The sequence below is a fragment of the Planotetraspora thailandica genome, assembly GCF_016863335.1.
GTDB classification, from domain to species: domain Bacteria; phylum Actinomycetota; class Actinomycetes; order Streptosporangiales; family Streptosporangiaceae; genus Planotetraspora; species Planotetraspora thailandica.
In genome coordinates, this window is record NZ_BOOR01000062.1 from 1 (window position 1) to 81,311 (window position 81,311).

An 81,311-nucleotide genomic window follows, 5' to 3' on the forward strand; every position below is an offset into this window, starting at 1 on the left:
CATCGAACACCTGATCGATACAATCCATCCGAAGGCAGTTCCTGCGCCAGGTTGCAGCTTCGACGCCGGCTGCCGTACCTCACGAAGAGCCACATCAGTGGATGGGCTCGATTCAGGAAGAGCCGGCTTGCATAACCGAGCAGAGCACGCGAAGGCCGATGATCCTCTTACGCCCCGAGAACCACCCCTTGCGCCACGACTTGCGGCACGGCGAGCGGGCCCACCTTGTGCCGCCTCCACCGCCACACGAGGTGGGCGCCGTACCGCCCAAGGAGATCGCCGCCGGGTCCTCCCCCGCGGGCGGTACGGCCATACGAGGTTGCGGCCATGCACAGTGCGACTGCGTCAGCACCATGGAGCCTGGGCTCATCGCCCGGCCGCGCCTTGTATGAACGCGCTCAGGCCATGGAGACCAGGCGAGCGCCGCCGTCGGCTTCAATGACCGTGCCGGTCATGTTGGCGTTGGTCGCGACCATGACCACGACCTCGGCCACATCGTCAGCGGTCGCGATGCGGCGGGTGGGCAGCACCTGGGCGGCTTGGTCGAAGTAGGCCTGCCGAGCCTCGTCGGGCAGGCCGCTCCACCAGGGCGTGTCGACGATGCCGGGTGACACTCCGTTGACACGGATGGGTGCCAGTTCGACGGCGAGGGGTTTGACCAGCGCTTCGACCGCCCCGTTGACCGCGGCGATGCCTGCGGTGCCGGGCATGCCGGTCCTGGCGGTTATCGCGCTGAGCAGCGTGATCGAACCGCTGGGCGCGAGATGCGGCAGAGCCGCCTGGACTGTGGTGACGTGCCCCCAGAACTTGGCGTCGAAGGCGCGGCGCAACATGGTCAGATCCAGTCCTGCGATCGGCCCCGGCCCCTCGCTGCCGCTCAGAGAGACGACCAGCCAGTCGATCCTGCCGATGGCCTCGAGCACCTGGGTGATCTGAACGAGGTCGCCGCCGTCGGCCTGGTGACCGATCAGCTCCGGGTTCGTGACGGCGACGGCGTCGAGGCGTTCCTTGCCTCGGCCGGCGATGTGCACGGTGGCGCCGAGGTCACGCAGCCTGCGGGCGGTGGCAAGGCCGATGCCCGACGTTCCGCCGACGACCAGTGCGGTGTGCTGGCTCAATTTCAGCTCCAATTTCGAACCGTAACGTCTCGTCTCGATTCAAGCTAGCATGGGTGGCGATGAGCGAGAAACCCGTTACTTCCAGGCCCGGTCGCAAGCGCAGCGAGGAGAGCCGCTTGGCGATCCTGACCGCGGCGTTCCAACTCGTCAGCGAGGTGGGCTATGCGGGCCTGACCATCGAGGGCATCGCCGCGCGCTCGGGAACCGGCAAGCAGACGATCTATCGCTGGTGGCCGTCCAAGGCCGACGTGCTCCTCGACGCGGCGGTCACCAAGGCCGACCTGTACATTCCGATCCCGGACGAGGGAAGCTACGAGGCCGACCTGCGGGCGTTCTTGCACATCACTTTCGCCATCGGCAGTCAGCCGCAGGTCGCCGACGTGTTGCGCGCGCTCATGGCGGAGGCGCAGGTCGTTCCCGAGTTCGGCGACCGGTTCCGCTCAGTGTTCCTGCGCCATCGTCGCAACGCTCTCGGGACGGTTCTCGAGCGGGCGCGGGAGCGCGGCGAACTGCCCCCGGGCCTGTCGCCGGGCACGATCACCGACATCGTGTTCGGCACCTTGTGGTATCGGCTCCTCGCCACCCATGAGCCGCTCGACGATCGCCTGGTCGAGGAACTCGTCGCAATGCTCACCGGATCGGCGAAGTCCTCAGGCTAGGTGCCACCTCGACCCGGGGCACCAAGGCGCCGTCAGCTGAGACGGGCGGCCACGGCGGTGGCGGTAAGGCGCTCCAGCAGGGGGCCGGCTTCGGCGATGCAGCGCTGCATGTCAGGCTCGATGTCGGTCAGCGCGTAGGCGGCCTCGATGCCCGCGGCCCGCAGCTCCTCGTCGCCGATGGACCGCCGCCCGCAGACGGCGACGACAGGCACGCCGTGTTTGCCCGCCGCGGCGGCCACGCCCACGGGGGCCTTGCCCCGCAGCGACTGCTCGTCGATCGAGCCCTCCCCCGTGATCACCAGCCGGGCCCCCTCGACCTGGTGGTCGAAGCCGAGGAGCTCTAGCAGATAGCCGATGCCCGGGCGGATCTCTGCCCGCAGGAACGCCAGCGCGGCGAAGCCCACGCCGCCCGCCGCGCCTGCGCCCGGCCGGCCCGCCACGCCCATGCTGCGCACGACGCCGTCGTGTTCGATGGAACCTTCGAGGCCGTGGGTGTGCACCGCGACCGCGGCCAGCCGGGTCAGGCCCGCCTGCAACACGGACACGTCTTCGGCCATGGCGCCCTTCTGCGGGCCGTACACGGCCGCGGCGCCGTGCGGGCCGAGCAGCGGGTTGTCGACGTCGCTGGCGACGACGAACTCCACGCCGCTCAGCTCGCTCAACGCGGACGCGTCGATGCGGTCGAGCCGGCTCAGCGCGGCCCCGCCGTACGGCAGGTCTTCGCCGTGTTCGTCCACCAGTCGTACGCCGAGGGCCTGCACCATGCCGGCTCCCCCGTCGGTGCACGCGCTGCCGCCGAGTCCGAGCACGATCCGGGTCGCGCCGTGCCGTACGGCATGGGCGATGAGCTCGCCCGTGCCGTAGCTGGTGGCGGTGAGCGGCGCGGTCCGGCCACCGGGCAGACGGCGCAGGCCGGACGCCTCCGCCAGCTCGATCACCGCAACCCGCGCCGTCATCTCTGACGTCGCGTCGTCCGAAGGGGTGTCGCGCACGGCGTACGCCGCCAGGACCCGCTCCCCGGTGGGCCCGGTGACCTCGACCTCGACCCGGGTGAACCCTGATGCGACGACGGCGTCGACCGTGCCCTCGCCGCCGTCGGCCACCGGCAGGGACACCACGGGCACCTCGCCGAACCCGGCGGCCCGCAACCCTTCGGTCACGTGGGCGACCACCTGCGGTGAGGTCAGCGATCCCCTGAACTTGTCCGGCGCGATGACGACGTGCCCGTTCATGATCCCCTTTTCGCCGGCTCGTGACGCTGACGCCGTCCATCATCCCGCCGTCCACCGTCCCGCCGTCCATCCGGCACCGGCGACGGGGTGCCGGGCCGGACGGACCAGCTCAGTGCGGCAGCCCGGTGTAACCCGGGAAGTTGCCCGGCAGACGCTCTCCTTCCGGTCCGACCGTGACGGCTCTGACCAGCAGTTCGCCTCCCACGAACGCGCCGCGCCAGGATGCGCCGAGCCCGCCGAACAGCTCCTCGCGGTCGCCCCGGGAGCGGGGCGCGTTGATGCCCACCTTGAACGCGCGCACCTCGGAGGCGAGCCGCGCCGCGGTCTCCTCCTCATCGCACGAGATGGTCGCGACCAGGGCGCCGTTGCTCGCGTTCATCGCGGCCAGCAGCTCGGCCTCGGTGTCGACCACCACGATGGTGTCGACCGGGCCGAACGGCTCGGCGTGCCGCAGCGGCGACGAGCCGGGCGGAGCCAGGATGGCCACCGGCGCCAGGTAGGCGGAGGTGTCCTGACCGTTGAGGAACCGACCCTCCGACAGCGAACCCTGGTAGAGCGGCACACCGCCCCTGGCGATCGCCTCGTCCACCTGGTCGGCCAGCTCCTTCACCTTGGTGTTGTTGATCAGCGGGCCGAAGTCGAGCTCGGGCAGCGGGTCGCCGGCCGACTCCACGGCGAGGGGATGGCCGAACCGCACCGACCGTACGGCCGGCAGGTACGCCGCCAGGAAGTCGTGGAACAACGTGCGCTGCACGATGAACCGCGGGTACGCCGTGCAGCGCTGCTTGGCGTAGTCGAACGTCTTGCGGATCTGACCGGTCAGCTTGTCCCAGTCGCTGTACTCCCACACCCCCCAGCAGTTGAGCCCCTCCTGCTCGAGGATGTGCCTGCGGCCGAGGTCGGCCAGTGAGGTGGCGACCATGGCTCCGGCGTCCCGCCCCCCGACGAACGAGACGCACCCGAGCTCCCGGCTGCGGACCAGGGCGGGGGACAGTTCGGCCCCTCCCCCGCTCACCAGCGTGATCGGCAGCCCCTCGGCGACGGCCAGGGCGACGGCCAGGGTGAGGCACGCCAGGCCGCCGTCGGTCGGGGTCTTCGCGATGGCGGCGTTGCCGGCCAGGGTCTGCACAAGCATCGCGTGCATGAGCACGCTCAGCGGATAGTTCCAGCTCGCGATGTTGCTGACCGGCCCGGGCAGCGGGGCGCGCCCCTCCACCATGGAGTCGATCTCCTCGACGTACCAGCGCACCCCTTCGATGCACCGGTCGGCGTCGGCGAGGGCGAGCTTCCAGGGCTTGCCGATCTCCCACACGAGCAGGAGGGCGAGCAGTTCGCGGTGCTCCGTCATGGCGTCCAGCGCAGCGGTCACCCGGGCCTTGCGCTCGGCGAGGGGCACGTGACGCCACTGCTGGTGCTCGTCGAGGCCGGCCCGGACCGCCCTCGACGCGGTGGACCGGTCGAGGCGCGGCGGGCCCGCGATGGTGGTTCCGTCGACGGGCGAGGCGGCGGGAGCCGGGCGGCCGTCGCGCTGCCACATCCCGGCCCAGTGGTTGAGCACCCGGTCGTCGTGGAAGGCTTCCGGCGCCGCCGTACGGCATCGGGCGTAGGCGTCGGACCAGGCCGTGCCGGGCTTGAGCAGGAGGGGCATGCGCGGTCTCCTCAATCTCAGTCGGACCAGTCGATGGCGAGGGCGAGCTCGTCGGGCAGGGGCTCGAACTCCTTCACGGCGTCGAGCGACGCCCCCATGGCGGCGTTGGCCTCGCGCTCCACCATCACCTCGACCAGCACGGGCAGCTGAGCGCGCTCAGCCTCGTCACTGGCCCAGGCGAGGGCGCCGGCGATGTCGCCGGGCTTGTCCACCCGCCGTGCGGGGCAGCCGAACGCCTCCATGACCTTGACGTGGTCGATCCCGCCCTCGCCGTAGTGCAGGTCGACGGCGTAGTTCATGTCGTACGGGATCTCGGCCTGCCTGATGAGCCCGAGATACTCGTTGTTGATCATCACGATCACGAACGGGATGCGGTACTGCGCGGCGACCGCGACCTCCTCCATGAGGAACTGGAAGGAGTAGTCGCCGACGACCGCCACGACCTGGCGGTTGGGATAGGCGCACTTGACGCCCATCGCGGCAGGCACCTCCCAGCCCAGCGGTCCCGCCTGCCCGCAGACGAGATAGCGCCGCGGCAGGTACGTCTTCTGGAACTGCCCCGACCAGATCTGGTAGAGGCCGATCGCGGTGACGAAGGTCGTGTCCTGGCCGAAGAACTCGTTGATCTCCTTGAAGACCCGCGGCGGCTTGATCGGCACCTCGTCGAAGTCGTCGCGCCGCAACAGCGTGGAGCGCAGCTTGTCGACCTTCTTCACCCAGCGTCCCGGCTTCCTGGACGGACCGCGGCGGCGCGCCTCCTCGGCGAGGGCGCCCAGGGTGGGCCGCGCGTGACCGACCAGGCCCAAGTCGGGCTCGAAGACCTTCCCGATCTGGGTCGGCTCGATGTCGGCGTGGATGAACCTGCGGCCCTTCCTGTAGGTCTCCAGGTCTCCGGTGTGCCGGTCGCCGAACCGCGCGCCGACCGCCAGGACGAGGTCGCTCTCCAGGAAGGCGGCGTTCCCCCAGCGGGTCTGGGTCTGGATTCCCGCCATGCCCGCGAACAGCGGGTGGTCCTCGGGGAAGGCGCCCTTGCCCATCAGGGTGACCTGGACGGGCACCTGGAGGTGCTCGGCGAGCGCGCGCAGCTCGGCCGACGCGTCCCCGATGATCACGCCGCCGCCGGCGAGGATCAGCGGCCGCTCGGCCGTCGCCAGCAGGTCGACGGCCGCCCGCACGGCTTCGGCCCGCGGCTCGGGCACCTCGATCGGGAACGGGCCGTCCAGCTCGGGGTCGTACAGGCAGGTGCCGCGCTGCACGTCGATCGGCAGGTCGATGAGCACGGGGCCGGGACGGCCGGAACGGGCGATGCGGAAGGCCTCGCGGAACACCCAGGGGGCCTGGGCGGGCTCCTTCAGCTGCACGGCCCACTTGGTGACCGGCTTGGCGATCTCCACGATGTCGACCGCCTGGAACGACTCCTGGTGGAGCTTGCTGCGCATCGCCTGCCCGGTGATGCAGATCATCGGGATGGAGTCGGCCAGCGCCGTGTAGAGGCCCGTGATCATGTTCGTGCCGGCGGGGCCGGACGTGCCGATGCAGACGCCGACGTTCCCGGTCACTCGGGCCCAGCCGTCGGCCGCGTGGGTGCCGCCCTCCTCGTGCCGCACGGTGATGTGCCGGACGGAGCTGTGCTGCAGCGCGGCGTACAGAGGGAGGATGGCCGCTCCGGGGATGCCGAACACGGTGTCGACGCCCTCGGACTCCATGACGGCGACGGCCGCCTCCATGCAGGGGATCCGCTTCACCGGGCCTCCCCCAGCGCCCGCGAGGGCGTGCGCCGCGTGACGGAAACGGTTCGCTCGTTCACGAGTTGATCCTTTCGATCACCTTGAGCAGTGCGGAGTGGTCGAGACCCCCGTGGCCCTGCGCCCTCGCAGCGGCGATGAGCTGCGCGACCATGCCGGTGAGCGGCAGGGACACGCCCGCCTCCCGCGCGGCGGCCGTCGCGATGCCCATGTCCTTGTGGTGCAGGTCGATGCGGAAGCCGGGGGTGAACTCCCGCTTGATCATGGAGTGCCGTTTGAGCTCGAGGATGCGGGAGCCCGCCAGGCCGCCGGCGAGCACGTCCAGCCCCGGCCCCGGGTCGACCCCGGACGCCTCCAGCAGCACGATCGCCTCGGCCACCAGGCCGTAGATCCCGCCGACCACGAGCTGGTTGGCGGCTTTCACCGTCTGGCCAGCGCCGTACGGCCCCACGTGCACGATGGTGGTGCCGACGTGGGAGAGCACCTGGCGGGCGGCCTCGAAGTCCTCCGCGCGGCCGCCCACCATGATCGAGAGAGTGCCGTCGACCGCACCGCGCTCGCCGCCGCTCACAGGGGCGTCGAGCGCGTGGACGTCCCTCGCCGCCGCCGCCTGGGCGACCTTGCGGGAGGTCTCCGGCCTGATCGTGCTGGTGTCGATGTACAGCAGGCCCGGCTTGGCGTGGGCGAGCAGGCCGTCGCCGGCGAAGGCGACCTCCTCGACCTGAGGCGAGTCGGGCAACATGGTGATCACGACGTCGGCCCCCGCCACCGTCTCGGCGATGCTCGACGCGGTCTTGCCGCCGATCGCCGCCAGGGCCGCCAGGCGCTCCGCGCTGACGTCGTAGCCCACCACCGTGTGGTCGGCCCGCACCAGGTTGGCCGCCATCGGGCTGCCCATGATCCCGAGCCCGATGAATCCGATGTTCATCCGTTCCTCCACGCGAAGCTCTCGGCGCTCGGGCCGACGGGTCGGTATTCGAGCCCGACGTGACCGCGGTATCCCACGGCCTCCAGCCGCTCGAAGATCTGCTTGTACGGCATGGCCCCGGTGCCCGGCTGTCCCCGCCCGGGGTCGTCGGCGATCTGCACGTGGCCGAACCTCCCGGAGTGCTCGTCGATGAGGGCCAGGACGTCCTCCCCCATGCGGTGCAGGTGGTACAGATCCGCGAGGAAGGCCACGTTGGGGGCGCCCACCGCGTCGATCACCTCGAAGGCGCCCGCCGACGACCAGATGGGGTAGTGCGGGTTCTCATGGGTGTTGATGGCCTCGACGACCACTGTGGCGCCGATGTCCCGCGCTGCCCCTGCCGCCAGCGCGAGGTTCTCCAGGGCCAGCTCGCGCTGGGCCTCGGCCGTCAGGCCGGGCACGCGGTTGCCGTACAGGGCGTTGAGGGTGCGGCAGCCCAGTGAGCCGGCCAGGCCGACGGCGGCGTCGATGTTCGCGCGGAACCGCGCGGAGCCGTCCGGCCGCGACAGCAGGCCGCGGTCGCCCGCCGCCATGTCGCCGGCGTCGAAGTTGAGCCCGACCAGGCGCACCCCGGCGTCCTCGACGGCGGCACGGAACCGGTCCACCTCCGCCTGGCCGGGCACCGGCCCGTCGAAGGGCCACCACAGCTCCACCGCGTCGAAGCCCGCCTTGGCCGCGGCCGCCGGCCGCTCCAGGAGCGGCAACTCGGTGAAGACGATGGAGAGGTTGACGTCGAACTTCACGATGCCTCCGGCTTGACGATCGACTTGTCGGGGTCAGCGGGACCCCATGACCTCGCGCATGAGGCGGGCGGTCTCGCTGGGGGTCTTGCCGACGCGCACGCCGACCTTCTCCAGCGCTTCCTTCTTGGCCTGGGCCGTACCGGACGAGCCCGACACGATGGCGCCCGCGTGGCCCATGGTCTTGCCCTCGGGGGCGGTGAAGCCCGCCACGTAGGCGACGACCGGCTTGGTCACGTGCTTTTCGATGTAGGCCGCGGCCCGCTCCTCGGCGTCGCCGCCGATCTCGCCGATCATCACGATCGCGTCGGTGCCGGGGTCGTCCTGGAACGCCTGCAACGCGTCGATGTGCGTCGTGCCGATGACGGGGTCGCCCCCGATGCCGACCGCGGTGGAGAAACCGATGTCGCGCAGCTCGTACATGAGCTGGTAGGTCAGCGTGCCCGACTTCGACACCAGGCCGATCGGGCCCGCCGAGGTGATGTCGGCGGGGATGATGCCCGCGCTGGCCTGCCCGGGGCTGATCAGGCCCGGGCAGTTGGGCCCGATGATCCGGGTCGTGCCCGCGGCCTGCGCGCGCGCCCACACGCGGAGCGTGTCGTGGACCGGCACGCCCTCGGTGATCACCACGCAGAGCGGGATGCCGGCGTCGACGGCCTCCTCGACCGCGCCCCTGGCGAACCTCGGCGGCACGAAGACCACCGAGACGTCGGCCCCGGTCTCGGCCATGGCCTCGGCGACGCCGCCGAAGACGGGCACCCGGCGCTCGCCGAAGTCGACCGACTGACCGCCCTTGCCCGGCGTCACCCCGGCCACGATGTCGGTGCCGGCCGCGATCATCCGGGCGGTATGGCGGCTGCCCTCCGCGCCGGTCATGCCCTGGACCAGCACCTTGCTGTCCTTGGTCAGGAAGATGGCCATCGTCGCTGCTCCTCTCGGCGGTTGACCTGTCAGGCCGCGGCGAGCTCGGCCACGAGCTCGGCGGCGCCGTCCATGGTGGTGACCACGCGGACCATCGGATGGCCGGCGTCGCTGAGGATGCGGTGCCCCAGTTCGGCGTTGTTGCCGTCGAGGCGGACGACGATCGGGCACCGCGGCCCCTCCTCCCCGAAGGTCTGCAGCGCGGCGACGATGCCGTTGGCCACCGCGTCGCACGCCGTGATCCCGCCGAAGACGTTGACCAGCACGGCCCGCACGTCCGGGTCGGACAGGATGATCTCCAGCCCGTCGGCCATCACCTGTGCCGAGGCCCCGCCGCCGATGTCGAGGAAGTTGGCCGGCCGTACGCCGCCGAACCGCTCGCCCGCGTAGGCCACGACGTCGAGCGTGCTCATCACCAGGCCCGCGCCGTTGCCGATGACGCCGACCTGGCCTTCGAGCTTGACGTAGTTGAGGTGCTTGGCCCGGGCGCGCGCCTCCAGGCCGCCGTCGTCGGCGCCGTCGGCGAAGGCGGCGTGGTCGTGGCGGAAGGAGGCGTTGTCGTCGAGGGACACCTTGCCGTCGAGCGCCAGGACCCTGCGGTCGGAGGTGCAGGCCAGCGGGTTGACCTCGACGAGCAGGGCGTCCTCCTCGACCATGACCTCCCACAGGCGAACCAGCGTGGCGGCCGCGGCGTCGTGGACGTCCTCGGGCAGGCCGGCGCTCGCCGCCAGCAGCCGGGCGGTGTCGAGGTCGACGCCGGTCAGGGCGTCGATGGGGATGCGGGCCAGCGCGTGGGGCTTGGTCGCCGCGACCTCCTCGATGTCCATCCCGCCCTCGCTGGAGACCATCGCGAGGAGCGTGCGGTTGGCCCGGTCGACCAGGAAGGCCGCGTAATACTCCTCGAATCCCCCGGTGGCCTTCTCCACGAGCACGGTGTGGCTGGTATGGCCCTTGATGTCCATGCCGAGGATGCGCCTGGCCTCGTTCTCCGCCGCGGCGGGCCCGGGCGCGAGACGCACCCCGCCGGCCTTTCCTCTGCCTCCGGTCTTCACCTGGGCCTTGATGACCACCGGGGCCTTCAGCTCCGTCGCGATCAGGCGGGCTTCCTGCGCGGTGGCCGCGACCCTTCCTGGGGGGACCGTTATCCCGTGCCGTGCGAACAACTCCTTGGCCTGGTGCTCGTACAGGTCCATCGGGTTCTCCTTTAGGGGGCTTCGTAGACTGTATACCGTATGTAGTCGACGCGGTCTAGGTCTCGACAGCGGCCGATTCTCGGGATATTCCATACAGTATGGAGAAAGCACAAGAGGTCCGAGACTGGCAGGGCCGCGCCTATCTCGTGGGCGACACGCCCCAGGACCTGATCAATCGGCCCAGGTCGTGGATGCTCTGGCTGCCATGGGCGGCGATGATCGCCATCGCTCCCCTGCAGTACGGCTACGCCGCCGCGCTGCCGGGCCTCCTCTCCTCCGCGGGCCGCTCGGTCGCCGGCGCGCTGGTGCCGCTGGCCGTATGGATCGTCTTCCAGGCCGTGGTCGCCCTCCCCACCGCTTATCTGGTGCGGGGCGGGCGTCTCGACGTGCGGGCCGCGCTGCGCGTGGGCGCCGTGCTCAGCGGCGCGGCGATGCTCACCGTGGCGTTCTCCGACGGAACGGCGGCGATCCGCACCGGCTACGCGCTTCTCGGCGGAGCCGGGGCCGGGCTCGTCTACGGCGTGTGCACCGAGACGGTCGCGCGATGGTTCCCCGAGCGCCCGGGCACCCACGTCGGCTTCGCCACCGGAGCCTTCGCGTACGGCGCCGCCCCCCTCGCGGTGGTCGCGGGCCTCGGCTCCGGCGGCGGCGTGAAGGTCGCGTTCGGCGTCTCCGGCGTGCTCGCCCTGGCCGTCATCGGCCTGGCCGCCCATTTCGTACGGCTCCCGCCCCGGCGCTGGTGGCCGCCACACCTGGACCCGCGCGAGCACGCGCTCGACAGCCTCGTGCTGCGCAGGACCCCGCCGGCGCTGCGGGAGTTCTCCACCGGGCAGGCCCTGCGCACCGGGGCCTCGACGTGCCTGGCGGTGATCCTCATTTGCGCGGGAGCCGTATCGATCTTCGACGTCGTCGCGGTGGCCACACTGGAGCGGCCGGTTCCGTGGGTGGCCCTCACCCTGCTCATCGCGCTGAACGGCGCGGGGCGGGCGTGCGCGATGCTCGCCTCCGAGCGGTTCGGCCGCAGGCGTGTGCTCAGCACGGTGCTGGCACTGCTCGCGGTGGGGCAGCTGCTCTTCTCCGCCGGCGTGGCGGCCGAGTCGGGCGGCCTGGTCCTGATGGCGGCCGTGTTCGCCGGTCTCGGCGGCGGCGCCTTCTATCCGCTCATCGCCAGTCTCGTGCGCGAATTCTTCGGCCAAGAGCGCACGGCCGAGATCCACAGCGTGGTCTACAGCACGAAGGCGGTCGCCGGGGCGCTCGGCGTCGCGGTGGCCTATCTGGCGATCACGTCGGCGAACCAGCCGACGGTCTTCCTGGCCATGGGGGCGGTGGCGATCGTTTCGCTCATCGTGAGTCATCGACTGCGCCGCCCCGGACGCCCGACTACGCTTCCGGCCAGCGTGTGATCGGGTTCACAAACAGTGGCCAAGCGTTCAACTGTATGCTGTAGGCGGTCTACGAGAAACAGTGATGGGAAGAATGCGGCACTTGGCCGCACCCGTCGCCTCATTCTGGAGTGATGGACATGTTGCGGTCCGAATTGGCGAACCAGGGAGCCGCTCCCAAGATCGCGCGGCCCGTACCGCTGCGGGAAAGCGTCTTCGAGGCGCTTCTGGAGCTGATCCTCACCGGCCATCTCAAGCCCGGGCAGCACTTGGCGGAAAGCGAGCTCGCCGGCCTCCTCGGCGTCTCGCGCCAGCCGATCAGGGAAGCGCTTCAGCTGCTCAGCGGCGAGGGGTGGGTCGACCTCCACCCCGGCCACGGCGCCTTCGTGCACTCCCCCACCGTGCAGGAGGCCGACCAGCTGCTTGCCGTACGGACTCTCCTGGAGACCGAGTCGGCCAAGCTCGCGGCGCGTCACGCGACCAGCGAGGGCGTACAGCGGTTGCGGGCGTTGTGCGCCCGCGGGCTGGCCGCCATGGAGGCCGACGACGTCGACGAGTCGGTCGCGGTCAACTCCGAGTTGCACGCGGCCGTGACCGAGCTGTCGGGCAACAAGGTGCTGACCGAGCTGGCCGCCCAGGTGGCCAGGCGCGTCCGGTGGTACCACACGCCCGTGGCGCGCAAGCGGGGCCGGGCGTCGTGGATGGAGCACACCGAGCTGGTCGACGCCATCGCGGCGGGAGACGAGGAGCGCGCGGCCGACGTGATGCGCAAGCACACCGAGCACACGCGGCAGTCCTACCTTGAGCAGCGGGAGTCGGAGCCGGTCGAGGCGGCACCCGAGCCCATGCGGCGGCGCAGGCCCCGCTCGCCCAAATAAGAGACATTTCACATCTGGGCCGTTTCTTCTGAATGCGGCGGGCCGGCCGTGCTTTCCGCCGGCCCCGCCCTTTTGAATCCCTAATGCGCCGATCCGCGCGTTCTTCCCCGATTTGTTTTCACGGCCAAGGCCGATCGCGCATGCCCGCCCGAGGATTCGCCGGCCTGCGCCCGTTCCCTCGGACAGAATTGACATGGAATTCACGGGCGCTCCGTTTGGTTGAAACACCCCGGGTAGAGAATTTCAAATGGCCCGGAAATGGGGCCGGCAACAGAACCAGGAAGGAGAATCGCGATGAAGGCGCTGGCGAACAGGCTTCGCAAGCTTCTGGACGAGCCGGTGGGTCATCCCGCGGACGGGCGGATGATCGGGCTCGGGCTGGCGGCGGCCATGCGCAAGCAGGGCTCCGCCGACGGCGTGGAGCGTTACCTCACGGAGTGGGCCGCCGATCGCAGGATCGACGTCTCCCGATGACCACGGGCGGGAGGCTCCAACGAGGAGACCTCCCGCCCGTGGCCAGGCCGGAACATCAGTTGTCGACGGACACCTGGTCCTTTTCGACCTCGGCGCTCTTCTTGCTGTCGCTGCGCGACTTGAGCAGGCTGGCGACCGTGGTGATGGCCAGCGTGCCGATGATGACGCCGAGGGACGCCGTGATCGGCACCTCGGGCGCCCACGAGACGCCGTCGTGATGGAGGGCCTCCAGCACGAGCTTCGCCCCGATGAAAGCGAGGACCACCGACAAGCCCTTGTTGAGATAGACCAGACGCTCCAGCAGTCCCCCCACGAGGAAGAAGAGCTGGCGCAGGCCCATCAGGGCGAAGACGTTGGCCGTGAACACGATGTAGGGCTCCTTCGTGAGGCCGAAGATGGCCGGGATGGAGTCCAGGGCGAAGAGGAGATCGGAGGTTCCGATCGCCACCATCACGATCAGCATCGGGGTGACCAGGCGGCGCCCGTCGATCCGGGTCGTCATGGCCGCACCGTGGTAGGTGTCGGTGGCCGGCACCAGGCGCTTGACCGTGCGGAGGGCGATGTTCTCCGAGAAGTCCGCCTCCTCCTCTTTCTCGGTGATGAGCTTGTAGGCGGTGTACGCGAGGAAGGCTCCGAAGATGTAGAAGAGCCAGTCGAACCGCGTGATCGCCTCCGCTCCCACCGCGATGAACAGACCCCTCATGACGAGTGCCAGCACGATTCCCGTCATGAGCACCTTCTGCCGGTACTGATGCGGCACCGAGAAGCGGCTCATGATGATCAGGAAGACGAACAGGTTGTCGACGCTGAGGGAGTATTCCGTGATCCAACCGGCGAAGAACTCCCCGCCGTGGGTGGGGCCGGCGATGAACACCATGCCCAAACCGAAGACCACCGCGAGCATCACGTAGAGGCTCACCCACCACACGCATTCACGGAACGACGGCTGGTGCGGATTGCGTGAGATGAGGTAGAAGTCGATGGCGAAAACGGTAAGGAATACGCCGATCGTGGCCAGCCATACCCACACGGGCAGGTTCATCGTGCTCCTTTCTCTCCCTGCCTCATCGCCCGCCGCCGCTCACGCGCTCGCCAGAGGTTCTCGGCGTGCGCGATGTACCGTTCAAGCAGTTCGTGGGCCACAGGGTTGTGACGCGCGATGCGCATGAACCAATGCGGCGCCAGGCGCTCGTGCAACCAGACGAAACCGATCGCGAAGCCGAGGCTCACGACCGCCTGGTAGGCGAGGAAGAACAGCAGTTCGTCCGACAACGCCACCCGTCCGAAGACGACGTGGCTCGTGACGGCCTCCTGGATGAGGCGGGCGAGCGGGAAACCGACCAGCCAGTACAGTCCCGCCGGGGCGAACACCCCTGGCTGGAACAGGCTCCGGCCGAGCAGGAAACCGTACCCCGCCCCGAGCAGGCCGAGGGGAACGGCCAGTGACAACGCGGAGACCAACGCCCAGGCCCCTGAGTTTCCCGCGAGGAGGGTCAGACCACCGGCCATGGCCCCCGCGATGACTCCGATCAGCAGCCCGGGCAGGGCCACCTCTGCGTGTAAACGGGCGCGATCCATCAGTCGAGCACCACGCCGTACTTGAAGAGGCTGTAGAACAGCATCCCGAGGTAGAACACCGCGCCGAATCCGATGATCAGGTTCGTGTACAGCTTGGGCCGAATCGGCTTGGGCAGCATGCGGTTGTTCACCAGCAGGAGCGTGACGCAGTAAGCGCCCATGGCGAACGTCGACAGGAAGGCGAGGGTGTCGAGGATCGCGCCGGGGCCGTCCGCGGGGCCGAACAGCAGGATGAGGATGCCGAAGATGATGACGGCCCACAGGAAGCCGGCGTAGAGCTTGGAGATGCCGAACTTCTTGGCGCCTGGGACGAAGTGATAGGACATGTCCGCCTGACCCCGGGAGAAGGAGTCGAACAGACCGAGGGTCGCGTTCAATCCGATCAACGCGATGAAGCCGAGGAAGACCGCGCCGAGGACCGAGCTGCCCGCCGAGGAGAACGAGTCGGACATCGCGTTGAGCGACGCCTCCCGGTCACCGGCGAGGATCAGCTCCTTGACGTTCGAGTTCTGCCGCGACGCCGCCTGGGCGAGCACGGTGAACGAGACCGTCACCAGCATCGTGATGCCCCAGAAGAGCAGGAAGGCGTCGAAGGTGACCCAGCGCCGCCAGCCCTTCCACTTGCGCATCTCCTCGGGGTTGTCGGTGTCGAACATGAAGCCACGCGAGGGCATGGCCTCCTCTTCACCGGCGTGCCGCAGTCCGCGGATCTTCGGGATGTGGGCGCCCATGCCCGCGCCGGAGTCGCGCAGGTGAAGGGTGTACCACATCTGCTGCATGCCCGAGGGGCCGGCGAAGGCGATCGAGCCGACGATGACGGGGAACCACGTCGGGGACAGCGCCTCATCCGGGATGTAGCCGAAGGCGAACATGCCGGTGATCGTGCTGGACAGGTCCTGCCAGCTGCCCACCATCGCCGCGATGATCGCGGTTCCGACGACCAGTGTGCCGATGAGGATGCTCAGCACGTTCTCGAGCAGGTTGTAGATGACCTTCGCCAGGCTGAACACGATCCCGACGAGGACGAGTCCTACGCAGGCCGTGACCACCCAGGGTATTCCGGTGATCTTCTCGAAGGCCGCGGCGCCCGCCGACAGGTGCCCCGGCCAGATGTAGACGAGGATCGCCACCGCGAAGAAGAACCACATCAGCGGCTTGAAGACCCGGGCGGCGCCGAAGAAGATGCTCTCGCCCGTCGCCATGGCGTAGCGGGCCATCTCCAGCATGACCACGGCCTGGAGGGTGACGCCGATGAGGAAGAGCCATCGGATCTCCGGGCCGAAGAGCAGGACCAGGCGAGGCCACATGTAGGACTCGCCCATGCCCACGCCGAGCGCGACCAGGAACACGGTCGGCCCGAGGATGTGCACCGAGGGTGGGGCGTCGGGTAACGGCCGGATGGGCATCGGCTCCAGCCGGCCCGCCTTCCACACTCGTTCTTCCTGCGCCGGCGTGGTGCCGGCCTGACCGGCCCCCGACGCCGGCGTTCTTGATGTCTCCACCTAAATCCTCCTGGGGAGTTTGATCTTTCTAGTGCAGCCTTGAACGCCCCCTCAGTCGCCCCGAAAGCGGCCGGCTCAGCCGCTCAGCAAACCCGCGGCCCGGGCCCAGCGGTATTTCGCGCCGAGCACGGCCACCGGCTTCTCCGTCGTGTATGGATAAGCCACCACGCCGTGTTCGAACAGGTAGTCGCACGCCTCCTCTACTTCCGTGTCGCCCGCGAGGGACGCGACCACCGGCTTCGTGTTGCCCTTCGCTCTCTCGTCCGCCACCACACGGGCGATCAGTTCCGCGAAGACCATTGGGGGGGTCACGATGGTGTGCCAGTAGCCGAGGACCAGTGCGTGGATGCGAGGGTCGGACAGGCCGAGCCTCACGGTGTTCTCGTAGGTGCTGGGGGGTTCACCTCCGGTGATGTCGATCGGGTTCCCTGCCGCCCCGAAGGGGGGGATGTAGGCGCGGAATGCCTCGTCGAGATCCGGGGGGATCTCCATGAGCGTGAGGCCGTTGTCCACGCAGGCGTCGGAGAGCAGCACGCCCGAGCCGCCGGCTCCGGTGATGATGACGACGTTCTCGCCCTTGGGGGTGGGCAGCAGCGGCAGCGACCGGGCGTACTCGAGCATGTCGTTCAGCCCGGGAGCCCTGACGACGCCGGCCTGGCGGAGGATGTCGTCGTAGACCTTGTCGTCGCCGGCGAGCGCGCCCGTGTGCGACCCCGCCGCCTTGGCGCCCATCGCGGTGCGTCCCGCCTTGAGCACGATCACCGGCTTGGTCGTGACGACCCGCCGGACCGCGTCGACGAAGCCGCGCCCGTCCTTGAGGTCTTCGAGGTGCATGGCGATGGCGTGGGTGTTGTCGTCCTGCTCGAAGAAGGTCAGCAGGTCGTCCTCGTCAACGTCGGCCTTGTTGCCGACGCCCACGATCGCCGACACGCCCATCTTCGTCGTACGGCTGAAGCCGAGGATGGCCATGCCGATGCCGCCGCTCTGCGAGGTGAGGGCGACGCCGCCCTTCACGTCGTACGGCGTGCAGAACGTCGCGCAGAGGTTCTCCGGCGTGTAGTAGTAGCCGTAGATGTTCGGCCCGAGCATGCGCACACCGTGCCTGCGGGCGATCTCGACGATCTCCTTCTGGCCTTCGACGTTGCCCGTCTCGGCGAAGCCCGACGGGATCATGACGGCGCCCGCGACGCCCTTGCGGCCGACCTCCTCCAGGGCGGCGGCCACGAACTTCGCGGGGATCGCGAACACGGCGACGTCGACCTCACCCGGCACGTCGGCGATGCTGGGGTAGGCGGGGAGGCCGAGGATCTCGGGGGACTTGGGGTTGATCGGATAGATATGCCCCTTGTAGCCACCGTTGATGAGGTTACGCATAACCGAATTGCCGATTTTTCCGGTCTCGCCGGAGGCGCCGATCACAGCCACCGAACGCGGCTTGAAGATCCGGTTCATGGAGGTCAGGATCTGCTCGCGCGGGAGCCGTACGGGCTCCTCGACCGGCCCGGAGGCCAGCAGGATGCGCACGTCGGCGGCGATGGCGCCGTCGGCGGTCGCGAAGACCGGGTTGAGGTCGATCTCGGTGATCTCGGGGAAGTCGCCGACCAGGGCGCCGACCCGCTGGATCATCGCCGACAGGGCGGCCCGGTCGGCGGGGGCGGCGCCACGGGCGCCCTTGAGCACCTCAGCGGCCTGGATGTCGTCCAGCATCCCGGTCGCCTCCGCCTCGGTGAGCGGGGCGAGGCGGAAGGTCACGTCCTTGAGCACCTCGACGAGCACGCCGCCGAGGCCGAAGGCCACCACCTTGCCGAACGTCGGGTCGGTGACGGCGCCGATGATGACCTCGTGGCCGCCGCCGACCATCTGCTGCACCTGGACGCCGTCGATCACCGCGTCCGGGTTGTACGCGCCGGCCGACGCGATGATCTTCGCGTAGCCGTCGCGCACCGCCTCGGGGGTGGCGAGGCCGACGAGCACGCCGCCCGCCTCGGTCTTGTGGAGGATGTCCGGGGAAACGATCTTGAGGACGACGGGCAGGCCCATGCGGATGGCCAGTTCCACCGCCTCGTCCGCGGAGGTGGCCAGGCCCTCGCCGGGGGTGGCGATACCGTACGCGTCGCAGATCAGCTTGCCCTCCGGGGCGGTCAGCCCGGTGCGGCCTTCGGCCCTGGCTTTCTCCAGGACTTCGCGCACCGCTTGACGATCCGGAGTGTGGGGGGTGATCGGCATTCAGATGACTCCGTTCGACTTCAGAGCGGCCAGCTCGTCGGCGTCCACGCCGAGGGCCGCGTAGATCTCGTTGTTGTGCTCGCCGAGAAGCGGCGGCGTGGTCACGTTGACCGGGGAATCCGAAAGGCTCAGGGGGCTGGCGACCGTCGCGAAGGTGCCGCGCTCGGGGTGCTCGACGTCGACGATGATCCCCTCGGCCCGCAGCGAGTCGTCCTCGATGAGCTCCTTGGTCGACAGGATCGGCCCGCAGGGGATGTTCTCGGCGTTGAGCGCGTCCAGCACCTCCCACTTGCCGTGGAGGCTGGTCCAGTCCTGGATGAGCTGGAACATCTTGTCCAGCTTCGGCAGCCGCGCCGCCGGGGTCGCCCACTCGGGGTCGTCCGCGAGCTCCGGCCGGCCGATGATCCGGGAGAGGGGGGCCCAGCCGGGCGGCTGGACGATCACGTAGATGTAGTCGTTGGGCCCGCCGGGCGCGCACTTGACGGCCCATCCCGGCTGACCGCCGCCGGAGGCGTTGCCCGAGCGGGGCACGTCCTCGCCGAAGGTCTTGTTGGGGTATTCGGCGAGCGTCCCGTGGACCAGGCGCTGCTGGTCGCGCAGCTTGACCCGGCACAGGTTCAGCACGGCGTGCTGCATCGCCACCTGGACCCGCTGGCCGCGGCCGGTGTGGGTGCGCTGGTACAGCGCGGCGAGGATGCCGGCGACCGTGTGGATGCCGGTGCCGGAGTCGCCGATCTGCGCGCCGGTGGCCAGGGGCGGGCCGTCCTCGAAGCCGGTGGTGCTCATCGAGCCGCCCATCGCCTGCGCGACCACCTCGTAGGCCTTGAAGTTGGCGTACTTGCCAGGGCCGAAGCCCTTGATCGAGGCGTAGATGAGCCGGGGGTTGAGCTCCTGCAGCCGCTCCCAGGTGAAGCCCATGCGGTCGACCGCGCCGGGGCCGAAGTTCTCCACCAGGATGTCGGCGTCGCGCACCATCTCGGTGAACAGTTCCTTGCCGCGCTCGCTCTTCATGTTGAGCGTGATGCTCTTCTTGTTGCAGTTGAGCATCGTGAAGTAGAGGCTGTCGACGTCGGGCACGTCGCGCAGCTGCTGGCGGGTGATGTCGCCCGTGGGCGATTCGAGCTTGACGACGTCGGCGCCGAGCCAGGCGAGCAGCTGGGTGCAGGACGGACCGGACTGGACGTGGGTCATGTCGAGGACGCGCACGCCCTCGAGGGCTCTGGTCATCGCGGCGCTCCTACTTGTACATCGTCTGGTTCATGGTTCCGGGGGCGTAGACGTCCGGGTCGACCCACACGTTGATCAGTGCGGGCTTGCCCGACTCACGGGCGCGCTCGAGCGCGGGCCGGATGTCCGCCGGGTCGCGGACCTCCTCGCCGTATCCGCCGAGCATGCGGGCGAACTCGTCGTACCTGACGTCGCCCAGGGTGTTGCCGACCCTGCCCCGGTCCTCGCCGTACTTGGCGGCCTGGCCGTACCGGATCTGGTTCATCGAGGAGTTGTTGCCGATGACCCCGATGAAGGGCAGGTCGAAGCGGACCATGGTCTCGAAGTCCCAGCCGGTGAGGCTGAAGGCGCCGTCGCCGAACAGGCACAGCACCTCCTTGTCGCGCTGGGCGTACTTCGCGGCCATCGCGAAGGCGACGCCGACGCCGAGGGTGCCGAGCGGGCCCGGGTCCATCCAGTGGCCGGGCGACTTGGGCTGCACGACCTGGCCGGAGAAGGTGACGATGTCGCCGCCGTCGCCGATGTAGATCGTGTCTTCGGTCAGGAACTCGTTGATCTCGTGGACCAGGCGGTAGGGGTCGATCGGCTGCGAGCCGGACAGCTGGCGGGGCAGCCGCTTCTCGAACGCCTTGGTCTCGACCTCGCGCAGCTCCTCCAGCCACTTCTTGCGGCGGGCGCTGCCGTTGTCGTCACGGCCGGAGGCGGCGGCGACGGCGGCCGACAGCACCAGGCCGGCGTCGCCGACGATGCCGAGGTCGATGTCGCGGTTCTTGCCCACGGTGCGGTAGTCGAGGTCGATCTGCACCACGGTCGCGGTCGGCGACAGCCGCTTGCCGTATCCCATGCGGAAGTCGAACGGCGTGCCGACGATGATGATGAGGTCGGCCTCGGTGAAGGCGTAGCGCCGCGACAGCTGGAAGTGGTGCGGGTCACCGGGAGGCAGGGTGCCGCGGCCGGAGCCGTTCATGTACGCCGGCACGTTGAGCGCGCGGACGAAGTCGATCGCGTCGTCCGTGGCACGGCACGTCCAGACCTGGCTGCCCAGGAGGATGGCCGGCTTCTCCGAGTGCACGATCAGGTCGGCGAGGCGCTCGATGGCCGCCGGGTCGCCCAGCTGGCGCGTGGAGGCGCGGTAGTGCCCGGCCTTCGGGATGCGCGCCTTCTCCAGCGGGACCCTGGCGTCCAGCACGTCGCGCGGGATCTCCAGGAACGACGGCCCCGGGGCTCCGCTGTAGCACTCTCTGAAGGCCATGGACACGATGTCGGCCACCCGCTCGGTCGACGGCACCGTCGCGGCGAACTTGGTGATCGGCGTCATCATGTCGACGTGCGGAAGGTCCTGCAGTGAGCCCATCTTGTGCTGGCTCAGGGCCCCCTGACCGCCGATGAGCAACATGGGGCTCTCGGCTCGGAAGGCGTTGGCCACACCCGTCACGGCGTCGGTGGTGCCCGGGCCCGCCGTCACGACCGCGCATCCGGGCTTGCCCGTGATGCGCGCGTAGCCGTCTGCGGCATGCGCGGCGACCTGCTCGTGGCGGACGTCGACGACGTCGATTCCCTCGTCGATGCACCCGTCATAGATGTCGATGATGTGACCGCCGCACAGCGTGAAGATCACATCGATCCCCTCCGCCTTGAGCGCCTTGGCCACCAGGTGACCGCCGGAGATCGATTCCGGTACGGCTTCCGCTGTCATCTTTGTCGTCCTCTCGCTGTCGCGATCTGTGTTGACTCCATACTGCATACCGTATGTTGCAAGGTGTACTCCGGTGATCGGGCGATGTCCAGACCCTTTCGCCCGGGCGACGAAGCAGTTTCAGGCCGGAAGAGCGAGGAGCTCGACCGGCCCTCCCTCCCACCTGGGCGGAACCACCGCGAGCGCGTCGGCCAGGGCCGCCCCCCATAACGACCCAGGACGGTCGTGCCCCACAGGAACCGCTCCACGCGCGGAGCGCCGCACCGCCACCAGGCGGGTGTCGGACGGGTGCGACGGCACGGTCTCCGCGAGCGCGGTGCGCTCGCCCCGGCACTCCGGCCGGCCGAGGAGCCCACGGACCGCCGGAAGCAGGAGCGTGAGAGCGGCGGCCAGCGCCGCGTAGGGATTGCCCGGCAGGCCCACGACCAGGCGTCCTCCGGGCAGGCGGGCGAGCAACTGCGGGTGGCCGGGCCGTACGGCGACGCCGTCCACCAGCACGTCGGCCCCGAGCCTGCTGAGCACCGGCCGCAGATGGTCGGCGCGGCCCTTCGACGAGGCGCCGCAGACGGCGATCACATCGGCGGAGCCGCAGTGCGCGGCGATCGCCCTGGTCAGGGCGGCCTCGCCGTCCGGGACCCAGCGCGACTCCCCCGCCCGGCCGCCCGCCCATTCGATCAGGCCGGGCAGCAGCGGGCCCACGGCGTCGCGCACTCGGCCCTCCCCCGGGAGGCCGGCGCCGACCACCTCGTCACCTGTGATCAGCACGCCGACGACGGGAAGCGGGTGAACCCGCAGCGTGTCGTGGCCCAGCCCGGCGGCGAGCCCGAGCGCGACCGGCGTCAGCGGCGCACCCGCGCCCAGGACGACCGAGCCCTCGGCGCATTCCTCGCCGCGCCGCCTGATGTGCCTGCCGTACGGGGAATCCCCCGACACCTCCGTCGCCGCCAGGCCGCGCCGTTCCGACGCGGCCTCGTAAGGAAGCACGGAATCCGCGCCCTCGGGCACGGGAGCACCGGTGGCGATCTCCACGGCCGTGCCGGGCGCCAGGGTCCCGCGATGGCGCGGCTGCCCCGCCAGCACCCTGCCCACCACGCGCCACGGGGACGGCCCCGCCACCGCGTAGCCGTCCATCGCCGCGACGTCGTCGCGGGGCAGGGCCACCAGGGCGCGCAGCGGCTGGGCCAGGCGGCAGCCGCCGGCCAGGGAAAGAGGCAGGTCGGCAGGGGGAAGCGGGCGCACCGCCTGCGTCGCTATCCGCCGCGCGGTGTCCCAGGGCACCGGGGCCCCGTGAAGGCCCCTGTGCCTGTCCCCGTGCCCGTCCCGCCTCGGCGGTGTCGCCGCGGACGCGGTGGTCTCCGCGTACCGGATCCTGTCGGCAACGGTCATCAGCGGCTCCTTGATTTCAATTTTGCCATACTGTATACCGAATGCACAGTCGACGCGAGAACGGAGCTACTGTGAAGGTCGCTGTTCTTGGCGCCGGCGCCATCGGCGCGTATGTGGGGGCCGCCCTGCATACCGCCGGCGTCGAGGTGCATCTCATCGCCCGCGGAACCCACCTGGAAGCCATGCGGAAGTCGGGCGTCCGTGTGCTGAGTCCACGAGGGGACTTCACCGCCCACCCGCATTCGACGGACGACCCCAACGAGGTCGGGCCCGTCGATTTCGTGTTCCTCGGCCTCAAGGCCAACTCCTACGCCTCGGCCGACCACATGGTCCGCCCGCTGCTGCACGAGAGAACGGCCCTCGTCGCGGCCCAGAACGGCATCCCCTGGTGGTACTTCCACCGGCTGCCCGGGCCGTACCAGGGCTACCGGATCGAGAGCGTGGACCCGGGCGGCAGCGTCACCGCCGCCCTCCCCCTCGAACGCGCCGTCGGCTGCGTTGTCTACGCCGCCACCGAGATCGAGGAGCCGGGCGTGATCCGGCACCTCGAAGGCACCCGCTTCTCCATCGGGGAGCCGAGCGGAGAACTCTCCCCCCGATGCGTCGAGCTCAGCGAGGCCATGGTCGCCGGCGGGCTCAAGTGCCCCGTCGAGGCCGACCTGCGCCGCGACATCTGGGTGAAGCTCATGGGCAACATCGCCTTCAACCCGATCAGCGCCCTGACCAGGGCCACCATGGCGGGCATCTGCCGGCACACGGGCACGCGCGACCTCGTCGTCGCGATGATGCGCGAGACCGTCGACGTCGCCCAGAGGGTCGGCTGCGACCCGCACATCTCCATCGAGCGCCGTCTCGCCGGAGCCGAGAAGGCGGGCGAGCACAAGACCTCCACCCTCCAGGACCTGGAGAAGGGCAAACCGCTCGAGCTCGACGTGATCCTCGCGGCCGTCGTCGAGCTGGCCGACCTCACCGGTGCGTCCGTCCCCACCCTCCGGGCGATCCACGCGGTGACCGATCTGCTCGACGAGCAGGTGAGGCAGAGCCTTGTTCCGGCCACTTCGGCGGGCATACCGTAGACCGCATACACCCGAGAAGGATGGCCGCATGAAGCAGCGTGCCGAGCACTACTTAAAGCACGTCCAGAACGTGGCGAGCGATGGGTAGGGTCACCGTCCAGCGCCGCATCCTGCGGTTGCGCGACTCGGCGGTCTCCCGCCGAGTCGACGCGCTGGCGGCCGAGGAGCCGCTGGAGATCCGGCTGAACGGCAAGGCGCTCACCATCACCATGCGGACGCCCGGCGACGACTTCGACCTCGCCGCCGGGTTCCTCGTCAGCGAGGGCGTCATCGGCTCGGCAGCCGAGATCGACACCATCCGCTACTGCGCCGGGGCGACCGTCGACGGCGAGAACACCTACAACGTCCTCGACGTACGGCTTGCGCCCGGCGTCACGCCTCCGGCCGTGTCACTGGAGCGCAACTTCTACACGACCTCCTCCTGCGGGGTGTGCGGCAAGGCCTCGCTGGAGGCGGTCCGCACCGTGGCGCGGTGGGAGGTCTCCGGCGACCCCGTCCGGCTGGAGCCCGGCCTGATCGCGATGCTGCCCGACCGGCTCAGGGCCGCCCAGCGGGTGTTCGACCGCACCGGGGGCCTGCACGGCGCCGGGCTGTTCACGGCCTCGGGCGAGACGCTCTGCGTGCGCGAGGACGTCGGCAGGCACAACGCGGTCGACAAGCTGCTGGGATGGGCGGCCCGCGGGGGCCGCCTGCCGCTGACCTCCACGGTGCTCATGGTGTCGGGGCGGGCCTCGTTCGAGTTGGTGCAGAAGGCGGTCATGGGCGGCATCCCGGTCCTGGCCGCCGTGTCGGCCCCCTCGTCGCTGGCCGTCGAGCTGGCGGCCGAGCGGGGTCTCACCCTGCTCGGTTTCGTGCGCGGCAGCTCGATGAACGCCTACACCGGCGAGGAGCGCCTGGCCGGGGTCGCCGCCGTCTGAGTCACGACCCGAGGGTCGTCGGAGGGAAAGCCGTCGTGGAGCTGCGCGACATCGAGATCTTCCTGACCCTGGCCGAGGAGCTGCACTTCGGCCGGACGGCCGAGCGCCTGCACGTCTCCCAGGCCCGGGTCAGCCAGTCGATCAAGAGGCAGGAGCGCCGCATCGGCGCCACATTGTTCGAGCGCACCAGCCGCACCGTGCTGCTGACCCCGGTCGGACGGCGCCTGCGCGAGGACCTCCAGCGGGGATACGAGCTGATCCAGGCCGGCATCGCCGCGGCGACCGCCGCGGGCCGCGGCCTGTCCGGGACGGTGCGGCTGGGTCTCATGGGCGCGCTCGGCCCGCAGATGCGCGGCGTGATCGAGGCGTTCCGCGCCCGCCACCCCGACTGTGACGTGCGGACCCTGGAGTTCCATTTCGGCGACCCCTTCGGCGCGCTGCGCGGCGGCCGGGTCGACCTGCAACTGCTCTGGCTGCCCGTCAGGGAGCCCGATCTGACGGTGGGCCCGGTCGTGCTGACCGAGGGCCGCCTGCTGGCCGTGCCGGCCGGGCACCCACTGGCCGGCCGGGCGTCGGCCTGCCTGGACGACCTCGCCGACCAGGTCGTCTTCGGCCCGGGAAGAGGGTTGCCGCCCTATTGGGAGGAGGCGATGGTGCCCCTGCGCACACCCGGCGGGCGGCCGGTGCCGCGCGGGCCTGCCGTACGGACCTTCCCCGAGGCTCTGGCCCTCGTGGCCGCCGGGCAGGGTGTCACCGTGCTGAACGAGCATGTGGCACGGCATCACCGCCATCCGGGGGTGGTCTGCCTGCCGATCCACGACGCGCCGCCGACCGAGTGGGCGCTGGTGTGGCGCACCACGGGCGAGAGTGCCCACGTCAGGGCCTTCGCGCAGACGGTGCGCCAGGTCGGCGTCGGCGTGACGGCCCTGCCCGGCTCACAACTGCCGTGAGGGCCTTCTCAGCCGGCTGCGGTCAGATCGTCCCCGGCTCAATGGAGCCGATGTCTGCGGAGATCGACCGGAATCGTTCGGCGCCGAGAGGCTCGACGACCCGGCGGCGCAGGGACTCGACGAGCACGGCGACGCAGTCGGTGGCGACCTCGAGGCCTCGCTCGGTCAGCGCCGCGTAGATCAGCCGTCGGTCCTGCGGGCAGGCCCGGCGTTCGATCAGGCCCGCATCCATGAGGCGGTCGGCGACCTTGGTGGTGCCGGCGGTGGAGAATCCGAGCGCCTGGGTGAGCCGGCCCATCGGAACGGCGTGTTCCGGGGTCTCCAACAGAACGCAGAGCACCTCGAGCGCCGACGGCGAGATTCCGACCTTCGCCTCCACGTCGGCCATCAGGAGAGAGGTCAGCCGCCGGAACCCCGACCGCAGGACGCTCCAGTGCTGCATCAACGTCTGATCGTCCAAGTCCAGGCCGTGGGCCGCCTCTGACTGACGGGTAGACGCCGGTGTGTCCATGCGTTCCCCTCCTCCTGAGTCTGTCCTGCGCTTGCTCCCAGGATACTTCGCCCGTTATTGTCTCACTAGTTACTTAATTGCTGGCTAGCTAATAGCCGGATCTCCTTCTCGGTGCGCGTACCGTCAAGCCGGCGATGTACGCCGCCATTCCAATGGAAAGGACTCACGATGTTCGCGCTGACCTATGCCGAGTTCGGCGACCCCTCGGTTCTCCAGGTGACCACAGTGGAGGAGCCGCATGCCGGGCCCGGCCAGGTGCGGATCGCGGTCAGGACGGCAGGGGTCAACCCGGCCGACTGGAAGTTCCGCAGCGGGATGTTCAAGGACTTCTTCCCGACCCCGCTCCCCTCGTTCATCGGAATGGAGGCGGCGGGAGTCGTCGACGAGGTCGGCGAGGGCGTGGAGGGTGTCGCGGTCGGCGACGAGGTGTTCGGGCTGGGCCAGGGCACAATCGCCGAATTCGCCCTGCTCGACCACTTCGCCCTCAAGCCTGCCGGAATGAGCTGGGAGCAGGCGGGCGGACTCGCGACGGTTTCCGAGACGGCCGTGCGAGCGCTGGAGATCATCAGCCCGGCCTCGGGGCAGACCCTGCTCATCGACGGGGCCGCCGGAGGGGTGGGCGGCGTCGCCTCGCAGTTCGCCATCGCCGACGGCGTCATCGTGATCGGCACGGCGAGTGAGCCGAACCACGACTTCCTGCGTTCCCTCGGTGTCGTGCCCACCACCTACGGGCCGGGGCTGGAGGGCCGGGTCGCCGCGCTGGCTCCCGCCGGGGTCGACGCGGCCTTCGACGTCGCCGGCAAGGGCTCGCTCAAGGAACTCGTCGAGCTCACCGGGGCGCCGGACAAGGTCGTCACCATCGCCGACTTCACCGCCGCCGAGCACGGAGTGCAGCTCACCTCCCAGACGAGTGCGTACCACGCCCTTGAGAAGGCCGCCCGGCTCTTCGAGGAGGGGCGGCTGACCGTCACGATCGATTCGGAGTTCGCGCTGGCCGACGCCGCGAAGGCGCACGAGCGGAGCGAGAGCGGCCACGTGCGGGGCAAGATCGTCCTGCGCGTCTCGGAGGCCTGAGCAGCCCGCCTGTTCACCTGTTCACCTGGGCGCCGTCAGCCCCTCCAGCGGAGGAACGCCTCGCCGGCCGAGACGGCGCCCAGCCGGACGGGATCAACGGCCGGCGGGCGTGCCGTGCAACGCCGTCCAGTATTCGGCCACCTGGTCGAACGTGCCGGCGTCTTCCACCAGCCCGATGTAGCCGTCGGGGCGGACCAGCACGAGGGCGCCGTCGGCCCCGTCGTACCCCGCGTGCACGTGTCCGTCGACGTCCACGACGACATCCACCGCGGCGTGCTCACCGGCCGGTCGTCCTGAGCGGACCACGGTGTAGGCGTGCAGGGCGGGACCGAACCGGTCGTTGAGGGCGGCGACCGTGTGCGTGTGTCCCGCGCCGAAGGCGAGAAGCGTCCAATGCGGACCGCGGAACAGGTCGAACAGCCGCACCGGCCGGCCGTCGCCTGTGGTCGCGGGGGCGTCCGGCGCCCGGCCGCCGGCCATGACCTCGCCGGCGCGGGTGCGGCCGTCCCGGGACAGCAGCCCGCCGCGGTAGTTCAGCGTCAGCCCGTACAACTCGGGGCCACGTAGGTGCGCATCGTCGTCGCCCCTCTTGTGCTTCTCCAGCAGTGCCGTGCTGAGATCCAGTGCGAGGCGCGCCGCCGCCATCCGCTCGGGCTCGTAGCTGTCCAGCAGGCGAGCCGGGGCGCCGGCCAGGGTGGCGGCAAGTTTCCAGCCGAGGTTGTAGCCGTCCTGGATGCCGGTGTTCATGCCCTGGCCTCCGGTCGGCGGGTGCACGTGCCCGGCGTCGCCCGCGAGGAAGGCGCGGCCGTCCCGGAAGCGCTCGGCCATCCGCGTGTTCGCCCGCCAGGTGGTGTGCCAGGTCACCTCACGCACGAAAACGTCGTCCCGGCCGGAGAACTCGGTGATCCGCCGTTGCAGGTAGTCGCGAATCGGCTCGTCCTCGTTTTCCGGCGGCAGCGCCACCACCACGAAGAGGTCTGTTCCGGCCAGCGGCATCACCGAGACCCCGCCGTCGCCTGCCTGCCAGATCCGGCCGTGGTCATGGCCGATCCCGTCCACCCGCGCGTCCGCGAAGAACATTGTGATGCTCTCGTCGGTCTCGCCGGGGAAGGCGATGCCGAGCCGCTTGCGCACCGTGCTGCGCCCGCCGTCGGCGCCCACCAGGTATCGGGCGCGCACGGTCTCGGGCGTTCCGCCGGAGACCAGGGTCGCGGTCACACCGTCCGCGTCCTGGGTGAAGTCGGTCAGCTCGGTCGACGGCTCCACGTGGGCGCCTAAGTCGGCGAGCCGGGCGCGGAGGATCTCCTCGGTGCGGAACTGGGGCACGAACCAGACGTTCGGATACGGCACGGACGGGGTCGGCTGCGCGGGCTCGCTCATCTGCCCCTCCCAGATGACCTCGTCACCTTTGTAGGCGCGCATCACCATGCCGAGATCGCCCCCGGCCAGGATCGGGTCGAGGATCCCGATGTCGGCGAAGACCTCCATGGTTCGCGGCTGGATGCCGTCGGCGCGCGATCCGCCGAAGAACCGGTCCGCCCTGTCGACGATGCGGAATCCGACGCCCCGCACGGCCAGCTCGCAGGCGAGGGTGAGCCCGGTCGGGCCGGCCCCCACGATCAGCACATCGACGTCTGTCATGACACGCTCCTTCTTCGTATCTCGTACCAAGTTGTCGTACGGCGTACCAAAAGGCTAAGCGGTACGGTGTACGAATGGCAAGTGGTGAGGAATCTGCGCTGATCTGGACCCGGCCGGAGCCCGGCGCCCGCCGGCCCAAGTTCACGCGCGACCAGATCGCGTCGACCGCCCTGGCCATCGCCGACACCGAGGGGTTCGCCGCCGTGTCGATGCGGCGGATCGCCGGCGAACTGGGCGCCGGCACCATGACGCTCTACTACTACGTCCGCACCAAGGACGAGCTGATCGCGTTGATGGACGACGCGATCATGAGCGAGGTGCTGATCCCGGCCGACGAGTTCCCGGCCCACTGGTACGACGCGCTCACCGCCGTCGCCCTCCGCACCTGGGACGTACTGATGCGCCACCCATGGGCGCTGTATTCGCTGCAGAACGCGACTGCCGGACCCAACGCCATGCGGCATTTCGAACAGTCGCTGGCCGCCGTCGCCGGCACCGGGCTGGACGCGCCCGGCAAGTTCGCGCTGCTCGCCATGGTCGACGACTACGTGCACGGCAACGTGCTGCGCTCCGCCGAGATGCGCTCGGCGAAAGAGGCCGCCGCCCCGGACGAGGAGGCGATGGAGGCGGCCATGCGGTTCGCGGAACAACAGTTCGCCACCGGGGAGTTCCCGCACACCCAGGCGCTGTTCGGTGGCGAGGATCCCTGGGGGGTTTTCCCGCGGCTCATCGGCGACCTGTCCGAGCGGGACCGGTTCCGCTACGGCCTGTCCGTACTTCTGGACGGCGTGGCGAGCAGGATGGGACTCGGGCTGCCCGACCCGCATATGCCTTGAAAAGCATATGCCTCGTGAGGCATATTAGTGTGATGTCCGACGCGATCTGGTCTGTGCTGGTCGACCCGAACCGCCGTGCGATGCTGGCGCTGCTCCGCGAACGGCCCCGCACGGTCGGCGAACTGGTCGACGAGCTCGATCTGACCCAGCCGGCCACGTCCAAGCACCTGCGCGTGCTGCGCGACTCCGGCTTCGTGCGTGTCCTGAGGGACGCGCAACGACGCATCTACGCCCTCGACCCCGCTCCCCTGACCGAGCTCGACGCCTGGCTCGAGCCGTACCGGCGGTTGTGGAACGACAGGCTGGACACGCTCGGGCACCACCTCGACACGAAGGAGCCCACATGAACCGCCTGATCGACGCCGGAACGTTCGTCCAGCACGACGGCCGCCCGGCCGTACGCTTCGAGCGCACCTATCCCCATCCGGTCGAACGCGTCTGGGAGGCCGTGGCGACCCCCGAGGGCCTGGCGAACTGGTTCCCCTCGGCGGTACGGATCGAGTCGCACGCCGGCGGGGCGATCACCTTCTCCGGCGACCCCAACCTCCCGCCCATGAGCGGCACGGTCCTGGTGTTCGAGCCGCCGCGGCGCCTCGCCTTCACCTGGGGCGGCGACGAGCTGCACTTCGACCTCGAACCGGCCGAGGCGGGAGGCTGCCGGTTCGTGCTGGTCAACGTGCTCGGCGACCGCACCGCCGCGGCCCGCAACGCGGCCGGCTGGAGCGTCTGCCTCGCCGAGCTCGCCAAGATCCTGGCCGGGCGGCCCGCGGAAGGGCCGCACAGCGACACCGCGGAGTCGTGGCGGTCGCACTACGACGCCTACGTGTCCTCCGGCATGCCGTACGGCGCGGCCATCCCCGGAGCTCCCTCCACCGACTGACGGGTATGTCCCCATTCGGGGGGTGGAGACGATGACCCGATGTCTGGTGACGGGGGCCACGGGCTACATCGGCGGCAGGCTGGTGCCCCAGCTCCTGGAAGCCGGTCACGAGGTGCGCTGCATGGCCAGATCGGCCGGCCGGCTGCGCGACCAGACCTGGCGTGACCGGGTGGAGGTCCGCGAGGCGGACGCGATGATCGCACCGCAGACCCGGGCGGCGCTGGACGACGTGGACGTCGCCTACTACCTCATCCACACGATGGGCTCCGCGCGCGACTTCGCCGCCAGGGACCGCACGGCGGCGGAGGTGTTCGCCGCGGCGGCCGGAAAGGCCGGGGTCGGCAGGATCGTCTACCTCGGCGGCCTGACTCCGGCGGCGGAGCCGTCCCCGCACATGCGCTCGCGGAGCGAGGTGGAACGCATCCTGCTCGGCTCCGGCGTCCCCACCGCCGCCCTGCGCGCCGCGATGATCATCGGTTCGGGATCGGTGTCGTTCGAGATGCTCCGCCATCTCACCGAACGGCTGCCGGTCATGACGACGCCGCGCTGGGTTCACACGCTGACCCAGCCCATCGCGATCCGCGACGTCCTGCGCTATCTCGTCGCCGCCGCCGCGCTGCCGCCCGGCGTGAACCGCTCCTTCGACATCGGCGGCCCCGACGTGCTGTCGTACGGCGAGATGATGCAGGGGTACGCCGAGGTCGCGGAGCTGCCTCCCCGCGTCATCATCCCGGTCCCGGTGTTGACGCCCCGGCTGTCGAGCTACTGGGTGGGCCTGGTCACGCCGGTGCCGGCGGGGGTCGCCCGGCCGCTGGTCGAGTCGTTGCGCAACGAGGCGATCTGCCATGAGCACGACATCGCGCGGTACGTCCCCGACCCTCCCGGCGGCCTCATCGGGTTCCGCCAGGCCGTCGAACTGGCGTTGCGGCGTATCAAGGAGGCCGACGTGGCCACCCGCTGGTCGTCGGCCTCCACCCCCGGAGCCCCGAGCGACCCCCTGCCCACCGATCCGGACTGGGCGGGCGGCAGCCTGTATGTCGACGAGCGGAGCAAGGTCGTCGACGCCTCTCCGCAGGAGCTGTGGCGGGTCATCGAGGGCATCGGCGGAGACAACGGGTGGTATTCCCTGCCGGTGGCCTGGCGCGTGCGCGGCCTGCTCGACCGGCTGATGGGCGGGGTCGGCCTGCGGCGGGGGCGGCGTGACCCGCGAAGCCTGCGGGTCGGTGAGGCGGTCGACTTCTGGCGGGTCGAGGAGATCATCCCGGGGGTCCTGCTGCGGCTGCGCGCCGAGATGCGCCTGCCCGGGCTCGCGTGGCTCGAGCTCGCCTGCCGGGAGGAGGAGGGCCGCACCGTCTACCGGCAGCGGGCGATCTTCCATCCGCACGGCCTGCTCGGCCATCTGTACTGGCGGAGCATCTCCCCGCTCCACGGGCTGATCTTCGGCCGTATGCCGGGCAACGTCGCCAGGGCCGCCCGGAAATCCCACGAAAAAGCATGATCAGTCGTGCGTTGCATCGTTCCACGTGATCCAATCGCAGGTAGAACCGATCGCGCGACGAACGGGAGCCCCCCATGGCCGACCGGATCTCGACGACCGGGCTCGTACCGCCCGAGCCCCCCGTTGACGGCGTGACCGAGATCCGGCTGCACGGGGTGGGCGGGGCGACGCCGCAGAGCCTACTCGGCGACCACCCGCTGCAGCAGACCGGCGGAGACGCCATCGCGGGGTTCTACCGCAGGCCCGACGCGGGGGGACGCCACATCGAGGCCTACTCCTGGGGCGGGCTGACCTCCCGCAGCGGCACCCGGGTGCTGTGGCTGCTTCTCCTGCCGTTCCTGCTGGCCAACCTCGCCGGGTGGATGCTCCCGCCCGGTCTGCTGCGGCGCCGCCGCACGTTCGCGCTCTATCGCGCGGCCATCCGCTGGGCGGCGCTCGGGGTGACGCTCAACGCCGTGCTGTTCCTCACGTGGATCCCCGTCGACTACCTCGCATACCAGTGCGGAGCCGACAGCACGTGCACCGATGCCTGGCCGTTGCAGATTTTCCACGCCGTCCAAGCCCATCCCGGGCGGCGCATCCTGATCGCGGCGGCCGTTCCCCTCCTGGCGATCGCGACGATGCTGCTGCTCACCCGCAGGACGCTGTCCCGCTACGAGAGCGTCCGCCCACCGGTCAAAGCAGGGGAACACCCCGAGCCGGAACCGGAGCGAAGCTCGGCGGCCCTGGTCACCGGACTCGCGCACCCCGGCTTCTGGGACGGCAGGCGCGCCGCCGTACGGCTCGGCACGGCCCACCTGGCGGCGGCCGTCGCCATGGTCGCCGCGCTGATCGCCCACACCGTGCGCTCGACAGTCAACGCGGAGCTTGTGCCCGTGGCGCCCGTGGCGCTGGCGCTCAGCGGCCTCGTCCTCGCCGGAGTGGCCGTGGTGCTGGTCGCCGAGACGAGACGGCCATGGCCGGAGAAGCTGGCCGCGGTGGCGCTCGGGCTGGCGGTGGCGGCTCTCGCGCTGGCTGCGGTCTTCGCGTGGGCGCAGCCGCCGGCGGCCTCTCCCGGCGGTGAGCTGCCCGGAATGGGGCAGGCCGTGAACCTCACCAACGGGCTGGTGTCCACGAGCCTCGCCCTGGTGTTGCTCACGGTGTTGGCCGGCACTGCCGTACGGGCGGGCGGATGGCTCCTGATCACTTCGATCGTGGGCGTGACGCTGCTGGCGCTCGGGTTCATGACCCTGGCGGGCTTCTCGGGTGCGCGACTGGTGGCCGTGCTGGCGCTGGCCGCCGCGCTGGGCGTCGCGGGGCGCGTGGCGCGCAGAACCTCCGACGGATTCCGGTGGGCGGCGCCGTTCGTCGTGATGGCACTCGCAGTCGGAGTGCTCAACATCTTCATGCTCGGGCTGCTCATCCGGGTCGCGGACATCGTGGGAGAGATCCACTACCCGGGCATGCCCGTCCTGGAGACAACCGAGCCCGTCATCACGCTCTTTCCGATCATCCGATCGTTCGCGCCGTATCTCGTCGTCTTGCCTGCGGCGGTCGTGCTGGCGTTCGCGATCTGGCAGGGCGTGCTGCTCTGGCGCGCCGCGCGCCCGGCGAACGCGGAGCGGATCCGGCAGGAGTATCTCGCCCGGGAGTCGGATGACGACCCGCCCTTCGACGGCCCGCCGGCATGGGTGGCCTCCGCTGTCTCCGATTCGGCTGTGGCGGACCCGGAGCCGCGTGACCTGCTGCGGGTCCGGTCGTGGGCCCGCACGGTGGCGCTCTGGCAGCGCGTCGCCCGGGCGCCCCTCGACCTCGACCTGCTCTTCACCGGCATGGTCGTCACCGGGGTGTTCCTCGTCGTCTCCCTGGAGGCGGACGACGGGATGGTCGCCGGAGTGCATTCGTGGATGATCGGCCTCGGCACGACGATCGCCACCGCTCTGCCGCTGTTCGGAATCGCGCTGCTCAGAGCCGGGTGGAACGACCTGGGGCGACGCAAGGTGATCGGCGTCCTGTGGGACGTCGGCACGTTCTGGCCGCGCTCCTACCACCCTTTCGCGCCGCCGTCGTACGCGGAGCGCGCGGTGCCGGATCTGCAGCGCCGGATCTGGTGGCTGCACGACAACGGCGGGCAGGTGCTGCTCACGGCACACAGCCAGGGTTCCGTCGTCGCGGCCGCCGCCCTCGCCCAGGCCGGCCGCCGCGACCCGGCCGACCAGGTGTCGCTCGTGACGCTGGGCTCTCCGCTGCACAAGCTCTACAACTGGGGCTTTCCCGCCTACTTCAATCAGGAGGTGCTGAGCCGGCTGCGGGTCGTGCGCTGGGTGAACCTCTACTACGCGACCGACTACGTCGGCGGGCCCGTGACGGCGGGACCCGTCTGCGCCGACGTGGAGCTGCCCGACCCGCCCACGAGCCGGTTCCGGTACGGCGAGCCGCCCCCTCAGGTCGGCAGCCACACCGGCTACTGGGACGACCCGGCTTTGTGGAGCGCCGTGGACCAGGTGGCGGCCTCACTGGCGGAGGGCTCAGCCGACGGCGCGGCCATAACGGCCGGCCAGCTCCCGCAGGTGCGCCACGAGCTCGGGCGGCCCGTCGACGGTGAAGTCGCATCCGAGCAGCCCGAGATAGACGCCGAGCGTGGCGACGTCGTCGGCTCCGGTGTGGAGGAGACACGTGGCGTCGTCGACGGCCTCCACCGTCCCGACGGCCGGTGAGATGCGCTCGGCCACCGTCTCGGCCGGCGCGTGCACGGTGACCCGCACCCGATGACGCCACGCCGCGGCCGACACCCGTCTGGACACGTAGGCGGCGGAGGGCCACATCCGAGTGCCCGACCGGCCCGAGTCCCGCGACTTCGACTCCTGGAGCCATCTCCGGTCCGGGACCCACGTCGCCATGGTGCTCAGGGACCCGTGGTCGGGGCTGGTGCAGGGTGCCGAGGATACCTGCGCTACGCCCGGGCGCCCCTGAGGAGGTTGCCGAACGCGTGCGCACGGCGCTGGCGACATGGGACGCCCGGAACATGGGAGAGGCCACCCGCGCTCAGTGAGGTGGGAGCCGAGGCCGCGCGGCGGTGACCGCGACCGAAATTTGATCAGGCGTTCCCACTGAGCGGGCGGTTACTCACGAGCCCGCCTGCTCGCCGCGTGACAGTTCGTGTCCGCACTTCGGGGTGAATCCCCATCGGCCGCGAACACGACATCACCTGCGCCCGCCACCACGGCGTCGTCACCGCCTTGGCCGCCCTCCGCGCCGACCTACCCAGCCTGGCCGATCTGGGCTACGAAGGCGCCGCCGACATCATCCACGTCCCGATCAAGAAGAAGGCCGGCCAGCACAAGCTATTAGATCCCAACCGCAAACAGGACGCTAAAGTCCAGAACCGAATGCCCAGAAGCACTGCTGGAGGATGGCGGGTGATCGTGTGCACCAGCAGGCCGGATCATCGAACACCCGCCCTGGACTCGCCATGATCGAAGCAGGCCGCAGGCTCGGGACAGTCAGGACCAAGCGCACACGCTTGCCGAACGGAGCCACGATACCCTAACTTGGACCAAATCGTCCTATTGTCTCCTGGTCGACGGATCGACCGAATACATCGGGCCAACCACCCGCCGCAACCCGAGGACCGAGCACGCAACGTGAGCTGTGTTGACTGCCCGCGTGACTCGCGCAGATACACCCTGGGGTGCTTACAGAGCAGAGCCCGGTCGGGAGCATGCGATAAGTGAAGAGAACACATGATCGAAAACGAAGAGGCGACGCCGACACACCACGCACCGCAGGTGCGCGTGGTCACGGCATCGTCGTGCACCGCGGCCGTCCCGACCCAGCCTGCAACCACCCGCGCCGCCGCCACTGCTGCGGAGCCCGGTAGCAGGCGAGCCTGGGCGTCCGTCGGTGCGGTCGCGCTCGGCGCGTTCGTCATCGTCATGACGGAGACGCTGCCAGTGGGGCTGCTGCCGCAGATCGCCGACGGACTGCATGTCTCGCTCGGCCTCGCAGGGCTGATGGTGCTCGTGCCGGGTTTCAGCGCCGCGGTGTCGGCGCCGCTGTTCTTCCTCGGCTCCGGCCGCTTCAACCGGCGCTCGGTCATCCTCGTCCTGGGTCTAACGGTGCTGGTGTCGAACGCGGTCGTCGCGGTGGCGCCGAACTTCGTCCTGGTGCTGATCGCCCGTATGCTCTTCGGCGCCACCCTCGGAGCCTTCTGGACCGTGGTCTCACCGGTCGGACCCAAGCTGGTGGGCCCGGCCCGCGGCACTCGCGCCATCACCATCATCGCGGCCGGTATTTCGGGTGGGACGGTGGTGGGGCTGCCTGCGGGACAGTTCCTCGGCAACCTCGTCGGCTGGCGTCTCACTTTCGCCATTGCGGCGGCGGCGACACTGCTTGTCGTGGTTGTGCAGACGGTCGTGCTGCCGGGTATCCGGCCGGACGGGCATACGCACCTGCGTGATCTCGCGGGAGTCGTGACGCGGCGGGCCGCCCGGTTTGGGATGGCAGCGGGCGCGATGGTGTTCATCGGACAGTTCGCCGCCTGGACCTATGTCACCCCGTTCCTGGTGGAACACACGCATCTGTCCAGCGGCGTGATCTCCCTGCTGTACGTCATCTACGGCTGTGGTGGCATCGTCGGCTCACTCATCGCCGGATCACTGTTCAAGCGCGGAGTGATCGGCAGCTTCGCCGGGGCGGCGGCGGTGGTGGCCGCATTGCTCATCGGGCTGGCGAGCGCGGGCACCTTACCCTGGCTGGCTGGCCTGTTGCTCGTGCTGTGGGGCTTGTTCTGGGGAATCGTGAACCCGGGAACGCTGGTCTGGATACTCGACGCGGCCCCAGAAACCCCAGAGGCCGCGTCGGCGGTGAATGTGACGAACCTTCAGATAGCCGTGGCGGCAGGGTCTGGCCTCGGCGCGATCCTTGTTTCGTCGACAAGCTTGCAGACGGTGTTCCTCACGGCGGGCTTCACCGTCCTTGCCTCCGCCGTGCTCGCTGCGGTGGCGGCGCGGTTCGTAACACTCGCCCGGAGGGAATGAGGAGACCGAAGCGAGGCAGGGGGTGGCCGGGCGCTTAGATCCCCGGGCGCACTCGGCGCTCTTGGGAGCCACAATGATCGGGCTCGCTGAGACTTCACCCGGGGCAGTCAGGAAGGCAGTCCCGACGGGTCATTCGCCCTTGGCCGACTTGGCGCCTCGTCGGCTCACCATCCTTGAGTTACACCGCCCGTCTCCCCGACGACGAAGTGGGCCAGCGGACGGGCGGTGTAGCAGGAGCCGGAGCCTTTGCGTTGTCCGGTTGCCTCGAACAGGTAGAACGATCGGTGTCGTAGCGTTCGAGGATGTCGGTGCCGGCGGGGACCTGGTCGGCATCGAGGACCTGGACGATGGCGGCCTGGCTGCGTCCGACCCGGGCCAGGACCTTGGGGCAGACCGTCGGCCGACGCCCGGTCAACTACCGTGAACTGGGCGTGGAGCAACTTGGCAGCATCTATAAGGGCCTGCTCTCCTTCGAACCGCAGATCGCCGACCGCCCCCGGGTCACGCTCTTGACCGGCTCGGTGTAGGACAGGGCGTGCGCGAGCCGCCGGAGCCGCCAGCACCACATGGGATTCCGTCGTCTCTCGGAGAATTCGGGCGCACAGGGTCCAAAATTTCGACCACATGAAGCGTATTGGTATTACCCAACCGACGGCCCGTTCACGTGAGGCTTGAGCGTGGAAACCTAATCTTCGGTGATACGGGCAGTTTCACCACGTGGCGGTGGTCGTCGACGCCACGCTGAAGAGTGGGTCCATCGCCGAGAGTCGCCGTGGCGCACACGTGTCAGGCGGGCTGTCGCATCGCCGTCCCAAGATTATTGTCGATCAGGTACCGCCAGAGTCCATTCGCGCGCGGTGCGCGATCGCTGGCCGAGCCTTCGAGGTGCACGTGCTTACCGTCGGGACCTGTTCCATCAATTGACTAGTCCAGCACGATCTGGACGATATCGCCGGCAACGAACACATGGCGCGCCTTGGCTTCCAGCGGCAGGCCGAGGCTGATATCGCGCTCGAGTTCGGCAGCGATCTCGGTGTGATCAGTCACGGTTCGCCCCTCGGGCTCCAGCTCCTGATGTGCTGGCCGGGTTTTGTCGAATCCCGGTTTGGTCACTGCGAAGTCCGTGGCACCGGGCACGGACAGAAGTATCCGTCGATTGCCGATAGTTCGGTCAGATGGCCAATCCGGCCCCACCGGACACCACGATCTCTTGCCCGGTGATGTACGCGGCTCCATCCGAAGCCAGGAACGCGACGGTCTCGGCGATGTCCTCAGGCCTGCCGACGCGACCGAACGGGTTCTTTGCCGCCATAGCGGCCAGCATCGCGGCGACCTCATCGGATCCCATGCCGGGTGTGGTCCGCATCATGGGGGTGTCGGTGAATCCCGGGCTGACGGCGTTGACTCGGATGCGGCGTGGGGCGAGCTCCAGGGCCAGCGTTGGGATCATGGTCAGCAGTGCGCCTCGTGACCCGGCTGTGACACTGTTGCCGGTCAGGGCGCGCGTCGCTCCGATACCCACGGTGACAATGATCGAAGCGCCGTCAGACAGCAGTGGGAGCGTTTTTACCAGAGTGAAGAACTGTCCTTTGGTGTTGACGGCGAACACGTCGTCGAAGGTGGCTTCGTCGCAGGCGTCCAGCGTCATGGGACGGCTGACGCCGGCGTTCAGGAACAGCGTTGTCAGAGTCCCGAATCGTGCTCTGACTTCGGATACCACCCGGTCAGTGTCAGCAAGCGAGCGCGCGTCAGCACGCAATACCAGGACGTCCTCGGGTAGTTCCTCGCGTGCCCGGGCGACGCTTTCCGGACGTTGTCCGGTGACCGCGACCCAGTAACCACGACTATGCAGAACCTCCGCGGTCGCCTTCCCGATCCCGCTGGTGCCACCGGTGATCAGAGCTGCACGTGCCGACATGATGATCACTCCTCATTAGTTATTGCAGTGAATGTCATCGCTGTAGACCGTAATGACACTCAGGACATGACAAGGCCGCATCGATTCCCGTTCAGCGAGAAGGAGTCTGGTGACGAGGGCGGCAATCCGACACAGCCGCGCCGGTGATTAGCGAAGCCCTCGCGACACAGTGCTGGCTTGGAACGCTTGGCTGATTGCGCGTGCGGTCGCCAGGACCGCGGGCATCGCGGTGACCTCCGATGCGGCGTTAGGCACGTGGCGGTGATCGTCGACGCCACGCTGAAGAGTGGGTCCATCGCCGAGAGCTGCCGTGGCGCACACGTGTCAGGCGGGCTGTCGCACCGCCGTCCCAAGATTATTGTCCATCGCGCTGACCTTGCCGGAGTCAAATCGTTCAAGCAGCGACGCGGCAATGCCTTCGGGTTCAGTGGGGAGTGAATATTACTCGGACATCAGGGTCTCCTGTTCGTGTTGGTTGAGCAGTCGACGCTACCAGTGCCAGGCGCGGGAGGACACCCCGGTTTGGGACGTTTTCGTCCATTACTTCTCCTCTGGTCCTGTTGTCTGGTCAGCTAGCCACGCAAGGTGTCCCCAGCGGTTGACCTCGAAGAATCGTGCCGTTCATCGTTCCCGTGTGGCTGCTGAGGACACGACTTGCTTGAGCGGCCTACCGCTCCTGGACTGACAAGTGGACTATTCCGACCAGTGTTGTGGATGACTGCACAAGGGTGCTGCGTGCGGCGATGAGCGCACGGACGATGGAGGGGGGCGCGGGCGGCCTCGGGCAGCTCACGGGGGCTGGACCGGGGTCCCGCGGGAGTCCGGGGGACGATCCGGTCGACCCGGAAGGTGCGCCAGTCCGCACGCTCGACGTCCCACGCGACGAGATATCACCGGCGGCCCCAGATGACCAGCCGGTACGGTTCGACGACCCGCAGGCTCTCCGTACCGGCGTGGTCGCGGTAGTCGAGGCACGGAACCGCCGGTGGCGGTGCGCAACCCCACCGCCACCGCGACCGCCTCCTCGTCGTCGAGAAGCAGCGGGGGCAGAGTCGTGCCCGCACCCAGCCGGTATCCGCCCACCGGCCCGCGAGTGGCGTTCACCGGATAACCGAGGGCACGTAGCCGTTCCACGTCGTTGCGGACCGTGCGCGTGCTCACGGACAACCGTTCGGCCAGCTCGGGCCCGGTCCAGTCACGCGGGCTCTGCAGCAGGGACAGCAGGCGCAGCAGCCGCGCCGAGGTTCATGAGCTCAGTCTGCCGCGCAATCAGGAACCGGATCTTCCTGATTGCCTTCTAGCGTGGTGAGCATGCCCGCCGTAATGGGACGCCGTGCCCTCAACCGCGCCACACTCGACCGCCAGCTCCTGCTGCGCCGTCACACCCTGTCCGCCCACGACGCGATCGAGCACCTCGTGGGCCTTCAGGCCCAGACCCCCCACACGTGGTACACGGGCCTGTGGTCCCGGCTGTCCGGGTTCGACCCCGCCGAAGTGTCCGCGCTGCTCACCGAACGCCGTGCCGTACGGATGGCGCTCATGCGCTCGACCATCCACCTGGTGTCGGCGCGGGACGCCCTCGCGCTGCGGCCCCTGATGCAGCCCGTGATCGAGCGGAGCACCAGGGCCGTCTTCGGCAAGGGGGTCGCGGGTGTCGAGCCCGGCGAGCTCGCCGCGGCCGGCAGAGCGGCCATGGAGGAGAAGCCCCGCACCTTCAGCGAGCTCGGCAAGGTGCTCGGCGAGCGGTGGCCGGGCCACGACCCGGCGGCGCTCGCGCAGACGGTGCGCGCGTCGGTGCCGATGGTCCAGGTCCCGCCGCGCGGGGTCTGGGGCGCCGCCGGTGCGGCCCGGCACACCTCGGCCGAGGCCTGGCTCGGGGAGCCGCTCCGCGGCGACTACCCCGTCGAGGAGATGGTCACGCGCTATCTGGCGGCCTTCGGCCCCGCCACCGTGCGTGACGTGCAGACGTGGTCGGGACTGACCCGGCTGGCCGAGGTGGTCGAACGGCTGCGGCCTCGCCTGGTCGGCTTTCGCGACGAGAACGGGGCCGAGCTGTTCGACCTGCCGCAGGCGCCCCGGCCCGACCCGGACACACCTGCTCCGGTGCGCTTCCTGTACGACTTCGACAACCTGCTGCTCTCCCACGCCGACCGGTCGAGGGTCGTGACCGACGCCTTCCGGCAGCAGAAGTTCGCCCCCCACGGGCCGGTGCCCCGGCTCGTGCTCGTGGACGGCTTCACGGCGGCGACGTGGACGCTCGCCGTGCAGGATGAGACGGCGACGCTGCTGGTCCGCCCGTTCGCGCCGCTCCCGGCGGCCGACAGGGACGCGCTCGCCGAGGAGGGCGCGGCCCTGGCCGCCTTCGCCGCCCCGAAGGCGAAGGCGCACCGCGTCGAGTTCAGCCGTGCGTGATCGAGAAGGGGAGGAACAACCGGTCCCGGTCGCCGGGCAGGTCCGCACCGTGGATCATTACGGTCGTCGAGAAGGCGGTGCCGAGCCCGTGCTCCTCGACCCAGCCGACCAGTCCGGCCCACCGGTGCTCCACGTCGATGCGCACAGCGCCCTCGACCCCGGCGGCCAAGTCGGCCAGGAGGGCGACGGCCGTCTCGCCGTCTCCGGCGACGAGCGGGCCGACGACCGTGAGCGGCTCGCCGACGGCGCCCCGGGTCTGCCACGTCGCGCCGTACGCCGTGATGCCGGACGGACCCTCGACGACACGCATCGACGTGCTGAAGGAGGACAGCAGGGTGACCAGGCCGGCGCGCGGCACCCCGAAGACCTCGGCGTCCAAGGCGATCACGGCCGGCAGGTCCGAGGCGTCCATCGGACGCGACACCGGCCGCGACGGGTCGCCCGGCAGGGCCTTCAACGTCCCCTGATACGAGCTGAGACGGCCGATCGCGCGGAAACCCAGACGCTCGTAGAGCGGGCGGCCGAACTCGGTGGCGGTCAGCCAGGTCCCCTCCGTGCCGGCGTGGTCCATGGCATGCCTCATGAGCCGGGCGCCGAGGCCGCGGCGCTCGTGCCTGCGGGCGACGAGCATCATCCCGATCGCGGTGACGGCCCCGCCGTACGAGGTCGCCGCGACCGTGGCCGCCAGGCCGCCATCGGGGTCGTCGACCCCGTAGACCACGCCGGTGCCGAAGATGACCCGCCACTTGTGCTCTTCACGGCTCCAGCCGCGGTCTTCCGCGAGCAGGAGGCAGCCGGGCAGGTCGTCGACGCCGAGCCGGCGGATGGGGAGGTCTCTCAAATCGCCATCTGACACGACCCCGCACGCTATCAACCCTCGCGTTCGTCCTGGTCGTCGACCAACCCCGCGTCATGGACGAGCAGCGCGATCTGGACCCGGTTGTTGTAGCCGAGCTTGGTGAGGATGCTCGACACGTGTGTCTTCACCGTGGGGACGCTGAGGTAGAGCGCGGCGCCGATCTGGGCGTTGGACCGGCCCTCGCCAACCGCCACCGCGACCTCGCGTTCCCGGTCGTTGAGCAGGCGGATCCGCTCGGCGGCGCGGGCCCGGCGCCGGTCCTGCCCGGAGTCGGCGACCCGCGCGATGAGACGCCGGGTCACCGCCGGGGACAACACGGGAAGGCCCATGGCGACCTGGCGGACGGCGGCCACGATCTCGCCGGGCGGGGTGTCCTTGAGGAGGAATCCGGCGGCGCCCGCCCGCAACGCGCGCAGCACGTGCTCGTCGGCGTCGAAGGTGGTCAGGACGATGATCTCCGGCGGGTGGGGCCGGGCGCGCAGCGCCTCGGTCGCGGCCAGGCCGTCCATGACGGGCATCTTGATGTCCATCAGCACGACGTCGGGGGCGTGCCGGTCGACCAGCGGCAGCACCTGGGCGCCGTCGCCCGCCTCAGCGACCACCTGGATGCCGGGGTCCCCGCCCAGCATCATCGTGAGCCCGGCGCGTACGAGCGGGTCGTCGTCGGCGATGAGCACGCCGACGGGAGCCGGATCACTCGGCGTGGTCATCATGGGGCCAGGGTAACCACGCCGTCAGGCGCCAGCCACCCGAGGCGGTCGGGCCGTGGTCCAGCCGCCCGCCGGCCAGTGCGACCCGCTCGGCGAGGCCGGCCAGCCCCTGACCCGGCCGCGTGCCGTCGTGGCCGGGCGGGGCGTCGCGCTCGCCGTTGGCGACCTCGACGGTCAGCCCCTCAGCAGGCGAACCGGTGACGCTGACCAGCACGTCGGCCCCGGCGGCGTGCCTGCGAGCGTTGGTGAGCGCCTCCTGCACGATGCGATACGTCGTGCGGCCGACGCCGTCGGGGACGGCCCCGCCGGTCTCGTCGTGCAGGTCCACCCGCATTCCGGCCTGGCCGGACTCGGCGACGAGCTGCTGCACGTCGGCGAATGTCGGTTGCGGCAGCTCGCCGACCGGGGCGCGCAAAACGCCGATGACCTCGCGCAGGTCCTGCAACGCCTGGTGGGCGCTCTCCCTGATCACCTTGGCCGCCCGGGCGATGTCCTCGGCGGGGGCGTCGGGACGGTATTGCAGCGCGCCCGCGTGCACGCTCAGCAGCGACAGCCGGTGGCCCAGCACGTCGTGCATCTCCCGGGCGATGGCCTCCCGCGTACGCAGCTGGGCCTGCTCGGCGCGCAGGTGGGCCTCGACCTCGGCGCGCGCGGCCCGGTCGCGCAACGACAACACCAGCTCACGCCGGTGCCGGATGAACAGCCCCCATCCTGTGACCGCACTCTGAATGGTCGTGCCGAACAACCACATGAACAGCGCGGGCACGCCCGGCTCCGGCCGCACGATGACGAACACGACGCCGGCGACGAGGCTCAGCGCGAACACGAGCAGCGAGACCCGCGGCGGCCGGTGCACCGCGACCGTGAACAGCGCCATCAGCATCGCACCGGCGACGAACTCGGAGAACGTCGACAGCGCGATCAGCACCAGGGCGAGCTCGACCGGCCATCGGCGGCGCACCCACAACGAGGCGCACCCGAGTGCCGCGATGATGTGGTCGAGGCCGAACAGCCACGCGGGCTGCGGCATCGTGATCAGCAGGCGTTCGCCGGACGTCAGCAACGCCAGACCCGCCGCGGAAAGGAACAGGCAGGTGTCCACGATCCAGTCACGGCGGCTGCGTCGTTTCGCGGTGATGTCCATTGATTTCGAGACTAACGAGCGTCACAGCCGCAATCCCGGGCGAAAAGGCGAACGCTACTTTCGACGGAGCCTTCGCGACGAAAGGACGATCCGTACGGCTCAGGCGGGTCCTCATGGCCGATCGCGGGCGCGACGACGGCTGCCTACGTTCGGGCCATGCGAAAGGCCGTTCAGATCCTGGGCGTCGTCCTGATCCTCCAGGGGGTCAGCGGGGCCGTCGACCACCTCGCCGTCCAGCCGTTCTTCGGCGTCCTGCTGAACTTCTTCAACCGGGTCGTCGTGCCTCGGGTGGACCTGCTGGCCGGGCACGCGCTGCTCGCCAACCTCCTGCTGGCCGCCGCCGGAGCAGTCGTGATCGTCGCCGCCGAACGCCTGCCGGAGCGGTCATGACCCGGTCGCGGCCCCCCTGAGGTTTCCGAGCATGCGCTGGAGCATTCCGGTGAGTTCGCGCACCTCCGCTTCGGAGAACCCGGCCAGCAACTGCGCGGTGGCCTTTCCGAAGACGGGCGCCAGCCGGGGGACGATCGCCTTCCCGGCCGCGGTCACCTCGATGACGACCGACCGCCGGTCGTCCGGATGTCTGCGCCGCCGTACGAGCCCCTTGTCCTCAAGCCTGTCGAGCAGGCGCGTCATGCCCGCCGTGTCGGTGCCCAGTTGCGGGGCGAGCTGGTTCGGGCTCGCCTCCTGCCGCGCGGCGTGGAGCAGCAGCGCGGCCTGCTGCGACGTGACGTCGAAAGGCGCAAGCAGGGTCTCGACTGCGGTGCGCAACTCGCGCCCGACCTGATTGAGCAGGGAGCCGCTCCCGAGCACGAGGGCGAAGGGGACGGCGGACATGCCATGGCCGGGGTTCTCGAGGTTCTCCATCGGGTCAGGCTAGCTGGCACGACTGTTGCTGTCGCGACAGCTATTTGGGTACGGTGGACCTCCCCCGAACGAGAGGATCCCCCGCGTGCACGTGCTCATCATCGGCGGCGGCGGCGTCGGCGGCCTGTGCCTGGCCCAGGGCCTGATGAGGTCGGGAATCAGTGCGGCGGTCTACGAACGCGACGCCTCCGCTCGGTTCCGCGGACAGGGCTGGCGCATCTCCCTCAAGGAGGAGGGCACCGCCGCCCTCAGAGCCTGCCTGCCCGAGGAGCTCTTCCGGCTCTGCGTCGCGACGGCCATCATGCCCGCGACCCGGATGGCCTTCCTCGACCACCTGCTCAACCCCAAGTTCGAAAAGCCCATCCCGCCCCTCCCCCACGACACCTGGTTCGGGGTGAACAGGCTGACGCTGCGCGAGATCCTCCTCGCCGGCCTCGACTGCCACTTCGGCAAGACGTTCGTACGGTACGACCACACCGGCGACGGCCGGGTCCGCGTCCATTTCGCCGACGGCACCCACGCCGTGGGCGACCTGCTCGTCGGGGCGGACGGCACGGGCTCGGCGGTCCGCCGGCAACTGCTGCCCGCGGCCCAGGTCGACGACATCGGCGACTTCATCTACGGCAGGACGCCCATCGCCCCCGGCATGCTCGACTGGGTGCCCGAGGTCCTGGTCGACTCCTTCAACCGGCTGATCTCCCCGGGCGGCACGGCGATGTCGGTGGTGACCTGCCGCGCCAGGGAAGCAGTCCCTGAGGCCGTCTCCCGATACGCCCCTGGCAGCCAGTTGACCGACATACCCGGATATTTCGCCTGGATGGTCTCCGGCGCGGACGGCATGAGCTGGTCGGCCACACCGCGACTGTCACCCCAGGAGCTCCGGCAGGCCGACGGCGCCGCCCTGCACCGGATGGCGAGCGAGGCGATCGCCGGTTTCCATCCGCTGGCCCGCCGGATCGTCGCGGAGGCCGAGATCGCGGCCACCTTCCCCGTCGGCCTGCGCTCGGCGCGGCCTGTGGAGCCCTGGCCCACGACCCGCGTGACGCTCCTCGGCGACGCGATCCACAGCATGTCCCCGGGCCGGGGCGAGGGGGCCAACACGGCCCTCCGCCATGCCGCGCTCCTGCGCGAGACCCTCATCCGCGTGGCGACGGCAGGCGTGCCCCTGTTCGACACCGTCGCGGGCTATGAGACGGAGATGCTGCGGCACGGTTTCCAGGCGGTGGCCGCCTCCCTCGGCAGCCCGTTCATGCCGTCGTTCGGGGCGAAGGCCCCGCCCGGTCCGGGCCGCGCATGACGTTGCATGGCCATGCATTGGTGTGTATATACTTCTACTCATGTCCAAGGTGCTCACCTCCCTGCCTGTCGGCGAACGTGTCGGAATCGCCTTCTCCGGCGGCCTCGACACGTCGGTAGCGGTCGCGTGGATGCGCGAGAAGGGTGCGGTGCCCTGCACCTACACCGCGGAAATCGGCCAGTACGACGAGCCCGACATCGCCTCGGTGCCCGGGCGCGCCACGGCCTACGGCGCGGAGGTCGCCCGCCTGGTGGACTGCCGGGAGGCCCTCGTGGAGGAGGGGCTCGCGGCCCTGGCCTGCGGGGCGTTCCACATCCGCTCCGGCGGCCGCGCCTACTTCAACACCACCCCGCTCGGCCGGGCCGTCACGGGCACCCTGCTGGTGCGCGCCATGCTCCAGGACGGCGTGCAGATCTGGGGAGACGGCTCCACCTTCAAGGGCAACGACATCGAGCGGTTCTACCGGTACGGCCTGCTCGCCAACCCCTCCCTGCGGATCTACAAGCCGTGGCTGGACGCCGACTTCGTGACCGAGCTGGGCGGCCGCAAGGAGATGTCCGAGTGGCTGCTCGCCCACGATCTGCCCTACCGGGACAGCACTGAGAAGGCCTACTCCACCGACGCGAACATCTGGGGCGCGACCCACGAGGCCAAGTCGCTCGAGCACCTCGACACGGGCATCGAGATCGTCGAACCGATCATGGGCGTGCGGTTCTGGGACCCCTCCGTCGAGATCGCCCCCGAGGACGTCACGATCGGCTTCGACCAGGGACGACCGGTGACGATCAACGGCAAGGAGTTCGCCACCGCCGTCGACCTCGTACTGGAGGCCAACGCCATCGGCGGACGGCACGGCATGGGCATGTCCGACCAGATCGAGAACCGGATCATCGAGGCCAAGAGCCGGGGCATCTACGAGGCCCCGGGGATGGCGCTGCTGCACGCGGCGTACGAGCGGCTGGTCAACGCCATCCACAACGAGGACACCCTCGCCGCCTACCACAACGAGGGACGGCGGCTGGGCCGGCTGCTGTACGAAGGCCGCTGGCTGGACCCGCAGGCGCTGATGCTGCGCGAGTCGCTGCAGCGGTGGGTTGGGACGGCGGTCACCGGCGAGGTGACCCTGCGGCTGCGGCGCGGTGAGGACTACTCGATCCTGGACACGTCCGGGCCGGCGTTCAGCTACCACCCGGACAAGCTCTCGATGGAACGGACCGAGGACTCCGCTTTCGGGCCGGTCGACCGCATCGGCCAGCTGACCATGCGCAACCTCGACATCGCCGACTCCCGCTCCAAGCTCGAGCAGTACGCCAGCCTCGGCATGGTCGGCAGCTCGCACCCGGCGCTGATCGGCGCCGCTCAGGCGGCCTCGACCGGGCTGATCGGCGCGATGCCGGCGGGCGGGGCCGAGGCGATCGCCTCCCGCGGAGAGGTTCCCGGCGACGACGCGCTGCTCGATCAGGCCGCGATGGAGTCCGGCACCGACTGAGCCTGCCGGGGGTGACCCGTCACCCCCGGGCCGATCGCGGCGCATGGACCTCCGTACGGCCCGGCCGTACGGCGAGGGGGTGCAGGCCCGCGAGTGTGACCACCAGCAGAGCGGTGGGAATGGCGGGCGCGGCCGGTGTGGCGTGGACGACCATCCAGCCTCCGGCCGCGGCGCCCGCGACGACCGACGCCAGCAGCAGGATGTTGTCCCACTGCATCTTGTGCTGGATGACCAGGCCGGCGACGACGCCGGTGAGCGTGCCGGTGAAGAAGGTGGTCGACAGGCCGGGAATGCCGAACGTCCTGATCACAGCGCTTTGGGCGCCCATGGCCAGGGCGGCGAGGGCCCCGTGTGCGAAACGCATGGTTCCCGTGGGAGGCCCCGACAACACCGCCCAGTCACCGAGCATCCAGGCGAACAACACCAGTTCGGCGCCGAGGACGAGGGCGACCCGGGTGCCCCATCGCGGGTGGCTGGGCCCGGCCCGCCCGATGACCCGGCTTCCGCCCAGCACGCCGACGATGAAGCCGATGATGGCGCCCGCCGCGTTGGCGGCCAGCGGAAGGTCGTAGCGCCCGATGGACAGGCCGAGCAGCACGAGGTTGCCGGTCATGACGCTGGTGAAGACCCCGCCGAGGCCGAAGAAGCTGATCGCGTTGGTGGCGCCCGTCGCCAGCGTCAGCGCCGTCGCGAGGGCGAGCGGCCCCGGCGGCGCCGGTCCCGCTCGCTTGGCCGCGGCTGCCACTGCCCCCATCGCGCCTCCCCCCGAGAAGCGCCCGTCGAGCGCCCTACTGTCCAGCATCCCCGGAGGGGGGTGACGCCACCGCGCGGGACTCGATGAAGGCCGCGATGCCGTCGAGCACCCGCTGGAGGCCGAACTCGAAGGCGTGCCCGGGGGCGTATGCGGCGTTGTGCGCCTCCCCGGCGGCCTGGCCCACCCGGCTGGCGACCGGATAACGGCCGGGGTCGAACACCCTCGCCAGGAACGGCGCGTGCGCGAACCACCACTGCTCGTCGGTCATGCCGGTGTGGGTCTCGGCCTGGGCGGCCTCGACCGCGCCCCGGGCCGCCCCGGCGACGTACCCGTTGATCAGCGTGATCACCGAGTCCATCTCGACCTCGTCCAAGCCGATGCCGTCGACGGCGCGCAGCTCGTAGTCGTACTTGGCGACCAGGTTGGGGCCCAGGGGCGGGCGGCTGGTGGAGACCTGCAACATCCACGGATGCCGCCGCAGGAGCTCCAGATTGTCACGGGCGATACGTTCCAGCCGTTCCCGCCAGCCGCCGGGCACCTCTTCAGGCCCGTCTGGAGGCCCGTCTGCCGGCATGGGCATCTCGCCGCACACGGTGTCGACCATGACGTCGACCAGCTCGGCCTTGCCGGGCACGTAGGTGTACAGCGACATCGTGCCGACGCCAAGCTGGTCGGCGACTTTACGCATGGACAGGGCGGTAATGCCCTCGGCGTCGGCGACCTCGATCGCGGCCCGCACGATGCGGTCGACGCTGAGGTCGGGCTTGCCCTTCCGGCTTGCCCGCTCCCCCGTACGCCAAAGGAGAGCCAGGCTCCGGGCCGGATCCCCGCGGCCGGTGAATTCCGTCATGGTTCGCGCAGTCTATCGCCAACGACTGTACCGTATGCTGTACGGTACAGCGTACGGAGCCAGGGAGAGTGGAATGACGTTCGCAGTGAACGCCGAAGGCCTGCGCAAGCGGTTTCGCGGCACCGCGGCCCTCGACGGGTTCGACCTCGCGGTGCCGGAGGGGTCGGTATGCGGGCTGCTCGGTCCCAACGGCGCGGGCAAGACGACGGCCGTGCGGATCCTCGCCACCCTGCTGCGGCCGGACGGCGGCCGCGCCCAGGTGGCCGGCCTCGACGTCGTACGGCAGGCCGAGCAGGTCAGGCATCGCATCGGCCTCATCGGGCAGCACACCGCGGTCGACGAGGTCCTCAGCGGGCGGGAGAACCTCGTGATGTTCGGCCGGCTCCATCACCTCGGCCGGGCGGCCGCCCGGCGAAGGGCCGAGGAGTTGCTGGCCCGGTTCGGCCTGGAAGACGCGGGCGGCAAACCCGTCAAGGACTACTCCGGGGGCATGCGCCGCCGCCTGGACCTCGCGGCCGGGATGATCCTCTCCCCCGCGGTCCTGTTCCTGGACGAGCCGACCACCGGCCTGGACCCGCGCGGGCGAGGCGAAGTCTGGGACGCCGTCCGCGGACTCGTCGCCACGGGCTGCACCGTGCTGCTGACCACGCAGTACCTGGAGGAGGCCGACCGGCTGGCCTCCAAGGTCGTCGTCGTCGACGCGGGCAGGGCGGTGGCCGAGGGAACTCCCGACGAGCTCAAGTCGGCGCTCGGAGACGACCGCGTGGACGTCGTGCTGCGGGACGCGGACCAGGTGCAGGCCGCCGCGGCCGTCCTGGACCACGTGGGCGCCGCCCCGCCCGAGATCGACCGGGAGGCGCAACGGGTGAGCGTGCCCGTGCGCGACAGGGCGGGCGCCCTGGCCGAGATCGTCCGGGCCCTGGAGGCCGCGGGCCTGACCGCCGAGGACGTCACCCTGCGCAGGCCCACCCTCGACGAGGTCTTCCTCCACCTGACCGGCACCACCCGAGAGGAGACGGCGGCATGACCCCTGTTCCCCCGAGCCCGGCTTCCCGGCTGCATTGGGCGCTCGCCGACGGGGCGACCATGACCCGGCGCCTGCTGACCCACTGGGCCAGGCAGCCGGTGCGGGTGGCCGTCGGCCTGCTGTTCCCCGTCATGATCGTGCTGATGTTCGGCTACGTCTTCGGCGGAGGCATGGCCGTACCAGGCGGGGGCGACTACCGGGAGTTCCTGATGCCCGGCATGTTCGCCATGACCATGCTCTTCGGCATCGAGGCGACCTTCGTCGCCGTCGCCGCGGACGTCACGCGGGGCGTCACCGACAGGTTCCGATCCATGCCCATGGCCCGTTCGGCGGTCGTGACCGGCCGGTGCGCGGCCGACATGGTCGACGCGGCCCTCAGCCTGGCCGTACTGATCGTGTGCGGCCTCGCCGTCGGCTGGCGCTGGCACGACGGGCTGGGCGCCGCCGTCCTCGCCGTCGGGCTGCTGTTGCTGCTGCGCTTCGCGTTCGTATGGATCGGGATCTACATGGGCCTGACCGTGCGGGACCCCCAGGCGGTGATGGCCGTGCAGATCCTGGTGTGGCCGGTGGCGTTCCTGTCCAGCGCCCTGGTGTGGACCGACACCATGCCGGCCTGGCTGGCTGCCGTCGCCGAATGGAACCCCCTGTCCTCGACGGTCGCCGCGACGCGCGAGCTGTTCGGAAACCCGGGCGGCGGAGACTCGTGGATCGCCCGGCACGCCGTGCTCATGGCGCTGGTCTGGCCGCTCGCCCTGACCGCGGTCTTCTTCCCGCTGGCCGTACGGCGGTATTGGCGGCTCGACCGCTGAGACTCCAATGCGCCAGAAATATGGCGTTATGGGAGAATTGAAGCGCCATGTCGACGGACATTGAGGTGATCCTCAACGACCAACCCGGTGAGCTGGCCCGGCTCGGCGAGGTCACCGGGGAGTCCGGCGTGAACGTGCTCGGCCTGATGGCGCTCACGGGCGAGGGCAAAGGCGTCGTTCACCTGCTGATCGACGACGATGCGGCGCCCCGATGCCGCCAGGCCCTCGAGGCCGCCGGAATGGGCGTGGCCGAGGTGCGCGAGGTCATGGTCGTCGACATCGAGGACCGCCCCGGCACGCTCGGCGAGCTGGCCAGGGAGCTGGCCGAGGCCAACGTCAACATCGACCTCGCCTACACCACGTTCGGCGGCGTGCGGCTGGTGATCGCCACCGACGACCTGGACGCCGCGGCCTCCGCGCTGGAATGGCCGCCCGAGCGCCCCGACCCCGTGCCGCCCAGCATCTGGGACCAGCCCGAGTAACTCCCCGCCTGAGGGCGTCATGACTACGCGCGGTCCTTCGTCTGCGGTAGAGGCCTCTCCTCCTTGTGGCCGCTCCACGGGCCCGGGGAATCAGGGTCGGCTCAGGGTCGAGCCCGATGCCGCGGAATCCGGCCTCGATGAGGCTTGATCTCGTGTTGGACATCCTGCGGGACCAGAGCCTTCCCTTCGTGTGCGCGGCCCTGTTCGCCCTTCTCCTGCTGGACGGCATGATGCTGATCGGGCTGGTCATCCCGGCCGACCCGCTCATCGTCCTGGCGGGCACCACCGCGGACACGCCGGCCGAGGCGGCGGTGGTGCTCGCCTCCGGCCTGGCCGGTTGCCTCGCCGGCGCGTCGGCCGGCCACCTGCTCGGATCCCGGTACGGCTCGCGCCTGCGCCACGGGCGGCTCGGCGCGCGCGTGGGCGAACACCGGTGGGAGCAGGCCACCGCCGTGCTCCGCCGCAGCGGACCGGCCCTCGCGTTGTCGTATTTCCTGCCGGTGATGGACTCCCTGACGCCGGTGCTGGCAGGCACGTTCGGCATGCCGTACCGGCGGTACATCTTCTGGGTCGTGCTGGGCGGCGCCGCCTGGGTGTCCACCTACACGATCGCCGGCTTCCTCGCGGCGGACTTCGGCGACGTGTATCTGGTGGCCGTGGTGGCGCTCGTGCTGATCGCCGGTTCCAGCGTCGTGCGCCGGCGCCTGTCCCGCCGTACAGCTCAGCCGGAGGAGCCGGTCGAGCACGCGCCCATTGCATGATCACGATCGGAGTCCGCCCTGGTCGGGGGGTGCACGGCCGAACTTCTGCATGATCACGATCGGGGTCTGCGCAGGTCGGGCGGCGTATCCCCGAACTTCTGCATGATCACGCGCAAAGTGAGGGGCGCATCAGGTCGGGACGGAAACGCAACCCCTCAGTAATAGATTAGAAACTTATAATCTTTAGCGTCCGGGTATGAGGCCGACCGAGTCAACGGACTCCCCATCCGCTGAGCTGCCCGTGGAGATCGACCGCGCGTCGCCGCTCCCCTACCACGAGCAGATCTACCGGCTGCTGCTGGACATGATCGTCTCCGGACGCCTGGCACCCGGCCAGAAGCTGGTGCAGGAGAAGGAGTACGCGGCACGCCTGGGCGTCAGCCTCGCCCCCGTACGGCAGGCCATCCTGGCGCTCACCAAGGACGGCTACCTGACCAGGACCCGCGGCCGGGGCACCTACGTCCGCGAGGTCAAGGTCGGCGCCGACATCCAGCTGCTGTCCAGCTTCACCGCCACGCTCAGCGCCACCGGCCTGCCCACCGAGATGCGCGTGTTGTCCGCCGAGACCCTCCCTGCCTCCGAGCAACTCGCCACCGCCCTGGGCATCCCGGCCGGCGCCGAGGTCTTCCGCCTGCGCAGAGTGGCGTTCCTGGCGGACGAGCCGGTGGTGCTCCTGTCGGCGACACTGCCGGCCGCCCTGTTCCCCGGCCTGGCCGAGGCCGACCTGCGCGGCTCGCTGTACGACCTGCTCCGCGAACGGCACGGCACGGTCATGACCTCGGCCCGCAACATCATCGAGGTCGTCCGGGCTCTCCCCGAGCACGCCGGCCACCTCCAGGTGCCCGTCGGCGAGGCGCTGCTGCGCGTCGAGTCGGTCACCCGCGACCAGCACGGCACGGCCGTGGAGTTCTCCCAGGTCCTCTACCAGGCCGACCGGTTCAGATTCGAGATCGAAAGCCACCCCGAGCACGGTGTCGGGCTGCGGCCCGCGCCCACGACGTCCAATCCGAGACCTGAGACACCCCCGACGGCACGCGGAACCCGGGCGGCCTCGCTTCCGCCCGGCTCCGCGGCTCCATAGCACCACCGCTCGACAGAGAGGGGCCCTCGCCGTGGCCATACCGAGTCAACTCCCAGCGTCGTCATCAGACGGGCAGGCAGGCGTCTTCATCCGGAACGCCACCGGGCTGATCCGTGAGGTGTCGTTCTTCGACGCCTTCGTGATGAACACCTTCGGAATGAACGTCGCGGTCGGCGGCGTCTACCTCTTCCTGCAGGCACAGACGGCCTTCTCCGGCGGCAGCATGCTGCTGTCGGTCGTCATCGGCACCCTGCTCATGGCCTTCACGCTGCTGCGCGTCTACGCCGAGTTCTCTGCGGCCATGCCCCGCTCGGGCGGCGACTACGTCTTCGTCAGCCGGACCCTCCACCCCATCCTCGGCTTCCTCCTGTCCTGGAGCCAGGGGCTGTGGATGATCTTCTTCTGGATCGGCTTCAACGCCTACTTCGCGCTGACCTTCGCCGTGCCCGCCGCGCTCGCCACCCTCTCGTCGGTCACCGGCCAGCAGGTCTGGCTCGACATGAGCAACGGCCTGCTCGCCAAGCACGATCTGCTCGGCATCACCACCCAGTGGTGGGTCCTCGGCCTCGGCACCCTCATCACCGTCGGGTTCGGCGTGCTCATCGTTCTAGGCGGCCAGCGCTACTGGCGGTGGCAGAAGGTGCTGTTCGCCATCGCCGGGCTCAGCCTGCTGATCTCCTTCGTCCTGCTGCTGTTCAGCGGCGGCCACATCTCTTCTGGCTGGGACGACTTCGCCGCCAGGAACCACGGCCTGACCTACGACCAGATCATCCCGGCCGCCGAGCAGGCCGGCTACACCGGCAACGGCGCCTCCTTCAGCTTCACCGACACCCTGCTCATGCTCCCCTGGGTCTTCTTCGTCGTCGGCTACGCCCAGGGCTCTGCGCAGATCGGCGGCGAGATCAAGCGCGCCTCCAAGACGCAGTACCGCGCCATGGTCGGCGGCGTCCTCATCAACGGCCTCGTGCTCGCCCTGCTCACGATCGTGCTGACCGCGCACGTCAGCCCCAAGTGGCTGGGCAGCCTCGGCTACCTCGCCGGCGCCGCCCCCGACAAGCTCGGCCTGCCCGCCGGGCTTCCTCCCGGGTTCAACTTCCTGGCCGCGCTGCTGACCCACAACGTCGTCCTGCTGCTGCTGATCGGCATCGGCTTCGTCATCTGGGCCGTCATGGGCACCCCGCTGTCGATGATGCAGTCCACCCGCTACATGCTCGCCTGGTCGCTGGACCGCACCGTGCCGCAGCAGCTCGGCGAGGTCAGCGAGCGCTTCCACACTCCCGTCAAGGCCATCGCCCTGTGCGTCGTCACCGGTGAGATCGCTCTGATCGCGCTGGTCAACTGGTCGGACGCCAGCCTGCTCGGCGCCCTGCTCGCGCAGATCCTGGCCTTCATCGTCGTGGCGCTGGCCGGCGTCGTCTTCCCCTACCGGCTGCGCAACGTCTGGGAGTCGGCCGGCGGCAAGCGCGTGCTCGGCCTGCCCGCCGTCGCCCTGGCCGGAGCCGGCGGCGTCATCGCCCTCGGCGCCCTGATGGTCCTGTTTGTCGCCGACGACACGATCAACGCGACCTTCGCCGTCACCCGCGCGTTGTCCCTGTGGTTCATGGTCGGCGTGGTCGTGCTCGGCATCGTCTGGTACGCCGGCGCCCGCCTCGTCAACAGCCGCCGCGGCGTCGACCTCAGCCTCGTCTACCGGGAGATCCCGCCGGAGTGAACCGCGCTCCCGTCTCACCCCACCCGTGAAAGGAGTCATCCCTGATGCGTCCCACCGCTGCCGCGGGCCCGCGGCCAGTGCTCGTCATCGGCAATCTGACCATCGACGACGTCGTACGGCCCGACGGCACGGTGCGCATGGGCAGCCCGGGCGGCAACGTCGTCTACGCGGCGCTGGCCGCCCGGCTGTGGAACCCGGAGGTCGCCGTCGTCACCCGGCGTGGCGACGACCTGCCGGACGGCATCCTCGCCACCTTGACCAGGCTCGGCGTCGGCACCGCGGGCGTGCGGACCGTCGACGGCCCGACCGTGCGCAACTGGGTGATCTACGAGGACGACGGCCGGCGGCACTGGATCTACCGCACGCCCCGGGAGCGTTCGCGGGAGGTGGCGGTCCGCCCCGGCGACCTGCCCCCGGGCTGGGCGGACGGCGACCCGGTGGTGCACGTCGCCGCGATGCCGCTCCCCGCGGCGGCCGAACTCGTCGAGCACGTCAGGGCCCAGGCCCCCGGCGCGCTGATCACGCTGGACACCCACGAGGACTGGGCGGGCGAGCCCGAGGCCGTCGCCGCCCTGGCCGCCCGGGTCGACGTGTTCGTCCCCAGCCGGGAGGAACTCGCCGCCCTGGCCGGGTACGACGACCCCGCCAAGGCCGCCGCCGCCCTGCGCGAGGCGGGCGTACCCGCGGTCGTGGTCAAGCTCGGCGAGGACGGCGCGCTCGTCGACGCGCCCGGCGTGCACGAGCACGTGCCCGCCCGCCCGTCGGCGGCCGTCGACACCACCGGCGCCGGCGACACCTTCTGCGGGGCCCTGGCCGCCGCCCTCGGCGCGGGCATGCCGCTCGCCGACGCCGTACGGCGGGGCGTGGCCACCGCCGCGTGGGCTGTCGAGGACTACGGGTCGCTCGCGCTGGCCGACCTCGACCCCGGCGCCGCCCGACGCCGGTTCGACGAAGCGACGGGAAACATAACCACGGCGGGCACGGCCGGGGGGGACCTGCCGTACGACATCGACGTGATGCGCCGCGAGATCGACATGATCCCCGACGTGATCGCGCAGCGCCTCGCCGACCCGGGCGGGCACACCGAGCGCATCGCCCAGGTGCTGACCGAGCGCGGCATCGAGCACCTGTTCCTGGTCGGCTGCGGCGACTCCTACTTCGCCGGGATCGCCATGGCCCTGGCGTTCCAGAAACACACCGGCATCGCCGCCCGCGCCGTGCACGCCCTGGACTTCGCCCGTTACCAGGTGCGTTACCTGCCCGAACACAGCGCCGTCGTGTGCGTCTCGTTCTCCGGCAAGGTCGGCAGGACCACCGAGGCGGCGGCGCAGGCCCGCCGGTTCGGCCACCTGTCCATCGCCCTGACCAACAACGAGACGGGGGCGCTGGCAGAGGCCGCCGAACTGGTGCTGCCCATCGGCGTGCCCACGCTCGGCTTCTCCCCCGGCACCAGCACCTACCTCGGCATGGTCGCCACGCTCGGCGACCTGGCCCTGCGCTGGGGCGACGCACGGGGGAACGACACCACGCAGGCCCGCGCGGCGCTCGCGGCCGCGCCGGCACTCGCCGCGCAGACCCTGCGCGCCAACGCCGGCCCCGCCGACAAGGCGGCGCGCTCGCTCGCCGGGCACGGCTGGATCACCTTCCTCGGCGGCGGCCCCAACGAGTCGTCGGCGAAGTTCGGCGCGGCCAAGCTGTTCGAGGGCCCGCAGATCGTGGGGGTGAGCACCAACATCGAGGAGTGGGCCCACGAAGAGTACTTCGTCAGCTCGGCCGGCACTCCCGTGGTGATGGTCGCCCCGTCGGGCGCCTCCGCCGACCGGGCCGCGGAGATCCTCAGCGAGCTCGACTTCATCGGCGCCCTGCCGATCGTGGTCAGCGACGTCGTCCCGGAGGGGCCCGCCCTGCATCTGCCGCTCGCCGCGGGCCTGCCCGAGGAGTTCTCCCCCCTGCTCGCGGCGCTGCCGCTCAGCCTGATCGGCTTCCATCTGGCGGAAGTGCTCGGCAAGAAGAGCTACAACTTCCCCAGCAAAGCGGCCAAAACTGAACATTACGACACGATTCACCGCATCGTGATCGGAGAACCGGCATGACCACACCCGCACCACTCGCCGACATCGAAGCCGAGGCGGCCCGGCTCCTGTCCGCCTTCGCCGCACGCGGCATCACCGTGCGCCTCATCGGCGGGCTCGCCATCGCCCGCCACCGCCACCGCGACGTGCCCGACACGCTGCGCCGCGCCTACGGCGACATCGACCTGGTCATCCACCCCAAACAGGCCAAGCCGTTCCGCCAGGCGATGACCGAGCTCGGCTACACCCCCAACGTGCGCTTCAACAACATGCGCGGCGACCGGCGCATGTTGTTCACCGACGAGCCGAACGGCCGCAAACTCGACGTCTTCGTCGGCGGCTTCCAGATGTGCCACAGCATGGACCTGTCCGGACGGCTCTCGCTGCACGCGGAAACGCTCTGCCCCGCCGACCTGCTCCTCACCAAGCTCCAGGTCGTGGAGGTCAACCGCAAGGACCTGACCGACGCGCTGACGATCCTGCTCACCCACGAGCTCGGCGGCCGCGACGCCGACGACCGCCTCAGCCTCGACCGGCTCGTCGATGTGACCAGCGCCGACTGGGGTTGGTTCACCACCTTCACCGACAACCTCGCCCGCCTGCCCGCCCTCGCCGGCGAACTGCTCGGGCCCGAGGACGCGGCCGCCGTCGCCGGCCGCGTCCGCGAGCTCGACGCAGCGCTGCGCTCCGCCCCCAAATCGCTCAAATGGAAGGCCCGCAACACCGTGGGCCGCCGCATGACCTGGTACGACCTCCCCGACGAGATCGGAGGGCCCATCGATGCGCACACGTGACATCAAGATCTTCTTCGCCACCGACATCCACGGCTCCGACCGCTGCTTCCGCAAGTTCGTCAACGCGGGCAAGTTCTACGGCGCCGACGTGCTCATCATGGGCGGCGACATCACCGGCAAGATGCTCGTCCCCATCGTGGAGACCGCCGGCGGCCGCTACCGCTCGCACGTCTTCGGCCGCGACCGCGAGGTCGACGTCGAGCAACTCCCCGCCCTGCGCAAGCTCATCGCCGACGCCGGGTTCTACGCCTACGACACCACCCCCGACGAGATCGCCGAGTTCCGCGAGCGGCCCGAACTGGTCGAGGAGACCTTCCGCAAGCGCATGCACGCCACCCTCACCGCCTGGATGGCCCTCGCGGAGGATCGCCTCGAAGGCACCGGAATCATGTGCCTGCTCGCCCCCGGCAACGACGACCCGTTCTTCGTCGACGACGTGCTCCGCTCGTCCACCATGCTGATCAACCCCGAGGGACAACTCGTCGACCTGCCCGGCGGATTCACGATGATCTCCGTCGGCTACTCCAACCCCACCCCCTGGGCCTCCCCGCGCGAGCTGCCCGAAGACCAGCTCGCCGAGCGCATCGTGCGAGAAGCCGCCAAGGTCCCCGACACAGGCAAGGCGATCTTCAACCTGCACGTGCCGCCCAAGGACACCCCGATCGACCAGGCCATGGCCCTCGACGAGGAGTTCCGCCCCGTCCTCAAGTCGGGCAGCCCCGTCATCACCGGAGTCGGCTCCCAGGCCGTCCGCGACGCCATGGCGACCTACCAGCCGCTGCTCGGCCTGCACGGCCACATCCACGAGTCACGCGGCGAAGCCTCCATCGGCCGCTCACGCTCCATCAACCCCGGCAGCGAATACTCGGAAGGCGTGCTTCGCGGCGCCCTCATCACCCTGTCCACCAAGAAGGGCGTCCGTGGTTACCAGCTCGTCGCCGGCTGACGCCCCCATCACCAGCACGGTCACCAGCACGGTCGCCGTCATCGGCTCGGCCCGCATCGAGGCGCCCGACCCGGCCTGGCACGAGGCCTGCGCCCTCGGCGCCGCCCTCGCCGAAGGCGGCCGGCAGGTCATGACCGGCGGCTACGGCGGGCTCATGGGCGCCGCGGCCCGCGGCGCCCATGGAGCCGGCGGCCACGTCATCGGGCTGCCCATGCGCGCCTGGACCGCCCTCACCCCCAGCCCGTGGTGCACCGAACTGCGCTGGTCGGCCGACTACGCCGAGCGGCTGCGCCACCTGCTTCATGCGGACGCCGTCGTCGCCCTCCCCGGCGGCGTCGGCACCCTCGCAGAAGCCGCCGTCGTCTGGTCGGCACTCCAGACCGAACCCGGCGCCGCCCGGCTCGTCCTGCTCGGCCCCCGATGGCACGCCCTCCGCCAGGCGTTCGCGACCGGGCTTGTCATCGGCCCCGACGACCTCGCCCTCGCCCCGGTCGCCGCCGACGTCACCCAGGCCGTCACCCTGATCGACCAGGCCCTCGCCTCCGGCCCCGCCGTCACCCCCGCGCCACGAGGATGATCACGGCCCCGATGGACCTGGCCGTACATGCCGAACGAGCCGTCGTCGACGGCCGCGACACGCCCGCCACCGTCACCGTCCACGCCGGCGTCATCACCGCGGTCGAACCGTACGGCACGCCGGTCGCCGCCGCCGAGGTCGTCCATCTCGGCCCCGACGTCGTGCTGCTGCCCGGCCTGGTCGACACCCACGTGCACGTCAACGAACCCGGCCACGCCGACTGGGAGGGATTCGCCTCCGCGACGCTGGCCGCCGCCGCGGGCGGTGTCACCACGCTCGTCGACATGCCGGTCGACAGCGTGCCCGCCACCGTCGACGTCCCCGCGCTCCAGGCCAAACGCGCCGCGGCGCACGGCCGCTGCCACATCGACGTCGCCTTCTGGGCCGGCGTCACCCCCGCCAACACCGCCGAACTGGCCGCGCTGCACGCCGCCGGCGTCACCGGATTCAAATGTTTCCTCGCCGACGCCGGCGCCCCCGACCTGCCCCCGCTGTCCCCGGCCGAGCTCGTCACCGCCATGCGCGCCCTCCGTGACCTCGACGCGACGCTGCTCGTCCATGCGGAAAGCGACGCCGAACTGGCGGCCGGCCCAGCCCCACGCGGGCGCAGCTACGCCGCCTTCCTCGGCTCACGCCCCCCGCGCGTCGAGGACACCGCCGTCGCCGCCGTGCTCGACGCCGCCCGGCAGACCGGCGCACGCGCCCACATCGTGCACCTGTCCAGCGCGGGCGCCCTCCCGCACATCGCCGCCGCCCGCCGCGACGGCGTGCGCGTCACCGCCGAAACCTGCCCCCACTACCTCACCCTCACCGCCGAGCAGATCCCCGACGGCGCCACCGAATTCGCCTGCTGCCCGCCCATCAGAGACTCCGCCAACCGCGACCTGCTCTGGGCCGCCCTCGCCGACGGCACCATCGACATGATCGTCTCCGACCACTCGCCCTGCGCCGCCGAGCTCAAACACCGCGACACCGGCGACTTCGGCGCCGCCTGGGGTGGCATCTCCTCCCTCCAGCTCGCCCTGCCCGCCGTGTGGACCCATGCCCGCACCCGCGGCCACACCCTCGCCCAGATCGCCCACTGGATGAGCGAACAACCGGCACGCCTCGCCGGCCTCACAGGCAAGGGCAGGATCGCCCCCGGATACGACGCCGACCTGTGCGCCTTCGCCCCCGAAGAAACCTGGACCGTCGACCCCGGGCACCTGCACCACCGCCAGCCCCTCACCCCTTACGCCGGCCACCGCCTCCACGGCGTGGTCCGCCGCACCTGGACCCGCGGACACGGCGTCGACCCCGCACGCCCCGCAGGACGCCTGCTCACCCGTACGGCGAAGCACCCGGAGCCCGCCCCATGAACATCCTCGTCGTCAACCCCAACACCTCCGCCTCGATGACCCGCACCATCGAGCAGACCGCCGCCCGCGCCGCCTCCCCCGGCACCCGGATCATCGCCGTCCAGCCCGCCTACGGAGCCGACGCCATCGACTCCGCCATGGAGAGCTACCTGTCGGCCGTCGCCGTCATGGACCGCGTCCTGTCGGTGGCCGAGCCGTACGACGCCGTGGTCATGGCCGGCTTCGGTGAACACGGCAGGGAAGGCGTACAGGAAATCGTCGACGTCCCCGTGCTCGACATCGCGGAAAGCTCCGCCCACGTCGCCCAGATGATCGGCCGCACCTACTCGGTCGTCACCACCCTCCAACGCTCCGTCGGCGCCATCGAAGACCGCCTGCGCCTCGCCGGCCTGGCCGACCGCTGCGCCTCCGTCCGCGCCTGCGGCCTGTCCACCTCCGAGGTCGACGACGACCCCGCCGGCGCCATGGAGGCCATCGTCGCCGAAGCCGAGATCGCCGTACGGTCCGACCACGCCGAGGTCATCTGCCTCGGCTGCGGCGGAATGGCCGGCCTCGACGAGGCCATCACCACCCGGCTCGGCGTGCCCGTCGTCGACGGCGTCGCCGCGGGAGTGCGCCTCGCCGAAGCACTCGTCGGGCTCGGGCTGCGCACCAGCAAGGTCTGCACCTACGCCCCGCCAGAACCGAAGACCATCACCGCCTGGCCGCTGTCGCGCCACCTCGACCTGGAGACCCGATGACCAGCGGAATCCCGCACATCGACCTGGCATCCCGCTGGCTCGGCGGCGGCGTGGTCGCCGCCAGCGACGAATCCTTCGGCTTGAAGGAGAACCTCCTCGTCCCCACCCCAGCCGACTTCACCCCCGGCCGCTACGACCACCGCGGCGAGATCGTGGACGGCTGGGAGACCCGCAGGCGGCGCGGCGAACCCGGCCACGACTGGGCGATCATCCGGCTCGGCGCGCCCGGCCTCATCACCCACGTCGACGTCGACACCAGCTTCTTCACCGGCAACTACCCGCCCACCTGCCGCCTCGAGGCCTGCGGCCTGGAGGGATACCCCGGCCCCCAAGAACTCGCCGCCGCCGGCTGGACCGAGATCGTGCCCGCCGGCCCGCTCAAAGGCGACAGCCACAACCACTTCACCGTCGCCGACTCCCATCGCTACACCCACGTCCGCCTGTCCATCCACCCCGACGGCGGCATCGCCAGGCTCCGCGTCCACGGCCACGTCATCCCCGACCCCCGCCACTGGGACGGTCTCACCATCGACCTCGCGAGCCAGGAACACGGCGGACTCGTCACAGAAAGCAGCGACAGCTTCTACACCTCAGCCGAACTGCTCAACCGGCCCGACCGCGCCCGCACCATGGGCGAAGGCTGGGAGACCAGCCGCCGCCGCGACTCCGGCCACGACCACGCCGTCATCACCCTGGCCGCCGCCGGACGCCTGCGCCAGATCGAGATCGACACCACCCACTTCAAATACAACGCCTCCGCCGAAATCGAACTCCACGGCCGCGCCGCCGACGCCTCCTGGCTGCCCCTGCTGCCCCGCACCGCCCTGCAACCCGACACCCGGCACCTGTTCACCCTGCCCGCCCCCGGCGACCTCGTCTCGGCCGTCCGCATCGACGCCTACCCCGACGGCGGCATCTCCCGCGCGCGCCTCATCGGCTCCGTCGACCCCGCCGCGCGCCGCCACGCCGGCCTGCGCTGGTTCAACACCCTGCCCGACGACCAGGCCGCCGCCTGCCTCACCGCCGCCGGCCTGACCCCCGGCGACGCCTCCGCCGTCCTCGCCGCCCGCCCCCTGATCGACGTACCCGCCGGACCGGCGACGGCGATCCTCACCCCATGGATCGACGGCCGCCCATGACGTTTCGATCGATCACCGGCCAGAATGGACGGCTCATCGTCGCGGTCAGTCCGCCTGCGCGGCGTGGAGAGCGGTGAAGGCCAGAAGGAGTCCGGCGGTCCGCGGCGGATCCTCGAGCATGGGTGAGTGTCCAACGCCGGACAGCAACTCGACTTTCGCGCCCGGAACGGCGCGGTATTCGGCGGCGGATGAAGATCGCCATCTCCGGTCGTCCTTGCCGAAGATCACCAGCAGTGGCTTGCCGAGGGCCGCCAGCCGATCGGGGAGCGCGCGCTGCTTCAGGTAGTCGTCGACCGCCCGATCAGTCGCGGTGAGCGCGTGGTAGGTCATGCCGCGCACATCGTCGACGAGCTGTTGTGGGATCTCGTAGCCGGGGCGGCTGAACCCGGTGCCCAGGCCCTGGCGCACAACCCCGTCGGTCCGGAACCGCCACAGCAGTTGCCCGACGACGGGGACGGACAAGAGCCGGCCGACGAACCCGTCTGAGATGAAGGCGTCCATTCGCGGCCCGGAGTCGATGAGCGCGAGCGCGGTCACCAGGTCGCGTCGTTGCTCGGCGAGTGCGGTGGCGACCGAGCCGCCGGTGGAATGGCCGACTACGAGGGCGCGCTTCACGCCGAACCGGTCCAGTGCCTCGCCGACCCGGCGTCCCTGCTCCGGGATCGCATAGCCCCCGCCGGCCGGTTTGGCTGACCGGCCATGCCCGAGCAGGTCGATCCGGATGACGAGATGGGACCTCGTCAGCATCGGCGCCAGCGAGTCCCACCAGTGGGTCGACCCGGCGAGCCCGTGAATCAGTACGAGGGCCGGGGCATCGCGGGGGCCGTCCTGGCGCACGTAGATGCTCCCGCCGTTGAGAGGCAGGGTCGAATTTCCCGTGGCCTCGGCCTCCTGCCGCGACACCACCATCGCGTTCGCCAAGAGCAGCCCGACGATCACGACGACAATGGCCGAGGCGATGATGGGGCGCTTTCTGCGGCTTCCTGCGCGTCTCACGTCCGGCTCCCCGGAAGGAGACCGCGGATCGGCGTCGTACAACTGGCGGGGTTGTCGACCCCTGCAGAAGTAATCATGGGCCCACTGTCGCCGTTGTGGGCGCCGGCGGCTTGAACAAATGTTCCGGGCCGGCAGGCCCACGTAGCATCGAGGAATGCGGTCCACCGAGCACGAACGTGCCGATGCTGCTGTGTGGGACGTGGCACGCCCGGCGCGGCCCAGCCGGGTGGCCGGTGTCAGCATGGCTGGATTCCGTGATCGTGGCCTGGCACCGGCCGGCCACCGGGTGGTCCCGCACCCCGGCGTCACGGTGGCTCTGGAGTTCGGTGCCGGCCCGCTCATCGTGGACGACGCCGCCGGGCGGCAGCAGCGAGGAAGTCTCGTCGCCGGGCTCGGGTTCGGATCCAGCCTGGTTCGGGTGCGGGGCGAGAACTTCGAGGCCGTGCAGGTGCGCCTGTCCCCGCTGGTCGCACGCGCGATTCTGGGCGTCTCCCCGGCCGACCTGGACGGCGTCGTGGTGGCGCTCGACGACCTGTGGGGCCAGGAGGCGTCACGGATCCGTGAGCGACTGGGCGACGTCTCCTCGTGGGAGGAGCGCTTCGCGTTGACGGACGCGTTGCTCGCCCGCCGACATGAGACGGGGTCGTCCGTAGACCCGGAGGTGGCTTGGGCCTGGGACCGGATCGTCATCACCCGCGGCCTGGTCCGGGTCGACAGACTGGCGGCCGCGGTCGGATGGAGCCGTAAGCGCCTGTGGTCCCGGTTCAGCTCACAGATCGGCATGCCGCCCAAACGCGCCGCGAAGCTGGTCCGCTTCGACCATGCCGCCCACCGCCTGGCCGCGGGTGAAGGCGCCGCCCGAGCCGCCGTGGAGGCCGGCTACGCCGACCAGTCCCACCTGCATCGGGACGTCATGGCGTTCACCGGAGTGACCCCCGCGACCATGGCCGGCGAACCATGGCTGGCGGTTGACGACATCGCATGGCCATGACGCGGTCCGCTTCCCGTGCGAGGCCGTTTCGCGGCTGCCGGAGATAGATCGCCTCTGCTAGGGTCTCCCCCATGAAGCGCGCTGCCATGACGACGACGCCGGAGAGTGTCCCGGCGCGCTGACAGTGTTCTTGAACCGAAGCCCCGGGGCGAGTGCCCCGGGGCTTCGGCGTTTCCGGTCACTCGCCCGTCCACGCGAGGAGACCACGATGCACGACCACCGCAAACTCGGCCGCGAGCTCGGCCTGTTCGACACCGACCCTCTCATCGGCGCGGGCCTGCCGTACTGGCTGCCCGACGGCGCCACCGTGCGCCACACCCTGGAGGAGTACATCCGCGACGCCGAACGCAGGGCGGGCTACCGGCACGTCTACTCCCCGTGCTGGGCAAGCGGGAGCTGTACGAGATATCGGGCCACTGGTCCCATTACAGCGACGACATGTTCCCTCCCATGGACCTCGGGAGCGAGCAGATCGTGATGCGGCCGAGCCTGTGCCCCCACCACGCGCTGATGTTCCGCGCACGGGCCCACAGCTATCGCGAACTGCCCCTGCGCATGGCCGAACTGGGACCCATGTACCGCTCGGAATTGTCCGGCGTGCTCGGCGGGCTCACCCGTGTGCGGGCGATCCAGCTGAACGACGCGCACATCTTCTGCACCATCGACCAGGTCGCCGACGAGGCGCGCGCGGCCCTCCACCTGATCCGCGACGCCTACAACGCGCTCGGCATCACCCCGGCCCGCTACCGGCTCTCCCTGCCCGGCCCCGGCGGGAAGTACGTCGACGCCCCGGAGATGTGGCACCGCTCGACCGCCCTGCTGACCGAGGTGCTCGAGTCATCGGGCCTGGCCTACGAGGCGGCCGAAGGAGAGGCCGCGTTCTACGGCCCCAAGATCGACATCCAGATCGCCGACGGGGCGGGCCGCGAATCCACCCTGTCCACCGTGCAGGTCGACTTCCACCAGCCCGAGCGGTTCGACCTGCACTACGTCGGCGAGGACGGCGCCAAGCACCGCCCGGTCATGGTGCACCGCAGCATCATCGGGAGCGTCGAGCGGGCCGTCGCCCACCTCATCGAGCTGTACGGCGGGGCCTTTCCCGGCTGGCTCGCCCCACTCCAGCTGGTGGTGCTCCCGGTCTCCGAAGCCGAACTCCCCCAGGCCCACGCCGTCGTACGGCGATGCACCGGCATGGGGCTGCGCGCCGAGGTCGCCGGACCGGAGCACGGCAGCCTCGGCGCCCGCATCCGCACCCATCGGCTGGTGCCGTACCAGGCGGTGATCGGTGCCAAGGAGGCCGCCGGCGATCAGATCGCCCTGCGCCTGCGGGACGGCCGCCGCCTCGACCCTCACCCGGCCGCGGACGTGCTGGCGCGGATCACCGCGTTCGTCGGCGCCCACCAGACCGACCTGTGGGACGCCATGCCGTAGATCCCGTGACGTCGCGGCCCAGGCGCTGGACGGCGTGGAGCAGGGCCTGTCGGGACGTACTTGCCGACGAGGTGACCCGGCAGGCCCGCAGCAGCTCGGCACTGTGCTGGGCTGAGCACGGCGGCGGCGCGGCGGCCGTCTCAGGAAAGCTGCGCCTCCAGCGAGCGGCGGGCGGCAGCGAGGATGTCCTCGGACAGGTCCGTGCCCGCGGTGGCACGGGCCAGGAGAATGGCGCCGACGAGGGTGGCGGTCGCGGCCAGGCCGTCCTCGCGGTCGGTGTCCGACAGCCAGTCGGCGAACTCTCGCACGCCGTCGGCGTAGGTCCCACGGGGACCCATGTCGTCGTCATCCGTCTTTGCGATATCGCCGGCAAGGCCCGCGGCGGCGCAGCCGGTCCCGGGGTCGTCCCTGTGGTCGGGCGAGAGGTACTCGTCCAGGAGTGCCTTGCGTGCCGTCGTGGCGTCGGGGTGGGCCTCGCTCAAGCCGGCCAGGTATGCGCCGCGTTCCTCGAACGCGCGAATGGTTGCTTCGGCCACGAGCGCTTCCTTGGAGCCGAACTGCTTGTAGAACCCGCCAGGGGTCAGGCCGATGGCCTTCATGACATCGGCGACGCTGACTCCCTGCACGCCGCGCTCGCGGAACAGGCGCGCGGCCTCCGCGACGGCGCTGGCCCGGTTCTCCAGGGCCTGGGCTTGGGACACACGGCTCACTGAGGAGACACCCGCTCTCCACTTAGAGTTTCAACGATATCTATCGTAGCCGACCGCACTTCCATCCAGAAGGTCCGCCTTCTCTAGGTGTGCCAGATTTTACGCAGCGCGACGGGTTTGACTCTCTTAGATATCAGTCGTAATCTAAATGCGATCCCTGGCACAACTGATGCCGGAGGCGTGGCGGACGGCCGCTCGTGGGCCCGTCGCCCTTATCGGTTCCAGGGCGGCGCAGTCCCGGCCACGATGCCCTCTGCAACTGGGCCTGGCCATGGGCGCTCGAGCGATCTTGCGGACTCGGCGCACCCGCGGCGCTCCGCAAAGTGAAAGAAGAGACGAAATGACCACGATTCTGATCACCACCGCCAACGGCGCCACCGGCCGGCCGATGGTCGACTACCTGCTCAAGGACGGCTTCAACGTCCGCGCCTTGGTCCGCAGTGACGATGCACGGGCACAGGAACTCCGCGAGGCGGGCGCCGAGGTCGTCTTCGGTGACCTCCTCAACTTCCGCGACGTGCGTGCGGCCCTGGAAGGGGTCCAGCGTGCCTACTTCAACTACCCGGTGGGCGACGGCCTGGTGGAGGCGGCCGTCATGTTCGCGCAAGCCGCAAAGGAGCAGAATCTCGAGCTCATCGTGAACATGTCGCAGATTCAGTCGCGCCCCTACGCGCGCAGCAAGGCCACCCAGAACCACTGGCTGTCCGAGCAGGTCTTCGACTGGTCCGGCGTCCCGACCACTCACCTGCGGATCACGTTCTTCATGCAGTGGCTCCTCTACATCTCCGGGCTCATCCGCTATGGCCGCTACGTGATGCCCTTCAATGGGGACAGCCGCTTCGCTCCGATCGCCGGCCGTGACATCGCACTGACCGCCGCCAACATCTTCGCCTCGCCCGAGAAGCACGGCGGCCAGATCTACACGCTCACGGGCCCGGTCGAGTACAGCCACCAGGAGCTCGCGGCCGAGGTGAGCCGGGTGCTGGGCAAGGACCTTCCCTTCGAGCAGGTCACCGTGACCACGTTCCTTGAGTTGATCGGTCTTGAGAACGACACCGCCAAGCTCAAGCACTTCGAGGCGGTCACCATCGACCAGCAGGAGGGGCGTCTGGCAGGCGTCAGCGACGCGGCCCCGAGCATCAACGGCCAGCCGCTGGTGACGGTCGAGGAGTTCATCAACGAGAACCGCTCCCTGTTCGAGCTCGACTACACCAAGCCGGCAAGCTGACCTCCCCTACGGGCATGGCCGGAGCATCCCCCTGCTCCAGCCGGGCCCGTCGTGTGATTCGGACCACCGCGTACAGAGTCCGGCCGTCATGCGGCCGGACTTTGACCAGCGGGCCGTCCGCCAGCGGAAGCTCCTCACCCTCACCCATTGTTCGATTTAGGCCGCCATACGCTGGCCTCAGCGGGCCCGGCCGGCCGCGTCGTAGGCCTCTCGTGCCTGATCGACCGATCTCAGGTGGGTCGCCGACCAGTCGGCGAGGGTCGCGAACAGCGGCGCGAGGGTGCGTCCCAGTTCGCTGATCTCGTATTCCACGCGTGGCGGCACCTCGGGATGGTAGGTGCGCACCACGAGGCCGTCGCGCTCGAGCTGCCGCAGCCGCTGGGTCAGCACCTTGGGCGTGATGGTGGAGATCCGGCGCTCCAGCTCGACGAACCGTTGCCTGCCGAACTCGTGGAGCGCCCACAGGATCGGGGTGGTCCAGCGGCTGAAGACGATGTCGACCACGGGGCTGATCGGGCAGGCCTGCTCGGGATCGGGCGACACGCACGCCTCCGGGATAGTCACTTTCTCCTAGGTACCTACTATACCGGCGTTGTTATGGTCGGCCCGGCCGCTGCGCCGAGCGGCGGCCGATCCCCCTATGACTCAGGAGCCGATCATGATCGTGGTAAGCGGAGCCACCGGCAACGTCGGACGGCCGCTCGTGCAGGCGCTCGCTGCGGCCGGCGAACAGGTGACCGCCGTCTCCCGCAGGGAAGCGCAGGTGCCGGACGGCGTCACGCACCTGCGGGCCGATCTCGCCGAGCCCGAGACCATGCGGAAGGCGCTCGACGGAGCCGACGCGGTGTTCCTGCTCGTCGCGGGCGACGACCCGTACGGCCTGCTCGACGCCGCCAAGGCCGGAGGGGTGCGCCGGGTGGTGCTGCTGTCGTCCCAGGGCGCGGGCACCCGGCCGGACGTCTACCGCCACCCCCGGGCGTTCGAGGAGGCCGTCCAGCGGTCGGGTATGGACTGGACGGTGTTGCGACCGGGCGGCTTCCACACCAACGCCTTCGCATGGGCCGAGACGATCCGCGCGCACCGCACGGCCGCCGCGCCGTTCGCCGACGTCGCGCTGCCGTCGATCGACCCGGCCGACATCGCCGAGGTCGCCGCGGCGGTCCTGCGTGAGGAGGGGCACGCCGGCCGCACATACGAGCTCACCGGGCCGGCGGCGATCGCCCCGCGGGAACGCGCGCGGGCGATCGGCGACGCGCTCGGTGAACCGGTCGCATTCGTGGAGCAGACCCGCGAGGAGGCCAGGGAGCAGATGCTGCGGTTCATGCCGGAACCCGTGGTGGAGGGCACCCTCGCCATCCTCGGCGAGCCGGCCCCCGCCGAGCGTCAGGTCAGCCCCGACGTGGAGCGGGTGATCGGCCGCGCCCCGCACACGTTCGCCGACTGGGCCGCCCGCAACGTGGCCGCCTTCCGCTGAACCCCGACGCCTGAGGCCGCGCCGGCCTGCCTGGTTCGTACGGCCAGGCAGGCACAGGTCCTCAAACCGGACACCTTTACAACGTAGATTTCTTATAGCATCGAGGGCGATGAACATCCCCGCAGTGCCCGAACGCGACCTCGCCCCGCAGCCCGCGCGCGACCCGTACCACGCCTACCTCGACGCCCTGCAGAGCCCGGAGTCGAAACGCACGATGCGGGGCTGCCTCGACAGGATGGCCCGGCTCATCACCGGAGACCCGCGCGCCACGGGAGCGGGGCAACCGTGGGAACGGCTGCGCTACGAGCACACGATCAGGCTCCGCACGCTCATGCGCGAGCAGGGCTGGTCGCCCGCCCACGTCAACAAGCACCTCGTCGCCCTGCGCCGCGTGCTGAAGGAGGCCTGGCGGCTCGGCCTCATGACCGGCGAGGAGTTCCAGCGGGCCGCCGACCTGCCCGCCTTCAAGCACACCCGGCTGCCCGCGGGCGGCCACGTGCCGCCCGAGGTGCTCGGCGCCTGCCTGGAGGTCTGCGACGAGGACCACTCCCCCGCGGGAAGGCGCGACGGCGCCATGTTCGCCGTGCTCTACTCGACCGGCTGCCGCAGGGCCGAACTCGCCGGGCTGCGGCTGACCGACTTCGACCGGCCCGCCCGATCTCTGCGCGTCCTCGGCAAAGGCGACAAGGAACGGCTCGTCTACCTGACGGCCGAGGCCGTGCAGCGCCTCGACCTGTGGCTGGCCGAGCGCGGGCGCGAGCCGGGGCCGCTGTTCTGCCCGATCAACAAGGCCGGCCGGCTGCGCCTGTCGCACATGACCGGCCAGGCGATCGCCGACGTCGTCGCCCGCCGCCTGGAGGCCGCCGGGGCCTCGAAGCGGACGCCCCACGACTTCCGCCGCACGTTCATCGGCGAACTGCTCGACGCCGGGGTGGACCTGGCGACCGCCCAGGCGCTGGTCGGCCACGCCTCCCCCGCCACGACGGCCCGCTACGACCGCCGGCCGGAGCGCCGCCGCCGTGAGGCCGTCGACCGGCTCAAGATCCCCGGTGCCACCGCTCCGCGCTGATCCGGTAAAGAACGTGGCGGCGAAGCGGGCTGCCCTCGGCGACCGCCGGGTGATCGAAGTCCTCCGCCGGGTCGTGTGACATGCCCAGCCTGCGCATGACGGCCTGCGACCTGAGGTTCGGCACGGCCGTGAACGAGACGACCTCCGTCAGGCCGAGCCGGGTGAACCCGTCGCCGAGGGCCGCCGTCGCCGCCTCGGTGGCGTACCCGTGCCCCCAGGCATGCCTGGCCAGCCGCCACCCGATCTCCACGCAGGGCGTGAACGCCGCCGTGAAGCGGGGGACCGACAACCCGGTGAAGCCGATGAACGCGCCGTCCGCCTCCACCGCCCAGAGTCCGAACCCCCGATCGGCGATGTCCGCGGCGATCCTGTCGGCCATCGCGTCACTCTCGGCCCGGCTCAGGACCGCCGGAAAGTGCTCCATGACGGCAGGATCGGCGTTCAGGGCCGCGAAAGGATCCTTGTCCGCTTCCCGCCAGCGCCGCAGGACCAGCCGCTCCGTCTGAATCATGCAATGCCCTTTCCGGACCACATACTGACATTTCGGCATACGGGGACTCGCGCGCCGGGACTTGGTAATCCTGGGTGTGACAGGGTCAGGCTGCGATCGTGACGGGCCCGTAATCTGACGGCATGGGCGAGGACAACCCTTTGGGGGAATTCCTGCGGACTCGGCGGGAGCGGATCCGCCCGGAGGACGTGGGCCTTCCCGCCATGGGACGCCGCCGGGTTCCCGGCCTGCGGCGCGAGGAACTGGCCATGCTGGCGGGCATCAGCATCGACTACTACGTGCGGCTGGAGCAAGGCCGTGACCACCGGCCGTCCGAGCAGGTACTCGCGTCGCTGGCCACGGCTCTGCGGCTCGACGAGAAGGAGCTCGCGCACCTCTACCGGCTCGCGCACCCGGCCCCGCGCAGGCGATCCTCCCGCCACATCGAACGGGTGCCCAACGGCATCCAGCAGCTGATCATGTCGTGGCCGACCACACCGGCGTTCGTGCAGGGCCGCCACATGGACGTGCTCTGCTCCAACCAGCTGGCCACCGCGTTGTCCCCGATCTACGCCCGGGGGGTCAACCAGGTGAGGGCGGTGTTCCTCGACCCCGCCGTGCGGGCCCTCCACCGCGACTGGGACCGGGTCACCGCCGCCGTCGTGGCAGGGCTGCGGGCACGCGTGGCCGGTGAGGCGGGCGCTGAGGCGAGCGACCCCCGCGTGGCCGAGCTGGTCGGCGAGCTGTCGGTCTCCAGCGAACGTTTCCGCAGGTTGTGGGCCCGCCAGGATGCCAAGCCCACGAGCACCGGCCTCTGCCGCCTCGACCACCCCCAGGTCGGCCTGATCGAGCTGAGGTACGAGAAGCTCGCAGTCTCCGGCACCGACGGGCAAGTCCTCGTCGTCTACCACGCCGAGCCCGGCAGCGATTCCGAGCAGGCGCTGGTCCTGTTGTCCGGCATCGCCGCCGACCCCCGCAGGATCCACCGGTCCGGGCAGGCCGCCGGCGGCGGCCGGCTCAGGCAGGACTGACCCGTACGGCCGGGCCGTACGCGGGTCAGCCGATGGACTTCAGGAACTTCGCGGCGATCGGGGCGGCCACCGAGCCGCCCATGCCGCCCGCCTCGACGAGCACGGCGAACGCCACGTTCCCCCTGAAGCCGATGAACCAGGCATGCGTCTTGATGTCCCCGGCGGGACCGAACTCGGCCGTACCCGTCTTGCCCGCCGTACCGGCCGGCAGACCGGAGCCGTGGGCGGTGCCCTTGGTGACCACGGCACTCATCATGCTGCGCAGCGGAGCGGCCACCCCGTCGGGCAGCGGATTGACGCTCAGCTTCTGCTTGAGCGCGGGCACCAGCGTCGGGGGACGCCAGTTGCCGTCGGCGACGGCGGCCGCCACCGCGGCCATCACCAGCGGGCTCGAGGTGATCCGCGCCTGACCGAACGCCTCGGAGGCGAGCTCCGCGTCGCTGGTCGCCTTCGGCATGCTGGCCTTGGTCGTCGGCACCCCGATGTTGAGCTTCTGGTTGAACCCGAAGAGCGTGGCCGTGTCGTACAGCTTCTGCGCGCCCAGCTTCGAGGCCGCGAGTGGCGCGAAGGTCGTGTTGCAGGAGTGGGCGTAGGAGTCGGAGAACGTCAGCGAGCCGAACGCCTCGTGGTCGGAGTTGCGGATGTCCAGCCCGCCGATCTTCGACGTGGCCGGGCAGGTGACCTTGGACGACGGGGTGAGCCCTCCGGCGAGCAGGCCGGCCGCAGTGATCGTCTTGAACGTGGATCCCGGCGGGTAGATGCCGCCGATCGCCCGGTTGAAGCCACCGACGTTGTTCGCCACGGCGAGGATCTCGCCGGTGGACGGCCGGATGGCGACCAGCGACGTGGGCTTCTTGACGTTGCGGACGGCGTCGGCGGCCGCCGCCTGGATGCGCGGGTCGAGGCTCGTCGTGACGGACCTGCCCGGCTTGCCCTTGATCGTGTGCAGGGTCTCCGTGTGCGACCCGGTGACCTCGATCGTGGTCGTCGGCGTGCCGGCGAGCTGCTTCTGGAAGGTCTCCTGGAGCCCGCCCCTGCCGATGGCGTTACCGACGCGGTAGGCGGTGCCCAGCTTCTTGACGTCCTTGGCGGTGGCCTTGTCCAGGTAGCCGACGAGCTGCTGGACAGAGCCGCCCGGTTCCCCCACGTCGATGCGGTCGCCCTGCGCGTTCATGATCGTTGCCCGGTCGGGCCAGGAGGTCTTCACGGCGAGGTGGTCGGTGCCGTCCAGCGCCGGATGGACCGACTGGGGCGACCAGTCGACCTTCCAGTAGTGGTCCTTCACCGTGAGGCCGACCTGCGTCTGGTAGGTCCAGTCGCCCATGTTCTTCAGGGACGCCGTGACGGTGTACTTGGCCGTCGCGTGTCCGTCGGCGGGAGCGCTGACGGACAGGTCGCTCACGGTCACCTTGGTGGCGCCGAGGTTCTTGGTCAGCTCCGCGTAGGCGGCGTCGAACCCCGATGCGGGGGCGGCCAGCTCGGTCTTCATGGCCGTGAGGTCGCCGCGGGTCCACGCCGAGGTGAACCGCTGCGCCGTCTCCTGCGGGGTGCCCCGTGTGTGCAGCACGTAGTAGGCGCCGCCACCGGCGGCCGCCAGGACGACCACGCCCGCGATCGACGTAATTACGATGGTTCGCCCTCGTGGCACGCGTACCCCCGTGTTCTTGGGCCAGCAAGCAGTCTCAATAGGTCAGACGACACACTGCGGGACGACGCTGAGCCTAGCGTGGGCAAAACGTTACCCACACGTCATCAGGCGGCGTTCTTCACGCTTGCCGCGTATCGCGGCACGTATTCCTGGCCGGAGAGCTTCTGGATCGCTGCCATCACCTCGTCGGTCACGGCCCTGCGGTCGCGGGCGCTGGCGGCGTCGCCGGCGAAGGTCATCGGGGGGCCGATCCGGACGCCGATGCGGTGCAGTCGCGGCCTGGACTCCCCCGGCGGCAGCACCTTCTCGGTGCCCACCATCGCCACGGGGATCACGGGGGCGCCCGTCGTGAGGGTCAGCCAGGCCACTCCGATCTTGCCGCGGTAGAGCCTGCCGTCCGGAGACCTGGTGCCCTCCGGGTAGATCCCGAACAGCTCGCCGGAGTTCAGGACCTCCACGGCCGAGTCGAGCATGGCCTGAGCCGCGGACGCGTTCTCGCGGTCGATCGGCATCGTCCCCATGCCCCGCATCCACGTGGCGGTCAGCCGGTTGCCCGTGAAGTACTCGTTCTTGGCCACGAATCGCATCGGTCGGCTGAGCATCGCCGGAAGGAAGAAGGAGTCCAGCACCGACAGGTGGTTGGAGGCCAAGATCGCCGGGCCTGCGGCGGGAATGTACTTCCTGCCCTCCACCTTCGGACGCCACAGCAGACGGATCAGCGGGACGGTGACGATCTTGGAAGTGCGGTAAAGCACAGGGCTCTCCTCCGGCGTGTGATGCGGTCAACCCTAGGACGCGCCACGACCGGGTGGAGTATGTGCCCCGGGCAACTCACGTTCACAAATTTTGTACGGCTCCGCCAAGTCGGACGAGCCCACCGTACGGAAAGACGAACACCCCGCGACGCACGAAGCGTCGCGGGGTGTTCACGCCGAGGGCCGATGTGGCGGTCGCCTCCTCGGCGAGATGCACAACACGGCTCCAGCCGAACGGTATTCCGTGAAGGCGGTAATTGCGGCCCGGGGGACACAAACCACATCGGCCTCCATGAGCTTAACGGACTCCTCGTGGTGCCTATTCCAAAGCAGGGCAGATATGTCCGTTATAGACCGATTTAAGAGCCGTCATTTTTTACGCGACCCCTCACAGGGGGAACGCGGCCGCCTCGTTGTGCAGCGCCATGACCAGCAAGGTGGCGACCAGCGTCGCGATCAGCAGCCAGCTCACCGCGATGACAACAGTGGAGCGTCGGGGCTTCCGCAATCGGCGCGAGGAGCGCTGCCCGCCCTGCGAACGCCGCTCGACCTTCTCGTTGAACGACTCCAGACGGGCGGCGAGCCGGGGATCGTCGTCGGACAGATGCCTCTCGATGATCGCCAGCATCCGCTCTTCGTCATGCGACCAGGCCATGGCGGACCTCCCCGGAACGCAAGGTGTGTGCGGACGTTCTGCCCAACGATGAAGATCGTTAGCCGCTTTCCAGGCCTCGTATTTACCCGGTCGTGGAGAGTTGCGATCAACGTCGAACCTTTGTTCTAATCAAGTTCATGCGCTGGGACAATCTGCGTCTGACCGATCACGAACCGCAGGCGGCGCCCGCCCCGCTGTTCGCGCGAGGCGCGGTCGCCCGGACCTTCGACACTCCGGATTTCCGCGGAATCACCTTCTACGAGATCCACGCCCGGTCGATCATCAACCGCGTCCCCGGGGCCAGCCGGGTGCCGTTCGAATGGACGATCAACCCCTACCGGGGATGCAGCCACGCGTGCACCTACTGCTTCGCCAGGAAGACGCACGAATACCTGGACCTCGGCTCCGGCGAGGACTTCGACTCCAAGATCATCGTCAAGGTCAACGCCGCCGAGCTCGTGCGCAAGGAGCTCGCCGTCCCCAGATGGGCCGGCCGGCACATCGCCATGGGCACCAACGTCGACTGCTACCAGCGAGCCGAGGGCCGCTACAAGCTCATGCCGGGGATCCTGGCGGCCCTGCGCGACGCGGCCAACCCCTTCTCCATCCTCACCAAGGGATCGCTCATCCTGCGCGACCTCGGCCTGCTGGTCGAGGCCAACGACGTCACCGACGTCGGCACGGCCGTCTCCGTCGGATTCGTCGACGACGCCATGTGGCGCGCGGTGGAGCCGGGGACACCCCATCCGCGCAAGCGCCTGGAGGTGTGCGCCACGCTCAACGAGCACGGCATCCGCTGCGGCGTCCTGATGGCCCCGATCCTCCCTTACCTCACCGACACACCGGAGATGCTCGACGAGACCGTACGGCGCATCGCGGAAAGCGGCGCCGTCCACATCTCGCCCATCGTCCTCCACCTGCGCCCGGGCGCCCGCGAATGGTTTCTGGCCTGGTTGTCGCGCGAGCACCCGCGCCTGGTCCCCCGCTACATGGAGCTGTACGGCAGGGGCGCCTATGCGCCCAAGGCCTACCAGGAGCGTGTCCATCGCGAGGTGGAGGCGCTCGCCCGCCACCACGGCATCGGCCGATCGAGCCCGCGCGCGGCACGGACCCCGCCCGCCCGCCCGGCCCCCGCGGCCCGGCCCGTGGCCGAACAGCTCACTCTTCTTTGACGGATGCGCCCTCCGGCGGCGTCGAGGGCCACGCCGAACGGGTGAGGGCCACCCGCTCCGGCCGTTACGATCGCCAAGCGTGGAGGACTTCGTCCGCGCCCATACGACGCTCGCGGCGGTGCCGTACGTGCCGGAGGTCCGGCTGCACCTGCTTCATGGCGCGCGCCCGTCCGGCGACGATCAGGATCACGAGCTGTACGACCTGTGGGAACGGATGGGCCGGCTGCCCTTCTGGGCCTGCGCTTGGGCGGGCGGGCAGGCTCTGGCCCGCCATGTGCTCGACCACCCCGAGATCGTGCGCGGGCGGGGCGTGCTCGACCTGGCCTGCGGGTCGGGCCTGGTGGCCATCGCCGCCGCCAAGGCGGGCGCGGCCCGGGTGCGCGCCAACGACGTCGACCCGCACGCCCTCGCCGCGACCGTGCTCAACGCCGAGGCCAACGACGTGGAGGTGACCGTCGTCGACGGCGACCTCCTCGACTCGACGACCGGTGACGAGATCGTGCTCGTCGGCGACGCGTTCTATGAGCGGGCTCTGGCCGAGCGGATCATGCCATTCCTCTCCCGGGCCCGCGATGGAGGAGCGGAGGTGCTGGCAGGGGACGCCGGGCGCCTGTGCTCCTACCTGCCCCGGGAGCGATTCGAGCAGACCGGGCGGCACGCGGTGCCCGCAGCGCTGGAGAACGCGGCGCTCACGGAAACGACGATCTGGCGCCTTTTGTGACGCAAATCACAACAACGAAGCACACTTCCGTTGCGTCTGAGAGATGGGGGATTTAACACGACATAAACGGAGTATGACTTGTCTCTCTCAAATCGCGTCGGTGCCGTCACGAAACCGGTCACGGGCGTGGTCAAATCAGCGGCCAAACCGCTGAAGAGGGCCGGGCGTCGGATGGTCCTGGGGGCACTCGACGCCCGCAACCGGCAGCGCCTCCGCTCGGCACCGCCCCGCGACGGGAAGCAGATCCGCATCCTGCTCCTGCACGCCAACGGCATGGGCGGCACGGTGCGCACGGTGTTCAACCTGGCGGGTCACCTCGCGCGGACCCACGACGTCGAGGTGGTCAGCATCGTCAAGGAGAACGCCGAGCCGTTCTTCCCCATCCCGCCGGGCGTGCGCGTGCGCTACCTGGAGGACCGCGTCGCCAAGCCCAAGGGCCTGCTGTCGCGTTTCCCGAGCCGGCTGATCCCCAAGGAGGAAGCGGCCTACCACTGGTTCACGCTGAGGACCGACATCAAGCTGGCCCGCTACATCCGCTCCCGACGCGAGGGCGTCCTCATCGGCACCCGGCCGGGCCTGAACCTGGTCACCGCGCTTCTCGCCTCGCCGGAGGTCGTCACAGTCGGGCAGGAGCACATGAACCTCACCACCCACCAGCCCTCCGTGCGCAGCCAGATCGTCCGCCGGTACGGCAAGCTCGACGCGCTGGTCACCCTGACCGAGACCGACCTGCGCAGCTACGAGGCCAAGCTGCAAGACCGCCCCGGCGTGCTCGCGCAGATCCCCAACGCGGTGACCCCGCTCACCGGCGGCGTCTCGCCGCTCACCGACAAGACCGCCGTCACCGTGGGCCGCCTCACCTGGCAAAAGGGCCACGACATGCTGATCAGGGCGTGGGTCCACGTCGCGGAGCGCCACCCCGACTGGACCATGCGCATCATCGGCGCCGGCAAGCGGCGGGAGAAGTTGGAGGCCTCCATCGAGAAACACGGCCTCGTCGGGAAGGTGATCCTCGAGGGCGCGATGAAGGAGGTCGGCCCCGAACTCGCCAAGGCGTCGATGTTCGTGCTGAGCTCCCGCCACGAGGGCATGCCGATGGTCATCCTCGAGGCCATGAGCAAGGGCCTTCCCGTCGTGAGTTTCGACTGCCCGACCGGGCCCGCCGAGCTGATCACCCACGGCCACGACGGACTCGTGATCGACTTCAAGAAGATCGTCCCCCTGGCCGAGGGGATCTGCACGCTCATCGAAGACCAGGACATGCGCGCCAAGCTCGGCGCCCACGCCCTCGAGACCGCGGCGGGCTACGACATGGAGATCATCGGCAACCGCTGGGAGACGTTCCTCACCTCACTCCTCCAGCGCGGCTGATCCCCTCGCGTCGCGCCCGGAACTCTCCGCCGAGGCGACCAGGCGGCGCGCCAGCGCTTTCACCTCGTCCCTGAGCCGGCCGGGGGCGATGACCGTGAACGGCCATCCGAGGCCGGCCATCATCTGGGCGAGGCCGTCCAGCCGATCGGCCCTGCCCGTCATGCGCACGCCCCCGTCCGCGGGGGCGAGCGCGGCCACCGACGGCGGGATGCGCCGCCTGGCCTCCTCCAGGGTCGTGTCCAGCAGAACCTCGAACTCGTGCTCGTACGGCACGCCGGCCAGGGATGCCATGACGTGTGCCGCGGGCTCGAACCCGGCGGGCGGCGAGAACTCCGCGTCGGTCGGCTCCACGCCGGCCACCCGGTCGACGCGGAACGTCCTGACCTGCCCGCTGAGGTGGTCGTGGCCGGTGACGTACCACCGGCCCGAATGGAACACGAGCCCGTAAGGATCGAACTCCCGCTCGCTGTCCACGCCGGCGTAGGAGCGGTAGGCCAGCCGTACCGTGCGGCGGCCGCGCACTGCCTCGGCGAACGTCAGCACCAGCGCGCCGCTCGGCCCGCTCCCGGCTGTCGTGCTGCGCGACGTGACGTCCACGGTGTCCGCGACCGCCCCCACCCGCTCGCGCAGCGCTTCCGGCAGCACGCGCTGGATCTTCGCCAGCGCGCTCGCCGTGGCCGTCTCCCCCACCCAGAGCCCGGTGCGCCGCCCGGCCAGCAGGCCGAGCACGACGGCCGTCGCCTCGTCGTCGGTCAGCATCAGCGGCGGCAGCTTGTAGCCCGGCATCAGCCGGTAGCCGCCGTAGCGGCCCCGCTCCGCCTCCACGGGCACGCCCAGGTCGCCGAGCCGTACGGCATAGCGTCTGACGGTCCGCTCGTCCACCTCCAGGCGGGCGGCGATCTCGGGGCCGGTGAGCCCAGGCCGGGCCTGCAGGAGCTCAAGAAGGGCGAGCACACGGTTCGTCGACATATCAGGACCGATTTTGACCGGATTCGGTTCTAGCGTCGACCCCATGACGACCTACGTACTCGTTCCCGGTTTCTGGCTCGGCTCCTGGGCGTGGCAGGAGGTCGCGTCCGCGATGCGCGCGGCCGGCCACACGGTGCACCCGCTGACGCTCACCGGCCTCGCGGAGCGCTCGCACCTCGCCTCGCCTGTCCTGACCACCGGCACTCACATCGACGACATCACGAACCTGCTGGCCTTCGAGGACCTGCGCGACGTCGTGCTGGTCGGCCACAGCGGCGCGGGCGCGGCAGTGACGGGGGCGGCCGACCGCGCCGCCGAACGGATCGCGCGCGTCGTCTTCCTCGAAAGCGGCCCGGTGCCGGACGGCGCCGCGCAGATCGACCTGACCGGGCGCGACGACGTCGAGTCCGGCCTGGTGGACGGCTGGCGTTACCCGATGCGGTCGTGGGAGGAGTTCACGGCGGCCGGGGTGAGCCTGGAGGGCCTGGGCCCGCGCGAGCGCGCACTCATGGCCGGGCGGGCCACCGACCAGCCTCTCGGCACGATCACGCAGCAGCTGTCCCTCAGCGGGGCGTTCGAGAAGCTGCCGAAAGCGCTGATCAGCTGTTCGTTCCCGGTCGATCAGGTCCGGGGGCTGATCACCTCGGGCCATCCGCTCTTCGCGTCGTTGTCGGGGCCGGAATGGGAGCTGCACGGCCTGCCGACGGGACACTGGCCGATGTTGTCCCGCCCGGCCGACCTGGCGGCGCTCCTCGGCGGAATCCGGTAGGGGCGAGCCCGCGTCAGCGGGCGGAAAGGTCGAGTTCGACCGGCTCGGCGATCACGTCCACGAGAGCTCCGTTGCGCAGCACCGTGACGGGCAGCGGCCGGCCGATCGCGCCGGCGAACATGAGCCGTTGCAGCCCCTGGGCGTCCTGGACGGGTTGGCGACCGGCGCTCAGCACCAGGTCGCCGGACCGAAGCCCGGCCTTGGCCGCGGGCGATCCGCTCACCACCTCCACGACCCGCAGTGCGCTCCGCTGTCCCACTCGCTCGCGTACGTCGGGCGGGAGCGGGGTCGGCGCGGTCACCAGGCCGAGGTAGGCCCGCCGTACACGGCCGTCGTTCATCAGGGCGGCGATGATCGAGCGGGTGGTGGAGTTGATCGGCACCGCGAGCCCGAGGCCGGCGCCGGCGACGGCCGTGTTGACGCCGACGACGTGGCCGTCGGCGTCGGCGAGCGCGCCCCCGGAGTTGCCCGGGTTGAGCGCCGCGTCGGTCTGGATGACGTCCTCGATCAGCCGTACGGCCGAGCCGCTCCTGGCGGGCAGGGAACGCCCGAGGGCCGAGACAACCCCGGCGGTCACCGACCCCGCCAGGCCGAGCGGGTTGCCGACGGCCACCACCAGTTGCCCCACGACCAGGGCGTCGCTGTCGCCGAGGACGGCCGGAGCCGGGGTCGGGCCGAGCGCGCGGATCACCGCGAGATCGGAGAGCGGGTCGGCGCCGGCGACGGTGAAGTCGGCCGAGCCGCCGTCGGAGAAGGCCACCGTCCCGCTCTTCGCCGACCCGACCACGTGAGCGTTGGTCAGCAGGAACCCGTCGGGGGTGAAGACGACGGCCGAACCGCTGCCGCGCCCGGCCGTGACGGCGGCGACCTTGGGGGTGAGCTCGGCCGCCACCGAGGAGACGATCTGGGAGTACGCGTCGAGCGCCACCGGACCTCCCGCATGTCGATGATTACGTGATTACACGATAAGCACGCATGCGGCCCGGCGGTATTCCTGTAGGACTTTTGTCCCGCCGAAGCCCGGATCGTTGGATCTACTGGCGACGATCACGCCTTTCTAGTGG

General features: G+C 70.3%; 78 protein-coding genes and 1 pseudogene. 43 read left to right on the plus strand and 36 right to left on the minus strand.

Features of this window, described 5'->3' with window-relative positions:
- Positions 1 to 398: 398 nt before the first annotated feature.
- Complete coding sequence (locus Pth03_RS32860) at positions 399 to 1,130, minus strand: SDR family oxidoreductase (protein ID WP_203948347.1); 732 nt, start codon at positions 1,128 to 1,130, stop codon at positions 399 to 401.
- 104 nt (positions 1,131 to 1,234) lie between these two features.
- Between Pth03_RS32860 and Pth03_RS32865 the strand changes: the two genes are divergently transcribed.
- A complete protein-coding gene (locus Pth03_RS32865) occupies positions 1,235 to 1,777 on the plus strand; it encodes a TetR/AcrR family transcriptional regulator (RefSeq protein WP_239119546.1) in 543 nt (180 codons plus the stop codon).
- 32 nt (positions 1,778 to 1,809) lie between these two features.
- Here Pth03_RS32865 and Pth03_RS32870 read toward each other — a convergent pair whose 3' ends face one another.
- From Pth03_RS32870 to sucC, 7 genes are all read right to left on the minus strand, one after another.
- Positions 1,810 to 3,009 carry a glycerate kinase gene (locus tag Pth03_RS32870; RefSeq protein WP_203948349.1) on the minus strand — a complete coding sequence of 400 codons (1,200 nt, stop codon included), beginning with the start codon at positions 3,007 to 3,009 and terminating at the stop codon, positions 1,810 to 1,812.
- 109 nt (positions 3,010 to 3,118) lie between these two features.
- The gene (locus Pth03_RS32875) at positions 3,119 to 4,657 is read right to left on the minus strand and encodes an aldehyde dehydrogenase family protein (RefSeq protein WP_203948350.1); all 1,539 of its coding nucleotides are present in this window, start codon (positions 4,655 to 4,657) and stop codon (positions 3,119 to 3,121) included.
- A gap of 17 nt (positions 4,658 to 4,674) precedes the next feature.
- On the minus strand, positions 4,675 to 6,402 hold the full coding sequence (gene gcl, locus Pth03_RS32880; protein WP_203948351.1) for a glyoxylate carboligase: 1,728 nt from the start codon (positions 6,400 to 6,402) through the stop codon (positions 4,675 to 4,677).
- A 58-nt stretch (positions 6,403 to 6,460) separates the two neighbouring features.
- The gene (locus Pth03_RS32885) at positions 6,461 to 7,330 is read right to left on the minus strand and encodes a 2-hydroxy-3-oxopropionate reductase (protein WP_203948352.1); all 870 of its coding nucleotides are present in this window, start codon (positions 7,328 to 7,330) and stop codon (positions 6,461 to 6,463) included.
- Positions 7,327 to 8,112: a hydroxypyruvate isomerase family protein gene (locus Pth03_RS32890; protein ID WP_203948353.1), complete on the minus strand. Its 786-nt coding sequence runs from the start codon at positions 8,110 to 8,112 to the stop codon at positions 7,327 to 7,329. Before Pth03_RS32890 ends, Pth03_RS32885 begins: the two co-directional genes overlap by 4 nt.
- 33 nt (positions 8,113 to 8,145) lie before the next feature.
- Complete coding sequence (gene sucD / locus Pth03_RS32895; protein ID WP_203948354.1) at positions 8,146 to 9,030, minus strand: succinate--CoA ligase subunit alpha; 885 nt, start codon at positions 9,028 to 9,030, stop codon at positions 8,146 to 8,148.
- A gap of 29 nt (positions 9,031 to 9,059) precedes the next feature.
- A complete protein-coding gene (sucC, locus tag Pth03_RS32900; RefSeq protein ID WP_203948355.1) occupies positions 9,060 to 10,223 on the minus strand; it encodes an ADP-forming succinate--CoA ligase subunit beta in 1,164 nt (387 codons plus the stop codon).
- Positions 10,224 to 10,321: 98 nt separating this feature from the next.
- On the opposite strand from sucC, the gene Pth03_RS32905 reads away from it, so the two are divergent.
- The 3 genes from Pth03_RS32905 to Pth03_RS32915 all read left to right on the plus strand — a co-directional run bounded on the left by Pth03_RS32905 (position 10,322) and on the right by Pth03_RS32915 (position 12,957).
- Positions 10,322 to 11,626: an MFS transporter gene (locus Pth03_RS32905; protein ID WP_203948356.1), complete on the plus strand. Its 1,305-nt coding sequence runs from the start codon at positions 10,322 to 10,324 to the stop codon at positions 11,624 to 11,626.
- A gap of 119 nt (positions 11,627 to 11,745) precedes the next feature.
- Positions 11,746 to 12,483: a GntR family transcriptional regulator gene (locus tag Pth03_RS32910; RefSeq protein ID WP_203948418.1), complete on the plus strand. Its 738-nt coding sequence runs from the start codon at positions 11,746 to 11,748 to the stop codon at positions 12,481 to 12,483.
- 294 nt (positions 12,484 to 12,777) lie between these two features.
- The gene (locus Pth03_RS32915; RefSeq protein ID WP_203948357.1) at positions 12,778 to 12,957 is read left to right on the plus strand and encodes a hypothetical protein; all 180 of its coding nucleotides are present in this window, start codon (positions 12,778 to 12,780) and stop codon (positions 12,955 to 12,957) included.
- A gap of 55 nt (positions 12,958 to 13,012) precedes the next feature.
- Here Pth03_RS32915 and Pth03_RS32920 read toward each other — a convergent pair whose 3' ends face one another.
- The 7 genes from Pth03_RS32920 to Pth03_RS32950 all read right to left on the minus strand — a co-directional run bounded on the left by Pth03_RS32920 (position 13,013) and on the right by Pth03_RS32950 (position 22,572).
- Complete coding sequence (locus Pth03_RS32920; protein WP_203948358.1) at positions 13,013 to 13,999, minus strand: TerC family protein; 987 nt, start codon at positions 13,997 to 13,999, stop codon at positions 13,013 to 13,015.
- Complete coding sequence (locus Pth03_RS32925) at positions 13,996 to 14,535, minus strand: hypothetical protein (protein WP_203948359.1); 540 nt, start codon at positions 14,533 to 14,535, stop codon at positions 13,996 to 13,998. The genes Pth03_RS32920 and Pth03_RS32925 overlap by 4 nt, the downstream gene beginning before the upstream one ends.
- Positions 14,535 to 16,037: an Nramp family divalent metal transporter gene (locus Pth03_RS32930; RefSeq protein ID WP_203948360.1), complete on the minus strand. Its 1,503-nt coding sequence runs from the start codon at positions 16,035 to 16,037 to the stop codon at positions 14,535 to 14,537. Before Pth03_RS32930 ends, Pth03_RS32925 begins: the two co-directional genes overlap by 1 nt.
- 75 nt (positions 16,038 to 16,112) lie before the next feature.
- Complete coding sequence (locus tag Pth03_RS32935; RefSeq protein ID WP_203948361.1) at positions 16,113 to 18,263, minus strand: acetate--CoA ligase family protein; 2,151 nt, start codon at positions 18,261 to 18,263, stop codon at positions 16,113 to 16,115.
- The gene (gene frc, locus Pth03_RS32940) at positions 18,264 to 19,490 is read right to left on the minus strand and encodes a formyl-CoA transferase (protein ID WP_203948362.1); all 1,227 of its coding nucleotides are present in this window, start codon (positions 19,488 to 19,490) and stop codon (positions 18,264 to 18,266) included.
- A gap of 10 nt (positions 19,491 to 19,500) precedes the next feature.
- Positions 19,501 to 21,186, minus strand: a complete 1,686-nt coding sequence (locus Pth03_RS32945) for a thiamine pyrophosphate-binding protein (protein ID WP_203948363.1) — start codon at positions 21,184 to 21,186, stop codon at positions 19,501 to 19,503.
- Positions 21,187 to 21,306: 120 nt separating this feature from the next.
- On the minus strand, positions 21,307 to 22,572 hold the full coding sequence (locus Pth03_RS32950; protein WP_203948364.1) for a molybdopterin molybdotransferase MoeA: 1,266 nt from the start codon (positions 22,570 to 22,572) through the stop codon (positions 21,307 to 21,309).
- Between the two features lie 71 nt (positions 22,573 to 22,643).
- On the opposite strand from Pth03_RS32950, the gene Pth03_RS32955 reads away from it, so the two are divergent.
- The 3 genes from Pth03_RS32955 to Pth03_RS32965 all read left to right on the plus strand — a co-directional run bounded on the left by Pth03_RS32955 (position 22,644) and on the right by Pth03_RS32965 (position 25,515).
- On the plus strand, positions 22,644 to 23,648 hold the full coding sequence (locus tag Pth03_RS32955; RefSeq protein WP_203948365.1) for a 2-dehydropantoate 2-reductase: 1,005 nt from the start codon (positions 22,644 to 22,646) through the stop codon (positions 23,646 to 23,648).
- An 80-nt stretch (positions 23,649 to 23,728) separates the two neighbouring features.
- A complete protein-coding gene (gene fdhD / locus Pth03_RS32960) occupies positions 23,729 to 24,565 on the plus strand; it encodes a formate dehydrogenase accessory sulfurtransferase FdhD (RefSeq protein ID WP_203948366.1) in 837 nt (278 codons plus the stop codon).
- A 35-nt stretch (positions 24,566 to 24,600) separates the two neighbouring features.
- Complete coding sequence (locus tag Pth03_RS32965; RefSeq protein ID WP_203948367.1) at positions 24,601 to 25,515, plus strand: LysR family transcriptional regulator; 915 nt, start codon at positions 24,601 to 24,603, stop codon at positions 25,513 to 25,515.
- 22 nt (positions 25,516 to 25,537) lie between these two features.
- Here the strand turns inward: Pth03_RS32965 and Pth03_RS32970 are convergent, their stop codons facing one another.
- Entirely contained in the window at positions 25,538 to 26,026 is a 489-nt protein-coding gene (locus Pth03_RS32970; protein WP_203948368.1) for a MarR family winged helix-turn-helix transcriptional regulator, read from the minus strand.
- Positions 26,027 to 26,194: 168 nt separating this feature from the next.
- On the opposite strand from Pth03_RS32970, the gene Pth03_RS32975 reads away from it, so the two are divergent.
- Positions 26,195 to 27,100 (plus strand): NADP-dependent oxidoreductase, encoded by a 906-nt coding sequence (locus tag Pth03_RS32975; protein WP_203948369.1) that lies wholly within the window; start codon positions 26,195 to 26,197, stop codon positions 27,098 to 27,100.
- Positions 27,101 to 27,193: 93 nt separating this feature from the next.
- Here Pth03_RS32975 and Pth03_RS32980 read toward each other — a convergent pair whose 3' ends face one another.
- The gene (locus Pth03_RS32980) at positions 27,194 to 28,741 is read right to left on the minus strand and encodes an FAD-dependent monooxygenase (protein WP_203948370.1); all 1,548 of its coding nucleotides are present in this window, start codon (positions 28,739 to 28,741) and stop codon (positions 27,194 to 27,196) included.
- Positions 28,742 to 28,815: 74 nt separating this feature from the next.
- Here Pth03_RS32980 and Pth03_RS32985 point away from each other — a divergent pair, with 74 nt between their 5' ends.
- From Pth03_RS32985 to Pth03_RS33000, 4 genes are read left to right on the plus strand one after another with little or no spacing between them, the layout of a single operon-like run.
- Positions 28,816 to 29,577 carry a TetR/AcrR family transcriptional regulator gene (locus tag Pth03_RS32985; protein WP_203948371.1) on the plus strand — a complete coding sequence of 254 codons (762 nt, stop codon included), beginning with the start codon at positions 28,816 to 28,818 and terminating at the stop codon, positions 29,575 to 29,577.
- 32 nt (positions 29,578 to 29,609) lie between these two features.
- Positions 29,610 to 29,924 carry an ArsR/SmtB family transcription factor gene (locus Pth03_RS32990; RefSeq protein ID WP_203948372.1) on the plus strand — a complete coding sequence of 105 codons (315 nt, stop codon included), beginning with the start codon at positions 29,610 to 29,612 and terminating at the stop codon, positions 29,922 to 29,924.
- A complete protein-coding gene (locus tag Pth03_RS32995) occupies positions 29,921 to 30,457 on the plus strand; it encodes an SRPBCC family protein (protein ID WP_203948373.1) in 537 nt (178 codons plus the stop codon). Before Pth03_RS32990 ends, Pth03_RS32995 begins: the two co-directional genes overlap by 4 nt.
- Before the next feature lie 31 nt (positions 30,458 to 30,488).
- Positions 30,489 to 31,955, plus strand: coding sequence for an SDR family oxidoreductase (locus Pth03_RS33000; RefSeq protein WP_203948374.1), 1,467 nt, complete (start codon positions 30,489 to 30,491; stop codon positions 31,953 to 31,955).
- A 2,507-nt stretch (positions 31,956 to 34,462) separates the two neighbouring features.
- Here Pth03_RS33000 and Pth03_RS42645 read toward each other — a convergent pair.
- Positions 34,463 to 34,945 (minus strand): WYL domain-containing protein, encoded by a 483-nt coding sequence (locus Pth03_RS42645; protein ID WP_373318635.1) that lies wholly within the window; start codon positions 34,943 to 34,945, stop codon positions 34,463 to 34,465.
- 228 nt (positions 34,946 to 35,173) lie between these two features.
- Between Pth03_RS42645 and Pth03_RS42650 the strand changes: the two genes are divergently transcribed.
- The 3 genes from Pth03_RS42650 (at position 35,174) to Pth03_RS33020 (ending at position 37,500) form a co-directional block, all read left to right on the plus strand.
- A complete protein-coding gene (locus Pth03_RS42650; protein WP_203948376.1) occupies positions 35,174 to 35,410 on the plus strand; it encodes a hypothetical protein in 237 nt (78 codons plus the stop codon).
- A gap of 267 nt (positions 35,411 to 35,677) precedes the next feature.
- Positions 35,678 to 36,973, plus strand: a complete 1,296-nt coding sequence (locus Pth03_RS33015; RefSeq protein ID WP_203948377.1) for an MFS transporter — start codon at positions 35,678 to 35,680, stop codon at positions 36,971 to 36,973.
- 302 nt (positions 36,974 to 37,275) lie between these two features.
- Positions 37,276 to 37,500 (plus strand): hypothetical protein, encoded by a 225-nt coding sequence (locus Pth03_RS33020; protein ID WP_203948378.1) that lies wholly within the window; start codon positions 37,276 to 37,278, stop codon positions 37,498 to 37,500.
- Positions 37,501 to 37,897: 397 nt separating this feature from the next.
- Here Pth03_RS33020 and Pth03_RS33025 read toward each other — a convergent pair whose 3' ends face one another.
- The 3 genes and pseudogenes from Pth03_RS33025 to Pth03_RS33035 form a co-directional block, all read right to left on the minus strand.
- Positions 37,898 to 38,110 carry a hypothetical protein gene (locus Pth03_RS33025; RefSeq protein ID WP_203948379.1) on the minus strand — a complete coding sequence of 71 codons (213 nt, stop codon included), beginning with the start codon at positions 38,108 to 38,110 and terminating at the stop codon, positions 37,898 to 37,900.
- Positions 38,111 to 38,144: 34 nt separating this feature from the next.
- Positions 38,145 to 38,891, minus strand: coding sequence for an SDR family oxidoreductase (locus tag Pth03_RS33030; RefSeq protein WP_203948380.1), 747 nt, complete (start codon positions 38,889 to 38,891; stop codon positions 38,145 to 38,147).
- A gap of 779 nt (positions 38,892 to 39,670) precedes the next feature.
- Positions 39,671 to 40,124: pseudogene (locus tag Pth03_RS33035) on the minus strand (helix-turn-helix transcriptional regulator); the annotation flags it as partial.
- Positions 40,125 to 40,202: 78 nt separating this feature from the next.
- Between Pth03_RS33035 and Pth03_RS33040 the strand changes: the two are divergent.
- Positions 40,203 to 41,303: a winged helix DNA-binding domain-containing protein gene (locus Pth03_RS33040; RefSeq protein ID WP_203948381.1), complete on the plus strand. Its 1,101-nt coding sequence runs from the start codon at positions 40,203 to 40,205 to the stop codon at positions 41,301 to 41,303.
- Here Pth03_RS33040 and Pth03_RS33045 read toward each other — a convergent pair.
- Genes Pth03_RS33045 through Pth03_RS33055 form a run of 3 tightly spaced genes read right to left on the minus strand, consistent with a single transcriptional unit; the run spans position 41,290 to position 44,016 of the window.
- Positions 41,290 to 42,159: a GNAT family N-acetyltransferase gene (locus Pth03_RS33045; RefSeq protein ID WP_203948382.1), complete on the minus strand. Its 870-nt coding sequence runs from the start codon at positions 42,157 to 42,159 to the stop codon at positions 41,290 to 41,292. The two genes, Pth03_RS33040 and Pth03_RS33045, sit on opposite strands and share 14 nt — an antisense overlap.
- Positions 42,160 to 42,173: 14 nt before the next feature.
- On the minus strand, positions 42,174 to 42,872 hold the full coding sequence (locus Pth03_RS33050; protein ID WP_203948419.1) for a response regulator transcription factor: 699 nt from the start codon (positions 42,870 to 42,872) through the stop codon (positions 42,174 to 42,176).
- Complete coding sequence (locus Pth03_RS33055) at positions 42,856 to 44,016, minus strand: sensor histidine kinase (RefSeq protein WP_203948383.1); 1,161 nt, start codon at positions 44,014 to 44,016, stop codon at positions 42,856 to 42,858. Before Pth03_RS33055 ends, Pth03_RS33050 begins: the two co-directional genes overlap by 17 nt.
- A 156-nt stretch (positions 44,017 to 44,172) precedes the next feature.
- Between Pth03_RS33055 and Pth03_RS33060 the strand changes: the two genes are divergently transcribed.
- Positions 44,173 to 44,406, plus strand: a complete 234-nt coding sequence (locus Pth03_RS33060) for a hypothetical protein (protein WP_203948384.1) — start codon at positions 44,173 to 44,175, stop codon at positions 44,404 to 44,406.
- On the opposite strand, the gene Pth03_RS33065 is transcribed toward Pth03_RS33060, so the two are convergent.
- Positions 44,401 to 44,880 carry a MarR family winged helix-turn-helix transcriptional regulator gene (locus Pth03_RS33065; RefSeq protein WP_203948385.1) on the minus strand — a complete coding sequence of 160 codons (480 nt, stop codon included), beginning with the start codon at positions 44,878 to 44,880 and terminating at the stop codon, positions 44,401 to 44,403. The two genes, Pth03_RS33060 and Pth03_RS33065, sit on opposite strands and share 6 nt — an antisense overlap.
- Positions 44,881 to 44,965: 85 nt before the next feature.
- Here Pth03_RS33065 and Pth03_RS33070 point away from each other — a divergent pair, with 85 nt between their 5' ends.
- Both Pth03_RS33070 and argG read left to right on the plus strand, forming a co-directional pair.
- Positions 44,966 to 46,177 (plus strand): FAD-dependent oxidoreductase, encoded by a 1,212-nt coding sequence (locus Pth03_RS33070; RefSeq protein ID WP_203948386.1) that lies wholly within the window; start codon positions 44,966 to 44,968, stop codon positions 46,175 to 46,177.
- Between the two features lie 40 nt (positions 46,178 to 46,217).
- Entirely contained in the window at positions 46,218 to 47,666 is a 1,449-nt protein-coding gene (gene argG / locus Pth03_RS33075; RefSeq protein WP_203948387.1) for an argininosuccinate synthase, read from the plus strand.
- 19 nt (positions 47,667 to 47,685) lie between these two features.
- On the opposite strand, the gene Pth03_RS33080 is transcribed toward argG, so the two are convergent.
- Both Pth03_RS33080 and Pth03_RS33085 read right to left on the minus strand, forming a co-directional pair.
- Positions 47,686 to 48,420 carry a DUF1275 family protein gene (locus Pth03_RS33080; RefSeq protein WP_203948388.1) on the minus strand — a complete coding sequence of 245 codons (735 nt, stop codon included), beginning with the start codon at positions 48,418 to 48,420 and terminating at the stop codon, positions 47,686 to 47,688.
- Between the two features lie 34 nt (positions 48,421 to 48,454).
- On the minus strand, positions 48,455 to 49,270 hold the full coding sequence (locus Pth03_RS33085) for a TetR/AcrR family transcriptional regulator (protein WP_203948389.1): 816 nt from the start codon (positions 49,268 to 49,270) through the stop codon (positions 48,455 to 48,457).
- Positions 49,271 to 49,343: 73 nt separating this feature from the next.
- On the opposite strand from Pth03_RS33085, the gene Pth03_RS33090 reads away from it, so the two are divergent.
- The 13 genes from Pth03_RS33090 (at position 49,344) to alc (ending at position 62,767) form a co-directional block, all read left to right on the plus strand.
- On the plus strand, positions 49,344 to 50,297 hold the full coding sequence (locus Pth03_RS33090) for an ATP-binding cassette domain-containing protein (protein WP_203948390.1): 954 nt from the start codon (positions 49,344 to 49,346) through the stop codon (positions 50,295 to 50,297).
- Positions 50,294 to 51,106 carry an ABC transporter permease gene (locus tag Pth03_RS33095; RefSeq protein WP_203948391.1) on the plus strand — a complete coding sequence of 271 codons (813 nt, stop codon included), beginning with the start codon at positions 50,294 to 50,296 and terminating at the stop codon, positions 51,104 to 51,106. Before Pth03_RS33090 ends, Pth03_RS33095 begins: the two co-directional genes overlap by 4 nt.
- A gap of 47 nt (positions 51,107 to 51,153) precedes the next feature.
- A complete protein-coding gene (locus Pth03_RS33100) occupies positions 51,154 to 51,588 on the plus strand; it encodes an ACT domain-containing protein (protein ID WP_203948392.1) in 435 nt (144 codons plus the stop codon).
- Positions 51,589 to 51,740: 152 nt separating this feature from the next.
- The gene (locus Pth03_RS33105) at positions 51,741 to 52,349 is read left to right on the plus strand and encodes a DedA family protein (protein WP_203948393.1); all 609 of its coding nucleotides are present in this window, start codon (positions 51,741 to 51,743) and stop codon (positions 52,347 to 52,349) included.
- Positions 52,350 to 52,545: 196 nt separating this feature from the next.
- Positions 52,546 to 53,430, plus strand: coding sequence for a GntR family transcriptional regulator (locus Pth03_RS33110; protein WP_203948394.1), 885 nt, complete (start codon positions 52,546 to 52,548; stop codon positions 53,428 to 53,430).
- A 31-nt stretch (positions 53,431 to 53,461) separates the two neighbouring features.
- Positions 53,462 to 55,141, plus strand: a complete 1,680-nt coding sequence (locus Pth03_RS33115; protein WP_203948395.1) for an APC family permease — start codon at positions 53,462 to 53,464, stop codon at positions 55,139 to 55,141.
- Between the two features lie 44 nt (positions 55,142 to 55,185).
- The gene (locus tag Pth03_RS33120) at positions 55,186 to 57,234 is read left to right on the plus strand and encodes a PfkB family carbohydrate kinase (RefSeq protein WP_203948396.1); all 2,049 of its coding nucleotides are present in this window, start codon (positions 55,186 to 55,188) and stop codon (positions 57,232 to 57,234) included.
- Entirely contained in the window at positions 57,231 to 58,007 is a 777-nt protein-coding gene (locus Pth03_RS33125; protein WP_203948397.1) for a nucleotidyltransferase family protein, read from the plus strand. Before Pth03_RS33120 ends, Pth03_RS33125 begins: the two co-directional genes overlap by 4 nt.
- On the plus strand, positions 57,994 to 58,953 hold the full coding sequence (locus Pth03_RS33130) for a metallophosphoesterase family protein (RefSeq protein WP_203948398.1): 960 nt from the start codon (positions 57,994 to 57,996) through the stop codon (positions 58,951 to 58,953). The genes Pth03_RS33125 and Pth03_RS33130 overlap by 14 nt, the downstream gene beginning before the upstream one ends.
- Positions 58,928 to 59,530 (plus strand): LOG family protein, encoded by a 603-nt coding sequence (locus Pth03_RS33135; RefSeq protein ID WP_203948399.1) that lies wholly within the window; start codon positions 58,928 to 58,930, stop codon positions 59,528 to 59,530. Before Pth03_RS33130 ends, Pth03_RS33135 begins: the two co-directional genes overlap by 26 nt.
- Before the next feature lie 11 nt (positions 59,531 to 59,541).
- A complete protein-coding gene (allB, locus tag Pth03_RS33140; protein WP_203948400.1) occupies positions 59,542 to 60,888 on the plus strand; it encodes an allantoinase AllB in 1,347 nt (448 codons plus the stop codon).
- Positions 60,885 to 61,628, plus strand: coding sequence for an aspartate/glutamate racemase family protein (locus Pth03_RS33145; protein WP_203948401.1), 744 nt, complete (start codon positions 60,885 to 60,887; stop codon positions 61,626 to 61,628). The genes allB and Pth03_RS33145 overlap by 4 nt, the downstream gene beginning before the upstream one ends.
- A complete protein-coding gene (gene alc / locus Pth03_RS33150; RefSeq protein ID WP_203948402.1) occupies positions 61,625 to 62,767 on the plus strand; it encodes an allantoicase in 1,143 nt (380 codons plus the stop codon). The genes Pth03_RS33145 and alc overlap by 4 nt, the downstream gene beginning before the upstream one ends.
- Before the next feature lie 45 nt (positions 62,768 to 62,812).
- Here alc and Pth03_RS33155 read toward each other — a convergent pair whose 3' ends face one another.
- On the minus strand, positions 62,813 to 63,763 hold the full coding sequence (locus Pth03_RS33155; RefSeq protein ID WP_239119547.1) for an alpha/beta fold hydrolase: 951 nt from the start codon (positions 63,761 to 63,763) through the stop codon (positions 62,813 to 62,815).
- A gap of 154 nt (positions 63,764 to 63,917) precedes the next feature.
- Between Pth03_RS33155 and Pth03_RS33160 the strand changes: the two genes are divergently transcribed.
- From Pth03_RS33160 to Pth03_RS33165, 3 genes are all read left to right on the plus strand, one after another.
- Positions 63,918 to 64,754: an AraC family transcriptional regulator gene (locus Pth03_RS33160; RefSeq protein ID WP_239119548.1), complete on the plus strand. Its 837-nt coding sequence runs from the start codon at positions 63,918 to 63,920 to the stop codon at positions 64,752 to 64,754.
- A gap of 208 nt (positions 64,755 to 64,962) precedes the next feature.
- Positions 64,963 to 65,232: a hypothetical protein gene (locus tag Pth03_RS41775; RefSeq protein WP_239119549.1), complete on the plus strand. Its 270-nt coding sequence runs from the start codon at positions 64,963 to 64,965 to the stop codon at positions 65,230 to 65,232.
- Complete coding sequence (locus Pth03_RS33165; protein WP_239119550.1) at positions 65,205 to 66,185, plus strand: aminoacyl--tRNA ligase-related protein; 981 nt, start codon at positions 65,205 to 65,207, stop codon at positions 66,183 to 66,185. Before Pth03_RS41775 ends, Pth03_RS33165 begins: the two co-directional genes overlap by 28 nt.
- A 140-nt stretch (positions 66,186 to 66,325) precedes the next feature.
- Here Pth03_RS33165 and Pth03_RS33170 read toward each other — a convergent pair whose 3' ends face one another.
- Positions 66,326 to 66,895 carry a TetR/AcrR family transcriptional regulator gene (locus tag Pth03_RS33170; RefSeq protein WP_203948403.1) on the minus strand — a complete coding sequence of 190 codons (570 nt, stop codon included), beginning with the start codon at positions 66,893 to 66,895 and terminating at the stop codon, positions 66,326 to 66,328.
- A gap of 340 nt (positions 66,896 to 67,235) precedes the next feature.
- Between Pth03_RS33170 and Pth03_RS33175 the strand changes: the two genes are divergently transcribed.
- A complete protein-coding gene (locus Pth03_RS33175) occupies positions 67,236 to 68,123 on the plus strand; it encodes an NmrA family NAD(P)-binding protein (RefSeq protein ID WP_203948404.1) in 888 nt (295 codons plus the stop codon).
- Between the two features lie 177 nt (positions 68,124 to 68,300).
- Here the strand turns inward: Pth03_RS33175 and Pth03_RS33180 are convergent, their stop codons facing one another.
- Complete coding sequence (locus Pth03_RS33180) at positions 68,301 to 68,687, minus strand: winged helix-turn-helix transcriptional regulator (protein ID WP_239119551.1); 387 nt, start codon at positions 68,685 to 68,687, stop codon at positions 68,301 to 68,303.
- 94 nt (positions 68,688 to 68,781) lie between these two features.
- On the opposite strand from Pth03_RS33180, the gene Pth03_RS33185 reads away from it, so the two are divergent.
- Positions 68,782 to 69,597 (plus strand): SDR family oxidoreductase, encoded by an 816-nt coding sequence (locus tag Pth03_RS33185; protein WP_203948405.1) that lies wholly within the window; start codon positions 68,782 to 68,784, stop codon positions 69,595 to 69,597.
- A 109-nt stretch (positions 69,598 to 69,706) separates the two neighbouring features.
- Positions 69,707 to 70,666, plus strand: coding sequence for a tyrosine-type recombinase/integrase (locus Pth03_RS33190; RefSeq protein WP_203948406.1), 960 nt, complete (start codon positions 69,707 to 69,709; stop codon positions 70,664 to 70,666).
- Here Pth03_RS33190 and Pth03_RS33195 read toward each other — a convergent pair.
- Positions 70,635 to 71,177, minus strand: coding sequence for a GNAT family N-acetyltransferase (locus Pth03_RS33195; protein WP_203948407.1), 543 nt, complete (start codon positions 71,175 to 71,177; stop codon positions 70,635 to 70,637). The two genes, Pth03_RS33190 and Pth03_RS33195, sit on opposite strands and share 32 nt — an antisense overlap.
- A gap of 122 nt (positions 71,178 to 71,299) precedes the next feature.
- On the opposite strand from Pth03_RS33195, the gene Pth03_RS33200 reads away from it, so the two are divergent.
- The gene (locus tag Pth03_RS33200) at positions 71,300 to 72,187 is read left to right on the plus strand and encodes a helix-turn-helix transcriptional regulator (protein WP_203948408.1); all 888 of its coding nucleotides are present in this window, start codon (positions 71,300 to 71,302) and stop codon (positions 72,185 to 72,187) included.
- Positions 72,188 to 72,212: 25 nt separating this feature from the next.
- Here the strand turns inward: Pth03_RS33200 and Pth03_RS33205 are convergent, their stop codons facing one another.
- The 3 genes from Pth03_RS33205 to Pth03_RS33215 form a co-directional block, all read right to left on the minus strand.
- Positions 72,213 to 73,835, minus strand: coding sequence for a penicillin-binding transpeptidase domain-containing protein (locus Pth03_RS33205; RefSeq protein WP_203948409.1), 1,623 nt, complete (start codon positions 73,833 to 73,835; stop codon positions 72,213 to 72,215).
- A 104-nt stretch (positions 73,836 to 73,939) separates the two neighbouring features.
- Entirely contained in the window at positions 73,940 to 74,590 is a 651-nt protein-coding gene (locus Pth03_RS33210; protein WP_203948410.1) for a lysophospholipid acyltransferase family protein, read from the minus strand.
- 388 nt (positions 74,591 to 74,978) lie between these two features.
- Complete coding sequence (locus tag Pth03_RS33215; protein WP_203948411.1) at positions 74,979 to 75,245, minus strand: DUF3040 domain-containing protein; 267 nt, start codon at positions 75,243 to 75,245, stop codon at positions 74,979 to 74,981.
- 137 nt (positions 75,246 to 75,382) lie between these two features.
- On the opposite strand from Pth03_RS33215, the gene Pth03_RS33220 reads away from it, so the two are divergent.
- The 3 genes from Pth03_RS33220 (at position 75,383) to Pth03_RS33230 (ending at position 78,509) form a co-directional block, all read left to right on the plus strand.
- The gene (locus Pth03_RS33220) at positions 75,383 to 76,417 is read left to right on the plus strand and encodes an Rv2578c family radical SAM protein (protein ID WP_203948412.1); all 1,035 of its coding nucleotides are present in this window, start codon (positions 75,383 to 75,385) and stop codon (positions 76,415 to 76,417) included.
- Positions 76,418 to 76,496: 79 nt separating this feature from the next.
- Positions 76,497 to 77,138, plus strand: a complete 642-nt coding sequence (locus Pth03_RS33225; protein WP_203948413.1) for a class I SAM-dependent methyltransferase — start codon at positions 76,497 to 76,499, stop codon at positions 77,136 to 77,138.
- A gap of 78 nt (positions 77,139 to 77,216) precedes the next feature.
- Entirely contained in the window at positions 77,217 to 78,509 is a 1,293-nt protein-coding gene (locus tag Pth03_RS33230) for a glycosyltransferase family 4 protein (protein WP_203948414.1), read from the plus strand.
- Here the strand turns inward: Pth03_RS33230 and Pth03_RS33235 are convergent.
- Positions 78,489 to 79,478: a helix-turn-helix transcriptional regulator gene (locus tag Pth03_RS33235; RefSeq protein WP_203948415.1), complete on the minus strand. Its 990-nt coding sequence runs from the start codon at positions 79,476 to 79,478 to the stop codon at positions 78,489 to 78,491. The two genes, Pth03_RS33230 and Pth03_RS33235, sit on opposite strands and share 21 nt — an antisense overlap.
- A 43-nt stretch (positions 79,479 to 79,521) precedes the next feature.
- Between Pth03_RS33235 and Pth03_RS33240 the strand changes: the two genes are divergently transcribed.
- A complete protein-coding gene (locus Pth03_RS33240; protein ID WP_203948416.1) occupies positions 79,522 to 80,247 on the plus strand; it encodes an alpha/beta fold hydrolase in 726 nt (241 codons plus the stop codon).
- A gap of 13 nt (positions 80,248 to 80,260) precedes the next feature.
- Here Pth03_RS33240 and Pth03_RS33245 read toward each other — a convergent pair whose 3' ends face one another.
- Positions 80,261 to 81,175 (minus strand): S1C family serine protease, encoded by a 915-nt coding sequence (locus Pth03_RS33245; protein WP_203948417.1) that lies wholly within the window; start codon positions 81,173 to 81,175, stop codon positions 80,261 to 80,263.
- Between the last annotated feature and the right edge of the window lie 136 nt (positions 81,176 to 81,311).

Bases quoted from the DNA above. Each gene is read 5' to 3' on its own strand.
- Pth03_RS32870 (WP_203948349.1), bottom strand. From the start codon at position 3,009: ATGAACGGGCACGTCGTCATCGCGCCGGACAAGTTCAGGGGATCGCTG.
- Pth03_RS32875 (WP_203948350.1), bottom strand. From the start codon at position 4,657: ATGCCCCTCCTGCTCAAGCCCGGCACGGCCTGGTCCGACGCCTACGCC.
- Pth03_RS32885 (WP_203948352.1), bottom strand. From the start codon at position 7,330: ATGAACATCGGATTCATCGGGCTCGGGATCATGGGCAGCCCGATGGCG.
- sucD (WP_203948354.1), bottom strand. From the start codon at position 9,030: ATGGCCATCTTCCTGACCAAGGACAGCAAGGTGCTGGTCCAGGGCATG.
- sucC (WP_203948355.1), bottom strand. From the start codon at position 10,223: ATGGACCTGTACGAGCACCAGGCCAAGGAGTTGTTCGCACGGCACGGG.
- Pth03_RS32905 (WP_203948356.1), top strand. From the start codon at position 10,322: ATGGAGAAAGCACAAGAGGTCCGAGACTGGCAGGGCCGCGCCTATCTC.
- Pth03_RS32910 (WP_203948418.1), top strand. From the start codon at position 11,746: ATGTTGCGGTCCGAATTGGCGAACCAGGGAGCCGCTCCCAAGATCGCG.
- Pth03_RS32915 (WP_203948357.1), top strand. From the start codon at position 12,778: ATGAAGGCGCTGGCGAACAGGCTTCGCAAGCTTCTGGACGAGCCGGTG.
- Pth03_RS32920 (WP_203948358.1), bottom strand. From the start codon at position 13,999: ATGAACCTGCCCGTGTGGGTATGGCTGGCCACGATCGGCGTATTCCTT.
- Pth03_RS32925 (WP_203948359.1), bottom strand. From the start codon at position 14,535: ATGGATCGCGCCCGTTTACACGCAGAGGTGGCCCTGCCCGGGCTGCTG.
- Pth03_RS32935 (WP_203948361.1), bottom strand. From the start codon at position 18,263: ATGCCGATCACCCCCCACACTCCGGATCGTCAAGCGGTGCGCGAAGTC.
- frc (WP_203948362.1), bottom strand. From the start codon at position 19,490: ATGACCAGAGCCCTCGAGGGCGTGCGCGTCCTCGACATGACCCACGTC.
- Pth03_RS32945 (WP_203948363.1), bottom strand. From the start codon at position 21,186: ATGACAGCGGAAGCCGTACCGGAATCGATCTCCGGCGGTCACCTGGTG.
- Pth03_RS32950 (WP_203948364.1), bottom strand. From the start codon at position 22,572: ATGACCGTTGCCGACAGGATCCGGTACGCGGAGACCACCGCGTCCGCG.
- fdhD (WP_203948366.1), top strand. From the start codon at position 23,729: ATGGGTAGGGTCACCGTCCAGCGCCGCATCCTGCGGTTGCGCGACTCG.
- Pth03_RS32970 (WP_203948368.1), bottom strand. From the start codon at position 26,026: ATGGACACACCGGCGTCTACCCGTCAGTCAGAGGCGGCCCACGGCCTG.
- Pth03_RS32975 (WP_203948369.1), top strand. From the start codon at position 26,195: ATGTTCGCGCTGACCTATGCCGAGTTCGGCGACCCCTCGGTTCTCCAG.
- Pth03_RS32980 (WP_203948370.1), bottom strand. From the start codon at position 28,741: ATGACAGACGTCGATGTGCTGATCGTGGGGGCCGGCCCGACCGGGCTC.
- Pth03_RS32985 (WP_203948371.1), top strand. From the start codon at position 28,816: ATGGCAAGTGGTGAGGAATCTGCGCTGATCTGGACCCGGCCGGAGCCC.
- Pth03_RS32990 (WP_203948372.1), top strand. From the start codon at position 29,610: ATGTCCGACGCGATCTGGTCTGTGCTGGTCGACCCGAACCGCCGTGCG.
- Pth03_RS32995 (WP_203948373.1), top strand. From the start codon at position 29,921: ATGAACCGCCTGATCGACGCCGGAACGTTCGTCCAGCACGACGGCCGC.
- Pth03_RS33000 (WP_203948374.1), top strand. From the start codon at position 30,489: ATGACCCGATGTCTGGTGACGGGGGCCACGGGCTACATCGGCGGCAGG.
- Pth03_RS42645 (WP_373318635.1), bottom strand. From the start codon at position 34,945: ATGTCGCCAGCGCCGTGCGCACGCGTTCGGCAACCTCCTCAGGGGCGC.
- Pth03_RS33015 (WP_203948377.1), top strand. From the start codon at position 35,678: ATGATCGAAAACGAAGAGGCGACGCCGACACACCACGCACCGCAGGTG.
- Pth03_RS33020 (WP_203948378.1), top strand. From the start codon at position 37,276: ATGTCGGTGCCGGCGGGGACCTGGTCGGCATCGAGGACCTGGACGATG.
- Pth03_RS33030 (WP_203948380.1), bottom strand. From the start codon at position 38,891: ATGTCGGCACGTGCAGCTCTGATCACCGGTGGCACCAGCGGGATCGGG.
- Pth03_RS33040 (WP_203948381.1), top strand. From the start codon at position 40,203: ATGCCCGCCGTAATGGGACGCCGTGCCCTCAACCGCGCCACACTCGAC.
- Pth03_RS33050 (WP_203948419.1), bottom strand. From the start codon at position 42,872: ATGACCACGCCGAGTGATCCGGCTCCCGTCGGCGTGCTCATCGCCGAC.
- Pth03_RS33055 (WP_203948383.1), bottom strand. From the start codon at position 44,016: ATGGACATCACCGCGAAACGACGCAGCCGCCGTGACTGGATCGTGGAC.
- Pth03_RS33060 (WP_203948384.1), top strand. From the start codon at position 44,173: ATGCGAAAGGCCGTTCAGATCCTGGGCGTCGTCCTGATCCTCCAGGGG.
- Pth03_RS33065 (WP_203948385.1), bottom strand. From the start codon at position 44,880: ATGGAGAACCTCGAGAACCCCGGCCATGGCATGTCCGCCGTCCCCTTC.
- argG (WP_203948387.1), top strand. From the start codon at position 46,218: ATGTCCAAGGTGCTCACCTCCCTGCCTGTCGGCGAACGTGTCGGAATC.
- Pth03_RS33080 (WP_203948388.1), bottom strand. From the start codon at position 48,420: ATGGGGGCAGTGGCAGCCGCGGCCAAGCGAGCGGGACCGGCGCCGCCG.
- Pth03_RS33085 (WP_203948389.1), bottom strand. From the start codon at position 49,270: ATGACGGAATTCACCGGCCGCGGGGATCCGGCCCGGAGCCTGGCTCTC.
- Pth03_RS33090 (WP_203948390.1), top strand. From the start codon at position 49,344: ATGACGTTCGCAGTGAACGCCGAAGGCCTGCGCAAGCGGTTTCGCGGC.
- Pth03_RS33095 (WP_203948391.1), top strand. From the start codon at position 50,294: ATGACCCCTGTTCCCCCGAGCCCGGCTTCCCGGCTGCATTGGGCGCTC.
- Pth03_RS33100 (WP_203948392.1), top strand. From the start codon at position 51,154: ATGTCGACGGACATTGAGGTGATCCTCAACGACCAACCCGGTGAGCTG.
- Pth03_RS33110 (WP_203948394.1), top strand. From the start codon at position 52,546: ATGAGGCCGACCGAGTCAACGGACTCCCCATCCGCTGAGCTGCCCGTG.
- Pth03_RS33120 (WP_203948396.1), top strand. From the start codon at position 55,186: ATGCGTCCCACCGCTGCCGCGGGCCCGCGGCCAGTGCTCGTCATCGGC.
- Pth03_RS33125 (WP_203948397.1), top strand. From the start codon at position 57,231: ATGACCACACCCGCACCACTCGCCGACATCGAAGCCGAGGCGGCCCGG.
- Pth03_RS33130 (WP_203948398.1), top strand. From the start codon at position 57,994: ATGCGCACACGTGACATCAAGATCTTCTTCGCCACCGACATCCACGGC.
- allB (WP_203948400.1), top strand. From the start codon at position 59,542: ATGGACCTGGCCGTACATGCCGAACGAGCCGTCGTCGACGGCCGCGAC.
- Pth03_RS33145 (WP_203948401.1), top strand. From the start codon at position 60,885: ATGAACATCCTCGTCGTCAACCCCAACACCTCCGCCTCGATGACCCGC.
- alc (WP_203948402.1), top strand. From the start codon at position 61,625: ATGACCAGCGGAATCCCGCACATCGACCTGGCATCCCGCTGGCTCGGC.
- Pth03_RS33160 (WP_239119548.1), top strand. From the start codon at position 63,918: ATGCGGTCCACCGAGCACGAACGTGCCGATGCTGCTGTGTGGGACGTG.
- Pth03_RS41775 (WP_239119549.1), top strand. From the start codon at position 64,963: ATGCACGACCACCGCAAACTCGGCCGCGAGCTCGGCCTGTTCGACACC.
- Pth03_RS33165 (WP_239119550.1), top strand. From the start codon at position 65,205: ATGGACCTCGGGAGCGAGCAGATCGTGATGCGGCCGAGCCTGTGCCCC.
- Pth03_RS33175 (WP_203948404.1), top strand. From the start codon at position 67,236: ATGACCACGATTCTGATCACCACCGCCAACGGCGCCACCGGCCGGCCG.
- Pth03_RS33185 (WP_203948405.1), top strand. From the start codon at position 68,782: ATGATCGTGGTAAGCGGAGCCACCGGCAACGTCGGACGGCCGCTCGTG.
- Pth03_RS33190 (WP_203948406.1), top strand. From the start codon at position 69,707: ATGAACATCCCCGCAGTGCCCGAACGCGACCTCGCCCCGCAGCCCGCG.
- Pth03_RS33195 (WP_203948407.1), bottom strand. From the start codon at position 71,177: ATGATTCAGACGGAGCGGCTGGTCCTGCGGCGCTGGCGGGAAGCGGAC.
- Pth03_RS33200 (WP_203948408.1), top strand. From the start codon at position 71,300: ATGGGCGAGGACAACCCTTTGGGGGAATTCCTGCGGACTCGGCGGGAG.
- Pth03_RS33215 (WP_203948411.1), bottom strand. From the start codon at position 75,245: ATGGCCTGGTCGCATGACGAAGAGCGGATGCTGGCGATCATCGAGAGG.
- Pth03_RS33220 (WP_203948412.1), top strand. From the start codon at position 75,383: ATGCGCTGGGACAATCTGCGTCTGACCGATCACGAACCGCAGGCGGCG.
- Pth03_RS33235 (WP_203948415.1), bottom strand. From the start codon at position 79,478: ATGTCGACGAACCGTGTGCTCGCCCTTCTTGAGCTCCTGCAGGCCCGG.
- Pth03_RS33240 (WP_203948416.1), top strand. From the start codon at position 79,522: ATGACGACCTACGTACTCGTTCCCGGTTTCTGGCTCGGCTCCTGGGCG.